The 109,173-nt window shown below is 58.8% G+C and carries 121 protein-coding genes and 3 tRNA genes (2 of these 124 cut by a window edge); 44 read left to right on the top strand and 80 right to left on the bottom strand.

Annotated features, from left to right (window positions below):
- The 3 genes from AC3IUE_RS06750 to dinG all read right to left on the bottom strand — a co-directional run.
- Positions 1-620, bottom strand: the 5' portion of a protein-coding gene (locus tag AC3IUE_RS06750) for a serine hydrolase domain-containing protein (RefSeq protein ID WP_489266338.1). The gene continues 526 nt to the left of window position 1, outside the view; 620 of the gene's 1,146 nt are visible here — the first part of the coding sequence; the start codon lies at positions 618-620; its stop codon lies beyond the left edge, outside the window.
- 139 nt (positions 621-759) lie between these two features.
- Positions 760-3,276: a beta-galactosidase gene (locus AC3IUE_RS06745; RefSeq protein WP_489266336.1), complete on the bottom strand. Its 2,517-nt coding sequence runs from the start codon at positions 3,274-3,276 to the stop codon at positions 760-762.
- 95 nt (positions 3,277-3,371) lie between these two features.
- The gene (gene dinG / locus AC3IUE_RS06740) at positions 3,372-5,516 is read right to left on the bottom strand and encodes an ATP-dependent DNA helicase DinG (protein ID WP_008153901.1); all 2,145 of its coding nucleotides are present in this window, start codon (positions 5,514-5,516) and stop codon (positions 3,372-3,374) included.
- Positions 5,517-5,615: 99 nt separating this feature from the next.
- Here dinG and AC3IUE_RS06735 point away from each other — a divergent pair, with 99 nt between their 5' ends.
- Complete coding sequence (locus AC3IUE_RS06735; RefSeq protein ID WP_056739279.1) at positions 5,616-6,080, top strand: CopD family protein; 465 nt, start codon at positions 5,616-5,618, stop codon at positions 6,078-6,080.
- A 200-nt stretch (positions 6,081-6,280) separates the two neighbouring features.
- Here AC3IUE_RS06735 and AC3IUE_RS06730 read toward each other — a convergent pair whose 3' ends face one another.
- The 4 genes from AC3IUE_RS06730 to AC3IUE_RS06715 all read right to left on the bottom strand — a co-directional run bounded on the left by AC3IUE_RS06730 (position 6,281) and on the right by AC3IUE_RS06715 (position 8,961).
- Positions 6,281-7,039 (bottom strand): collagen-like protein, encoded by a 759-nt coding sequence (locus AC3IUE_RS06730; RefSeq protein WP_489266333.1) that lies wholly within the window; start codon positions 7,037-7,039, stop codon positions 6,281-6,283.
- Entirely contained in the window at positions 7,032-7,310 is a 279-nt protein-coding gene (locus AC3IUE_RS06725) for a DUF1145 domain-containing protein (protein ID WP_056739275.1), read from the bottom strand. The genes AC3IUE_RS06730 and AC3IUE_RS06725 overlap by 8 nt, the downstream gene beginning before the upstream one ends.
- Positions 7,311-7,458: 148 nt before the next feature.
- On the bottom strand, positions 7,459-8,175 hold the full coding sequence (locus tag AC3IUE_RS06720) for a PA1041 family peptidoglycan-binding anchor lipoprotein (protein WP_056739273.1): 717 nt from the start codon (positions 8,173-8,175) through the stop codon (positions 7,459-7,461).
- A gap of 90 nt (positions 8,176-8,265) precedes the next feature.
- A complete protein-coding gene (locus tag AC3IUE_RS06715) occupies positions 8,266-8,961 on the bottom strand; it encodes a PA1041 family peptidoglycan-binding anchor lipoprotein (protein WP_489266330.1) in 696 nt (231 codons plus the stop codon).
- 190 nt (positions 8,962-9,151) lie between these two features.
- Here AC3IUE_RS06715 and AC3IUE_RS06710 point away from each other — a divergent pair, with 190 nt between their 5' ends.
- The 4 genes from AC3IUE_RS06710 to AC3IUE_RS06695 are packed head-to-tail and all read left to right on the top strand — an operon-like array spanning position 9,152 to position 10,890.
- Positions 9,152-9,649 carry a DUF6231 family protein gene (locus AC3IUE_RS06710; RefSeq protein WP_489266328.1) on the top strand — a complete coding sequence of 166 codons (498 nt, stop codon included), beginning with the start codon at positions 9,152-9,154 and terminating at the stop codon, positions 9,647-9,649.
- A 4-nt stretch (positions 9,650-9,653) separates the two neighbouring features.
- The gene (locus AC3IUE_RS06705) at positions 9,654-10,130 is read left to right on the top strand and encodes a YchJ family protein (RefSeq protein ID WP_095128046.1); all 477 of its coding nucleotides are present in this window, start codon (positions 9,654-9,656) and stop codon (positions 10,128-10,130) included.
- A 44-nt stretch (positions 10,131-10,174) separates the two neighbouring features.
- A complete protein-coding gene (locus tag AC3IUE_RS06700) occupies positions 10,175-10,669 on the top strand; it encodes an LEA/WHy family protein (RefSeq protein WP_489266325.1) in 495 nt (164 codons plus the stop codon).
- Positions 10,666-10,890: an SEC-C metal-binding domain-containing protein gene (locus AC3IUE_RS06695; RefSeq protein WP_489266323.1), complete on the top strand. Its 225-nt coding sequence runs from the start codon at positions 10,666-10,668 to the stop codon at positions 10,888-10,890. Before AC3IUE_RS06700 ends, AC3IUE_RS06695 begins: the two co-directional genes overlap by 4 nt.
- Positions 10,891-11,012: 122 nt before the next feature.
- Here AC3IUE_RS06695 and AC3IUE_RS06690 read toward each other — a convergent pair whose 3' ends face one another.
- Positions 11,013-11,564, bottom strand: coding sequence for a cysteine hydrolase family protein (locus AC3IUE_RS06690; RefSeq protein WP_489268759.1), 552 nt, complete (start codon positions 11,562-11,564; stop codon positions 11,013-11,015).
- 146 nt (positions 11,565-11,710) lie between these two features.
- On the opposite strand from AC3IUE_RS06690, the gene AC3IUE_RS06685 reads away from it, so the two are divergent.
- The 9 genes from AC3IUE_RS06685 (at position 11,711) to AC3IUE_RS06645 (ending at position 22,427) form a co-directional block, all read left to right on the top strand.
- Positions 11,711-12,355: a glutathione S-transferase N-terminal domain-containing protein gene (locus AC3IUE_RS06685; RefSeq protein WP_046046250.1), complete on the top strand. Its 645-nt coding sequence runs from the start codon at positions 11,711-11,713 to the stop codon at positions 12,353-12,355.
- 209 nt (positions 12,356-12,564) lie between these two features.
- Entirely contained in the window at positions 12,565-15,015 is a 2,451-nt protein-coding gene (locus AC3IUE_RS06680) for a penicillin acylase family protein (RefSeq protein ID WP_489266321.1), read from the top strand.
- A gap of 186 nt (positions 15,016-15,201) precedes the next feature.
- The gene (locus AC3IUE_RS06675) at positions 15,202-16,236 is read left to right on the top strand and encodes a ligase-associated DNA damage response exonuclease (protein WP_489266319.1); all 1,035 of its coding nucleotides are present in this window, start codon (positions 15,202-15,204) and stop codon (positions 16,234-16,236) included.
- Entirely contained in the window at positions 16,233-17,921 is a 1,689-nt protein-coding gene (locus AC3IUE_RS06670; RefSeq protein ID WP_489266317.1) for an ATP-dependent DNA ligase, read from the top strand. The genes AC3IUE_RS06675 and AC3IUE_RS06670 overlap by 4 nt, the downstream gene beginning before the upstream one ends.
- A gap of 310 nt (positions 17,922-18,231) precedes the next feature.
- Entirely contained in the window at positions 18,232-19,014 is a 783-nt protein-coding gene (locus AC3IUE_RS06665) for a transporter substrate-binding domain-containing protein (RefSeq protein ID WP_140677582.1), read from the top strand.
- Positions 19,015-19,070: 56 nt separating this feature from the next.
- On the top strand, positions 19,071-19,799 hold the full coding sequence (locus tag AC3IUE_RS06660) for an ABC transporter permease (RefSeq protein WP_150654863.1): 729 nt from the start codon (positions 19,071-19,073) through the stop codon (positions 19,797-19,799).
- Complete coding sequence (locus AC3IUE_RS06655; protein ID WP_056739252.1) at positions 19,796-20,506, top strand: ABC transporter permease; 711 nt, start codon at positions 19,796-19,798, stop codon at positions 20,504-20,506. The genes AC3IUE_RS06660 and AC3IUE_RS06655 overlap by 4 nt, the downstream gene beginning before the upstream one ends.
- Before the next feature lie 24 nt (positions 20,507-20,530).
- Positions 20,531-21,649, top strand: coding sequence for a succinylglutamate desuccinylase/aspartoacylase family protein (locus tag AC3IUE_RS06650; RefSeq protein ID WP_489266314.1), 1,119 nt, complete (start codon positions 20,531-20,533; stop codon positions 21,647-21,649).
- 13 nt (positions 21,650-21,662) lie between these two features.
- The gene (locus AC3IUE_RS06645) at positions 21,663-22,427 is read left to right on the top strand and encodes an ABC transporter ATP-binding protein (protein ID WP_056739247.1); all 765 of its coding nucleotides are present in this window, start codon (positions 21,663-21,665) and stop codon (positions 22,425-22,427) included.
- A gap of 93 nt (positions 22,428-22,520) precedes the next feature.
- Here the strand turns inward: AC3IUE_RS06645 and AC3IUE_RS06640 are convergent, their stop codons facing one another.
- Together AC3IUE_RS06640 and dcd are read right to left on the bottom strand one after the other, a co-directional pair.
- Entirely contained in the window at positions 22,521-22,730 is a 210-nt protein-coding gene (locus AC3IUE_RS06640) for a hypothetical protein (RefSeq protein WP_046046259.1), read from the bottom strand.
- Between the two features lie 106 nt (positions 22,731-22,836).
- Entirely contained in the window at positions 22,837-23,403 is a 567-nt protein-coding gene (gene dcd, locus AC3IUE_RS06635; protein WP_007904652.1) for a dCTP deaminase, read from the bottom strand.
- 354 nt (positions 23,404-23,757) lie between these two features.
- Here dcd and AC3IUE_RS06630 point away from each other — a divergent pair, with 354 nt between their 5' ends.
- The gene (locus tag AC3IUE_RS06630) at positions 23,758-23,967 is read left to right on the top strand and encodes a cold-shock protein (protein WP_002554837.1); all 210 of its coding nucleotides are present in this window, start codon (positions 23,758-23,760) and stop codon (positions 23,965-23,967) included.
- Between the two features lie 109 nt (positions 23,968-24,076).
- Here AC3IUE_RS06630 and AC3IUE_RS06625 read toward each other — a convergent pair whose 3' ends face one another.
- On the bottom strand, positions 24,077-25,084 hold the full coding sequence (locus AC3IUE_RS06625) for a DUF481 domain-containing protein (protein WP_489266309.1): 1,008 nt from the start codon (positions 25,082-25,084) through the stop codon (positions 24,077-24,079).
- Between the two features lie 163 nt (positions 25,085-25,247).
- Here AC3IUE_RS06625 and AC3IUE_RS06620 point away from each other — a divergent pair, with 163 nt between their 5' ends.
- From AC3IUE_RS06620 to AC3IUE_RS06605, 4 genes are all read left to right on the top strand, one after another.
- Positions 25,248-25,601 (top strand): MGMT family protein, encoded by a 354-nt coding sequence (locus tag AC3IUE_RS06620; protein WP_008153938.1) that lies wholly within the window; start codon positions 25,248-25,250, stop codon positions 25,599-25,601.
- A 44-nt stretch (positions 25,602-25,645) separates the two neighbouring features.
- Entirely contained in the window at positions 25,646-27,211 is a 1,566-nt protein-coding gene (locus AC3IUE_RS06615; RefSeq protein WP_046046261.1) for an AmpG family muropeptide MFS transporter, read from the top strand.
- A gap of 144 nt (positions 27,212-27,355) precedes the next feature.
- Complete coding sequence (locus AC3IUE_RS06610; RefSeq protein WP_056739243.1) at positions 27,356-29,071, top strand: proline--tRNA ligase; 1,716 nt, start codon at positions 27,356-27,358, stop codon at positions 29,069-29,071.
- Between the two features lie 17 nt (positions 29,072-29,088).
- The gene (locus tag AC3IUE_RS06605; RefSeq protein WP_056739241.1) at positions 29,089-30,042 is read left to right on the top strand and encodes a hypothetical protein; all 954 of its coding nucleotides are present in this window, start codon (positions 29,089-29,091) and stop codon (positions 30,040-30,042) included.
- Between the two features lie 130 nt (positions 30,043-30,172).
- Here AC3IUE_RS06605 and dinB read toward each other — a convergent pair whose 3' ends face one another.
- Positions 30,173-31,234 carry a DNA polymerase IV gene (gene dinB, locus AC3IUE_RS06600; protein ID WP_056739239.1) on the bottom strand — a complete coding sequence of 354 codons (1,062 nt, stop codon included), beginning with the start codon at positions 31,232-31,234 and terminating at the stop codon, positions 30,173-30,175.
- A 301-nt stretch (positions 31,235-31,535) separates the two neighbouring features.
- Here dinB and AC3IUE_RS06595 point away from each other — a divergent pair.
- The 5 genes from AC3IUE_RS06595 to AC3IUE_RS06575 all read left to right on the top strand — a co-directional run bounded on the left by AC3IUE_RS06595 (position 31,536) and on the right by AC3IUE_RS06575 (position 36,444).
- Positions 31,536-31,612 (top strand) — tRNA-Met (locus AC3IUE_RS06595).
- Positions 31,613-31,841: 229 nt separating this feature from the next.
- Positions 31,842-31,918 (top strand) — tRNA-Met (locus tag AC3IUE_RS06590).
- Positions 31,919-32,150: 232 nt separating this feature from the next.
- Positions 32,151-32,227: transfer RNA gene (locus tag AC3IUE_RS06585), tRNA-Met, on the top strand.
- A 279-nt stretch (positions 32,228-32,506) separates the two neighbouring features.
- On the top strand, positions 32,507-35,149 hold the full coding sequence (mprF, locus tag AC3IUE_RS06580; RefSeq protein WP_056739237.1) for a bifunctional lysylphosphatidylglycerol flippase/synthetase MprF: 2,643 nt from the start codon (positions 32,507-32,509) through the stop codon (positions 35,147-35,149).
- Positions 35,149-36,444, top strand: coding sequence for a virulence factor family protein (locus AC3IUE_RS06575; RefSeq protein WP_461997188.1), 1,296 nt, complete (start codon positions 35,149-35,151; stop codon positions 36,442-36,444). The genes mprF and AC3IUE_RS06575 overlap by 1 nt, the downstream gene beginning before the upstream one ends.
- A gap of 58 nt (positions 36,445-36,502) precedes the next feature.
- Here the strand turns inward: AC3IUE_RS06575 and AC3IUE_RS06570 are convergent, their stop codons facing one another.
- Together AC3IUE_RS06570 and AC3IUE_RS06565 are read right to left on the bottom strand one after the other, a co-directional pair.
- Positions 36,503-36,790: a type II toxin-antitoxin system RelE family toxin gene (locus tag AC3IUE_RS06570; protein WP_111450975.1), complete on the bottom strand. Its 288-nt coding sequence runs from the start codon at positions 36,788-36,790 to the stop codon at positions 36,503-36,505.
- 11 nt (positions 36,791-36,801) lie between these two features.
- The gene (locus AC3IUE_RS06565) at positions 36,802-37,092 is read right to left on the bottom strand and encodes a Phd-YefM (protein ID WP_056739231.1); all 291 of its coding nucleotides are present in this window, start codon (positions 37,090-37,092) and stop codon (positions 36,802-36,804) included.
- A gap of 525 nt (positions 37,093-37,617) precedes the next feature.
- Here AC3IUE_RS06565 and AC3IUE_RS06560 point away from each other — a divergent pair.
- Positions 37,618-37,926, top strand: coding sequence for a DUF3077 domain-containing protein (locus AC3IUE_RS06560; RefSeq protein ID WP_489266304.1), 309 nt, complete (start codon positions 37,618-37,620; stop codon positions 37,924-37,926).
- 234 nt (positions 37,927-38,160) lie between these two features.
- On the opposite strand, the gene AC3IUE_RS06555 is transcribed toward AC3IUE_RS06560, so the two are convergent.
- Complete coding sequence (locus AC3IUE_RS06555) at positions 38,161-40,062, bottom strand: potassium transporter Kup (RefSeq protein ID WP_489266302.1); 1,902 nt, start codon at positions 40,060-40,062, stop codon at positions 38,161-38,163.
- A 972-nt stretch (positions 40,063-41,034) separates the two neighbouring features.
- Here AC3IUE_RS06555 and AC3IUE_RS06550 point away from each other — a divergent pair.
- From AC3IUE_RS06550 to AC3IUE_RS06535, 4 genes are all read left to right on the top strand, one after another.
- A complete protein-coding gene (locus tag AC3IUE_RS06550; RefSeq protein WP_489266300.1) occupies positions 41,035-41,343 on the top strand; it encodes a type II toxin-antitoxin system TacA family antitoxin in 309 nt (102 codons plus the stop codon).
- Positions 41,301-41,819 carry an N-acetyltransferase gene (locus tag AC3IUE_RS06545; protein ID WP_489266298.1) on the top strand — a complete coding sequence of 173 codons (519 nt, stop codon included), beginning with the start codon at positions 41,301-41,303 and terminating at the stop codon, positions 41,817-41,819. The genes AC3IUE_RS06550 and AC3IUE_RS06545 overlap by 43 nt, the downstream gene beginning before the upstream one ends.
- 634 nt (positions 41,820-42,453) lie before the next feature.
- Complete coding sequence (locus tag AC3IUE_RS06540) at positions 42,454-42,705, top strand: hypothetical protein (protein ID WP_489266296.1); 252 nt, start codon at positions 42,454-42,456, stop codon at positions 42,703-42,705.
- 11 nt (positions 42,706-42,716) lie between these two features.
- Positions 42,717-43,013, top strand: a complete 297-nt coding sequence (locus AC3IUE_RS06535) for a hypothetical protein (RefSeq protein ID WP_489266294.1) — start codon at positions 42,717-42,719, stop codon at positions 43,011-43,013.
- 844 nt (positions 43,014-43,857) lie between these two features.
- Here AC3IUE_RS06535 and AC3IUE_RS06530 read toward each other — a convergent pair.
- The 24 genes from AC3IUE_RS06530 to AC3IUE_RS06415 all read right to left on the bottom strand — a co-directional run bounded on the left by AC3IUE_RS06530 (position 43,858) and on the right by AC3IUE_RS06415 (position 61,080).
- A complete protein-coding gene (locus tag AC3IUE_RS06530; RefSeq protein WP_489266292.1) occupies positions 43,858-44,835 on the bottom strand; it encodes a hypothetical protein in 978 nt (325 codons plus the stop codon).
- Positions 44,820-45,518 carry a hypothetical protein gene (locus tag AC3IUE_RS06525; protein WP_489266290.1) on the bottom strand — a complete coding sequence of 233 codons (699 nt, stop codon included), beginning with the start codon at positions 45,516-45,518 and terminating at the stop codon, positions 44,820-44,822. The genes AC3IUE_RS06530 and AC3IUE_RS06525 overlap by 16 nt, the downstream gene beginning before the upstream one ends.
- A complete protein-coding gene (locus tag AC3IUE_RS06520; RefSeq protein ID WP_489266288.1) occupies positions 45,515-46,060 on the bottom strand; it encodes a baseplate complex protein in 546 nt (181 codons plus the stop codon). The genes AC3IUE_RS06525 and AC3IUE_RS06520 overlap by 4 nt, the downstream gene beginning before the upstream one ends.
- Positions 46,057-46,983: a hypothetical protein gene (locus tag AC3IUE_RS06515; protein ID WP_489266286.1), complete on the bottom strand. Its 927-nt coding sequence runs from the start codon at positions 46,981-46,983 to the stop codon at positions 46,057-46,059. Before AC3IUE_RS06515 ends, AC3IUE_RS06520 begins: the two co-directional genes overlap by 4 nt.
- A complete protein-coding gene (locus AC3IUE_RS06510; protein WP_489266284.1) occupies positions 46,980-47,690 on the bottom strand; it encodes a phage tail protein in 711 nt (236 codons plus the stop codon). Before AC3IUE_RS06510 ends, AC3IUE_RS06515 begins: the two co-directional genes overlap by 4 nt.
- 9 nt (positions 47,691-47,699) lie before the next feature.
- The gene (locus AC3IUE_RS06505) at positions 47,700-49,160 is read right to left on the bottom strand and encodes a phage tail-collar fiber domain-containing protein (protein WP_489266282.1); all 1,461 of its coding nucleotides are present in this window, start codon (positions 49,158-49,160) and stop codon (positions 47,700-47,702) included.
- A gap of 9 nt (positions 49,161-49,169) precedes the next feature.
- Positions 49,170-49,694 carry a phage tail protein gene (locus tag AC3IUE_RS06500; RefSeq protein WP_489266280.1) on the bottom strand — a complete coding sequence of 175 codons (525 nt, stop codon included), beginning with the start codon at positions 49,692-49,694 and terminating at the stop codon, positions 49,170-49,172.
- Positions 49,687-50,862 carry a baseplate J/gp47 family protein gene (locus tag AC3IUE_RS06495; protein WP_489266278.1) on the bottom strand — a complete coding sequence of 392 codons (1,176 nt, stop codon included), beginning with the start codon at positions 50,860-50,862 and terminating at the stop codon, positions 49,687-49,689. Before AC3IUE_RS06495 ends, AC3IUE_RS06500 begins: the two co-directional genes overlap by 8 nt.
- Positions 50,859-51,176 carry a DUF2590 family protein gene (locus AC3IUE_RS06490; RefSeq protein WP_489266276.1) on the bottom strand — a complete coding sequence of 106 codons (318 nt, stop codon included), beginning with the start codon at positions 51,174-51,176 and terminating at the stop codon, positions 50,859-50,861. The genes AC3IUE_RS06495 and AC3IUE_RS06490 overlap by 4 nt, the downstream gene beginning before the upstream one ends.
- Positions 51,173-53,146, bottom strand: a complete 1,974-nt coding sequence (locus tag AC3IUE_RS06485; RefSeq protein WP_489266274.1) for a phage tail tape measure protein — start codon at positions 53,144-53,146, stop codon at positions 51,173-51,175. The genes AC3IUE_RS06490 and AC3IUE_RS06485 overlap by 4 nt, the downstream gene beginning before the upstream one ends.
- 7 nt (positions 53,147-53,153) lie before the next feature.
- Complete coding sequence (locus AC3IUE_RS06480) at positions 53,154-53,297, bottom strand: DUF6890 family protein (RefSeq protein ID WP_448647675.1); 144 nt, start codon at positions 53,295-53,297, stop codon at positions 53,154-53,156.
- A gap of 20 nt (positions 53,298-53,317) precedes the next feature.
- On the bottom strand, positions 53,318-53,608 hold the full coding sequence (locus AC3IUE_RS06475) for a putative phage tail assembly chaperone (RefSeq protein ID WP_489266272.1): 291 nt from the start codon (positions 53,606-53,608) through the stop codon (positions 53,318-53,320).
- Positions 53,605-54,117 (bottom strand): lysis system i-spanin subunit Rz, encoded by a 513-nt coding sequence (locus AC3IUE_RS06470; RefSeq protein WP_489266270.1) that lies wholly within the window; start codon positions 54,115-54,117, stop codon positions 53,605-53,607. Before AC3IUE_RS06470 ends, AC3IUE_RS06475 begins: the two co-directional genes overlap by 4 nt.
- Complete coding sequence (locus tag AC3IUE_RS06465) at positions 54,114-54,641, bottom strand: lysozyme (RefSeq protein ID WP_489266268.1); 528 nt, start codon at positions 54,639-54,641, stop codon at positions 54,114-54,116. Before AC3IUE_RS06465 ends, AC3IUE_RS06470 begins: the two co-directional genes overlap by 4 nt.
- On the bottom strand, positions 54,638-54,961 hold the full coding sequence (locus AC3IUE_RS06460; RefSeq protein WP_489266266.1) for a hypothetical protein: 324 nt from the start codon (positions 54,959-54,961) through the stop codon (positions 54,638-54,640). Before AC3IUE_RS06460 ends, AC3IUE_RS06465 begins: the two co-directional genes overlap by 4 nt.
- Positions 54,958-55,170, bottom strand: coding sequence for a TraR/DksA C4-type zinc finger protein (locus AC3IUE_RS06455; RefSeq protein ID WP_489266264.1), 213 nt, complete (start codon positions 55,168-55,170; stop codon positions 54,958-54,960). Before AC3IUE_RS06455 ends, AC3IUE_RS06460 begins: the two co-directional genes overlap by 4 nt.
- Complete coding sequence (locus AC3IUE_RS06450; protein ID WP_489266262.1) at positions 55,170-55,622, bottom strand: DUF2597 family protein; 453 nt, start codon at positions 55,620-55,622, stop codon at positions 55,170-55,172. The genes AC3IUE_RS06455 and AC3IUE_RS06450 overlap by 1 nt, the downstream gene beginning before the upstream one ends.
- A gap of 4 nt (positions 55,623-55,626) precedes the next feature.
- Complete coding sequence (locus tag AC3IUE_RS06445) at positions 55,627-56,742, bottom strand: DUF2586 domain-containing protein (protein WP_489266260.1); 1,116 nt, start codon at positions 56,740-56,742, stop codon at positions 55,627-55,629.
- Between the two features lie 11 nt (positions 56,743-56,753).
- A complete protein-coding gene (locus AC3IUE_RS06440; protein WP_489266258.1) occupies positions 56,754-57,434 on the bottom strand; it encodes a phage virion morphogenesis family protein in 681 nt (226 codons plus the stop codon).
- On the bottom strand, positions 57,424-57,867 hold the full coding sequence (locus AC3IUE_RS06435) for a phage tail protein (protein ID WP_489266256.1): 444 nt from the start codon (positions 57,865-57,867) through the stop codon (positions 57,424-57,426). The genes AC3IUE_RS06440 and AC3IUE_RS06435 overlap by 11 nt, the downstream gene beginning before the upstream one ends.
- A complete protein-coding gene (locus AC3IUE_RS06430) occupies positions 57,864-58,325 on the bottom strand; it encodes a head completion/stabilization protein (protein ID WP_489266254.1) in 462 nt (153 codons plus the stop codon). Before AC3IUE_RS06430 ends, AC3IUE_RS06435 begins: the two co-directional genes overlap by 4 nt.
- Before the next feature lie 97 nt (positions 58,326-58,422).
- Positions 58,423-59,145, bottom strand: a complete 723-nt coding sequence (gene gpM, locus AC3IUE_RS06425) for a phage terminase small subunit (protein WP_489266252.1) — start codon at positions 59,143-59,145, stop codon at positions 58,423-58,425.
- On the bottom strand, positions 59,142-60,161 hold the full coding sequence (locus AC3IUE_RS06420; protein WP_489266250.1) for a phage major capsid protein, P2 family: 1,020 nt from the start codon (positions 60,159-60,161) through the stop codon (positions 59,142-59,144). The genes gpM and AC3IUE_RS06420 overlap by 4 nt, the downstream gene beginning before the upstream one ends.
- A gap of 1 nt (position 60,162) precedes the next feature.
- Complete coding sequence (locus AC3IUE_RS06415) at positions 60,163-61,080, bottom strand: GPO family capsid scaffolding protein (RefSeq protein ID WP_489266248.1); 918 nt, start codon at positions 61,078-61,080, stop codon at positions 60,163-60,165.
- Between the two features lie 163 nt (positions 61,081-61,243).
- Here AC3IUE_RS06415 and AC3IUE_RS06410 point away from each other — a divergent pair, with 163 nt between their 5' ends.
- The 3 genes from AC3IUE_RS06410 to AC3IUE_RS06400 all read left to right on the top strand — a co-directional run bounded on the left by AC3IUE_RS06410 (position 61,244) and on the right by AC3IUE_RS06400 (position 64,415).
- A complete protein-coding gene (locus tag AC3IUE_RS06410; protein ID WP_489266246.1) occupies positions 61,244-63,301 on the top strand; it encodes a terminase large subunit domain-containing protein in 2,058 nt (685 codons plus the stop codon).
- Positions 63,240-64,082, top strand: a complete 843-nt coding sequence (locus tag AC3IUE_RS06405) for a phage portal protein (protein ID WP_489268757.1) — start codon at positions 63,240-63,242, stop codon at positions 64,080-64,082. Before AC3IUE_RS06410 ends, AC3IUE_RS06405 begins: the two co-directional genes overlap by 62 nt.
- 72 nt (positions 64,083-64,154) lie before the next feature.
- On the top strand, positions 64,155-64,415 hold the full coding sequence (locus AC3IUE_RS06400) for an ogr/Delta-like zinc finger family protein (protein ID WP_489266244.1): 261 nt from the start codon (positions 64,155-64,157) through the stop codon (positions 64,413-64,415).
- A gap of 703 nt (positions 64,416-65,118) precedes the next feature.
- Here AC3IUE_RS06400 and AC3IUE_RS06395 read toward each other — a convergent pair.
- The 3 genes from AC3IUE_RS06395 to AC3IUE_RS06385 are packed head-to-tail and all read right to left on the bottom strand — an operon-like array spanning position 65,119 to position 66,937.
- Positions 65,119-66,045, bottom strand: a complete 927-nt coding sequence (locus tag AC3IUE_RS06395) for a hypothetical protein (RefSeq protein WP_489266242.1) — start codon at positions 66,043-66,045, stop codon at positions 65,119-65,121.
- Positions 66,046-66,050: 5 nt separating this feature from the next.
- Positions 66,051-66,674: a hypothetical protein gene (locus tag AC3IUE_RS06390; protein ID WP_489266240.1), complete on the bottom strand. Its 624-nt coding sequence runs from the start codon at positions 66,672-66,674 to the stop codon at positions 66,051-66,053.
- Complete coding sequence (locus AC3IUE_RS06385) at positions 66,671-66,937, bottom strand: Cro/CI family transcriptional regulator (protein WP_489266238.1); 267 nt, start codon at positions 66,935-66,937, stop codon at positions 66,671-66,673. Before AC3IUE_RS06385 ends, AC3IUE_RS06390 begins: the two co-directional genes overlap by 4 nt.
- A gap of 106 nt (positions 66,938-67,043) precedes the next feature.
- Between AC3IUE_RS06385 and AC3IUE_RS06380 the strand changes: the two genes are divergently transcribed.
- Positions 67,044-67,763 carry a S24 family peptidase gene (locus tag AC3IUE_RS06380; protein ID WP_489266236.1) on the top strand — a complete coding sequence of 240 codons (720 nt, stop codon included), beginning with the start codon at positions 67,044-67,046 and terminating at the stop codon, positions 67,761-67,763.
- Positions 67,764-67,790: 27 nt separating this feature from the next.
- Here AC3IUE_RS06380 and AC3IUE_RS06375 read toward each other — a convergent pair whose 3' ends face one another.
- The 6 genes from AC3IUE_RS06375 to AC3IUE_RS06350 form a co-directional block, all read right to left on the bottom strand.
- The gene (locus AC3IUE_RS06375; protein ID WP_489266234.1) at positions 67,791-68,072 is read right to left on the bottom strand and encodes a hypothetical protein; all 282 of its coding nucleotides are present in this window, start codon (positions 68,070-68,072) and stop codon (positions 67,791-67,793) included.
- A complete protein-coding gene (locus tag AC3IUE_RS06370; RefSeq protein ID WP_489266232.1) occupies positions 68,069-68,566 on the bottom strand; it encodes a hypothetical protein in 498 nt (165 codons plus the stop codon). Before AC3IUE_RS06370 ends, AC3IUE_RS06375 begins: the two co-directional genes overlap by 4 nt.
- A gap of 131 nt (positions 68,567-68,697) precedes the next feature.
- Positions 68,698-68,949: a DUF1654 domain-containing protein gene (locus AC3IUE_RS06365; protein ID WP_489266230.1), complete on the bottom strand. Its 252-nt coding sequence runs from the start codon at positions 68,947-68,949 to the stop codon at positions 68,698-68,700.
- A 64-nt stretch (positions 68,950-69,013) separates the two neighbouring features.
- Entirely contained in the window at positions 69,014-70,633 is a 1,620-nt protein-coding gene (locus AC3IUE_RS06360) for a recombinase family protein (protein ID WP_489266228.1), read from the bottom strand.
- Positions 70,630-71,646 carry a hypothetical protein gene (locus tag AC3IUE_RS06355; RefSeq protein ID WP_489266226.1) on the bottom strand — a complete coding sequence of 339 codons (1,017 nt, stop codon included), beginning with the start codon at positions 71,644-71,646 and terminating at the stop codon, positions 70,630-70,632. Before AC3IUE_RS06355 ends, AC3IUE_RS06360 begins: the two co-directional genes overlap by 4 nt.
- Before the next feature lie 136 nt (positions 71,647-71,782).
- Positions 71,783-72,847: a hypothetical protein gene (locus AC3IUE_RS06350; RefSeq protein ID WP_489266224.1), complete on the bottom strand. Its 1,065-nt coding sequence runs from the start codon at positions 72,845-72,847 to the stop codon at positions 71,783-71,785.
- Between the two features lie 140 nt (positions 72,848-72,987).
- On the opposite strand from AC3IUE_RS06350, the gene rimO reads away from it, so the two are divergent.
- The 6 genes from rimO to tsaA all read left to right on the top strand — a co-directional run bounded on the left by rimO (position 72,988) and on the right by tsaA (position 78,138).
- On the top strand, positions 72,988-74,310 hold the full coding sequence (gene rimO, locus AC3IUE_RS06345) for a 30S ribosomal protein S12 methylthiotransferase RimO (RefSeq protein ID WP_489266222.1): 1,323 nt from the start codon (positions 72,988-72,990) through the stop codon (positions 74,308-74,310).
- Positions 74,311-74,437: 127 nt separating this feature from the next.
- Positions 74,438-74,911 carry a GNAT family N-acetyltransferase gene (locus AC3IUE_RS06340; protein ID WP_056739225.1) on the top strand — a complete coding sequence of 158 codons (474 nt, stop codon included), beginning with the start codon at positions 74,438-74,440 and terminating at the stop codon, positions 74,909-74,911.
- A 190-nt stretch (positions 74,912-75,101) separates the two neighbouring features.
- Positions 75,102-75,812 carry an rRNA pseudouridine synthase gene (locus AC3IUE_RS06335; RefSeq protein ID WP_008153970.1) on the top strand — a complete coding sequence of 237 codons (711 nt, stop codon included), beginning with the start codon at positions 75,102-75,104 and terminating at the stop codon, positions 75,810-75,812.
- Between the two features lie 75 nt (positions 75,813-75,887).
- Positions 75,888-76,358, top strand: a complete 471-nt coding sequence (locus AC3IUE_RS06330; protein ID WP_056739223.1) for a YehS family protein — start codon at positions 75,888-75,890, stop codon at positions 76,356-76,358.
- A 136-nt stretch (positions 76,359-76,494) separates the two neighbouring features.
- Positions 76,495-77,265, top strand: coding sequence for an SDR family oxidoreductase (locus AC3IUE_RS06325; protein WP_046046270.1), 771 nt, complete (start codon positions 76,495-76,497; stop codon positions 77,263-77,265).
- A 171-nt stretch (positions 77,266-77,436) separates the two neighbouring features.
- Entirely contained in the window at positions 77,437-78,138 is a 702-nt protein-coding gene (tsaA, locus tag AC3IUE_RS06320) for a tRNA (N6-threonylcarbamoyladenosine(37)-N6)-methyltransferase TrmO (protein ID WP_489266219.1), read from the top strand.
- A 72-nt stretch (positions 78,139-78,210) separates the two neighbouring features.
- Here the strand turns inward: tsaA and fpr are convergent, their stop codons facing one another.
- A complete protein-coding gene (gene fpr, locus AC3IUE_RS06315; RefSeq protein ID WP_003443014.1) occupies positions 78,211-78,990 on the bottom strand; it encodes a ferredoxin-NADP reductase in 780 nt (259 codons plus the stop codon).
- A 150-nt stretch (positions 78,991-79,140) separates the two neighbouring features.
- Between fpr and AC3IUE_RS06310 the strand changes: the two genes are divergently transcribed.
- Positions 79,141-80,067: a LysR family transcriptional regulator gene (locus tag AC3IUE_RS06310; protein ID WP_008153977.1), complete on the top strand. Its 927-nt coding sequence runs from the start codon at positions 79,141-79,143 to the stop codon at positions 80,065-80,067.
- Here the strand turns inward: AC3IUE_RS06310 and AC3IUE_RS06305 are convergent.
- The 3 genes from AC3IUE_RS06305 to AC3IUE_RS06295 form a co-directional block, all read right to left on the bottom strand.
- On the bottom strand, positions 80,064-80,426 hold the full coding sequence (locus AC3IUE_RS06305; protein WP_008010143.1) for a diacylglycerol kinase: 363 nt from the start codon (positions 80,424-80,426) through the stop codon (positions 80,064-80,066). The two genes, AC3IUE_RS06310 and AC3IUE_RS06305, sit on opposite strands and share 4 nt — an antisense overlap.
- Positions 80,427-80,506: 80 nt before the next feature.
- On the bottom strand, positions 80,507-81,154 hold the full coding sequence (erdR, locus tag AC3IUE_RS06300) for a response regulator transcription factor ErdR (protein ID WP_046046272.1): 648 nt from the start codon (positions 81,152-81,154) through the stop codon (positions 80,507-80,509).
- 233 nt (positions 81,155-81,387) lie between these two features.
- Positions 81,388-82,122, bottom strand: coding sequence for a tRNA-uridine aminocarboxypropyltransferase (locus tag AC3IUE_RS06295; RefSeq protein ID WP_489266215.1), 735 nt, complete (start codon positions 82,120-82,122; stop codon positions 81,388-81,390).
- 189 nt (positions 82,123-82,311) lie between these two features.
- Here AC3IUE_RS06295 and AC3IUE_RS06290 point away from each other — a divergent pair, with 189 nt between their 5' ends.
- Entirely contained in the window at positions 82,312-82,737 is a 426-nt protein-coding gene (locus tag AC3IUE_RS06290; RefSeq protein ID WP_056739218.1) for a PA3611 family quorum-sensing-regulated virulence factor, read from the top strand.
- Here AC3IUE_RS06290 and AC3IUE_RS06285 read toward each other — a convergent pair whose 3' ends face one another.
- On the bottom strand, positions 82,738-82,932 hold the full coding sequence (locus AC3IUE_RS06285; protein ID WP_056739216.1) for a hypothetical protein: 195 nt from the start codon (positions 82,930-82,932) through the stop codon (positions 82,738-82,740).
- 366 nt (positions 82,933-83,298) lie between these two features.
- Between AC3IUE_RS06285 and AC3IUE_RS06280 the strand changes: the two genes are divergently transcribed.
- Positions 83,299-84,417 (top strand): LOG family protein, encoded by a 1,119-nt coding sequence (locus AC3IUE_RS06280; RefSeq protein ID WP_056739214.1) that lies wholly within the window; start codon positions 83,299-83,301, stop codon positions 84,415-84,417.
- Between the two features lie 42 nt (positions 84,418-84,459).
- On the opposite strand, the gene recX is transcribed toward AC3IUE_RS06280, so the two are convergent.
- From recX to AC3IUE_RS06155, 25 genes are all read right to left on the bottom strand, one after another.
- Positions 84,460-84,927 (bottom strand): recombination regulator RecX, encoded by a 468-nt coding sequence (gene recX / locus AC3IUE_RS06275; RefSeq protein ID WP_046046277.1) that lies wholly within the window; start codon positions 84,925-84,927, stop codon positions 84,460-84,462.
- A gap of 8 nt (positions 84,928-84,935) precedes the next feature.
- Positions 84,936-85,988, bottom strand: a complete 1,053-nt coding sequence (recA, locus tag AC3IUE_RS06270) for a recombinase RecA (protein ID WP_007907270.1) — start codon at positions 85,986-85,988, stop codon at positions 84,936-84,938.
- Between the two features lie 83 nt (positions 85,989-86,071).
- Positions 86,072-86,572, bottom strand: coding sequence for a CinA family protein (locus AC3IUE_RS06265; protein ID WP_489266211.1), 501 nt, complete (start codon positions 86,570-86,572; stop codon positions 86,072-86,074).
- A gap of 80 nt (positions 86,573-86,652) precedes the next feature.
- Entirely contained in the window at positions 86,653-87,189 is a 537-nt protein-coding gene (locus tag AC3IUE_RS06260) for a lysis system spanin subunit (RefSeq protein WP_489266209.1), read from the bottom strand.
- Positions 87,171-87,734, bottom strand: a complete 564-nt coding sequence (locus AC3IUE_RS06255) for a glycoside hydrolase family 19 protein (RefSeq protein WP_489266207.1) — start codon at positions 87,732-87,734, stop codon at positions 87,171-87,173. The genes AC3IUE_RS06260 and AC3IUE_RS06255 overlap by 19 nt, the downstream gene beginning before the upstream one ends.
- A 35-nt stretch (positions 87,735-87,769) precedes the next feature.
- Entirely contained in the window at positions 87,770-88,204 is a 435-nt protein-coding gene (locus AC3IUE_RS06250; protein ID WP_489266205.1) for a phage tail assembly chaperone, read from the bottom strand.
- A gap of 13 nt (positions 88,205-88,217) precedes the next feature.
- Positions 88,218-89,114, bottom strand: coding sequence for a gp53-like domain-containing protein (locus tag AC3IUE_RS06245; protein WP_489266203.1), 897 nt, complete (start codon positions 89,112-89,114; stop codon positions 88,218-88,220).
- A gap of 85 nt (positions 89,115-89,199) precedes the next feature.
- The gene (locus tag AC3IUE_RS06240) at positions 89,200-89,772 is read right to left on the bottom strand and encodes a tail fiber assembly protein (protein WP_489266201.1); all 573 of its coding nucleotides are present in this window, start codon (positions 89,770-89,772) and stop codon (positions 89,200-89,202) included.
- Positions 89,773-89,779: 7 nt separating this feature from the next.
- Complete coding sequence (locus tag AC3IUE_RS06235) at positions 89,780-90,820, bottom strand: phage tail protein (protein ID WP_489266200.1); 1,041 nt, start codon at positions 90,818-90,820, stop codon at positions 89,780-89,782.
- A 135-nt stretch (positions 90,821-90,955) separates the two neighbouring features.
- Positions 90,956-91,471, bottom strand: coding sequence for a phage tail protein (locus tag AC3IUE_RS06230; RefSeq protein ID WP_489266198.1), 516 nt, complete (start codon positions 91,469-91,471; stop codon positions 90,956-90,958).
- On the bottom strand, positions 91,468-92,616 hold the full coding sequence (locus tag AC3IUE_RS06225) for a phage tail protein (protein WP_489266196.1): 1,149 nt from the start codon (positions 92,614-92,616) through the stop codon (positions 91,468-91,470). The genes AC3IUE_RS06230 and AC3IUE_RS06225 overlap by 4 nt, the downstream gene beginning before the upstream one ends.
- An 11-nt stretch (positions 92,617-92,627) precedes the next feature.
- The gene (locus AC3IUE_RS06220; RefSeq protein WP_489266194.1) at positions 92,628-93,227 is read right to left on the bottom strand and encodes a YmfQ family protein; all 600 of its coding nucleotides are present in this window, start codon (positions 93,225-93,227) and stop codon (positions 92,628-92,630) included.
- Entirely contained in the window at positions 93,218-94,258 is a 1,041-nt protein-coding gene (locus AC3IUE_RS06215; protein ID WP_489266192.1) for a baseplate J/gp47 family protein, read from the bottom strand. The genes AC3IUE_RS06220 and AC3IUE_RS06215 overlap by 10 nt, the downstream gene beginning before the upstream one ends.
- Entirely contained in the window at positions 94,248-94,646 is a 399-nt protein-coding gene (locus tag AC3IUE_RS06210; RefSeq protein ID WP_038979177.1) for a phage GP46 family protein, read from the bottom strand. The genes AC3IUE_RS06215 and AC3IUE_RS06210 overlap by 11 nt, the downstream gene beginning before the upstream one ends.
- Complete coding sequence (locus AC3IUE_RS06205; protein WP_489266190.1) at positions 94,646-95,155, bottom strand: phage baseplate assembly protein V; 510 nt, start codon at positions 95,153-95,155, stop codon at positions 94,646-94,648. The genes AC3IUE_RS06210 and AC3IUE_RS06205 overlap by 1 nt, the downstream gene beginning before the upstream one ends.
- Positions 95,156-95,191: 36 nt before the next feature.
- The gene (locus tag AC3IUE_RS06200; protein WP_489266189.1) at positions 95,192-96,232 is read right to left on the bottom strand and encodes a phage baseplate assembly protein; all 1,041 of its coding nucleotides are present in this window, start codon (positions 96,230-96,232) and stop codon (positions 95,192-95,194) included.
- Positions 96,233-96,235: 3 nt separating this feature from the next.
- Complete coding sequence (locus tag AC3IUE_RS06195) at positions 96,236-97,474, bottom strand: DNA circularization protein (RefSeq protein ID WP_489266187.1); 1,239 nt, start codon at positions 97,472-97,474, stop codon at positions 96,236-96,238.
- A complete protein-coding gene (locus tag AC3IUE_RS06190; protein ID WP_489266185.1) occupies positions 97,461-99,023 on the bottom strand; it encodes a phage tail protein in 1,563 nt (520 codons plus the stop codon). Before AC3IUE_RS06190 ends, AC3IUE_RS06195 begins: the two co-directional genes overlap by 14 nt.
- 130 nt (positions 99,024-99,153) lie before the next feature.
- The gene (locus AC3IUE_RS06185; RefSeq protein WP_046054588.1) at positions 99,154-99,450 is read right to left on the bottom strand and encodes a phage tail assembly protein; all 297 of its coding nucleotides are present in this window, start codon (positions 99,448-99,450) and stop codon (positions 99,154-99,156) included.
- The gene (locus tag AC3IUE_RS06180; RefSeq protein ID WP_056739184.1) at positions 99,447-99,794 is read right to left on the bottom strand and encodes a phage tail tube protein; all 348 of its coding nucleotides are present in this window, start codon (positions 99,792-99,794) and stop codon (positions 99,447-99,449) included. The genes AC3IUE_RS06185 and AC3IUE_RS06180 overlap by 4 nt, the downstream gene beginning before the upstream one ends.
- A gap of 67 nt (positions 99,795-99,861) precedes the next feature.
- Positions 99,862-101,358: a phage tail sheath subtilisin-like domain-containing protein gene (locus AC3IUE_RS06175; RefSeq protein WP_489266182.1), complete on the bottom strand. Its 1,497-nt coding sequence runs from the start codon at positions 101,356-101,358 to the stop codon at positions 99,862-99,864.
- The gene (locus tag AC3IUE_RS06170) at positions 101,358-101,540 is read right to left on the bottom strand and encodes a DUF2635 domain-containing protein (protein WP_003198311.1); all 183 of its coding nucleotides are present in this window, start codon (positions 101,538-101,540) and stop codon (positions 101,358-101,360) included. The genes AC3IUE_RS06175 and AC3IUE_RS06170 overlap by 1 nt, the downstream gene beginning before the upstream one ends.
- Positions 101,537-102,121, bottom strand: coding sequence for a phage tail terminator protein (locus AC3IUE_RS06165; protein WP_489266180.1), 585 nt, complete (start codon positions 102,119-102,121; stop codon positions 101,537-101,539). The genes AC3IUE_RS06170 and AC3IUE_RS06165 overlap by 4 nt, the downstream gene beginning before the upstream one ends.
- A 134-nt stretch (positions 102,122-102,255) precedes the next feature.
- Positions 102,256-102,603, bottom strand: coding sequence for a phage holin family protein (locus AC3IUE_RS06160; RefSeq protein WP_056739181.1), 348 nt, complete (start codon positions 102,601-102,603; stop codon positions 102,256-102,258).
- A gap of 509 nt (positions 102,604-103,112) precedes the next feature.
- The gene (locus AC3IUE_RS06155; RefSeq protein ID WP_033053549.1) at positions 103,113-103,847 is read right to left on the bottom strand and encodes a LexA family transcriptional regulator; all 735 of its coding nucleotides are present in this window, start codon (positions 103,845-103,847) and stop codon (positions 103,113-103,115) included.
- 211 nt (positions 103,848-104,058) lie between these two features.
- Between AC3IUE_RS06155 and mutS the strand changes: the two genes are divergently transcribed.
- On the top strand, positions 104,059-106,638 hold the full coding sequence (gene mutS / locus AC3IUE_RS06150; protein ID WP_046046283.1) for a DNA mismatch repair protein MutS: 2,580 nt from the start codon (positions 104,059-104,061) through the stop codon (positions 106,636-106,638).
- A 142-nt stretch (positions 106,639-106,780) separates the two neighbouring features.
- Positions 106,781-107,104 (top strand): ferredoxin FdxA, encoded by a 324-nt coding sequence (gene fdxA / locus AC3IUE_RS06145; protein WP_008154011.1) that lies wholly within the window; start codon positions 106,781-106,783, stop codon positions 107,102-107,104.
- A gap of 484 nt (positions 107,105-107,588) precedes the next feature.
- On the opposite strand, the gene rpoS is transcribed toward fdxA, so the two are convergent.
- Together rpoS and AC3IUE_RS06135 are read right to left on the bottom strand one after the other, a co-directional pair.
- Positions 107,589-108,596, bottom strand: coding sequence for an RNA polymerase sigma factor RpoS (gene rpoS, locus AC3IUE_RS06140; protein WP_056739179.1), 1,008 nt, complete (start codon positions 108,594-108,596; stop codon positions 107,589-107,591).
- Between the two features lie 105 nt (positions 108,597-108,701).
- Positions 108,702-109,173 carry the 3' portion of a peptidoglycan DD-metalloendopeptidase family protein gene (locus AC3IUE_RS06135; RefSeq protein ID WP_056739177.1) on the bottom strand. The gene runs 386 nt beyond the window's last position, so only the last 472 of its 858 coding nucleotides appear in the window; its start codon lies off the right edge, out of view; it ends in the stop codon at positions 108,702-108,704.

Raw genomic sequence — 109,173 nt, 5'->3', positions numbered from 1 at the left:
TGCGCCACGCGATGGAACTCCTGGTCCGCCAGGCCGACGTGGAAATCCAGGCCCAAAGGCTTCGCGACCCGCGCCACGATGGACTCACCCGGCCCACGACCGTCGGCACGACGCAGCAACTCACCGACCAGCCAGCCGTAGGTGATTGCCGCATAACCGTGACCAACGCCCGGCGTCCACCACGGTTCTTCGGCGGCCAGGGCGTCAACCATGGTTTGCCAGTCGTAAAGGGCTTCCGGGGCCAAAAGCTCACGCAGCGCCGGCAGACCGGCCTGATGGCAGAGCAATTGACGCAAGGTCACCGACTCTTTGCCAGCGGCGGCGAACTCGGGCCAGTAGCGGGCAACCGGAGCATCCAGTTGCAGTTTGCCTTCGGCCACCAGTTGCAGGGCGGTCACGGCGGTAAAGGTCTTGGTGCAGGAAAACAGGTTGGCGATGGTGTCGCTGTGCCAGGCTTCGGTGCCGTCCTTGTCAGCGGTGCCGGCCCAAAGGTCGACCACGGTTTCACCGCCGATCTGGATGCACAACGCTGCGCCACGTTCCTGAGGATCGTCGAACAGCGCCGCGAAAGCCTCACGCACCGCTTCGAACTTCAGCTCGTAAAAACCCTGAATCTGCACCCGCAACTCCTCTGGATAAACGTTCTACAAAGTGGCCGCATTGTTCCAGCCATTGAAGGTTTTGGGAACAGGGCCGGGCCGGGCGGTCGCCATCCCGCCCGAATGAAACACTCAGTAAATCTTACGTACTTGTCAGCACTCAGTGGCCATTGCCGGAATGCCCACCCGCATGAACAGCGCCCTGCCCCGGGCCTTTGCCGGCGTCGCCTTTTCGGCCGCCCTCGGCGGCATGGCTGGCTTTTTCAGCTTCGGCGCTGGCCTTCTCGGCCTCTATACCGAGCTGATCGACGGTCTGCAAATTGCTCTTGCGCACGCTGTCGACGAAGCCCTGGAACGGCAGATCGGTAATGCCCACCAGCCCGAAGTGACCGTTCTCGCCATCCAGCAGACGACCGGTAACCGGTTGGTCAAGGTATTGGAACCAGTGCACGCCGACGATCGACGGTTCGCTCATCGCCTGTTTGAGGAAATTGGCGTAAGCGGCCCCACGGTCTTCTTCCTTCGCCAATTGCGTCACGCCGCCCCAGAACGGGCCGCGATCCGCGGAGCCAAAGTTGAACTCGGTGATCAGCACCGGTTTGTCCAGGCTGCGCAATTTGGCGAAGTCATACCCGTCCTGCGGTTGCAGGGTGTACATGTTGAAGCTCAACACGTCGCAATATTGGGCGCAGGACTCAACCGCTTCCGGAGTGCTGATGGCAAACCGGCCACCCAGCAACAGCTGATTCGGCGCGTGCCACTTGAGCGAGTCGGAGAGGGTCTTGAAGTACGTGTCGGCGAAGACCTTCTGGAAGTATTTGAAGTCGGCTTCAATTTCCGGGTGTTCGGCGCTTGGCAGCGGCGGCACGAAGCCCGGGTCTTCCATCAATTCCCAGGCCGGCAAATCAATGCCCCAGGCTTTGGAAAGGCCCGCCTGATTGCGGTACTTATCCCGCAATTGCTTGAGGAATGCGCGCTTGGCCGGCACGTCGGTGGTCATTTTCAAGGTGCCGTAGGCCAAGGCGTAACGGGCTTTCGGGTCGTCGCCGGGACCGGCCCAGGCCAGTTCGTTATCGGCGAAGTAACCAATCAGCCATGGATCATCGCGATGGTCGCGGGCGGCGATGGCCACGGCACGTTCGGTGGCCATGGCGAAACGCGGGTCAAACGGGTCGGGCATACCGCCCCACCAGTCGGTGCCGGTGCTGATGCTGGCGTAATCGCCGACGATCGACAGCGGCAAGGTGTATGGCACGCGGTCAGCGTTGGCCAGCGCCGGGGCGCTCCAGTTGCCGAGGGTGTTGAAGCCCCAGGCTTGCAGGCGATCAAGGGTGTGGCTGGCCCAGCGCTGTTCATCAACCACCGCTTTGCAGGGTTCGGCAGGTGTTTGCTCAGCTGCTTTCGCGGCGGTCGCTTCAACGGCGCCGGTCTTGGCGGCTTCGGCGACACCGGATTCAGCCGTCGAAGGAACGACAGGTTGCTCAGCAGCCTTCTCCACCGTTGCCGTTGCCGCAACCGCGTCAGCCTTGGCGGCTTCGGCGACACCGGCCTTGGTGTCGCTGCCTGGTGCGCAAGGTTCGCCATACAAGCGCTGCAAGTTGGCGCCATAGAAGTCGTACCAGCGACCGGCGTTATATCCACGGCCCTGATCGACTCCGTTGCCACCACGGTTGTCGCCTTCGCCATAGTGGCTGGCCAGCGGTTCGTCGGGTTTTGGCAGGGACTCGAACATCCACTCACGGCCGGCGACGTAGGTCTGGTCGACGTCCGGGGTGACGGTGTTGACTCCGAGCGAATAGAACGGATGGCCTTCCGGCGTCACCAGGTACCAGCGACCGTCGCGTTTTTCGGTGCGGAAAAAGCCGCTGGCCTTGAATGCCGGGCCTTTGTTCCAGCCACCGAACTTGTCCAGGGACGACTTCTCGCGCTCGGCCAGCCAGGTTTTCAGTTGCTGCTGTTCCTTGGCGGCGGCGCTTTTCAGTTGCTCGTCGCTGCTGACTTTCTCTGGCCATTTGGCCCGGGTCGACTGGCCGTACGCGTCTACAAGGCCGCCAAAAGCCGCTTGGGTAACCGCATCGTCGTCCTGCACGCCAAAGCGTTCCAGCAGAATGCTCTGGGCGACTTTCGGCTGATCCATCGACAAGGTCACCGACACCACTTGGCTGCGCTCCAGCTCACCGGCGCTGCTGGCCAGCAATACGCGCTGCCCCTCAAAAGTGATCGGCATCGGCGGGCCGGCTTTCAGGCCAAGGCTCAATGGCGTAAAGGGCTGCAGCGGCACCAATAGCGTTTGCGCAGGGCCGGCCGGCAAGTCGACGCGGCTGACCAACGTCTTGCCGTCGTTGCTCTGGATTTTCACGTACAGGGTCACAGCCCAGTTCATTGCGCTTTGAATCCGCAAACTCATGAAGCCCGACTGCGACCAGTCCCAAGCACCGGTCTGCGGGGTCAGGCGCAAGGTCGGTTGTGCCACCGGGTTGAACGTCACCCGACGCAGCACTTCGCCTTCGGCCGTTTGCTCGGCGTTGGATTGCGGCAGGCTGGCGTCCTGAGTCGCCACCTGGACCACATCGGCGGGGCGCACAAAGTTGAACAGCGTCTGTTGGCCGGCAGGAGCCGCCAGCAAAGGGGCTGCGAACATCAGAGCGAATACAGCGGGCAACGAACGGCGAATCATGAGAACGAAATTCTCCCTAACGACCAACAATGGTCAGTGGAAAAGCGATGGTAGAGAGATAGACAACGCAGTGGGCAAAATTGCCCACCGGTGTATCAGGAAATTTCACGACGGAAGGGTGGCAACGCATTGAGGATCGCTTTGCCATAACGCTGGGTCACCAGACGTCGATCGAGCAAGGTGATGGTGCCGCGGTCTTCTTCGGTGCGCAGCAAGCGACCGCAGGCCTGGACCAGTTTCAGCGAAGCATCCGGCACGGAGATTTCCATGAACGGATTGCCACCCCGCGCCTCGATCCACTCGGCCAGGGCCGCTTCGACCGGATCATCGGGCACCGAGAATGGAATCTTCGCGATCACCACGTGCTCGCAGTACGCACCAGGCAAGTCGACCCCTTCGGCGAAACTCGCCAGGCCGAACAACACACTGGAATCGCCACCATCGACGCGCGCTTTGTGCTTGTTCAAGGTTTCCTGTTTCGACAGGTTGCCTTGAATGAACACTTGCTTGCGCCAGTCGCGGTCGAGGCCGTCGAACACGTCCTGCATCTGTTTGCGCGAGGAGAACAGCACCAGGGTGCCGCGCGAACCTTCCACCAAGGCCGGCAAGTCGCGGATGATCGCCGCGGTGTGGGCCGGCGCATCACGCGGATCGGCCTTCAGGTCCGGCACTCGCAGCACGCCAGCGTCGGCATGATGGAAGGGGCTTGGGACCACCGCGGTCACGGCTTTTTTCGGCAGGCCGGCGCGCATGCGGAAGCGGTCGAAGGTGCCGAGCGCGGTCAGGGTCGCCGAGGTCACCAGAGCGCCGTATGCGACGTTCCACAAATTGCGACGGAGCATTTCCGCCGCGAGGATCGGGCTGGCGTTGACCTCGATGTCGAACAGCGAACCGCTTTCGGCCAGGGTCAGCCAGCGGGCCATGGGCGGGTTGTCTTCCGGGTCTTCGGCGGTGAACGCGACCCACAATTCCCAGTTGCCCGAAGAACGCGACAACAGGCTGCCGAACAGCGGATACCACTCTTCGGCCTGGTTACTGGCGATGCCGATGTTGACCTCGCCGTCCATGCCTTCCTTGAGCAGTTCGGTGAGCCGGGTGAACAGGTCAGTCAGACGGGCAAAGCCCTTCTTCAGCTCGACGCCCATTTCGCGCATGTGCTCGGGAATTACCCCGCCGACAAAGCGATGACGCGGCCGCTCGCGACCTTCAACATCTTCGCCGGGTTTGAAGTCGGCGACCTGTTCGCAGGCGCTGAACATGAATTGCTGCTGGGTTTTGATTTCCCGCGCCAGCTCCGGCACTTGTTCGATCAACTTGCCCAGGTCGCCCGGCAGCGGATGCTGGGCCAGCAATTTGGTGAGGTTCTTGGCGGTGGTTTCCAGCCAGTCGGCGGTGGAACGCAGACGCGTGTAATGGGCGAAATGGCCGATAGCCTTGTCCGGCAGGTGGTGTCCTTCGTCGAACACGTAGATGGTGTCGCGCGGGTCCGGCAGCACGGCACCGCCGCCCAGCGCCAGGTCGGCCAGGACCATGTCGTGGTTGGTGACGATCACGTCGACCTTGCCCATGCCTTCGCGTGCCTTGTAGAAGGCGCACTGGCCGAAGTTTGGGCAATGACGGTTGGTGCATTGGCTGTGATCGGTGGTCAGGCGGGCCCAGTCGGCATCTTCCAGTGCGGTCGACCAACTGTCACGGTCGCCGTCCCACTTATTGCCGGCGAGTTTCTCGATCATGCTGGTGAACAGCTTCTGACTGGCCTCGTCGACCTCGATCTTGAAACCTTCTTCTTCAAACAGCTGCGCCGTGGCGGTTTGCGCGTGACCTTCCTGGAGCAACATGTCGAGCTTGGACAGGCACATGTAGCGCCCGCGCCCCTTGGCCAGGGCGAAGCTGAAATTCAGCCCGCTGTTGCGCATAAGGTCGGGCAAATCCTTGTAGACGATCTGCTCTTGCAGGGCCACCGTGGCCGTGGCAATTACCAGGCGTTTGCCAGCAGCCTTGGCCGTGGGGATGGCGGCCAGGCTGTAGGCCACGGTTTTGCCGGTACCGGTGCCGGCTTCCACCGCGACAATCGCGGGGTCGCCACTGCGCCGGCCTTCGTCGTCGGTGTCGATGTCACCGAGGACCTTGGCAATTTCGGCGATCATCAGGCGTTGGCCGTAGCGCGGCTTGAGGCTCTTGGCTTCGAGAAAACGCGAGTAGGCGCCCTGGATCGTGGTTTTGAGTTCGGTGCTGATCATGGATTGTCGGGCGCAAAAAACGCTGGATAAATTTTCAGTGGTTCGGTTCGGCCGCTATCATACCCCGCTAATTAATCCCGCGCAGAACGGAGTACCCCAATGACACCTTTTGGCATCGTTTACACCCTGCATGTCCTGTCCGCCCTGGTGTGGGTTGGCGGCATGTTTTTCGCGTGGATGGTCTTGCGGCCCGCGGCGATGAAGGCTCTGGAGGGCCCTGCCCGGTTGAAGTTGTGGGTGGAAGTGTTTCAAGGTTTTTTCCGCTGGGTCTGGGTCGCGGTGGTGCTGTTGCCGGTCAGCGGTGTGGGCATGATTCATTTGCAGTACAGCGGTTTTGAAGCGGCGCCGCGGTATGTGCAGGTGATGATGGGGTTGTACGTGGTGATGACGGCGCTGTTTATCCGGATTCAGGCGTTGTTGTTACCGGAGTTGCGCACGGCGGTGGCGGCGCAGGACTGGCCGACCGGGGCTGCGACGCTTGGGAAAATTCGCAAGCTGGTGGGGATTAATCTGATTGTCGGGTTGGTGCTGGTGGCGATTGCTGCGGCTCGGCCGATGTTTTGAGAGCAAGATCAACATCCCCCCTCACCCTAACCCTCTCCCCGAGGGGCGAGGGAACTGACCGAGGGGTTCTTTGGAAATATTGCGACCTGAAAGATCGAGTCGAACTCAGGTTTCGAAATCCAACGCAGGTCGGCTCCCTTTCCCCCTCTCCCCTATGGGGCGGTCCGACGTTTCGGGAGGGTTGGGGTGAGGGGTGGTTCTTACAGACGCTGAACAGTAACCGTCCCCGCCGCACCCGCAGGCCCCGGCTGGCCGTCAGCGCCAGGGCGGCCGCTCTTGCCGCCATCCGCCTTGTAGACGAAGCAGCCCTTGGCCTTGCCACCCGCGCCCGGTTTACCGCCAGGCCCGGCCACACCACCGTCACCGCCGGCCACCTGAACCTTGATCAGTTCCGCCGGGTAATCGCGCGGCACTTCCAGACGAACCAGTGCACCCGGCGCGCCCGGCTGACCGTCGCTACCATCACTGCCATCGGCACCACGGCCGGCCTGGCCCCAGGTACAACCCGGTGCCTGACCGTTGGCCCCATCGAGACCGACGAAACCCGGTGCGCCCGCGCCGCCGCGAGCGTCCACCAACAATTGTGGCGCACTCAGTGCCTTGATCTGCAAGTTCAGGTTACGCCCGGAGCGGGCGGCCTTGAGATACGTCCCCGGCGCGCCGCGAGCCGTGATCTGGCTGCCTTCCGACAACTGCGCACGACTGACCTTCAGCTCAAGTGGCTGTTCGCCGGGTACGATGGCGATCCGTGCTTCACGACCCAGACGCAATTCACCGACGGACACCTCGGTCACATTCGAGGGAATCAACAGCGTGCCGTAGTCGGCCACTTCCAGGCGTTCCAGCTGCAAGGTGCTGGCGGTGTTGGGTAAACGCATCAGCGAGTTGGTTTCGACGCTCACCACCTGGGCGCAGGCCAACGGGCTGATGAGTGCAGCGAGCAGACAGAGTTTACGCATGGGAAGCCTTAGACGCGGTCGGAGCCGGGATGGTTTGCAGGTGATAAACGCCGAAAAAGAGGATCTTCAGGCGATCAAGCCAAGGGTGAGCGCGACCTCTGAGGCTGCGGAAACAGAACACCGCCTCAAGAAGATGAAGGCATGCCAGCAGGCCGCCGGCCAGATCGACCAGCAGATGCAGAGGATTGACGAACGGCGTGAGCTGGTTGACCAGCACCACCAGCCAGAACATCAGGGTCAACAACTTCCCCAGCCCCCAAAACACGTTCATACGCTCCTCCGTTAAGAATTATTCTTTGCGCGCACAGTACCGGCTTCCACGCGGGATAAGCCAGAGGGCAACGGAAAATTCTTCATGAAGGCCGCCGAATGGCCGCCGGACCGACTTCAATTGTGGTCCGACGGCTCTATTCCGGGGCTCAGCGATTGATGTGCAACTCCACCCGACGGTTTTTCGCCCGTCCTTCTTCCGTTTCGTTATCGGCCACCGGCTGACTTTGGCCCTTGCCCTCGCTGGTGAGCTTGTTCGGCGCCACGCCCTGACTCAACAGGTAGGCCGCCACGCTACTGGCGCGACGTTCCGAGAGTGCCTGGTTATAGGTGTCCGAGCCGACGCTGTCGGTATGTCCGATCACCTTGATGCTCACCACATCGGCGCTTTGCAGTTTGGGCAACAGCGAATCCAGCTTGCTCTGCGCGGCTGGGGTCAGGTCGGATTGGTTGAAGGCAAACAGTACGTCGCCCGCGTCGCTCAGGGTGATGACCTCCGATTGCACAGGTTCAGGTTTCACGCTGGCCGGGTACTGCGGCAATGGGCAGCCATGATGTTCGACGGGGGTATTGGCCGGCGTATCTGGGCAGCGATCGCGTCGATCGAAGACACCATCGTCGTCTTCGTCGCCATCCTGGGCGTAACAGATCAAGCCACCGGTCAAGATACCGAGCGCCGCCCCACCGGCCGCCCAACCGCCACTTTCGAGAGCGCCCAGACCGCCACCGACCAGGCCGCCGATAACGCTGCAGATTGGCCAGGTTCGTTGATTGAGGGGGGCGGTGCCATCGCTGTGAGTAGCGCAACCGGTCAACAGGCTGCCCAGCAGCACAACCGGCAAGACGGTCCGTGTGAAAACACTCATGGTGAAAGCTCCTGTGTTACCGGCCAATGCCGGTCACACAGGAGTAAAGACCCGCATCCGCGACTGCACAAGCCGCGGAGTACGAGGGGTTTAGCGGTTGATTTTGATTTCCGTGCGACGGTTCATCGCGCGGCCGTCAGCGGTTTTGTTATCGGCAACCGGCTGGCTTTCACCGGCACCGGTAACAGACACGAATTCGCTGCGGGGTACGCCTTGGGAAATCAGGTATTCAACCACCGAGTGCGCACGACGATCCGACAGTTTCTGGTTATAGGTATCGCTGCCAACACTGTCGGTGTGACCGGTTACAGTCAGTTGGGCGTTAGACGCTTCCCCTTTCAAGCGAGTGGCGATTTTATCGAGTACCAATTTGTCGGCAGGGGTCAGTGTGGCCTTGTCGAACTGGAAGTGAACATCGCGAATGACGATGACTTCTTCTTTAACCACAGCCTTTTCTTCGACCACTGGCGCAGGCACCGGTGGAGGGCAACCATCGGCATCGACACGCACGCCTCTAGGTGTTCCCGGGCACTTGTCGCGGCTATCCGGCACGCCATCGCCGTCTTCGTCGCCATCACCGTGAACCCAGCAATAGGCCGCAGCCGTGCCGCCGACGAGCAGCGCGCCATACCCCGCCCATGCCGAGCTCTCGGTCGCGCCGAGACCTGCACCCACGACACCACCGACCGCCGCACAGGTCGGCCAGTCGGTTTTCTGCAAACCTGCGCAACCAGTCAACACACTGGTTAGCAGAACCAAGGGTAATGCTGTCCGAACTATGCTCATCTAGTTTTCTCCTGAGGGATCGGCTTAGAACCGATTCAGGTAGTAAAGACCCGAGTTTTAATCTCCGCCAGCAATAGGCCATTGCAGTTTTATCCCGTGTTCACGGCACATCGGCGCTTTTGCGACAAACCAGCTCTAGGCCCGGCCCTTTGAGCAGGCTAGTCTTGGCAGCTCTGATTGAGGATCTTCGATGATTGCAGGTATTTCTTCGCGCACGCCCCAGCAGGCGTTGGCCGCTTTGCTTGATCGTTACGCCCCCGCGCGCCTGTTGCTGATTGGCGCCAGCGAATTCCCTGCGCTTGAGGCCTTCAAGCTGGCGCACCCGGACACTTCTGTGGCCCATGCGGCACCTGGACCGTTGCCTGCTGAACTGGCGGCGCGCCGGTTTGACCTGGCGCTGGTGGTCGATTGCCTCGAACATTTGCCTAAACGCGATGGCCTGAACCTGCTTGGCGGGATCCGTAACCTCAACGCCAGTCGCATTGCGGTGCTGGCGGACTTGCCGGCCAGCGGCTGGCAGGAAACCGATTTTTTCTCCCTGGCCCTGCAAGCCAGCGAACGCTTCCAGCGCGACGATCAAGTGCTGACCCTGTTCACCTATGATCTGCTTGACTACAAACAAGTCCCCGACTGGCTCAACTCACGGTTCTGGGCCAATCCGGAAAACTTCGGGAAATATTGGTGGTAACGCAATGAGTACATCCATTTGCCCCTGTGGCAGCGGCACCCTGCTGGATGCCTGCTGCGGCCATTACCATGCCGGTCATCCGGCGCCGTGTGCCGAAGCCTTGATGCGTTCGCGCTACAGCGCCTACGTACTGGGGCTGATCGATTATCTGGTGGCGACCACCCTGCCCGCACAACAGGCAGGCCTGGATCGGCAGTCCATCAGCGACTGGAGCGCCCAAAGCACCTGGCTGGGCCTTGAAGTCGAAAGCTCCGAGGTCTTCGGCGGTCAGCCGGAACATGCCTTCGTGACCTTTACCGCGCGCTGGCACGACGGCAGCGGTGAACACAGCCACCGCGAACGCTCGTCGTTCGTGCAGAACGCCGGTCACTGGTACTTCATCGACCCCACCGTACAACTCAAGGCCGGGCGCAATGATGCGTGCCCTTGCGCCAGCGGGCAGAAGTTCAAGAAGTGTTGTGCGGGTTATTTCAGCAGTTGAGGTAACCCCGAGAGGCTAGACTGGGCATGAAAGGGAGTCAGTCCATGCTCAGTCAGCGGCGCGTCTTTCAAACCCTCACCCTGCTCCTGTTTCTGGGGCTCGGCGGCTGTGCGTCCTGGTTCGGCGACGATGAACCGGAACCGCAAGTGCATCTGGTCAAGGTCGAAGTGGTCCAGGCCAAACTGATGCAGCAGCGATTCCTCCTGCACTTTCGCGTCGACAACCCCAACGACAGCGATCTGACGGTAAGGGGGATCGAGTACCGCATTCACTTGGGCGACATGCTGCTGACCGAAGGTGAGCACGAACACTGGTTCACCGTCGGTCCCAAACACAGTGCCTACTTCAAAGTGCCGATCCGCACCAACCTGTGGCCCAAGGTGCGGGATCTGGTGAAACTGCTGAAAAAACCCGACCAGCCCATTCCCTATCGTCTGGAAGGTGAACTGGAAACCGGTTTATTCATCGCGCACTACGTGCACCTGGCGCGCAATGGCGTGATAATCCCCGCCGATTTAATTCCGGAGCAAAACCGATGACCCAGCAACCCCATGTCCATGTCCATGGCCCTGACTGCAACCACGATCATGACCATCATGACCATCACGACCACCATGATCACGACCATGGCCATGTCCACGGCCCGAACTGCGGCCACGCCCACCAGGAACCGGTGCGCAACGCCTTGAAAGACGTCGGCCGCAACGACCCTTGCCCCTGCGGCAACGGCAAGAAATTCAAGAAGTGCCACGGCGCTTGATGCTTCGGGTGGAGATCTTCTTCGCCTGTTGAATCGCTATCGCGAGCAAGCTCGCTCCCACATTGGACCGGTGAGTCACTGTGGGAGCGAGCCTGCTCGCGAAGACGGACGGTTAGTCACCCTCAATTCAGGATCTGCACGGTGCTCACGACCGTCGCATATTCACCATGCAAATTCCCCAACGACATCGCATGCACTTCCTCAGCTGAATGGGCTTTACCAAAGTAGTCAGCCTTGTCGAACGTAAAGCACGCATCCTCCGCCACCCACGTTTCAAACTCCAGATTCCCGGCCGTTCGCGCCGTGGACTCCACTGAGTTGTTGGTCGCTACGCCGACAATGACCAACTGATCGATCCCCGCCTCTCGCAAACTTTTCTCAAGCCCCGTCGCACAAAACGCATCCGGCACCTGCTTTTGAATAAGCTGCTCACCGGTCTGTGGCTGAAACCGTTCTTGAAATTCCACCCCCGATTGCTGCGGCCAGAACACTGAGTCAGGTGAACGGGACAGGTGCTGTACATGAATGACCGGTCGCCCGGTTCGACGCCAATGCCCTAGCAAATCGAGGATTCGCTGCTCGGCCTGAAGATTATTTCGGCGACCGAGTTTGGGATGCAGGATGCCTTTTTGTTGATCGATGATGATCAGCGCCGCGTTTGTTTTGAGCTCCATGCCGGTTTTTCTCATGCGGGGTCATTGAATTTCCCGCACTTCAGCATCACCTCCTCCTACAGGCAAGCTTTCGAACGCAAACAGGACGACCTGATGCCGGCGTTTGCTGTCCGCAAGTAACGACATCTTTTGATTTGGAGTACTCCATGATCGACCTGTATTACTGGACCACCCCCAACGGCCACAAAATCTCGATATTCCTGGAAGAAGCCGGCCTGCCCTACAACGTTCACCCGATCAACATCAGCCAGAACGACCAGTTCAAACCCGAATTCCTGAAAATTTCCCCGAACAACAAAATTCCGGCCATCGTCGATCCCGAACCGGCCGATGGCGGTGAGCCGTTGGCACTGTTCGAGTCCGGGGCGATTCTGTTGTACCTGGCAGAGAAAACCGGCAAGTTCCTGCCCAAAGACTTGCGTGGTCGCCAGCAAGCGCTGCAATGGTTGTTCTGGCAGATGGGTGGCCTGGGGCCGATGGCCGGGCAGAACCATCACTTCAGCCAGTTCGCCCCTGAGAAAATCCCCTACGCGATTAAACGCTACATCGACGAGACCGCCCGCCTCTACGGGGTCCTCGACAAGCAGCTGGCCGATAAAGACTTCGTCGCCGGCAGCGAATACAGCATTGCCGACATGGCGATCTACCCGTGGATCGTTTCCCACAAATGGCAGAGCCAGAACCTGGAAGACTTCCCCAACGTGCTGCGCTGGTTTAACCACATCCAGAGCCGTCCGGCGACGGTGAAGGCGTATGCCCTGGTGGCCAAGGTCAATCCGCCTAAATCCTGATGGAAGATCAAAAGATCGCAGCCTCGTTTCACTCGACAGCTCCTACACGGTTTTGCATTCCCTGTAGGAGCTGTCGAGTGAAACGAGGCTGCGATCTTTTGCGTTCCACAGACAAATCCTGAAATAACCTGATACCCCGCTTGCGCGGGCACCTCCTGCTCACTAACGTAGCGCCTTTATTGCGCCTCTACCCCCGCAGGAGCTTTGCCATGGCCTCGCCAGCCCTTACACATTTTCTTCCCCGGTTCGGCGTTGCCGCTGCAGTGGCCGGTGTTTTGAGCCTGACCGGTTGTCAGACCTGGAACACCCAGGACACCCTCCCACCGACCACCGGCGTGCAGCCGCTCAAGGGCCTGGCGCAGAACGTTTCGGTACGTCGCAATGCCATGGGCATGCCGTTGATCGAAAGCAACACCTTCCACGACGCGCTGTTCACCCTGGGTTACGTCCACGCCACCGACCGCATCACGCAAATGGTCACCCTGCGCCTGTTGGCTCAGGGCCGTTTGTCGGAGATGTCCGGTTCAGATCTGCTCGACGCTGACCGCTACATGCGCGCCGTCAACCTGAAGAAAAGCGCAGGCGAGCTGTACAAGGCGTCTTCGCCGCGCCTCAAACGCTTCTTCGAAGTCTATGCCCGCGGCGTCAACGCCTACCTGTTCCGCTATCGCGACAAGCTGCCGGCGGACCTCGCGGCCACCGGCTACAAGCCTGAATACTGGAAGCCGGAAGACTCGGCGCTGATTTTCTGCCTGCTGAACTTCAGTCAGTCGGCCAACCTGCCGGAAGAGATTGCCTCGCTGATGCTGGCCCAGACCGTCAGCACCGACAAACTCCCGTGGCTGACGCCGTCCGCCCCCGATGAAAAGCTGCCGCTGGCCGAAGCTGAAAAACTACAGGGCATCAAGCTCAACGGGCAAATCCCGGGGCTGGCCGAGATCAGTAAAGCCACGAGCCAACTGTCTGATCTGAATCTGCTGGGCGCCACCTCGTCGAACAACTGGGCGATCGGCCCGCAACGCAGCCGCAGCGGCAAAAGCCTGCTGGCCAGCGACAGCCATGGCCCCCTGGGCGTGCCGTCGTTGTTCAGTTACGTGCAGATCCGCGCGCCGAAGTACCAGGCCTCTGGCGTAACCATTGCCGGTTTGCCGATGGTGCTCGGCGGTTTCAACGGCAAAGTGGCGTGGAGCATGACCACCGTCATGGGCGATAACCAGGACCTGTTCCTGGAAAAAATCAAACGCCAGGGCAATGGTCTTTCCTACGAGGTGGGTGGCAAATGGCAGCCGGCAATCGTGCGAAACGAAACCTACTTCGTCAAAGGCCAGCGGTCTATTCGCGAAGTGGTGTACGAAACCCGCCATGGCCCGCTGCTCAACAGTGCCCAAGGCACGACGCTGGCCAACGGTTTTGGCCTGGCCTTGCAGACGCCGAACTTCACCGATGACAAGACCCTGGACGCGTTTTTCGACCTGTCCCGCGCCCAGACCGTCGAGAAAGCCTCGGACGCCAGCCGCGAAATCCGCGCCATCGCGCTGAACCTGGTATTTGCCGACGCCAGCAACATTGGTTGGCAAGTCACCGGTCGCTACCCGAACCGTCGCGAAGGCGAAGGCTTGCTGCCGTCGCCGGGCTGGGAAGGTCGTTACGATTGGGACGGTTACGCCGACCCGATGCTCCATCCCTATGACCAGGATCCGGCCCAAGGCTGGCTCGGCACTGCCAACCAGCGCGTCATTCCCCATGGCTACGGCATGCAGTTGTCCAATTCATGGTCGGCGCCGGAGCGTGGCGAACGCCTGGCCGAACTGGCGGGCGTGGGCAAACACGACACACGCAGCCTGATCGCCATGCAATACGACCAGACCACCACTTTCGCTGCCAAGCTGAAGAAGATGTTTGAAGCGCCGGGCATGGCCCAACCGCTCAAGCAGGCCATTGAAGCATTGCCTGTGGCGGATCGTGGCAAGGCTCGCGAGGCGTATACCCGCCTGATGGCCTTCGACGGAAAGCTCAGCCCGACCTCCGCTGATGCAGCGATTTACGAGCTGTTCCTCCAGCAAAGCACTCTACAGATTTTCATCGATGAGCTGGGCCCGGAAAGCAGCCCGGCGTGGAAAGCCTTTATCGCCAACGGTAAGTTGTCCTACGCGGCCCAGGCTGATCACCTGCTGGGTCGTGAGGACAGTCCGTTCTGGGATGACGCTCGCACGCCGCAGAAAGAAGATAAACCGGCGATCCTCGCCCGCAGCCTGGCGGCAGCGATCAGCGCGGGGGACAGTCAATTGGGCGGCGATCACAAAGCCTGGCAGTGGGGCAAACTGCACCGCTACGAATGGAAAAACGCCAGTGGCCAGACGGTGCGCGGTCCGCTTGCAGCCGGCGGCGACCACACCACGCTGAATACTGCCGCATTCGCCTGGGGTCAGGATTTCAACACTACGCTGGCGCCGGCCATGCGCTTTATCGTCGACTTCGGCCAGGCCGAACCGCTGATGGGGCAGAACGGTACGGGGCAATCCGGTAATCCGGCGAGTCCGAACTACCTCGACAGTATTGATCCTTGGCTGAAGGGGCAATACATGAGTCTGCCGATGCAGCCGCAGAACTTTGACAAGGTGTATGGGAAAACGCGGTTGACTCTTACACCTGGCAAGTAAGGCAAGATCAAAAGATCGCAGCCTCGTTTCACTCGACAGCTCCTACAGGGGATACGCATTTCAATGTAGGAGCTGTCGAGTGAAACGAGGCTGCGATCTTTTGCTTCTGATCTCTGAAAAAATAAATAGAACTTCTCGTCTCGCGCAAACCTCATAGCTAACAAGTCCCTCTATTTTGGTAACAACATGGATCTTGTTATCGCGCGCCCTGAAGGTTTGTACTGCCCGGTCGGGGATTTCTACATCGACCCGTGGCGACCGGTCGAACGTTCAATCATCACCCACGCTCACGGCGACCATGCCCGCACCGGCAACCGGCATTATCTGGCGGCAGCTCCCGGTGAAGGGATTTTGCGTGCGCGATTGGGCCAGGACATCAACCTGCAAACCCTGCCCTACGGTCACCCCCTGACCCACCATGGCGTCACCTTGAGTTTTCACCCCGCCGGCCATGTCCTCGGCTCGGCACAGGTGCGTCTGGAATACGGCGGCGAAGTCTGGGTCGCCTCGGGCGACTACAAGATAGAGCCCGACGGTACCTGCGCACCGTTCGAACCCGTGCGCTGCGATACCTTCATCACTGAATCGACCTTCGGCCTGCCGATTTATCGCTGGCAGCCCCAGGCGCACGTCTTTGCCGAGATCAATCAGTGGTGGCAAGCCAACGCCGCCGCCAACAAAACCAGCGTTTTATTCTGCTATGCGTTCGGCAAGGCGCAGCGAATTCTCCACGGTATCAATGCCAGCATCGGCCCCATTCTGGTGCATGGCGCCGTTGAACCGCTCAATCAGGTTTATCGCGAAGGTGGTATTTATTTACCGCCAACGATCTATGCCGGCGAGGTAAAAAAGAGCGACCCCATGATGCGCAAGGCGTTGGTCCTGGCCCCGCCTTCGGCTGGCGGCAGCACCTGGATGCGTCGCTTCGGTGACTACAGCGATGGTTTCGCCAGCGGCTGGATGCGTTTGCGTGGCACGCGGCGACGACGTGGCGTGGATCGTGGTTTCGTACTGTCTGACCACGCCGACTGGCCCGGCCTGCTCTGGGCCATCGAACAGACCGGTGCTGAGCGCGTGATAGTCACCCACGGTTCGGTCGGGGTACTGGTGCGCCATCTGCGTGAACAGGGTCTCGATGCCATGAGTTTCAGCACCGAGTACGGCGACGACGAGGAAGAAAACGCAGCCGTCGAACCCGAGAGCGCCGAGGTGCTGGTATGAAGGCGTTCGCCGAGTTGTACGCCGAACTCGATGCCACGACGTCGAGCAACGCCAAACTGGCGGCGATGCAACACTACTTCGCCGAGGCCGCGCCGGAAGATGCCGCATGGGCGGTTTACTTTTTGTCCGGCGGGCGGCCTCGGCAACTGGTGCCGGTGCGCATCCTGCGAGAGTTGGCGGTGGAGATCTCCGGCCTCGCGCCGTGGCTGTTCGAAGAGAGTTATCAGGCGGTCGGCGATCTGGCGGAAACCATTTCGCTGGTGCTGCCCGAAACGCTTCACAGCTCCAACGATGGATTGGCCGTCTGGATTGAAGACAAACTGCTGCCGCTGCGCGGTGAAACCCCGCAAGTCCTCGCCGAGCGACTGCCTGCCCTGTGGTCGCAACTGGACCGCCAGAGCCTGATGCTGTGCATCAAACTGATCACCGGCAGCTTCCGCGTCGGGGTCTCCAAGTTGCTGGTCACCCGCGCCTTGGCGGCCATGGCCGGGCTCGACAGCAAACGCGTCGCCCAGCGACTGGTGGGTTACACCGACCTGTCCAACCGCCCGAGCGCGCCCGGTTATTTGAAGTTGATCGCCACCGAATCGTCTGACGAACACGCCCAACGGGGCGGTCAGCCCTATCCGTTTTTCCTCGCTCACGCGCTATCACAACCCGTTGAACAATTCGAAGCCCTGCTCGGCCCGGCCAGCGATTGGCAAGTGGAATGGAAGTGGGACGGCATCCGCGCGCAGGTGGTCAAACGCGACGGGCGACTGTGGATCTGGTCGCGAGGTGAAGAGCTGGTCACCGAGCGCTTCCCCGAACTCGACAGTCTGGTTCACTGCTTGCCCGAGGGTACGGTGATCGACGGTGAAATCGTCGCCTGGAAAACCGGACAACCCACCACCGAGGACGTCTTCAACCCTCACTCCCCGGTTTCGCCCGCGGTAAAGCCTTTCGCGCTGCTGCAACAGCGGATCGGCCGTAAAACCCTGGACAAAAAAATCCTCGAAGAAGTGCCGGTGGTGATCCTCGCCTACGACTTGCTGGAATGGCAGGGTGAAGACTGGCGCAACCAGCCTCAGGCCAGGCGTCGCACTCAACTGGAGCACGTCGTCAGCCGCTGTAACAACCCGGTGTTACTCGCCTCACCGGTGCTCACCGGCGAAGACTGGTTCGACCTCGCCCGACAACGGCAAGCCTCCCGCAAGCTCGGTGTCGAAGGCATGATGCTCAAGGCCCGGGATGCGTTGTATGGCGTCGGGCGGACCAAGGACATGGGCGTCTGGTGGAAATGGAAAGTCGACCCGTTCAGCGTCGACGCGGTACTGATTTATGCGCAACGCGGCCATGGTCGCCGCGCCAGTCTCTTCAGCGATTACACCTTCGCCGTGTGGGACGGGCCGCCTGACGCGAGCGATCGCGCACTGGTGCCGTTCGCCAAGGCCTATTCAGGGCTGACAGACGAAGAAATGCGCCAAGTCGACAGCATCGTGCGCAAGACCACCGTAGAGACATTCGGGCCGGTGAGCAGTGTGACGCCGAGTCTGGTGTTTGAACTGGGATTTGAGGGCATCGCCCTGTCCAGGCGACACAAGAGCGGGATTGCGGTGCGGTTTCCGAGGATGTTGCGCTGGCGGCAGGACAAGTCGGTCGAAGAAGCTGACAATCTCACAACTCTGCAGGACTTACTGGGCTAACCAAGTTCCCTGTGGGAGCGAGCCTGCTCGCGATAGCGGTGTATCAGGAAACACTTTACTGCCTGACACTCCGCTATCGCGAGCAGGCTCACTCCCACATGGATCTGCGCCATTCTGGATCAAGTTGGTGCAGCTATTTTCCGACGCCCGTTTTCGTGCACAAATCCCTCCTTGCCATTTCTTGAATCACCTTTTAAAACACTTGTTCGGGACTCTGGTTCGGAAATTGCTACTTTCATAGGGTCTTACGCTTTCCAGTAACAATAATTCTGCGCCACAAGCGCTCATATTGGTTTTTAGGGATTGAATAATGAAAAAAGCATTGCTGACCCTTTCTGCACTGGCGTTGTGCATGGCAGCCGGTTCCGCGCTGGCCAAGGAATACAAGGAATTGCGTTTTGGCGTTGATCCTTCCTACGCTCCGTTTGAGTCAAAAGCGGCTGACGGTAGCCTGGTAGGCTTCGACATCGATCTGGGTAACGCGATCTGCGCCGAACTGAAGGTCAAGTGCAAGTGGGTCGAAAGCGATTTCGACGGCATGATTCCGGGCCTGAAGGCCAATAAATTCGATGGTGTGATCTCTTCGATGACCGTCACCCCGGCCCGCGAAAAAGTCATCGACTTCTCCAGCGAGCTGTTCTCCGGCCCAACCGCATACGTGTCCAAGAAAGGTTCTGGCGTCACCGCAGACGTCGCTTCGCTCAAGGGCAAAACCGTCGGCTACGAACAAGGCACCATCCAGGAAGCCTATGCCAAAGCCGTTCTGGACAAGGCGGGCGTGAAAACCCAGGCCTACGCCAACCAGGATCAGGTGTATTCCGACCTGACTTCCGGTCGTCTCGACGCCGGCATCCAGGACATGCTGCAGGCCGAACTGGGCTTTTTGAAGTCGCCACAAGGTGCCAATTACGAAGTCAGCAAGCCGGTCGACAACGAATTGCTGCCAGCCAAAACGGCTGTCGGTATCTCGAAAGGTAACAAAGACCTCAAGGCACTTTTGGATAAAGGTATCAAAGCGTTACACGACGATGGCACCTACGCCACCATTCAGAAGAAACACTTTGGCGATCTGAATCTGTACAGCGGCAAATAATGCCCGGCGCCCATCTCGCGATGGGCGCTTTTTTTATCCGATCAGGTTGCTGATTTATGTTCGAAAACCTACTACAAAACCTGGGGCTCTCAGCCTTCAGCCTTCAGGGCTTCGGTCCGTTGCTGATGGAAGGCACCTGGATGACCATCAAATTGTCGGTGTTGTCGCTGTTGGTGGCCGTATTGCTCGGGCTGCTGGGCGCCAGTGCCAAGCTGTCAAAAGTCAAACTGGTACGGGTTCCGGCCCAGCTCTACACCACGCTGATTCGCGGTGTGCCCGACCTGGTGCTGATGCTGTTGATCTTCTACAGCCTGCAAACCTGGTTGACGTCGTTTACCGACCTCATGGAATGGGAATACATCGAGATCAACCCGTTCAGCGCCGGGGTCATCACCCTGGGCTTCATATATGGTGCGTATTTCACCGAAACCTTCCGTGGCGCGATTCTCGCGGTCCCACGGGGTCAGGTCGAAGCGGCGACCGCGTATGGCCTCAAGCGCGGCCAGCGTTTCTGGATCGTGGTGTTCCCGCAGATGATGCGTTTTGCCCTGCCGGGTATCGGTAACAACTGGATGGTGATGCTCAAGGCCACCGCACTGGTCTCGATCATCGGCCTCGCCGACTTGGTCAAGGCGGCGCAGGATGCCGGCAAAAGCACTTATCAGCTGTTCTACTTCCTGGTGCTTGCAGCGCTGATTTACCTGCTGATCACCAGCGCCTCCAACTTCGTCCTGCGCTGGCTCGAACGCCGCTACGCCGCCGGCTCCCGGGAGGCCGTACGATGATCGAACTCTTGCAGGAATACTGGAAAGCTTTCCTTTATACCGACGGCTACAACATCACCGGCCTGGCCATGACCATGTGGCTGCTCAGCGCGTCGATCTTCATCGGTTTCCTGGTGTCGATTCCGCTGTCCATCGCTCGGGTCTCGCCGCACTTCTACATCCGCTGGCCGGTGCAGTTCTACACCTATCTGTTTCGCGGGACGCCGTTGTATATCCAGCTGCTGATTTGCTACACCGGCATCTACAGCCTGGCCGCCATCCGCGCACAACCGGTACTGGATGCGTTCTTCCGCGATGCGATGAACTGCACGATCCTGGCCTTCGCCCTGAACACCTGCGCCTACACCACGGAGATTTTCGCCGGGGCGATTCGCAGCATGGCGCATGGTGAAGTCGAAGCGGCCAAGGCTTACGGTCTGACAGGCTGGAAGCTGTATGCCTACGTGATCATGCCTTCGGCCCTGCGTCGTTCGTTGCCTTATTACAGCAACGAAGTGATTTTGATGCTGCACTCGACCACCGTGGCCTTCACCGCGACCATCCCGGACATATTAAAAGTCGCGCGGGACGCCAACTCGGCGACCTTCCTGACCTTCCAGTCGTTCGGCATCGCTGCGCTGATCTACCTGACCGTTACCTTTGCGCTGGTCGGCCTGTTCCGCCTCGCCGAACGCCGATGGCTGGCCTTCCTTGGGCCGACCCACTAGGACCCGCTTTAGGGATAAAGAGACATGCGCCACCAGATTCATGACCTGCTGGCCCCGCTGCCGGGGACCGCTCGACAGATTCACAGCTTTCACTTCGGCCCATCATCGGCCAAAGGCAAGATTTACATCCAGTCGTCCCTTCACGCCGACGAAATGCCGGGCATGCTGGTTGCCTGGCACCTCAAGCAGCGTCTGGCGGAACTCGAAGCCGCTGGCCGTCTGCGCAGCGAAATCGTGCTGGTGCCGGTGGCCAACCCGGTCGGCCTCGAACAAGTGCTGATGGATGTGCCGCTGGGCCGTTACGACCTCGAAAGCGGGCAGAACTTCAACCGTTGGTTCGTTGATTTGAGCGAAGCCGTCGGCAACGAGATCGAAGGCCTGCTTGGCGACGATCCGCAGCACAACCTCGAACTGATTCGCAGCAGCCTGCGCAATGCCCTCGCCCAACAGACGGCCAGCACCCAACTGCAATCCCAGCGCCTGGCGCTGCAACGGCTGGCCTGCGATGCCGACATGGTGCTGGACCTGCATTGTGATTTCGAAGCGGTCGCCCACCTTTACACCACGCCCGAGGCCTGGCCGCAGGTCGAGCCGTTGGCGCGGTACATCGGCGCCGAAGCCAGCCTGCTGGCCACCGATTCCGGCGGTCAGTCGTTCGATGAATGCTTCACCCTGCTCTGGTGGCAGTTGAAGGAGCGCTTCGGCGAACACTTCGACATTCCGCTGGGCAGTTTCTCGGTCACCGTCGAATTGCGCGGTCAGGGTGACGTCAATCATCCATTGGCCAGCCTCGATTGCCAGGCGTTGATCAATTACCTGATTCACTTCGGCGCCATTGCCGGCGAACCCGCGTCGCTGCCCGAGTTGCCCTACCCGGCCACACCGCTGGCCGGCGTTGAGCCGGTGGCGACACCGGTCGGCGGGCTGCTGGTGTTCACCGCGCTGCCAGGGGAATACCTCGAAGCCGGGCAACTGATCGCTGAAATCATCGACCCGATATTTGACCGCGTCACCCCCGTTCATTGCACCGTCGCCGGGTTGATGTACGCCCGTTCGCTACGGCGCATGGCCACTGCCGGCATGGTGATCGCCCACATTGCGGGCACCGAAGCCTATCGCAGCGGCTACCTACTTTCGCCTTGAGGATGCATGCCCCATGTACAAACTGACCATTGAAGGCCTGCATAAAAGCTATGGCGAACATGAAGTACTCAAAGGCGTTTCGCTCAAGGCCAACACCGGCGACGTCATTAGCCTGATCGGCGCCAGCGGCTCGGGCAAAAGTACCTTCCTGCGCTGCATCAACTTTCTCGAACAGCCCAACGACGGCGCCATGAGCCTGGACGGCCAGAACATCCGCATGATCAAGGATCGCCACGGCATGCACGTGGCCGATGCCGATGAACTGCAAAAGATCCGCACGCGCCTGGCCATGGTGTTCCAGCACTTCAACCTGTGGAGCCACATGACGGTGCTGGAAAACATCACCATGGCCCCGCGCCGGGTGTTGGGGTGCAGCAAGGAGGAAGCCGAAGACCGTGCCCGGCGCTATCTCGACAAGGTGGGCCTGGCGGCGCGGGTTGCCGATCAGTACCCGGCATTTCTGTCTGGCGGTCAGCAGCAACGGGTGGCGATTGCCCGCGCGTTGGCGATGGAACCGGAAGTCATGTTGTTCGACGAACCGACCTCGGCGCTCGACCCGGAACTGGTGGGCGAAGTACTGCGCGTGATCCAGGGTCTGGCCGAGGAAGGCCGAACCATGATCATGGTGACCCACGAAATGAGCTTCGCCCGTAAGGTCTCGAGTCAGGTGTTGTTCCTGCACCAGGGGTTGGTGGAGGAAGAAGGTGCGCCGGACGATGTGTTGGGTAATCCGAAGAGTGAGCGGTTGAAGCAGTTCCTGAGTGGCAACCTGAAATAGCCTCACTTCCCACCTCTACAACGAAATATGGCCAGTCAGCTGAAGTCTTTGAAGACATCAGCTGACTGGCCATTCGTTTTTCGCAGGCGGCGATCAAACAACGGGCGCTGGAGGCGGCTCGTCCGGCAAGGTGGGCTCACCAGGCTCGGTAGGTTGTTCGTTGGGGGTATCGGGATCAGGCTGACCGGGGATGCCCCCCGCCGTGCTGATAGGTGGATGTGCCAACAAGGACCAGGCCAAAACGCCAACCTGATTGGGCTCAAGCCTTGCCAGTTCGGCACTTATTCGCGGATCGATCTTCATAGGGCACTCCTAAGCGATGGCCCCGTCCGCGTTGCGCGAACCGGGCAGTACACCCAATAGAGTGTCCACCCGCTCAAGAATTCCCACGACTTGCCTGACGAACGGATCAGGTGCGTGGCAGGGTAACGCCGCGCTGGCCCTGATACTTGCCGCCACGGTCCTTGTAGGACACTTCGCACTCTTCGTCGGATTCAAGGAACAGCATCTGTGCCACGCCTTCGTTCGCGTAGATTTTCGCCGGCAGATTGGTGGTGTTGGAGAACTCCAGGGTCACATGACCCTCCCACTCAGGCTCAAGCGGCGTGACGTTGACGATGATACCGCAGCGCGCATAGGTGCTTTTACCCAGGCAAATGGTCAATACATTACGCGGAATGCGGAAATATTCGACGGTGCTGGCCAGGGCGAAGGAGTTCGGCGGAATGATGCACACGTCGCTGTGGATGTCGACGAAGCTGCCGGCATCGAAGTTTTTCGGGTCGACGATAGCCGAATTGATGTTGGTGAACACCTTGAAATGATTTGTGCAACGCACATCGTAGCCGTAGCTTGACACCCCGTAGGAGATCACACGGCTATCGTCGCTGCCGCGCACCTGGCGCTCTACGAAGGGCTCGATCATGCCGTGCTCTTGCGCCATGCGGCGAATCCACTTGTCCGATTTGATGCTCATGGCGGGTGTCCTGAATAGCGAGGTGGAAAAAATCTGTCCGGCATCTTACCGGGCGCGCGCTTCGGGTTCAAAGTCCGGGTCACAAATCTTGCCGATCCCCCGTAATTTCCGGGCCTTGCGGGAAAACCGGCGGACCGTCAGTCATGAAAACAGGAAAACCTTCGCAGGAAGCATTGGCACGTTCCGGAAAAAGGGTTAAGGTGGCGCCACTGTGCTGCTTGTGTCACTGAGAATCTCTACACGATATGTTGAATTTCGATCCAACCATCTACAAGAATTTTTCCTGCTCTTTGCACTCAGTCTCGGCCAGGGTTCTTCCTGCGTCGCAGTTATCTTTGTTCAAGGAGTTACACCATGTCTAATCGCCAAACTGGTACCGTTAAGTGGTTCAACGATGAAAAAGGCTTCGGCTTCATCACTCCACAATCCGGTGACGACCTGTTCGTTCACTTCAAAGCTATCCAATCCGACGGCTTCAAAAGCCTGAAAGAAGGCCAACAGGTTTCTTTCATCGCTACCCGCGGTCAGAAAGGCATGCAAGCTGAAGAAGTTCAAGTTATCTAACTTGTACTTGCTTTAGTAAAAAGCCCCGCCCTCAAAAGCGGGGCTTTTTTGTGCCTGTCTGTTTTGCAGGCAAAAAAAATCGCAGCCCATGGCTGCGATTTTTTGCGTCTTACCAGGCCACGCCAAACCCAGCGGTGTACCGGGTCTTGTCCAAATCAGCATCGTCGGTGCCGCTAATGATGTCGCGCTCAGCCTTCAGGTTAAGCGACGCCCACTCGGTCACCTTGTAGCGCAAGCCCATCTCGGCATCGAGCGCGTAATCCGCAACGCCCGACAACGGCTTGCCCACTTCGCCATTGGTGAAGAACTCCACCTTCTTGCCGATCAGGTAGCGGTTGTAGTCCCACTTCATCGCCACGGAATAGAAGTTTTCTTTGCTGCCGTCAGCGAACTCATAGTCCGTGCGGTTGACCAGCGAGCCCAGGGAAAATGCGCCCAGCTCGTTATCCCAGAACTGGTAACCCGGACCGGTACCGACGGTGCGCTGACGAGAGAGCTCTTCGACCTTGTCGCGCTTATAGACTGCGCGCCCTTGCCAGAACCATTTTTCGGTCAGGAAGCGGTCGAGCGAGTATTCGCCCCGCAAGTTGTCGGTAGTGACCACGCCATCCTGAAATTCGCGGTTGTACTCGCCTTCTGCGGTGTGCCGCCATCTGCCATGACGCGCAGTGGTCTTGAAGTCGATATCGTAATCGTCGGTGTCTTTCTCGGCCCGCTGATAATCCAGCGCCGCGTCGATATTACCCTTCCACACCAAATCCTCGACGACAGGCTTGGGCTTGAGAATCTGCTGAATGCTTGCCAGCTCCACAGTCTTGGGCGTCTCGCCATTGGCCAGGGTGACCTTGCCATCTTCTGCCGCATGCAGCGCCTTGGCCTTTTCACCGGTGTAGGCATCCTGCTTGACCAGCAACTCCTGATCGCTTTCCAGGGTTTTGACCTGCTTCCAGTCGATCGGGACGGCACCGGCGTATTCGGTCTGGATCAACAGCTTGCCGCCATCGAAAACGGTGATCTTGCCGCTCAGCTTGTCACCGTTCTTCAACCAGACGGTATCGGCGAGCAAGGGCGTGGAGGCGCTGACGACAGCGAGGCACAGCAGGGTTCTGGACAACATAAGCAAATACAGGCTCAAGTTTGCGAAAAAAAGTCGGCATTATCCATACGAATAAGGCCCTAACAAGGACTGACCCGACTATTTCTATTGAGTTCATTTCTCAATAGGCGATCCAGGATTTACTCTACAGACGGTAAGGCGAACTTTTTCAGGAACTGCCGACGTGACCGACTCAACCACTGAAACCGATAGTCCGGCGCAAATCCGACGCACGGCGCTGTACCTGACACTGGCGCAAGTCCCGGAGGGCAAAGTCGTGAGTTACGGTCAACTCGCCGAGCTGGCGGGACTCGGTCGCGCCGCCCGCTTCGTCGGACGGACACTGAGCCAACTGCCGGGTGACAGCAAATTACCCTGGCACCGGGTGCTCGGCGCCGGCGGGCGTATCAGCCTGCCTGCAGGCAGCCCTTCGGGGGATGAACAACGCGCGCGTTTGCGCATGGAAGGCATCAGTATCCTGAACAATCGTGTTGATATTCAGCGCCATGGCTGGCGCCCGGTAGAGCACAGCGGTTAGAGTGCGCGCTTTGTTTCCGTATTTCTTGAGGCAGACTCCAGCCCATGCCCCGTAAAACCTGGCGCGCCGCGCTCGCCGCCTATGCCAGCCCCTCGACGCTTGTACTGTTGCTGCTTGGTTTCGCCGCCGGCCTGCCCTACATGCTGGTGTTTTCGACACTTTCGGTCTGGCTGCGCGAAGCCGGCGTGGCTCGCGAAACCATCGGCTATGCAAGCCTGATCGGCCTGGCCTACGCCTTTAAATGGGTCTGGTCACCGCTGCTCGACCAATGGCGCCTGCCTTTTCTCGGCAAGCTCGGTCGCCGACGTTCCTGGCTGGTGCTTTCCCAGGCACTGGTCATTCTCGGCCTGATCGGGATGGGTTTCTGCGACCCGCAAAAGCATTTGTCCTGGCTGATCGCCATTGCGGTGGTCGTTGCTTTCGCCTCGGCGACGCAAGACATCGCGGTCGACGCCTATCGCCTGGAAATCGCTGAAGACAGCCGTCAGGCCGCGCTCGCCGCCAGTTACATGTCCGGTTATCGGATCGCCGCGCTGCTGGCCACCGCCGGCGCCCTGTTCTTTGCTGAAGGCTTCGGTTCAACCGGTTTCAACTACAAGCATTCGGCATGGGCCGGCACCTACATCCTGTTCGGCGCCTTGATGGTTCCGGCACTGCTGACCTCCTTTTTCATGCGCGAACCGCCGGTGCCGCTGCGCACGCAGCTTCAGGCCGGGCGCTACAGCTTTGTGCATCAACTGGCCTCAGTGTTTGTGCTGATCGTGCTGCTGGTTTCCGTGCCGGCCATGTTCACCCAGCTGTACAACACCGATTTCGCCAGCGTGCTTTTCCAAGGCGTGAGCGTGCTCGACCTGCTGCTCGAAGACCGCGCGTTCCTGCGGGCGATCCTCTACACCACGCTCACCGCTCTGTGCTTGTCGGCCATTGGCCGCCGCGGCCTGGCGCCGGTGCTGACGCCGATCAACGACTTCATTCTGCGTTACCGCTGGCAAGCGTTCCTGCTGCTTGGGCTGATCGCCACCTATCGGATGTCCGATACGGTCATGGGCGTGATGGCCAACGTGTTCTACATCGACCAAGGCTTCACCAAGGATCAGATTGCCAGCGTCAGCAAGATCTTTGGCCTGATCATGACCCTGGTCGGCGCCGGCATGGGCGGCCTGCTGATCGTGCGCTTCGGCATCTTGCCGATTCTACTCATCGGCGGCATTGCATCAGCCGGCACCAACCTGCTGTTCCTGATGCTCGCCGACATGGGCGCCAACCTGAACATGCTGATCCTCACCATTTCCCTGGATAACTTCAGTTCGGGCCTGGCGACCTCGGCGTTTGTCGCCTACCTGTCGAGCCTGACCAACTTGAAGTTCTCCGCGACCCAGTACGCCCTGCTCAGCTCGATCATGCTCTTGCTGCCACGCCTGATCGGTGGCTACTCGGGGGTCATGGTGGAGAAATTCGGTTACCACAACTTCTTCCTCATCACCGCCCTGCTCGGCGTACCGACCCTGCTGTTGATCGCGCTGCACTGGTTCCAGGAGAGCCGCCGCGAAGGTCCGACGCCAACGCCGACACCAGAACCGGTTCCGACCCAGGTCGCGGAAGAATCGTAGGCTCTTTAGCAGGGCGCAGCGCAGAGGGCGCGGGGATTCCCGCCCTCCCGCCACACCCCGCCGACCGCACGCCTGTACGCCAGCAGATCTCGCCCGTACAATGCTCCGTCATTTCTCGTCATCAGCAACCGACAACGGCCAACCATGCGCACCAGTCAATTTTTGCTCGCCACACAGAAAGAAACGCCTTCCGACGCGGTCGTGATCAGCCATCAGCTGATGCTGCGCGCCGGCATGATCCGCAAACTCGCCTCGGGCCTGTACACCTGGCTGCCGATGGGCTTGCGAGTGATGCGCAAGGTCGAAGCCGTCGTTCGTGAAGAAATGAACGCCGCAGGCTCTCTTGAAGTGTTGATGCCGAGCACCCAACCGGCTGAGCTGTGGCAGGAATCCGGTCGTTGGGAAGAATACGGTCCTGAATTGCTGCGCTTCAAGGATCGCCACGGTCGCGATTTCTGCGCCGGCCCGACCCACGAAGAAGTCATCACTGACCTGATGCGCAACGAGTTGAGCAGCTACAAACAGCTGCCGATCAACCTGTATCAGATCCAGACCAAATTCCGTGACGAAATCCGTCCACGCTTCGGCTTGATGCGCGGTCGCGAATTCATCATGAAGGACGCCTACTCCTTCCACGCTGACCAGGCATCGCTGCAGGTCACCTATGACCGCATGCACCAGGCTTATTGCAACGTGTTCACCCGTCTGGGCCTGAAATTCCGCCCGGTTGAAGCCGACAACGGCTCGATCGGTGGTGCCGGCTCCCACGAGTTCCACGTGCTGGCCGAATCCGGCGAAGACGATATCGCCTTCAGCAACGGTTCCGACTACGCGGCGAACATCGAGAAAGCCGAAGCCGTGCCACGCGAGACCTCCCGCGCCGCACCTGCCGAAGAGCTGCGTCTGGTCGACACGCCGAACGCCAAGACCATTGCGCAACTGGTCGAAGGCTTCAACCTGCCGATTGAAAAGACCATCAAGACCCTCGTGGTTCACGCTGAAGAGAAAGGCAAGCTGATTGCCCTGATCATCCGTGGCGACCACGAACTGAACGAAATCAAGGCCGGCAACCAGCCTGGCGTTGCCAGCCCGCTGGTCATGGCCTCCGAAGCCGAACTGCGCGACGCCATTGGCGCCGGCGCCGGTTCCCTGGGCCCGTTGAACCTGCCGCTGCCAATCATCATCGACCGTTCCGTCGAGCTGATGAGCGACTTCGGCATCGGTGCCAACATCGATGACAAACACTATTTCGGCGTGAACTGGGAGCGTGATCTGCCGGTTCCGACCGTTGCCGACCTGCGTAACGTGGTCGCCGGCGACCCGAGCCCGGATGGCAAGGGCACCCTGGAAATCAAGCGCGGCATCGAAGTCGGGCACATCTTCCAGCTGGGCAACAAGTACAGCAAAGCGATGAAGTGCGAAGTGCTGGGCGAGAATGGCAAGCCAGTCACTCTGGAAATGGGTTGCTACGGCATCGGCGTTTCCCGCGTGGTGGCTGCGGCCATCGAGCAGAACAATGACGCCAACGGGATCATCTGGAGTGACACGCTGGCCCCGTTCCAGATCGCTCTGGTACCGCTGCGCTACGAAACCGAACAGGTTCGCGAAGCCACCGACAAGCTGTATGCAGAATTGACTGCCGCCGGCTTCGAAGTACTGCTGGACGACCGCGACAAGAAAACCAGCCCGGGCATCAAGTTCGCGGACATGGAGCTGATCGGCATTCCTCACCGGATCGTGGTCAGTGACCGCGGCCTCGCCGATGGCAATCTTGAATACAAGAGCCGCACCGAGCCCGAAGCGCAAGCGCTGCCGGTCGCAGACGTGCTGTCCTTCCTTCAGTCCCGTATCCGCCGCTGACACCAGATAGAGAAGTCATGTTCAAGCGAAACACCTTAGGCCTCGGTGGTGCCGCCCTGTGCGGCACCCTGCTGGTCAGCGGCTGTGCCAATCACATGTCACAACGCAGCGAGCACGAGGAACGTGTCGAGCGTAAATTGCTCGATCACAGCCTGCAGATTGATGTCGGCGAGCCAAAGGTGCTTGAGCTGCCGCAACGTCGGGTGAAGATCCACGAGCAGAAGACGTTCGAAGTCACCGAATTCGAAGTCACACGCCACTACGACCGCTACACGCCTTACCAACCCTGGCGGGAGGTTTACGAGATTCCGCTGGGTGCGGTGGCCGTAGTGGCCGGCGTCGGTGCGAACGTGGTCAACGTGTTCGCTCTTGGTAATCTGCCGGACAGCGTGACCAAGGATTGGCTGAGCTATGGTTTCGCCGGGCTCAACCCGTTCATGAACACGCAATCTCATGGTCGCGCGCAGCAGAACCTGGCGGGAATCGACGAGGTTCAGCTCGACAAGCGTACCGAGTACTCGAGCCTGCCATGGAGCGAGCGCCCGGTTGAGGTCAAGGCCGGCAAGGAAACGTTCGAGCTAAGCACCGACAAAAACGGTGTATTGCGCGTGAACCTGCTGGACAGCCCGTTCGCCGAACATGACATCAATCATTTGAGCCGGCTGCTGATCAGTGTCCAGGACGCTCAGGACAATGTGCACACCGATTCGTCCCTGGCGGTCAGTAGCTCCTTGCGTGGCAAGCTGCTCGAAGCTCACGGACTGATTTACGACGACCTCGAAGACGACGAAGTGAGCCAGTGGGTACACCGGGTCAAACGTTTGTCGGAACTGGGTCTGGAAGAAGAAGCCACTGAGCTGGAACAAAGCCTGATCGAACTGACGCGCAACGATCCCGAGTTGCAGACCGAATTCCTCAAGTCGTTGACCAAGAATGCCGGGCGACTGGTCGCGGATCCGGGACCGAATTAAAAGCTAAAAGCATCGTCGGAACGCCGCCCGGAGCCGGCTCGCTCCCACATTAGACCGCGTTCGTCTGAACAACTCGGTCAACTGTGGGAGCGAGCCTGCTCGCGATGAGGCCCTGACATTCACCGCAAACCTACCGTTCAAACAACTCCATCTGCTCAAACCCGCCCCGCAAATCCTCCAGCCTCACTCCAATCCCCAACAACCGCACCGGTTTCCCGCCGCGATTGAACGCCTGGGTCAGCAACAACTGATAGCTCCCCAAATCCCGCCCTGCCCCGGCCTGCTCCAGAGTGGTCTGGGTGAAGTCATGGAATTTCACTTTGACGAACGGCTTGCCCGGTCGATAGCTGCTGTCGATACGCGCCATCCGGCCGGCCAGGGTTTCCAGTAACTCGGGTAATTTATCGAGGCAGCTCACCAGGTCCGGCAGATCCACGTCGTAGGTGTTTTCGACACTGATCGACTGCCGACGACTGTCGTTGTGCACCAACCGGTCATCGATCCCACGGGCCAGGCTCCAGAGTCGCTCGCCGAAGCTGCCGAATTCGCGCACAAGCGCCAACTTGTCCCATTCGCGCAGATGCGAACAATCGACGATGCCAAGCCTGCCTAATTTGTCCGCGGTCACTTTGCCAACGCCGTGCAACTTGCTCACCGGCAAACCGCTGACAAAATCCTCGACCTGATCCGGCGTAATGACGAACAAGCCGTTGGGCTTCTTCCAGTCGCTGGCGATCTTGGCCAGAAACTTGTTTGGTGCAACGCCCGCCGAAACGGTGATGTGCAGTTGATTAGAGACGCGACGGCGAATGTCTTGGGCGATCCGCGTGGCGCTGCCGCCGAAATGCGCACTGTCGGACACGTCGAGGTAGGCCTCATCCAGGGAAAGCGGCTCGATCAAGTCGGTGTAATCGCGAAAGATCGTGTGAATTTCCTTGGAGGCTTCTCTATAGGCCTCCATGCGCGGCTTGACGATGGTCAGGTCCGGGCACAGCTTCAAGGCATGTCCGGAAGACATGGCCGAGCGCACCCCATAAGCCCGCGCTTCATAATTGCAGGTAGCGATCACGCCACGTCGATCCGCCGAACCACCCACCGCCAGGGGTTTACCGGCCAGGCGCGGGTCGTCACGCATCTCGATGGCGGCGTAGAAGCAGTCACAATCGACGTGGATGATTTTTCGCTGCGTCATATAAAGGCAGTGTTCATGGTGAAGAAATGGCGTATTGGCGAGTCAGATCGGCAGTATCTCACTGACACCTGTATATAGCACCAGTACTCCGAATGTTCTTTTCCACCCGTAGGAAAAGTGCCAGATGAATTTATTTTTTCAATCGAAAAGCCTCACTCGATAGAGCTGAAAGCCTTGCCACACCGACCTTACAGCCAATCACCCAGCCCTCTTTTCAAGCTAAGCGATTGAACGGGAAGAGGTTTTCTCTGGATTGAAGGTTGACAGCCCGCCGATCCTCTGTAGAATGCCGACACACAGACGCGGGATGGAGCAGTCTGGTAGCTCGTCGGGCTCATAACCCGAAGGTCGTCGGTTCAAATCCGGCTCCCGCAACCAAACATCGAAAAAGGCTACTCGAAAGAGTGGCCTTTTTTGTGCGCGTCTCTTTTGTAAACACGAGATAGAAAGAGCGGGTAACGACTGACACGCAGGATTGAAAAATCGTTCTGATTCAGAAACTTAAGTCTCCCCCACTACCGCTCGCCGCTCATTTACGCTTATTTGACCCTATTCAGGATTAACGGTAGACACTCCGGCGTTCACCTGTAGAATGCCCCCACACAGACGCGGGATGGAGCAGTCTGGTAGCTCGTCGGGCTCATAACCCGAAGGTCGTCGGTTCAAATCCGGCTCCCGCAACCAAACATCAAGAAAGGCTACTCGAAAGAGTGGCCTTTTTTGTGCGCGTCTCTTTTGTAAATATGAGCATGGAAACGAGCGGGTAACGGCTGACGGCGCAGAAACGAGAAATCGTTCCGATTCCGAAACTTAAGTCTCCCTCACGACCGTTCGCCGCTCATTCAGGCTTATATGACCCTATTCAGGATTAACGGTTGACACTCCGGCGTTCGCCTGTAGAATGCCGCCACACAGACGCGGGATGGAGCAGTCTGGTAGCTCGTCGGGCTCATAACCCGAAGGTCGTCGGTTCAAATCCGGCTCCCGCAACCAAACATCAAAAAAGGCTACTCGAAAGAGTGGCCTTTTTTGTATCTGTTGAAAAAGTCCTTTCGCAACAATGATCTGCCACCGTGTAGCGAGCCGTTCGGGTTCACCCATGCTCTGAACCCAGACTATGCTGAACCACAGACAGAACCCTCTACGACTGATGACGCACCCATCGCCGATACCCGGTGAGAGGCGTTAATATTTGTGATTATTTTTTTCTACAGGGATTGGTAACTTGGCTCGATACCCCCATCCTGTCGCGCACAATCCAAGAGGTGATTGATGCGCGCCAACTCGTCTGATCCACAAGACACCGTCACAGCGACACAACCGATCAAGTCCGGGCGTCTGCGCTTGCTTGATCGAATCAGCAAATACCGTCAGCCCATCGGCCTGGCAGTCACTTTGCTGTTGTTCGCTATCGCGCTGATTGCCTGTCGCCACCTGCTGAGCGAACTCGATCTGTACGCTCTGCACGACTCGATTCTCGACGTTCCGAAACCGGCATTGCTGGGCGCGTTGGGCGCGACCGTGGTCGGCTTCATTATCCTGCTGGGCTACGAATGGTCGGCCAGCCGCTACGCAGGCGTGACACTGGCGCCGCGAACCCTGGCACTGGGTGGGTTCACCGCATTCGCCATCGGCAATGCCATTGGCCTTTCGATGCTCTCGGGGGGCTCGGTTCGTTACCGTTTATATGCACGTCATGGTCTGGGCGCTTCTGAAGTCGCGCACATGACGCTGTTCGCCAGCCTCTCGCTCGGCTGCGCCCTGCCCCCTCTGGCCGCCCTCGCGACCCTCAGCAACCTGCCTGGCGCCTCTGCCGCCCTGGGTTTGTCCGAGGTATTGCTAGGGGCAATCGCCGCGGCCGTTTTGCTGCTCTTCAGCGTACTGGCCATCGGGATTTACCGCCGCCGTCTGCCAGAACAGCCTTATCCTGACAACCTGCTGGTCAAGGTCGGGCGCCGCACCTTGCGCCTGCCGGGCCGTCGCCTGACGTTCCTGCAACTGATCATCACGGCCCTGGACGTCGCCGCAGCAGCAACCGTGCTCTATCTGTTACTGCCTGAAGCACCGCCCTTCGGCGCGTTCCTGCTGGTGTACCTGCTGGCCCTGGCCGCCGGTGTGCTCAGCCATGTTCCCGGCGGGGTCGGGGTGTTCGAAGCGATTCTGCTGGCTGCCTTCTCCGACACACTCGGCGCCGCGCCACTCGCTGCCGCCCTGCTGCTCTATCGCCTGATCTACGTGGTGCTGCCGTTGCTGGTGGCCTGCGTATTCCTGCTGATCAACGAAGGTCAGCGCCTGTTTCAATCGCGTCAGTCCTTAAGGGTGGCGTCCGGCCTGGCCGCGCCGATTCTGGCGGTGCTGGTGTTTCTGTCCGGCGTGGTGCTGCTGTTCTCCGGTGCCACCCCGGAAATCGACACACGCCTGGAACACATCGGCTTTCTGATCCCGCATCGACTGGTCGACGCCTCGCACTTCGGTGCCAGCCTGATCGGTGTGCTTTGCTTGCTGCTGGCTCAAGGGCTGCGCCGCCGACTGTCGGCCGCCTGGATGCTGACCACCATCTTGTTGCTGGTCGCGGCCCTGCTCTCTCTGCTCAAGGGCTTCGACTGGGAAGAAGCCTGCTTGCTGACGCTGACCGCGAGCTTGCTGGGGGTTTTCCGCAGCTCGTTCTATCGCCCGAGCCGTCTGACCGAGGTGCCGTTCTCACCGCTGTATCTGGTGGCCAGCCTGTGCGTACTCGGTGCGTCGATCTGGCTGTTGCTGTTCGCCTATCAGGACGTCCCGTACAGCCATCAGCTCTGGTGGCAGTTCACCCTCGACGCCGATGCCCCGCGTGGCTTGCGCTCGCTGCTTGGCGCCGCCGTCCTGCTGGTGGTGGTGTCCCTGACCTGGCTGCTGCGCACCGCGCGCCCGGTGATCCATCTGCCAACGCCCGATGAACTGGACCGCGCGGTAAAGATCCTGATGGCCTCCGCCCAACCGGATGGCGGCCTCGCCCTGACCGGTGACAAGGCGCTGCTGTTTCACCCTAACGACCAGGCGTTCCTGATGTACGCACGCCGTGGTCGCAGCCTGGTGGCCTTGTATGACCCGATCGGCCCGACCCAGCAACGGGCGGAAATGATCTGGCAGTTCCGCGACCTTTGCGACATCCACCATGCCCGTCCTGTGTTCTATCAAGTGCGCGCCGAGAACCTGCCGTACTACATGGACATCGGCCTGACCGCGATCAAGCTCGGCGAAGAAGCCCGGGTCGATTTGCTTCGCTTTGATCTCGAGGCCAAAGGCAAAGAGATGAAAGACCTGCGCTACACCTGGAACCGTGGCACTCGCGATGGCCTGTCGCTGGAGATCTTTGATCCAGGACAAGCACCAATGGAAGAACTCAAGGTAATTTCCGATGCTTGGCTAACCGGCAAAAATGTGCGCGAGAAAGGTTTCTCCCTCGGCCGCTTCAGCGATGACTACCTCAAGCATTTCCGCGTCGCGGTGATTCGTTTCGAAGGGCGCCCGGTGGCATTCGCCAACCTGCTCGAGACTTATGGCCATGAACTGGCCAGCCTCGACCTGATGCGCGCGCACCCGGATGCCCCCAAGCTGACCATGGAGTTCATGATGGTCGGCCTGATTCAACATTATAAAAATCATGGATACGCGCGCTTCAGCCTGGGCATGGTGCCGTTGTCGGGGTTGCAACCCCGTCGTGGCGCACCACTGACCCAGCGTCTGGGCTCGATGGTTTTCCGCCGTGGTGAGCAGCTCTACAACTTCCAAGGCTTGCGCCGCTTCAAAGACAAATTCCAGCCTGACTGGGAACCCCGTTATATGGCCGTGCCCGCCGGACTCGATCCGCTGGTTGCCCTGGCCGACACTGCCGCCCTGATTGCGGGCGGCTTGACCGGATTGGTGAAACGCTGATGATTCAACGCTCCTTGCGGTACGTACTGGCCACACTGGTAGTGCTGGCCCTGATTCTCGGTGGCGGCTACTGGTACCTGAAACGCCCGGCACCGGAACCGACCCTCGAACAGCTGACGCCGGCCGATGGCGCCGCGATGACCCGCGTCATCCCCGGCAACACGCCACGCGCCCAGGTGCTGGTGGCGGTCAATGAAGAGCAGAAGCTCAGCAACAAACAGCTGATGACCCTGAGCCGCAGCGGCTCGGCGCAGATTGTTCAGGTGATCTTGCCCAAAGACTGCCTGCTGCAAAGTCGCGCCCTGCAATCAGCCCTGAGAGAACTCAAAGGCCCGGCGACCCTCGTCAGCGGCATCGGTCCTGGCGCCGTGCTGGCGTGGCGCTGGTTGTCCGAGCAGAAGAGCGACAAGGCTCAAGCTGTCTCGGTGGACCTGGCCCTGGAAAAACCCGGCTGTACTCACCTGCTACCGAAAAGCGCCGCTCACGGCCACTGGCTGGTGGCCTGGAACGACAACCCGGACGACACCAGCGCCGGTTTCGTACGCGACCAACCCAACGCCGAAACCAGCATCAGCGACTACGACATCAACCTGCCGCAAGTGCTGAACAACGAGCTGCGCAAGATCCTCGTTGGCGGCGATAAAGCCGCTGGCGGCCTGCAGATCCCGGTAGTCGAAGTGCCCGCCGGCCAAGCCAAGGACACCGTGACCCTGTTCCTGTCCGGTGACGGCGGTTGGCGCGACCTTGACCGTGACGTCGCGGGCGAGATGGCCAAGATCGGCTACCCGGTCGTCGGCATCGACACCCTGCGCTACTACTGGCAACACAAGAGCCCGGAGCAAAGCGCCCTGGACCTCGCCGAACTGATGCAGCACTACCGGCAGAAATGGGGCACCAAGCGCTTCATCCTGACCGGTTACTCGTTCGGCGCCGACGTCCTGCCCGCCATCTACAACCGCCTGGAGCCATCGGAACAGCAACGGGTCGACGCGATCATCCTGCTGGCCTTCGCCCGCACCGGCAGCTTCGAAATCGAAGTCGAAGGCTGGCTCGGCAACGCCGGCAAAGAAGCCGCCACCGGCCCGGAAATGGCCAAGCTGCCACCGGAGAAAGTGGTGTGCATCTACGGTGAAGAAGAAGTCGACGAGAGTGGCTGCACCGACAAGACTGCGGTGGGCGAAGCGATGAAATTGCCGGGTGGCCACCATTTCGACGAGAACTATCCGAAACTGGCGCAGCGGTTGGTGGATATCATCGAGAAGCGTCAAGCGAAGGAGACGGCGGCTCAAGAGTGATCTGAGTCCAGCCCACGAAAAAGCCCCCGCAGCCGTAAGGTTGCGGGGGCTTTTTTGGTTAGAGACGACGCTCTGCCGCGCCGTAGACCTCTTCGTCACGTCGAGCACCAACGGCAACGATCAATACCTGAATCGCCTTGCCATCGACTCGATAAACAATCCGCGTGTCGCCTGTCCGGATCCGTCTACAGCCTGCAAGACTGGCTCTTAGGGGCTTGCCGCTCTTGTCCGGTTCACCATTGATAATCCGCTCTTCGATGACATCAAGAATGCGGTTCGCCGCTACAGCTCCCAGCAGATCCAGATCCTTCTGAACCTCCGGATGATAGATAACGCCCCAAACCATCCACAGCTCCTTTAGTCTTTCCTGGCGTACCGCGCCCGCATATCGTCGTGGCTGACTGCCTTGTTCTGATCAAAACCGATCAGTCGCTCCCGAGCAGCTGCTTCAACCCTCAGATCCTCAAGTTCATCGAGCATTTCCTGATACGCATCGACATTGATAATGACCGCTGCTGGCTGATTGTCCTTGAAAATGACCAGCCGCTCGGTGGCTCGGCTGGAAATCTCTTTGAGCCTTGCGCTGAACCCCCTGACCATTGCAGTCACCGATATCGCTTGGTCAGCACGCTCCAGTAATGCCGTCATACTCACCTCTCTACACAATCATGCAAATTTGAACACACAGTTCTACGCAGAGTATTACGTCGAATTCGACATACAGCAAGCGGCAAAAAACGCGAATTGATCAACGTGCTTGTTTCACGCCTACAAAAATGAACCGGACAATTTGTAAATCCTCTCACCATGTTTAACTTCGTTTACTTAAGGTGTCGCAATATCGGATGACGCCCGCAGACCTTGTAGGCAAACTCCGAATCGTTCTTTTTGGGCACTTTGATGCCTTGTTGCGCTTTTCTTCGACGGGATACTCTCCGGACGTCGCTGACCATTCAGCGATCGGGTGTGGTAACCCGGCGAAACCAGCGCAACAGCGCCTTCATTCCGAACACAGGCATTTTTTATGTCTGCGATCTCATGTTATGGCGGCTGTGCGTGGGACGCCCTCGGGCGTGCCGGTTTCCTTGGTTCCCGGTTTACCACCCTGCGTACAGCTGCCTCCCTTTCGTGTGGTAACGGAAATGGCAGCTCCTCGAACCCAGGAATAAAACCATGACCAAAACAAATCCATCAGAACCTGACGAACTGAAAACCATCGGCCTCACCCCCTTAATCTACTGCTCAAACCGACCCCTGTTCCGTGTCAGTCGAGACGTCCCCCTCGGTGATGCGTTAGCCATGGCTTCTGATTTTCTGTTCCTTGCCAAAGAACTGACTAAAGATGCTGCCTACGCCCGCGACACCGACCGACACGCCTGGGCCGCGCATTACCTGACGGCAATGAGTAAGGCAGTGATTGATGATGCGGTGAAGGTACTGACGCCGCCACCTGCTCGGACAAAAGCCGAATCTAAAAAATAGCTGCCTAAGCGCAACTAATGGCGCCGAGACGGAATACGTGCAAACACCGCACATCCCCTGTGGGAGCGAGCTTGCTCGCGATAGCGGACATATAGCCACCATCAATGTCGACTGACAGATCGCCATCGCGAGCAAGCTCGCTCCCACAAGGGATCTTCATTGCCTTCAGGGAAATGCGCCGCCCACAAAAAAGCCCCCGCTACCGCAATGGCAGCGGGGGTTTTTTGATGTTGCTTACATCTCTACCTGCGTCCCCAACTCAATCACCCGATTCAACGGCAGATTGAAGAAGCGCAAATTGCCGTTGGCGTTCTGCAACATGAAGGCGAACAGCGCCTCACGCCAGCGGGCCATGCCTTCGAGTTTGGAAGCGATGACCGTCTCGCGGCTGAGGAAGTAGGTGGTGCGCATCGGGCTGAAATCCAGGTCATCGAGATGACACAGCTTCAGTGCTTGCGGCACGTCCGGCTCGTCGACGAAGCCAAAGTGCAGGATCACCCGGAAGAAACCTTCGCCGTAGGAATCGACCTCGAAACGCCGTGATGCCGGTACCCGCGGGATGTCTTCGTACACCACTGTCAGCAGCACCACTTGCTCGTGCAGCACCTGGTTATGCAGCAGGTTGTGCAACAGCGCGTGGGGCACGGCGTCCGGGCGCGCGGTCAGAAACACGGCAGTGCCCTGAACACGATGCGGCGGTTGCACGGCGATGCTGCTGATGAAGATCGGCAGCGGCAAGCCGCCCTCGTCGAGACGATCAACCAGCAATTGCTTGCCGCGTTTCCAGGTAGTCATCAGCACAAACAGCACGATACCGGCGATCACCGGGAACGCCCCGCCCTGAATGATTTTCGGCACGTTGGCAGCGAAGTACAGACCGTCTACCAACAGGAAACCGACCAACAACGGAACCGCGAGGACCGGAGGCCATTTCCATAGCAGCAAAATCACCGCCGCCACCAGAATGGTGGTCATCAGCATGGTGCCAGTCACCGCCACACCATAGGCCGAGGCCAGCGCGCCGGAGGACTCAAAGCCCAGCACCAACAGGATGACGCCGACCATCAGCGCCCAGTTCACCGCGCCAATGTAGATCTGGCCTTGTTCGGCGCTGGAAGTGTGCCGAATGTGCATGCGCGGAATGTAGCCGAGCTGGATCGCTTGGCGGGTGAGTGAGAACGCACCGGAAATCACCGCCTGGGAGGCAATCACCGTGGCCAGGGTCGACAACCCCACCAACGGAATCAGCGCCCAGCTCGGTGCCAGCAAGTAGAACGGGTTGCGAGCGGCTTCCGGATCACCGAGCAGCAGCGCACCCTGGCCGAAGTAGTTCAGCACCAGCGCCGGCAGCACAAGGATGAACCATGCGCGAGCGATCGGCTTGCGGCCGAAGTGACCCATGTCGGCGTACAGCGCTTCTGCACCGGTCAGTGCCAGCACCACCGCGCCGAGGATCGCCACGCCCATGCCCGGATGCTGGGTGAAGAAGCGCACGCCCCACACCGGGTTCAACGCTTTCAACACTTCCGGGTGCTGCATGATGCCGTAGACACCCAGAGCCCCCAACACCAGAAACCAAGTGACCATGATCGGCCCGAACAGAATGCCGATGCGCGCGGTACCGTGACTCTGAATCAGGAACAGCGCCACCAGCACGATCAACGACAGCGGCACCACCCAATGGTCGATGCCCTCGAATGCCAGCCCTAGGCCTTCAATTGCCGAGAGTACGGAAATCGCCGGCGTGATCATGCTGTCGCCGTAAAACAGCGCCGCACCAATCAGCCCGCAAACCACCAGCAAGGACCTCAACTTGGGATACCCCGCCGCCGCTCGCCGGGCCAATGCGGTCAAAGCCATGATCCCGCCTTCGCCCTGGTTGTCGGCGCGCAGTACGAACATCATGTACTTGATCGACACGACCCAGATCAGCGACCAGAAGATCAGCGCCAGAATCCCCAGCACGCCGTCATGATTGACGGGCACGCCATAGCCACCGGAAAACACTTCTTTGAGGGTGTACAGCGGGCTCGTGCCGATATCGCCATAAACCACCCCGACCGCCGCGACCAGCATGCCGATCGGCTTTGCCGCCGAATGCTCGGCACCCGCCGCCTGACTACTTGCCTGACCCATCCACCACTCCTACTACCCAGACCGGACTTCTTGGAAGAAGCACTATGCTTTGCCGTGCAGCATGCACCGTTTCACTTACTGTTACAGACGTTTTGTTGACTGTAAAAAATCGGTAAAGCGTAAAGGCGCGAAGCATAGCGCAGCACTCGTCGTATTTCCCTGCATAAAGCTGGTCAAGTGCGCCTCTCATCGCTAGAATTGCGCACTTTTTGATCAGAGGCGCAGAAAACGTCCTGTCTCGCGAATCACTGCTGCTTTTTGACGGCGCCTGTTGTCGCCATGCTGCGTTGCCGCTTCTCGCCATAGCAAGCTATGACTCGGCGCGGCGCCTTGCCTGGCAACAACAGTCACTCGTCAAAAAACAGCGTATTCACGAGATAGGACGTAAGCGCCCGTTTGTCGCCTTGCCGACTTCGGCTGGAGGCGTCACAAATACCGAGGTTAGACATGTCCACCACTCCTGCGCCGGCCAATCCAAAGGTTGGCTTCGTATCCCTGGGTTGCCCTAGCGACTCTTAATCTATACTTCTTCAAGGCTAGTGGATTGGGAGCCGCTCTCCGAAATCTGGGGGTCCTGAGACGCATATGCGCATATCAAGCTCAGAGCTCATTGTCTCTGTCCTCCACCTAAAAAATCGACTCTCGCCCGTTTTTTGTTATGCATTCACCATTTCTTCAGAAATGCCAAATTTGGCACGTACCTCCTCCTCAGCCTCGACCTCTCTTCAACCGATCATCGCCAAACGTATAGCTACCTGCGTTACGTGTAGACAATAGATACACGCCGTGGGATGATCTGTTTCGGGGAAGATCCCCATACTCAAAAACTCAAAACTCAAAACTCAAAACTCAAAACACTCAAAAACAGCCAGAGGTAATCAGCATGAGTCTTCCAACCAGCCGAGCGACAATCCAATGAACCTAAGGAGGTAAGCCACCAAATCACCAAGAACGACCACTGGAGAAAGACCAATGACCAGCTCTCTATTGCCTGCGATGTCCGCTGCAACGGAAAAAACCAAATCTGTCCCACTCAACATGCGGGTCGATTTTAAGAAACGAGACTTGATCGATGTGGCCGCAGCCATTTCGGGGAGTGATCGAACCAGCTTCATCCTGGATGCTGCTTGTAAAAAAGCAGAGGAAGTCATTCTGGATCAACGCTTGTTCGTCCTTGCTGACGATGACTTTGACGCTTTCGAGCAAGCCTTACAGAATAATCCCGTAAGGAGTAATACATGCGTCCAGAAGCTGCTGAACAGACCCTCTCGCTGGAGCTGAGTGCCCCGGTAAAGCTGAATGAAACCCACAACCTGGACCCCTTCGATTGTGGTGAGGAGTCGATCAACGAGTACTTGAAGAAAAAGGCAATCAAAGCTCAAGCTTCTAAGACCGCCACTGTGCTTGTCACTTGCATCAAAGGCACGAATACCGTCGTTGGCTATTACACATTGTCGAACGGGACGATAATGCGGGCAGACGTCGTACCCAAGAAAGCGCAGCGCAACTCGCCCCAACAGCACCCGATCACGGTCCTGGGTCGCATGGGGGTGTGTAAGACGCTCCAGGGTACTGGACTGTCGCTAGATCTGATCCAGGATGCCGTTCTTCGTGCGCTTGCCGCTTCTGAAGAAGTTGCATCAACTGCACTCGTAGTCCATCCGCTTAACGATCGGTTGGTGGGGCTTTACGAGAAGGCCGGATTTCTTCGCTGTCCGCAAATTTCCCCGATCACGATGATGCTTCCTTTCACCTGATTGGTACCGCACAACGACTGGCCGCACTCAACTGCGGCCGGTGAAATGCTCTTCCACATCCTCATTTTCATCTCCTGTGGCATTGATACAACGGGCGAGCCCGTAGTGCAGAGTGTTTGGCTAGGTTGTGAAAACGACTGATATCACGGAGAAGTCCGGCTGACATGGCTTGCAGTTGCTTGAAGCGCTTTACCGTTGAGCCGAACATCTCAACAGTTGTGACCATTCAAAATCTGAAAACCGCCAAAAACCCCCGCTTTCGCGTTTTTCACTCAATGAAATCAGGGGGCCAGCGTCGCCCCTTCCGTGACCGCCCCGCTTGCCGCGGTGCAATCTCGCTGCATTTCCTTTCAAAATTTTACATTCCTGGAAATAGCCGATCGCCCGCAGAGCCCCACGGCCCGCCTGGGCTGCAGGTTCGTTTGCACTACATCTGGAATTGCACAAAAAACGGACGCAAAGCCCGTCGGCGGGAGGGGGATAAGTGCTTTTTCACGAGTTTTTTTCTTCACTCATCTGTTTTCGCCACGCCGCGACCTGATCGGCACTGACCAGAACCTCATCGGCCCGCTATAGCTTGACGGCGCCCCGCAGATATACTGTTTATACATACAGCAATCAGCAGGAGCCAACGATGATCGACGAACATTCTGAAAGGTCGGTAGGCCAAGCCACCGCGATCGCGCTGTGGCACGCATTGCTGCGTGATGAGGCCGCTTTGCTAGAGCACCCGGGATCTCATCACAAAGCCCTGCTGACACAGGCCTACGCCTTGCACCGGGATCAGGTGATCGACCGTGACGATCTCAGCGATCTCCTGGAGCAAGCCGATGGCGCTCTGGCCTATGCGGTCGAAGCCCTTTTTGATCGTCAGCTCGGCGAATAGGCGGCTAGCGTATGCATATGCTAATTACCCCAATGAGATACCGAGGCGTTGCACTGACGCCCCAGGAACGGCGACGCTATCCAGCGATAAAGGGCAATGTGATGGTGAACTCAGAGAACAATGCCGAGCTGGGCCGGAGTGCCAATGTGGCCAGGATAGACGTAGGTATGCCTCTTGATCCGGATCCACTACCAAGGCTGCTGGACGCAACGCTGGCGGGGATGGCTGTGACTGGCTTTGTCTTGAGCGGGATCGAATACATCGACGGTTGCGCCTATGCGCAATCCTGGTGGTGCCGCCTGGCTTGAGCTTAAAACGGAAACAGGGGCCAATGGCCCCTGCTAGTACTGATTACAGCTGCTGAAGGATCCGGATCAATCGCATTGACCAATAAGCAGTCTGCAACAGTCGAATCAGCTCTTCAGGAAGGTATCGGCTAATGAACGTTTTCATCGGCTAATTCTCCAAAAGGGTTAGCGGGATCTGCTACATCTGAAACAACGCCGCAGATGTTTCCCACTCAACGCAGTAACTAAACCCTCAACGACGCCGCAACTTATCGTCTAACTTTGCGGCGTAATTAACGTGCTAATTAGCGAATTCGCTAATAGGACACTGTTGACGGCTTCGTCACTTGGCCATACCCTTTGAATTGCGAGTTACAAAGTAGCAAGGCTGTAAGTGGTTGAAGCGAGATTACCACAGGACTTCCCTTAGGAAACAACCTGAAAATATCTGCCCCGAGGCCCGCCACTGCGCGGGCCTCGTCGTTTCTACACCCCTGCGCCACTACAGATAATGGCACATACCTCGACAAATGGCGGGTTTGCGTTGGGTGGTTACTCAAATTTGATTAGCAGGCGTTAAGAATTGCGCAGTGGCAATGTATCAATGTGCCATCAAAAATTTCCGACGAACGGTATGAGCACTTAGGCACATGTGCCTACGGCAACTTAGGCACATGTGCCTACTACACGGGAAAGTTAGTTTTTACCATAAAAACGCTATTGAAAAGCCAGCTCTAAAAACATCCGTTAAAAAGCAGGATAACTATTTTGCTAATTAGGAAAACTATTACTGCCAAATAAACGACCGGCAAATTTCACTGAGGTTTCCCCCCTACCATCGCCGTGCAAAATCTGATAGCTCGACTCAGAGCGTGATCGATTTCGTTGCCACTGATAACGCCAAAGCTTGGGCAGCTTTCGCCGTGAATGCTGCCGCATCACTAGGGCTCGGGGTTGGACCAGGCGAATGGGTATGAGCAGTAAGCTGGATATTCATCTGCTGCAGTAGATCGAGCGTGTCGCAAACTATCTTGAACAGGTTCACGCCTTCGGACCCTACCCAGTTCTTCGGAGCCTGCAGCCGCTGACTGATCCCGGCAACGCTCTTGCGTAGCCCCTTGATCTGCTCCTGCATGTCGCCACCCACGGCGGCGTTGTGCTTTTTGCCCACAACCAGGTTGAAGTCCCGCCCGGTTGCTTGGTGCAGATCGTCCAAAGCCGCAACCGTCGCGGTGCCGGCGGAATTGAGCTTGAGCGCGCCCAACGCCTCGATCTTCTTGACGCCACCGACCGTCTCCGTCGAATGGTGCTCAACTTGCTGGACGTGGCTCTGGTACCGTTCCTGGTTGTCGTGTGCCTCAACCTCGCGCTCGATCGCCTGATCCCGAATCTTCCCGTCAGTCTGCCGGGTCCAGTTGCCATCGGCGTCTACGCGCTGTTGCACGGCGTCACTGTGCTGCCAGACCTGGTCACCCTTGGGCACCTTCGGCAGGCTCAGGCCGTGCGGCAAGATTGTCTGGATATACGGGCTGCTCGGCAGGCCATAGGCGAAGCACACGACTACGCGGGTGCCCTCCTCGGGGAATCCATAGACGCCCATTTCTTCGCCGCCAGTGGGGACCGGAAGCGGAACACCGGACAGCACCGGCATATCCGGATCCGCTTCGCCACTGGGCAACAGCACTTCAATGTCGACCGCATAACGCGGGCGGAAGTCGTCACAGATCCCGGCGCCGGCAGGCGCATCGGCGATGCCCACCACCCGCGCAAACCGTGGCAGGTGATAGCCACCAGTGAGTTCTGGAAACTGCCGCTCGACACTGCGCTTTATTGCGTCGTCCATTTGATCCCCATCTGAGTGCCGGCAAGCATCACGCTCGTGATTCGTTCGCCTTGGTTGATAGTTGCACCTGGTCGTAGCCCCGGCAGCGCTGAAATCGTCGCGCTTTGGTTGCCCTGGTAACCGTCGAACAGCTCGACCGGTAGCTGCAGCGGCGCCCGGGCGCCAAAGAAGCTGTCGGCCCAACTGCCCACAAACACCTCGCCGTCACCCTGCTGCTGCCAGATAAAGTCCGGGACACCGAACACCCGCGCCATGCTGTCCATGGCCTGGTACCCGGCGGCCAGACTGTAGAAAAACGGGGCCTTGACCTTGGTATAGGCCTGATCCGGAACGCGAAAGCGCAGACCGGTCTTGTCGCTGATCTCGCCCAGGACGGCGCGCAGATCCACATGGCGCAGATTCAACGGCAGCGGGTTGGCCAGCACAGCGGCCAGCTCGCGACAGAGCACGACCTGCTGCACGCTGTTGGCCCCGGTGCTGCGTTCCACAAACCCAATGAAATGGCGTTGCAAGGCACTTTCGTTGTACCCGATGTCGAGCGTCACCAGCCCTTTGACCGGCGCGCTGGACTGGATCGTGAACATCGCTCGCCCTGGGCTTTTCACGTCCAGGCGAACTTCGTCCTTCACCAGCTGGTGCACCACGCCGCCGATGGTCAGCACCTTGTGCAACTTCAGACTCATGGGGTGCCGCCTATGTAGTTGTCGACTTTCTTCAGCACGGCTTCGAAGCCAGTCAGTTCTGGACCGTTTCCAGACCCGCTCGCGCCAGCACTGGCGCCGGCCACACCATCGCCCGGGGCAGACTGCGCATTGACGCCGCTGGCGGCGCGTCGGCTCTCGACCTTCTCAGGGTTCGACAGCTTCTCCGACAAGGTGAACTGGATGATCCATTGCGACAGCGTGTCGTCTTCCCGGGCGCTGACGCCGTCGGAAAACTGCACCTGGCGAATGCCGAAGGCCTCGGCGGTGTCGTTGACGATTCGGTAGGTTCGTAGCTGGCCACCGCCACCGGTGCCCTCGGCCAGACGCATCAGCGTGCGCAATTGAGCGCTGTCCTTGTAGCGGATCATCATCGCCACGGTCAGCGTCTTCGGCTTGAAGCCTTTGTGCGACTTGTCGGTGTTGCTGGTCTGCCCCGACATGTCGTCGCTGTCGATTTTCAGGTTGGCGGTGACCTTGAGGCGATGGCCGATGATCTGCTCACCATCGAGCAACAGCGTCATAGGCCCACCAGTTCGCGCACGAAACTCAGCCCTTGGAGCGAGCCGACCAGCATCACCCCGGCCGACTGCACCCATTCATGACCTGGTGCGTCGTCGCCCTCGAGCAACTGCTTGCGCAACTCATTGGTGTCGCCTGGGCCAATCAACCGCGCCTGCATGGTCGGCTCGTCGGTACCGCCGGAAAGCAGCGCCTTGAGTGCCGACAACTTGTCGTCCTGGTCGACTGACTGCTGGGCTTTACGTTGGGCAAGATCGGCCAAGTCGCTCAGCGGCGAACTGTCAGCCGCGTAACTTTCCATCATGGCCAACTGGCCATTGAACGATTGAGTGGCCGTTTTGACCACGGTACAACTCTGCAGCGGCAGATCGGACCAGGTCGGCTGCATGCCGCTGGTTGGGATTTGCCACTTTTCCGCCTCAAGCTGCACCAGGTTGCGTGCTCGGCGCTCGGCGCGCTGCAGGTCCGCGATCGGCAGCAAGGCGTTGAACTTCGACAACACGCTGGCTAACAGGCTGAAATTGGTACCCAGGAACAGCAGCACCAGGGCGTATTGCTCGCCAGCCGGCCGAGCCGCGTCGGTACTGTCGTCGAGCTTTTCGGCCAGGCGCTGCAGCACGCTGGGGGCCGATAGGAAACGCTGGTAACCGGTGCCCTGACCAACGCCACTTTGAAACGGGGTGACGACGATGCATTTCGGGGATTCGCTGAACTGCGCATTGAGCGCGGCGCGCCCATTCGCAACAACGTCCTTGACGATGCCGCCGATAGCGCTCGGATCCGTGGTGGCCAAGCCATCGAGGCTGCTCAACCGTTGGGCGGTACTCAGCAAGTTTTCCCCGGCCAATGCCTTGGCATCGGTCATCTGATCCATCCACGCCGTTGCCTGCTCGGGCCAGCGCATCGTCACCGGTGCCCAATTCATGGGTGCGGATCCTCCCAGGTGATCGCTGACAAGGCGCTCAGGTCTTTGTCCGCCAGTGCTTGGTCAAGTCGCTGTTTCAGCGCATCCGACTTCTGCAGCAACTTCATTTTGAAGGACATGAAATCGTTGCTCACCTGACGCAACTGGGCAGCGGTGTGCATCCGAAACGCCTTAATTCCGCTCGGATCGCGGCAGGAGTAAGCCATTTCCAGTCCCTGAATCACCGACCCCATCAGATTGACCTGATCGTCCATCTGGCTGCTGTAGCCATAGACGGCGCCGAGTGCATCGGAAGTGAAGCCGCCAAGAATGGTCGCCTCACAGGAGGTGTTCACATCCACGTATTTCCGGCCGTGCATCTGCACCAGGACGGCCGGGATATCGTCGACCCATTGGCCGTTTTTCCAGACCTGATACGGTTCCGGCACCTGCAGCGTATAGCCGGCAGGCAACGGGCCGACCCGTTCTACCTTCTTCGGCTCGCCGGTCGCGGTGTTGTAGATCGTCAGGCCCAGCAGGGAGTCGATCAGTTGCCATTTAGTCCCGGTCCAGTAGGCGGTTTTATTGGCCGGCGCTGCAGGTGGTGGTTCAGTCACACAGCCCGACGGGATCAACCAGTTCTGATCGTCCAGCGGATCCTGGTCGGCTTCGACCTCGCACAGGTAGATGCCCAGTGGATCGGTTTGGTAGACAATTTTTGCAGTCACGGAATGGCCTCAATACTTGATACAGAAGAGCTGGGCGACGTTGCGCGGACGGGTTTCGTTGGCGCTATTACCCGAGTCCATACCGGTTACGGTCCCGGCAGTCGCTGCAACGTTAGCGTTCGGCGCGTAGGCGTTGTTACCCGCTGAACCATTGAGCGAGGTCCGGAAGGCGTGGGTGTGGTTTTCCAGGGCATGCGCCTGATTGCCGCCGAAGGAACGGCCAGAGTCCACGCCCCGGGTGTCATCCCAGCCCCGGACAAACTCGCCGCGCAGATCCGGCAATCTGAAGGTGCTGACACCATCACCCGCGCCGTACACCCCGCCGATCGCCGAGAACAGCGCGGCATAGGTGGTGCGCGACACCAGCGCGCCGTTGGCTTTTAGCCACCCCGCTGGGGCGGTCGACTGCGCGAATGAGGCCGTCATGCCGGTGAACACAGCCAGGACTTCGCCCTTGGCCACCTGAACGCACTTGGTGGTCGCCAGGATTGTGCTGCTGTTGGTCGACGGATCGTCGCTCTTCGCGTTCGGCAGGTTGCCCAGGCCGACATCGTCTTTGGTGGTTGCCCGGGCGCGCAGCTGCGCATAGTCGCCAATCCGATTGGCGAACTGGGTGACCAACGCACCGGTGATGGGCTCGACCGGACGGCGGTCGGTAATGGTGGCGGCGTCGACCAGGTCGGCGATCTTCACGCAGTAATGCTGTACGCCGGCGCTGTCGGTGTAGTCTGGAACGTCGGCACCAAACACAACCTTCCAGCTGGTCACCACGTCGTTCAATTCACGCTGCAGGCACACGTCCAGCCAGGCCGACGTCGGCAGCGCCGGCGGAACGACTGGCAACGCGGCGGACCGCACCAGGCGAATGCCTTCCACGTAGGCCGTCCCGGGTTTGAGCTGGTAGGCCGAACCGACCTTCTCCAGCTGCAGCGCGCTGCTGAAGAAACACGCCCGCCCGAACACGTCGCGGGTAAACACGCGCTCGCGCTCATCGATGCCGGCCAGGCGCACAGTGAAGTCGTGTTGCCAGGTGCTGGCATCAATGGTGATGCCGGTCAGCGCCTGGGCACCGTCGAAGGCCAACAAGAAGTTGCGGGTGAGGTTGTTGCCGATCTGCAACGGCGGAATGTTGCGGCGTTTGATCTGCAACGGCACGTAGGCCACGGCGAGCAACACACCTTCGGCCGTCTCCAGGCCGATCCAGTTGAAATCCCAGTCACCGACGTCAGAGCCAATCTGGGAGCTGTACACGACCTGGTTGGGGTTCACGTAGCCGGCATTGTCGTCCGGGATGTCATAGACGTGAACGATCTGTCCCGCTGCAGGTTTCGGTGCGGCACGATCCACCGGCCCGCTAGGGTCAAGCCCGGGCACGTTGGCAAAAATGAAGCGCGCCACATCAAGGCCCTGCTGGGCGACGTGCTTTTGGGCGATCAGGGTTTCACCCGCAAGGGTAATGCTGGCTCCCATCGGGGGCTCCTACAGGCTGGCAACCAGCGTTTGCTGGTCGTCGTTGAAGTCGACCACGGCGACACGCAAGGCCACCGGGGTAAGGGTTACGAAGTCATACCGGCGGCAGGTGCGGCCGTACTGCTGAATCAGCACACGCAGCAGCTCGGGGTTCTGCGACAGCTGGGAGTCGGAGAAACGCAGCAGCACCACGTCCCAATCCCGATCGGGCATGCGTTCCTCGATCTCGACGTAACCTACGCCGAGGCGCTGCAGGATGCGTTTCATGCCGGCCGTGCTGCCGGCGTCCACCGCGTTGATGAAGGCGTATTTCACGCGCAGGCGGTAAAGCGCCTCGGGTTCGCCCTTGAAACGGGTGATGTCGCGCTGCCAGGCCAGCAGATCGAGCACAATCAAGTGGCAGGTCTCGGCGTCCATCTGCAGCAGCGGCCAGCGCATCCAACCTTCCACCGTTTCCCACCAGGACTGCGCCGCCGCCTTGAGCTTCGTCGGCTCCGCGCCGTCGAGCCAGAAGGGCAATTCGAGCTTAATCATGGAGTGTCACCTGCAGCGTCTGGATCCGGGGAATGCTCAGCTCGGAGAGGATGTCGGTGTTGGTAAAGTGCAGCGATTCAAGGCCGGCGAACTGCTGGTGCAGCTCTTCGCCCAGACGGCTGAACGAAAAGCGCGACTGCGGGAAGGTCAGCGTCGGCTGATAGTCCTTGGCGCTGCTTTCACGGAATGCCGCCCGTATGAACAGTTCGATGTCCGCCTTGAGCGCAGTGCGCTGCACCTCGGTCAGCGTCGATCGCGGCCAGATGTCCACGGCAATGTTGGCCAGGGTTTCGGGCATGACCATCACCAACAGGTCATCACCGTGGCCATGGTTACCTTCGTCGCGGATCTTAGAGTTGATCTGCACCAGGTACTCGGCGGCGGGCACGCCGGCTTCGAACAGGACAAAGGCGTTTGCACTGCCCGGGCCACGCGGCGCGTCGTGCTCGAAGTACACCCCGTCAGGCTGCACGCCGGGAAACGCGGCGATCAAGGCACGATAGACTGCGTCGGTGTGCCATTGGTTGACCGCCGAAAACTGGTTGCGCACGCGCAGGCGCAGGTCGTCATCCAGCTCTTGGTCCGCACCTGGTGACGACAGCCAGTCGTCGGTATTGGTGACGGAAGCAATGCCCGGGACCGGGACCGGCAAAACACCGTAGTAACCCGGGGCCAGGTTAAAACCACTGCCCTCCTCGACCGCCTCCACGGGGATCTGCAGCTGCAGCAGACCATCGGTGAAGTTGCCGACCGCTGTAGTCACCAGCTGATAGACGTGGCCGTTGATCGAGCTGGATTGCACCAAGGTGCCGATCGGCACCTGCAGCGCGCCACCCGACGCCGCACGGGTAAACAAGATGGTGCCCTTGGACTTCACCGCACTTTTGCGAGTGACGTTGACCGCCCATGCGAGCATTTCCAGCCAGGTGCCGGTCGCCGTCTTCACGAAGAAGTTCGGCAGCACGGTGTCGCTGACGAAGGTCAGCAACCACAGCACCGGTTTGGTCACCAGCGCGGTGACCACCCGCCAGAACGGCGAATAGCTGCTGGTGTTGGCCAGCTTGCTGCCCTGGGCGGTTACTTCGGCCTCCCACGCCTGGCGCAACGCTGCCTCGGTGGTGGGAATGCCGGCGTCGGCCAGCGCCTGTTTGAAATCAACGTCGCTCAAAGGGTTACCTCGATATCGCCGAATTTGAGAGTTTTGGCCGTGACCAGGTACTGGCCAGGCTCCAGCTGGGTGATCCGGGCGGTACCGGGTACCAGACGCACGTCGTCTTCCACCAGCAGCTCCAGTTGCTGGATGCAATCGCGTTGCTTCAGGCGGTTGCGCTCGGCCACCAGGGTCACCAGCAGCCCGCTTTCACGAATCATGTGAGCGATGTCCTGGGCAATGCAGGCCCGGTCCTCGACCGGTACCGGCTGACGACTCGCGTCCAGGGCAAAGTCATTGCCGATGATCAACAGATCCACGTAATCACTCATCCCGGTACCGCCATACCGATCATGTTTTCCAGCTCCAGCTGGTTCATCGGTTTGCTGTTGGTCAGGTTCAGGTTTTCAACGTGAACACCTTGGTTTTGCGTCTGGCTGTTGTTGTTCTGGATGGTGCGCAGGAAGCCGCCTTGCGGCACGGCCGTAGGCCCAGAGGGGGAAATGCTGCCGGTGCTGGAGCGCAGCTGTTCCTGCGTTTGCGGGTCCACCGGTACCGACACGCCAGGCACTTGCGGCACCTTGGGCAGGCTGCCGAACGACGCCTCGATGTTCACGCCGGGAATCTTGTTCAGCAGCTCGATCAAGCTGCTGATGGCGTCGGTGAAGATCGACACGATGCCGTCCCACGCAGCGCTGGCCATACCCGACCAGCCGCCCATGGAACCGAACCAATCCGACAGTGCCTGCAGTTGCTCGGACACCCACTTGAACGCGGCGGTGTTCATCAGCGCCGAGGTCCATTGGTCCCAGTAAACGACTGCAGCGACGACCGCCGCGACCAGGGCGACGATGCCGATGATGATCAGCAACACCGGGTTAGCGGCCAGCGCCGCGTTGACCAGCCAAATTGCCCCCTGCCAGAGCAGCATTGCGCCCCGGACAATGCCCATCCAGGTGTACATGCCGACCAGGCCGACCACAAAGGCGCTGATCAATACGGTGTGCACCAGGAACATCGCGATGCTGCGAAAACCCGTCCAGGTCAGCACCTTCCAAATCGTGACCAAAGCCAACCACACCAGCTTGCTCAACCCGACAACAGCGGTCAGCGTGGCCATCGCGCCGGCAAGGCCGAGAATGACCAGAACCACGATGCCGATGGCCCGGGTGATGTTGGGGAACAGTTGCGTCCAGCGCGTCAGCGTCGACGCAATACCCACCAGGCGATCCATCAGCGGCGTCAGCAGCGGGATCAACGATTGGCCGAAAGCGATGCGCAACGCCTGCACGGCGGCACCGAACTGCTGCCACGGGTCCACCATGGCCTTGGCCATCTGCTCGGCGCTTTCCAGCCCGCGCACCTTGCCCAATTGATCCAGTCCGTTTTTCAGTCGGTCGGTGTCCTTGGCCAGCGCGCCAATGACCTGGGCGCCTTCACCACCGAACGCATCCAGCAACTTCGCACTGGCCGAGGCGCTGTTCAGGTCGCCCAGCTTGCCCTGGAGCGCGTCCAGAACTTGCAGGATCGGCAACATCTTGCCCTGCCCGTCCGTCAGCTTGACGCCCAGTTTTTCGGCACCGGCGCCGGCGTTCTCGAAAAACGCCTTGTACCGGCCACCGGCGTCACCGCCTTCCATGGTGCTGCTGAGGCTACCGATCACCGCGAACTGCTCGGACAAGTCGACGCCAAAGCTGGTGGCGATCGCCCCGACTTCCTTGAAGGCATCCTTCAACTGGGCACCGTCGGTGCGGAACAGCTTCACCGCAAGCGCTGTCTGGCCACCAAGCTTTTCGGCCCACTCAGTTCGGCCCATGGCGTCCGCCTGGCCCTTGAACAGGTTGTACATGGTGCCAACATAGGCACTCATGGTTTCCGCGTCACTCTTGGTGGCCTTGGCCAAGATGTTGCTGGTGTTGGTGATCGAGGTAAGCTGACTGGCGCTCAGCCCTTTGATCGCGCCTTCGACGGTCGCCGCCGACGCGACAAAATCCTGAGCACTGGCGGCATAGTCGACGGAAAACTCCAACGCCTTCTGATTGAGCGAGGACAGCGCGTCCTCGGCAATGCCCAGCGATCGGACCTCACCCAGCGCCCGGTTCATCTCGAGTGCCGGCTCCAGCGATTCAGTGATGGCCACGCCAGCACCCACCATTCCGGCAAGGCCTGCGCCTACCTTGATGATGTTCTGCTGGCCCTGATTGGCCAGGTCCGAGAAGCTGGTTTTCACCTTGCCCAACGGGGCGCTGACCTTGTCGGTCAGACTGAGAATGAAAGCCAGGCGGGCAGCGCGATCAGCCATGGGTGTCCTATCCGTTCAGCGCGTAGGCGATGCCGTTGGCAACAGCGATCTCCATCCGGCGCCAGTGTTCGTCTTCCAGCCACTTGGCGGTGCCCATGTTTTCGATTGAGGGCTCCGCACCAGGTAACCAGCGATTGGCCAGGGCAAGCAGCTGCCCTAAGCCGTCTTCCTTCAGGCTTTCAGCGTGCCCGAGGACTTTTTTACGATGATGTCAACGTTCGGGGCGTACTCCTCGAGGAGCGCGCCGGCGATGGTCATGGTCTGCACCGGGTTGGCCAGCAGCAGCTTGAGAGCGGCTTTTTGTTCCTGCTGGACGGTGCCCATCAACAGGTTGCTGGCCGGCGCGACCTTGTTGTTCTGCGTGGTCGAGTTGAAGTACTTCGTCACGTCCGCAGGAGTCAGGTGGAACAGGAATTCCGAGTCGCCGATTTCCAGGGTGATGTCGCGGTTTACGTCAGTCATTGGGGTGCATCCGTTTGAGGGTTGGAAGTTGCTGCCGGCGTTCGTTGAATCACCAGGCGTATGTGGTCTTGCAAGCCGAGAATCATTTGCTTGCTCAGGGCGAGCTGATCTCGGAGGGTGAAATAATCCGGTCGAGCGTCTGCTGCGAGTTCGGCGGTGCTTGCATCAGCCACGCCGCCGGCGCCGGTGGTGGCGGGCACGACGGGTACGGCACAGGTGGCGCGGACTGGCAGCCGCTGACGGCCATCGTCAACAGCGAGGCGCAGAGCAAGGTTTTTGTCCTGTTCATCGTTCAATTCCCGGGTGCGTTGTTGGTCAATCAGGTCGCGGGCCGCGAGCATTTCGCCGCTGATGCGGGCTGCCTCGCGCAGACCGTCCCGCTCGCTCACGGCACTGTCGCGCTCACGAATCGCGTCGTCTCGCTGGTCCATGACCCAATCGAACGCGGTCCAGAGCACCAGGCCGACGAACAAGGTTCGAAGTAACAGCTGCAGTGGGCTGATGTTCATTTGGCGCACAGCCCCGCTTCGGCGCGGCGCCGGTTATGCAGTCCAGGCACGAACACCTTTTTGCCCTGGACGTTGGTCACGTACGACCAGACCGGGGTTCTGCCGTCAGGCGCCCAGGCCAAGGCCTTGCAGCCCTCAGTGGTGCGACCGGCGTTGATCAGGCCGACGGCACGACTGGCGCAGGTGTTGGCGGTGCCGACGTTGTGCGCGTGGCTGCTCAGCGCGTCGAACGTGTTCTGGCCGATCGCCTCATTACTCAAGCAGTCAGCCAGCTGCAGCTGGCCCTTGCGAACCACCAGGCTTTCCACCTCGGCGCAGCGCGCGTCGGACCAGTAGTCGCCCACAATCACTGCCGCAGGGCTGGTGTGACGGGTGATGCCCTTGCACACAGTCGGCAGGCCGCCAGCGAGCTTGTCGGCATAGACGACGTTCTGACCGGTGCCTTCCCAGGTGCCCAGGAAGGCCATCAGCGTGCCACTGGCCAGCGCGATCGCACCGGCGGCGATCTTGTTACGCAGGCTCATGGGAACAACATCTTGAACAAGGATGGCGCGACCATCTGCGCGATGGTACCCAGCACGGTCAGGATCGTCAGGGCCTTGGCCACTTTGCTGCCGATGTCGGCGACGGTGGCCGTCAGTTTGCGCTGGCCATCATTGAGGTCAGCCAACTGGCCGGCCATGTGCTCGAACTGGCCTTCGAGTTTGGTCACCCGCGTCGGCACGCCTTCATTGCGGTCTTCGATGTCGCTGACTCGGTGCTCGAGCACGGCCATTTTTCGGTCGAGCTTTCGCACCAGGGCAGCGTCGACTACCGGATCTAAAGGGTTTGGAACTGAATTCATCGGCGGTCGCTCCGCTCGAAAGTCGTTTGGCAAGGCACGCAACGGGTGATTCCGCCCAGCGCCTGGCGCGCAGCTGGAATCTCGTTGTCGCAGTCCTCGCAATGGGTGCGGCTTGGCCCGGTCGGCCGCTTGCACGCCAGCTGGGCCTTGATGGCCTGCTCGCGCTGCCGGAGCTCAAGCGCTTGGGCACGGTCGAACGGGCAAACCATCAGGTCAGACCCTCGATCTCAGCCGCGTCCAGGTACGGCACGCCGTTGATCTTCACGAAGTCCGGACTGGTGACGTCGTACGGGATCTTGTGCTTGTTCTTCTCCGCGCCTTTCGGGTCGATGCTCAACAGGCTGGACAGGCGCAACTTGCAGCCGAACGCCTCGATGCGCAGTTCCTCTTCGCCGGCCTTGGCGAAGAACACGATGTCGAACGGCTCCAGTGCCCGAAAGCTGCCGGCTGTCTTGGCGGCTTCGATCAGCAGGTTGAAGTTGGTGGTGTCCAGCTCGATTTCGCCGGCGGCGGCCACATCCCCATCGACATGCCCGTTTGGCACACCCTTGGTCTGTGCCACGGCAGTGTTGTCAGTGATGTCCAGGGTGCAGCTTTCGACGTGTACCTGCAGATCGCCCAGGTTCACGTCAAAGTTCTTACCGCCAATCTTTGCCGCCATGGGGTTACTCCGTATCGTCGGTGGAAAGATCCAGCGCGATGTTCGCGGTCAGGTCTTTCGGGCAGTTGAGGGGGCGCAGCTTGATGTACGCCTCGACGCTGGTTTTGCTGGTCCAGGACAGAACGATGTCGCCGTCCTTGGGCTGCTCGATCTCGCCCGGGAACACCTGGCCAGCGAAGGTGGTCGACTTCGCCATGGCGCGCAGCGGTGCCATCAGGGCGTTGACGTTCACGGCCATGCTGTTGGGGGAGTTGTTCAGGCGGCGATCGGCGACGCGACGGATCAGCAACGGACGGATCTGGCGAGCGGCTTTGTCGGTGACACGCAGGTATTCGATCACCAGAAAATCGCTTCCTGGTGCATCGAGCATGTTGCCGTCGCCCCAGTACACGCCCGGGTAATCCGGATAGGTCTGGCTGACGGAGAAACGCGCCTTGTCGAGCTCGGCACGCAGCGCGGACTGCAGGGGCACGCCTTCTTTGTCAGTGGGCACGGGGCCCAAGCCCAGCAAAGAACCAGAGGCCACGCGCATCGGGCTGTCGGCGATGCTGGTAGCGGCATTGGCCAGGCGACCGGCCAGCACGCCCAAATCGTTGCCGTGCAACTGCGGCACGACCAGGACACGCGGCGCGGACAGGTTCAGCGTGATCGCCTTTTGCGCGGTCAGGTATTCCGCCCAGGTCTTCGTCGGATCGATGCCGGCAGTGGAAGCCATCACAAACACGCGGCGACCGAAGGTATTGCTCAGCTCAACGGCCGCGTCGTGCATTTCCGACAGCGCCTGGCCATCTTCAACCGGCGCCGTGATCACAACACCTTCAACCGAATAGCCCTGCTGCTGGGCCTTCTCCAGTGCGTCTTGCCACCCGCCATCAACGGCGACGGGAGCAGCCAAACAGGCCCAGCGGTCGCCACCATTTAAGCGTGCGGCAGTGATCTGAGTTTTCAGATCACTGACAGGGATGCCGAGCTGCACATCCAGATCGCTGTCAGTGTTCAAGGGAATCAGCGAGCCGACGTTTTTGGCGCCGACACCGATGAAAAGGAAATAGCGTTCAACCGCTGTCACAGCGCCCTGGCTGAGATTGAGGTTGTTAACGCTGACTTTGCCGAGTGCCATGCAGTGCCTCGCTAGCGGGGAGAATTAAGGATTTGTTGCAGCACCTGGTTAACCAGCAGGCTGGTATCCCGATCGGTGCTCACGCCGAGGAACTGGCGTTTTGGCAGGGTGATGTCCCAGCTTTGCGCACCAGTGGATTCGGTTTTTTGGTCGTCCAGGATGCGGATCAGCAGACCCGCCTTGGCGTAGTTCACATGCTCTTGAATCCACGCCACGGACGGGCGCGTGAGGCTCTTCTTACCTTCCTGGCGGACCTTGAAACCGAGACGGCGCAGGCGCTTGGCCTGCTTTTCCGTCGCGGCCAGGCCGGGAGGTGTTTTGTTCCATTGGCGCATCTGCGCGGCGGTACGACGTTCCGAAACGCCGTTGTGCTGCTGCGATGCCACCCAGCGGGTCAGCGCACTGCGCCAACCCAGCTCGGCTTCATCGGCATTCACGCGGGTGACCATCAGCAATTTGCCGAGGCCCGCCTCCATCTTCTTTTTGCCCTTGCCGTCGCCCTTGCGCGGGGCGAACGGAGTGCCGTCGACGTTCTGCTGGCTGCGGATCCGCTGGCGGCTCATGCTGCGCACGCGCTTGGTGACGTTGTTCAACAGACGCCGACGCAACTGCGGGGGCAGGCTCAACAGCGCCAGTTGTTCCTGGACGCCCAGGTAACCGCGCACATCGAGTTCGAAGGTGCTACGCGCCATCGCCGATCACCTCGCCGCGCTCTGCCACCCACAAATCGAACGGGACAAAAGACCAGGTCGTTCCGTAAGCGATGATCTCGCCGTCCGGATCCTCGGCCAGGTACTGGGGCTCGGTGAATTCCAGCTTGATGTCGACGTCGGCCAGATCGTCATCGAGCATGGTGATGTCGAATTGCGCCGGCTGCAGGTCGTCGCGGTCGTCGTCATTGGTTTCCAGCCAACTGCCGACAAGCGCCATCAGACGGCCCGGGTGATCGGCGAAGCGCTCCAGCGCGATGGTTGCCGTGTACTTCATGTCACCCATGTGCATGCCCTGCTCGCCCGGCTTCCAGATCAGTTCCAGGTTGACCTGGTCGGTCCAGCTGTCGAGCTGCTCGGGCGCCACCAGTTGGCGTTCGATCAGGTACGCGGTCAGCGCTTTGAGCTTGGTCATAGCAGTGCCGCCGTGATGCGCCCACGACCCTGCAGCGACCGGACGGCCTGCTGGCTGAACTGCAAGAAGGATTCGCCACGCTCGGGCAGCTCCTTACCGGTGTTTTCCGCACTCTCACGGCGGGTTACCGTGGCGAATTGAGTCAGCAAACTGGCCTTGGCACGGCAGTACACCGCACGTTTGTACGTCGCGGCTTGAAAGGTGCGCTCCGGCAGGACGGTGGTGTCTGCAGACTCAACGCTTGACACTCCAACGCCCTGCCAGCGCGCTTTTAACTCGGCCAGATCGCGGTTGACCTCGGTCATGGCCGTGGCCAAATCAGTGACCAGCATGTCTACCAGGTACTCCGCCGGCAGGCGGTAACCCTTCTGAAACTCAGCCACGGAGAGGTTCGGCCAAAAGCCGTCGTTCTCGATCGCCTGTTCCACAAAGGTGGTGGGTTTCCCGGAAAAGCTCATTGCAGGCCACTCAAATAGGGCGGGGAGCCTGTTTTCAGTGGGACGGTCCATAAATGGGCGGCTCACTTCCACAGGTCCCCGCTGGGGGGGTAGTCGGTTATTCGGAGGCCGACGTGGCCTGTTGTTTTGCCAGTGCCTTGCGGCACTTTTCGATACGGGTGTTATTACCAGCCGCCGAGTGCAACTCGGTTGAACGCTCCAGATGCTTGATCGCGGTTTCCCACTGCTGAGCATCCTGGGCACGCATGCCGATCAACTTGTGGTACTTGCTCGGGATCTGTTCTGTCAGGTCCCATTCGCCGTCCACGCGAGGCAGCAGGTCGGACAGGTACGGTTCCGGACTGCGAGTAGCGTTGTATTCGGCGTAAGCCCATTCGATGACGGCATCCGCGACAAAGGTCTGGATGTCGCGGCGCTTGAAGCGCTCCGGCATCTGCTGACCCTGCTCGATCAGGAAGTCCGCCAGTTCCAAGGCGTCATCGAACTGGGCGGTGTCGAACAGCCAGACCATCACCTGCACCACGACGCGGTTTGGAAAGTTCAGCCCCGATTCGCAGTAGCGCTGGACGTAGTCCTGGTACTTGGGCAGCAGCTCCTCCCGCTTGAGCGCCTGTTTGCTGGCCAGGTTCTTGAGCTCGCTCAGGCGCGCCAAATCCATATCCAGCGCCGCTTCCTGCAGCAACAGGTGCTTGCGGGCATTGGCTGGGCTGCTCAAGGCATCGGCTGGGGTGTACGCCATGGCAGCACTCGAGATGCCTGCAGCTACAGCGACTACACCCAAGGCCAGCGTGCGGCGCTTGTGCGCCAGTGCCAGGCTCACGCCACGAGCTCCACGTTTTCGGTCAGTGCGATCTTTTCCAACTGCTCGATCACATAGCCTTCATTGCGGCTGTTGTAGTCCTCGACGCGGGAGCGTTTCGGGTTGTCGACCGTCTGCTTACGCCAGCTGGTGTCCTGGAAGTAGATCGACAGGTTGTCCCAGCTGGTGACCAGCACGGCGTTGACCGGGAAGTTCGGCACACTGAACGCAGGCAGACCACCGTAGGTCGCGATGACCTGGGCGTTTTCGATGCGTTCTTTTTCGGTCGGAACATCGCCCTGTTTGGTGTACAGCTTGGCCTTGTCAGCGGCGAGCAAGTCGGTGCCGATGATGGCGACCAGGTCACCGTCTTCGCGCAGGATCTCGTCGACCATTTGCTTGGTGTCGTGCACCAGGGCATCAAGGTTGGCGTAGTCGCCACCGGCACCCAACTTGACCTTGCCAGCAGTGGCGCCCTCTTTGAGCACCTGCTGCGGGGCCTGCTCACGCAGCTGTTGCAACCAGCCCTTGTTTACGTCCTGCAGCTTCGGGTTCGCCGCCAGGTCGGTCTGAGTGGCTGCGCTGGTGCCGTTGAAGCCAATGACAATCCGGTCCTGGGCAATGCGCTTCTGCACAGCGGCGGAGTAACGGTCCTGGAAGTCGGGGAATTTCGCCCAGGCATCGATCTTGGCGTACGGCAAGCCCACATCGGACTGGGTATCAACCAGCTCGTAGGTGGTGTGCTCCAGTGCCGACGCGTCCTTGGCATCGCGGTCAGTGGTCTTAGTGTTGACGCGGCCAGTGACCGGACCATTGACACCGATGAACACCTTCTCGCCTTTGATCTCGCTCACCGGAATAACGTTGATACGCTCCAGGAAGTCAGCTTTGGCGGTGATCGCGTCGTTCAGCTCCTGAGCGATAGAAGGCTCCACGCTGAACATGCGGCTGGCACGCTCAACGCCATAGGACTCAGCCATTGCCAGCTGCAGTGCGGAAAATTGCTTGGCGCCATTGGCGCTCAGTGGCTGGGCCATGTCAGAGCACCTTTTTCTTGGTGGTAGTTACAGGGCCAGGGTTGCGCGGCAACTGGCGACCTGTGGTGGTGTTCTGCAGCGCGGTGAATTGCTTCTGTAGAGCGGCCATGCTGGCTAGCAGGGTTTTGTTCGTGGCACTGCCATTGCGGCTGAACTCGCGCTCTTCTTCGGCGGTGGTCACAATGCCGTCGACAGCTGCTTGCACGTCATCGATCGGCGCGGCGTCGGGCTCGGGGGCCTCTTCCGCGACGGGCTCAATCACAGCCTGAATGCCGGCAGCGACAATCAGCAATTGAGCCAGCAGGGCTTTCAAGGCCGTTGCTGTAGCTTCATCCATTGGGGGTTTGCTCTCGGTTGGGGTGGTGGGTACGGCGGGCTCGGTGTCCGCGGCGAAGCGCTTGAATAGGCCGGTGAGCAAGCCAATCAGCTTGCCCACTTCGCCCTGGGGTTCCTCTTCAAAGGAGCCCAGCTCAACTGACGCGGCGTAAAAGGCGTCTTTGTGGGTTTTCTTCGAAAAGTAGAGTTCCTGGGTGCCCAGGCTGGCGGGTTCATCGGTCACTCCCAGGCCGGTCAGATAGGCTTTGCCACTGCCGGCGAAGTTCGGGGTGATCTCGATGCTGGAGAACAGCTTCTGGCCCTGGTCATTCAGGTACAGCAGCCGATCGTTGGGCTTGAGCTGGGCCTCCAGAGCAATTTGCCCCTCTTCCAGATCGTCGCCTTCCTCCACCAGCCGCACGGCATAGACGGTGCCGTGGGACCCCGACCAGCGTTCGTGGTCACACCAAATCACCGCCGTGTACTTGGACGGCTTGTAGGTTTCAGCGATGTCGCGCAGTTCCTGGGGAAGGATCTCGCGACCATCGGCGGTGGTGCCGCTGGTCGCGACACGTTTCCAGAACGAAACAAGGGAACGGGGCATGGGCGATAACTGCGCTCAATCGGTGATTTGAGCCGCCAAGATATGGAGCCGAACGCCCTCTAACAAACGGTTCAATTGCGCGTTTCTCCTAGATTTGCGATCTAGGTGAAACGCGGAATTTAACCCCGCGTTTTCGCTGTTTTCGCCGCATAGACTGCGGCCTATGTACTACTCGACCGAAGTTAAAGAAGCCGCCAAACGTCTGTTTCTGCGCCGCTGTAAGGCCAAGGAAATTCAGGCGCAACTCAACCTGCCCAACATCCGGATCGTCTATTACTGGATCCGCCAAGGCGGCTGGGAAGACATGCTGTCGGACGAAGAACCGCTGACCGCTGTCGGCCGGCGTATCACCCTGCTCCTGGACAAAGTCGGCAGCCTGTCGAAGGACGATCTGAACGAGCTGGACCGGCTGACCGCCGTGCGCGAACGGCTACTGAAGCAAGCGGCCAAACCGGCACCGGCCGCAGCAACTTTTGGCGACGACCAGGGCGAGCCCTTGGAGCCGCGTCAACGCTCACGTGGCGATCGCCAAAGCCGGGGCGACGGTGGCGGCAAGAAACGGGAGAAGAAGGCCAAGAACGACATCAGCGGCCTGACCGAAGTCGACTTCCTGGATAAGTTCATCAGCAAGATGTACCGCTACCAGCAGGAGCTGTTCGCGGCCAAGCAGAACCCGCTGACATGCCGGATCCGGAATATCCTCAAAAGCCGCCAGGTGGGTCTGACTTACTACTTCGCCGGCGAAGCATTCATGGACGCCGTATTGAGCGGCGACAACCAGGTGTTCCTTTCCGCCAGCCGATCGCAGTCGGAGATCTTCCGCAGCTACATCATCCAGTTCGCCCAGCAGTGGTTCGGCATTGAGCTGACCGGCAACCCCATCACCCTGAGCAACGGCGCGGAACTGCGCTTCCTCAGCACCAACAGCAGCACCGCCCAGGGCTACCACGGGCACGTCTACGTCGACGAATATTTCTGGATCCGCGACTTCGACAAACTCAGCACCGTGGCCAGCGCCATGGGTACCCACAAGAAGTGGCGCAAAACCTACTTTTCGACGCCCAGCGCCGTGTCGCACCAGGCTTATCCGTTCTGGTCTGGCGAGGAGTTTCGCAACAGCAAGCGCGGAAAAAAGGCCGGCGGCACCTGGCCGATCGAAGCGGCATATACACAGGGCGCTCTATGTCCGGATGGCCAATGGCGCAAGACCATCACTATCCAAGATGCGATCGACGGCGGCTGCGATCTGTTCGACCTCGAGCAGCTGCAACTGGAGTACGACGAGGACAAGTTCCAGCAGCTGTTCTATTGCAAGTTCATCGACAGCACGCAGAGCGCGTTCGGCCTGAAAGACCTGGAGCGCTGCTATTCCGACCTGTCGTTGTGGGAAGACTACAAGCCCGATGACGATCGACCATTCGGCAACAGCCCGGTCTGGCTGGGCTACGACCCGAGCCGCACCCGCGACGATGCCACCTGTGTGGTCATTGCCCCGCCGCTGGAGCCCGGGGCGAAGTTCCGGATCCTCGAGAAGCACAGCTGGCGCGGACATTCGTTCACCTACCAGGCCGCCCAGGTCAAGAAGCTCACCGAGCGTTTCAACGTCCAGCACATCGGCATCGATGTCACCGGCGTGGGTTACGGCGTGTTCGACCTGGTGCGCGACTTCTACGCGAAAGCCACGCCGATCCACTACAGCCTGGAAGCCAAAAACGCCCTGGTGCTCAAAGCGCAGGACACGATCCAAGGTAGCCGCATCGAGTGGGATGCCGGCTGGACCGATATTGCCCAGGCGTTCCTGACCATCAAGCGCGGTACCACCAACAGTGGCCAGGTCACCTACAGCGCTTCGCGCACCGATGCCACCGGCCACGCGGATATCGCCTGGGCGGTCATGCACGCCCTGGCCAACGAACCTTTGAACACCAACAAGCGGCGACGCAGCCGCTACGTCACGAGTGGAAACAATGCCCAATCCTCGACACAAAAAACGCCAGGTCAACCAACAGGTGCGACAGCCACAGCCCATGCGGGCATTCACCTTCGGGGAACCCGAACAGGTGTTGTCGGGAAACATCGGCGAGTACATGGGGGTGTTTCCCAGCGACGACGGCGAGATTTACAAGCCACCGGTGTCACGCATCGGCCTGGCCAAGCTGCTGCGCGCCAACGCACACCACGGCGCCATTCCGAAGTTCAAGCGCAACCTGTTGCTGCGTGAGTTCATCCCTTCAGCCGGCTGCAGTGCTCGGACAATGGGCTGCGCGGGCCTGGATTACATGGTGTTCGGCGATGCGTTCTTCTACCGCGACACTAACGCCTTCGGCCAGGTGCTGGAACTGCAGCACCTGCCGGCCATCAACATGCGGGTGAAAGTGGACGGCGGATTCCGGATGCTGCTGCCGGACAACAAATTCATGGACTTCGACCAGGACGAGATCGAGCACGTCATGGACTACGACGTCGAGCAGACCATTTACGGCATCCCGGATTACCTCGGCGGTCTGCAGGCGCTGTTGCTCAATGAAGCCGCAACCCTGTTCCGCCGGCGCTACTACAGCAACGGCGCTCACGCGGGTTACATCTTCTACACCAACGACCCGGACCTGACCGAAGAGGACGAAGAAAACCTGCGCGCCCAGATCAGTGCCAGTAAGGGTGTGGGCAACTTCCGCTCGATGTTCGTCAACATTCCCAACGGCAAGGAGAACGCCATTCAGATCATCCCTGTGGGGGATTTTCAGGCCAAGGACGAGCTGGAGAAGGTCAAGAACATCACCCGCAACGACGTGATTGCAGCTTGGCGAATGAACCCGGCGCTGGCCGGCATCATTCCGGAAAACAACGCCGGCTTTGGCGATATCGAAAAGATCGATCGGGTCTACACCAGCAACGAGATTCGGCCGATATGCCAGCTATTCAACCAGGTCAACGACACGCTACGACCTGACAGGAAAATTAGCTGGACAACCCCCGACGAAGAAGAAAAAACCACTGCATAAATAGACAGTATTTAGTGATTATCACCAACGGTGACGGCATAATGATGGCTCTGCAACCCTGGGGAGGGAACCATGCGAATTTACTGCACTGCCTGCGACCACAAAGGGCGAATCAGTTCACGGGAGGAGATTACCCGGGGCTACGTGAAGCTTTACTGCCAGTGCTTGGACGCGCAGTGCGGACACACATGGGTATCCGAACTGACTTTCAAGCACTCATTGCGGCCTCCGGGACAACGCCTCGACACGCTCCTACTGGAGAGAATCAGAAGCTTGCCGGCGGAGCAGCAGCAAGAACTGTTCCTGCAGGTTGGCTCCTCGCAACGAGGCTGACCACAGGACCAGGTTCGCAACCTTCCCGACGCATCCAAGCCTCTCCGTTCACGTGCCCCCAGCGCGCATCTATCAACATCGATCTTGAATCATGCATCGGAATGCCTGCACCGCAGGCATATAAGCCGCCAACAAAATCTCAGCTGGTACTCACAATCTCGGCGCGGCGGAACCCGCGCAGCGGCCGGTTGTCCGACAAATTCGCACCCAAAAATCTGAGCAGCGCCGTCCGATCGTGCCCGCGACCGCTGCCAGTGAAATTTGCAGCTCACCTCGGCGCGCCCAATTGCCGCTTTGTGCCCGCTGGGTCCCCGGCACGGAGTGCAGGGTATCCAGCATGGGTGCAGGGCACTGCCCTGCCGCAGGGCGGGCGCGTAGCCCGCGATCCTCATAAAAAGATGAGCGCAGCGAACTGAGCCCTTGGGCGAAGGCATCATCTTGTACCCAACACACTGACCTTGTGGACACCTCGAAAGTCTCTTTTTTATACCCTTTGGGGATGCTGAGTGGGGTTTAAAATTCCATTTAATTCAAAGGGATCCTGGATGCCCTTCCCAAACGCCGGCGACACCGGGAAATGACGCTGGAAAATGGGCGCGCACGCGACCGTTTGCCTGCATGACGATGCATGGCGGCAGAGTTAGTGCGGAGGTGGGGAGTTTTTTCGACCACCAGGCGTAGCCTGGCCTCGCAGGGGATGCGATTACTTCGAGGGGGTGTCTTTCTTGACCTGCACATTGCGCAGTAGGCGCGCCATGGATTCGTCCAGCCCGCCAGGGCTCTTGTCGGGCTCCAGGGAAGGCTTTGCGCCCCCAGGTGAACCACGAGCTGGGGTAAGTGTTTCTGACTGGCTGTGAGCCTGAGCCGCCTTGCGCGCCTCGCTCTTTTCCCAATTGCTACGGGACTGCTGTCGACGGAACTCCTCCAAAGAAGCCTTTTCTTGGCGCGCAGCACGAAGTCCGCTTACCTCGCGAAGTTCTTTTTCTCTGCGCTTGATTGCGGCCTTCTTAGCCCGAAACCAGAGGTAGCGTAGACCAAGGTCTGCAAAGAACTTTTCAGTGAAGCGCACCAAGACGCGGGTCCGCACGAGGTTAAGTCCTGCCTCATCCTTCTCATCCAACCGCACTTTTTCAATGCGTCGGTAAACGTACCCTGCCAAATCCAAGCTGTGCATAAGGCGATTGAGAGACGCGGGGGACATATCGCTATCTTCGGCGACACTGCATTGGGTGTTGAGGAAGTACTGCCCTCGCTCGATGTCCAGCCATCCCAGCACGCCAGTGGCCAAATCCAGGCGCAGCAGCATTTGCTCGGATGCCTTGGCCAGTGCGTCGAATTTCTCGGAACGGGTGCGGCGACCACCATGGATGGAGTCCAGATCGCGCAGGTACTTCCCGCGCAGGTCGCCGATCTGGCTCAGTCGAGAGAACGCCATGCGCAGCAGCGGGTTTTTCAGCTGCTGGCCAGTCAGGCGCCGCGGAGCCGAATACCGAGGTGCTCGAACTGGGGCACGCAAGGCGGCGTGGGGATCTTTTTTGTCGCGATGCACAGCAGTAGGTCGGCCCTTGGTTGGGCTGCCCTTGCGGCTGCTTGCCGATCGCGAGTGGATGTCCTTGTCCAGGGAAGTCACAGAGGCTAGTTCACCCGGGACAAGTGAGGCTTTTCGGGTTGCTCGAGCAGAACAGTCTCGGCGCGCGAGCGCAGTTCACTGCAGCGGGCTTCGACCGAACGTAGCCGATCGACAAACTCGGGCAACTTGTCCAGGTCCTCGAGGTCGATGCGACCGTCAGCCAGAATCTCGCTACCCAGGGCGACCGTATTGCCCAGCCGCGCCACCAGTTGGCCGAACGCCCCCAGCGGGTTGCCATCGCCATCCAGCTCGCGTGCACCAGTCAACCCGTGACGGTGAGCCAGCTCATTGATGCAGCGATCCTTAAAGTCGCCTTCCAGCGCTTCAACCCACGACTCCTCGACCCAGCTCGGCAGGTCTACTTCGCCACTGAGCCAGCGACCTACGCGGCGCAGCCAAGCGCCGGATGCTTTCAAGAACGACGCGGTGTCGTTGCTCAAGGCAAGCGCTTCGAAGTCGGGCACGTCTTTACTGAAAGCCTTCGTGGGAATCTGACGATGCAGACTGAAGCTCAATGCTTGGGCGAAGTCGTCCTGGCTGAAGCCCGTACGGGCAATCATCTCGACGGCATGAGCCACCAGCACCTGGTCGCGGGAAATGGACGGCTGTCCTGGATTGGACGTGGTCATGTTGACGGATGCTCATTAGCCTTTGTCAACGCCACGCCCGACTCTTGGTCAGGCTGCTCTTCGCAACCAGATTGGGTGGTTTTTTGAGATGGGAATGGCCGTGTTTCTTCACCTGTGCAAGAACCATCGTCAGCAACCGTAACGATGATGGATCTGCCGGTACGAATGGCCTTTGCGATGGATGAAGGTTTTGCGCCAAGAGCGCGAGCAACGCGGGCTTGCCCCATCCTTAACACCAAGTCACCTAGGGAAATTTCTTCCATGCCATACACCTCAAACTGATGAATGGAAGAATATTAACCGCAGGCATATTTTTAATCAATGCCGCTGGCTAACCATTATCATTAGCCTGCGGCTTATACTTTGAAAATGACTAAGAAAAAACCCATAGACCCTGCTCTTTTTGCGGAATGCCAACGGGCAAACGAGCTCTATCTTTCGAAGAAGAACGCTCTCAAACTCAATCAAAGAAAGATTGCTGACGCGGCGGGCATAACGCCGGTATCGGTGAACCATTACCTGAAGGGCATAAATGCACTAAATGCCCGATTCGCCTCGGTGTTGGCCAGATTGCTAAACGAGCCAATCGAGAGTTTTAGCCCTAGGCTCGCTGCTGAGATTGCAGGGATGGCAGCCACTAGCACCCACTCCAACATAGCCCCCATGCTGCAGCCGCATCGAGAAGCAAGGGAATATCCGCTCATTACATGGGTCGCCGCCGGTGAGCGCATCGAGTCTTCGAGTTGCTACCCTTCTGGAATCGCGGACGAATGGCTGTCTTCTACTGAAAACGCGGGGCCGCGCGGATACTGGTTGAAAGTGAAGGGGAAATCGATGACGTCAGAGACGCCGCCAAGCTTTCCCGAGGGCACTCCGATCCTAATTCGCCCCGAAGGTTTTGACTTAATCAGTGGCAAGTTCTACATAGCTCGCCACACCATCAGTGGCGAAACCACCTTCAAGCAGTACACCTTGGACGCAGGGGTCGGCTACTTGGTGCCACTCAACCCAGAGTACAAGGCGGTTATCCTAGACGGGACGTGGGAGATCATTGGTCGAGCAATCGACGCCAAGATCACCGGGATGTAGCCAACCGGGCTAAACATCCTTCGCTCTTTACTTTCTTACCTTCCGCGAAACCGTCTGAGCGGTTATTCCAGGAGGGGCACTGTGCACCACGATATGCCCCTGACCGATCTTGAAGTTCTTTATCACCGCAATGCATACGTTCCACGCCTCGCGCGCTACGGTATCGCCGGACTCGATCACATTGCCCTGGTCGTCAATGATAGCGAGCCGTGCGGGGCGACCATCAGTTGTGCTGAACTCATAACCGTTAGAAACATTTGCACTAATGCGGCCGTGCTCGAGCGTACCTGTCTTGGGAATGCCAATCATGGACGTGCCCCTTCTTCTGTGGTGGCTGAATACATGTTCGCGATTAATGCGATGGTGCTGGCGTGCAGATCGCGGCGGCTTTGAGCCTGGTTAATTGCACCCCAATTTTCATCAGCGATTGCCCTATCAATGTCAGCATTCGCACACCTATATCCGGCGATACTCTTTTTGAACAGAAGTTTGGCATCTGACTTCAAGATGGTGATGGTCAAGTGCTCGTCTGGCGGGATGCGATCAGCATTTGCCAGTTCTTCCAAGAAACGGGCTACCCGCTCACCTGTGTCGTGGTGCTTGGCCAATGTAATGCTGTTTACACTGTCGCCCAGTTCAACTCGCACCAATACATTGTGATTGCACTGCTCAACGACGACGGTAGCTATGGCCCACACAGACCCAGCTATGGCATCACGCAGCTCGTGTTTAAAGATCCCGTTCTGAGTTACCTGGTTGGCTAACTGCGGTCGGGAGCTAGGGGAAAGGCAAAGGGTACGCATGCTGTTAATCTCCAAAGCGATCACGTCCGTGCGTAGCACCGACGTGAACCAGTGAAGATAAATTAGCCTCAGGCTAATATAATGTCAAATGTGCGCGGCATATTTTTTCAATTTTATTACCCGCCGATTAATCAGAAGGCATGATGATTGGTCCACGTCAGTTGAGCGGCGCCATCCTCAAGGCGCCTCAGGCGCACGTTCTCCTCCGAGTCCAGCTGTTCAAGGAGACAGTCCCAATCGACCTCTAACTCTCCAGGGTGCCGCATGATGACAGTCCGTCTCCGACACTGCGCTGCTGGACTGTTCACTTGTCGATAAACTCTGTTAGCTAGCTGCTCATAAGGCGTATGGGAATCCTGCAGAACACAGGCGCTTTGCAACATAAATGCTCCTTGCTTTTACTGTATATCCAACCAGTATATGGTGGCAGCTTGCCTGACCACAAGATCATCCCCAGTCTTCGCTTGCCACCCACTCGCCAGTACGGCGATCGATTTGAATCAACCGGTGCTGCCCAGTGCGGGAGAGAAGTTGCACATCGATTGCACGGCCCTTGCGGTCTTCGACATTCATGCCCCTCATGTAAATTACGATCCGTTCAAACGTGTCCATGATCAATTGCCGGACCTTCTCGCGCGCGCTGTAGTCGCCGGCAAATACTTGTGTTGCCAGCTCCTCCCATCGATCGGCTTGCGCCGGCCGGACGCCGCTAGACATCGAAGCCACTTCAAACTCCAGCTGCTGGACCTTTTGCTGGGCCGCACCCAGTTGTTCCTCTAATTCCCTGGCCTTGCGGATGAAGGCGATTGGCGAGGCACCACTCTCGGCCGCCAGCAGTGCATCCGTTATTTTCCCGAGCTGTGTAGTGATTTTTTCCACAGCTGCACGAGCAACAACCAATTGCTGACGGACACCTTTGCCATCGTCACCCACCTGCAGGAGGCGCTGCAGGTTAAGTTGGTCAGAACAGAAATTCAGCAAGGCACGTTCGATAGGTACGACGCTGCAGCTGCCGCTCGCTTGGCAACCACCGTTATTGCTGTATGACGTGCAGTGCAAACGTCGATGCCCATCAGCGAGGCTTCCATCCGCCCGCCGGCGGCTCATGAGATTCTGTGCCACCAGAGCAGTGCCGCAGTAACCACAATACGTGACACCGATACCGGTAATGATCCCAGGGATCTCACCAGCCCCACGGCGCCGATGTCGCTGGCCAGCCAAGTGTTGCAGCTCTCCCCACTCCGCGTCGGAGAGTATCCGTGGGTAATACTCCTCGAGCATGTAATCTTCGCCGTCCACCGACAGCCGCTTGGCCCCCCGCAGCGCGGGCAATTTGATCAGTCGGTAAACTTGCTGGCCAGAAATCCCCCAACTGGAAAGCTCGTGTCCCTCCTGGTGCATAACGATAGCGGCCCGTCCGGCACCGAGGCCTTGCTGATATAGCTCTAAGGCTCGACGCACAGCGCTTACGCGTTCAGGGATCAGTTCCCAGCCCTGTTCGTTCCAGCGCAACCATTGAGGGTCTTTTCCATTACGGATCAGTCCACGAAATGAGCCGGCTATCCACCCTTCGCACTGCCGGCGGATTGCGGCTTTAACGCGCTTGCTCTTTGTGTCGGACTCTTCATGCGCCCGTATCATCACCAGGAGCGAATAGACCAAGTCCATAGGTTGGGCCTTCAAACCCGCTCGGTTGTACTCGCGGCCATCGCTGGCAGTGACGACTGTAATACCGGCGTTGATGATTTGGGCCAACTGGGCTTGGGCCTGTATGGGCTCCGCTCGGCTTAGGCGGTCCAAGCCTTCAACGATCAGCACTGATCCGCTAGCGATTCGGCCGTCTTCAATCGCTCGAAGGAAAACCCCCAATGCCCCCTGAGTGACATGACGCTGGTGGAATGCAGATAGCCCCTCATCCTTCAGTGTGAGCGTTGCATCCAATTCCATCCCTTTCTTCGCCGCCCAAGATGCAGCGTAGGCAAGCTGGCGGTCCGCACTACTGCCAGCAGCCTGACGAGGGTCTGAAAAACGAAGATAACTAAATACTTTCCCGATAACAGAGTTCATGCTTTGTCAGGTTTCGGCTTCGTTTTTTGCTTCGGCTGGAAAATCCCTTTCATTTTCTCCATAGATGTATGAGCAGCACCCATAGACTCCATCATATAGTTAAAATCGTTGGCAACACTTCCTTTATAAGTTGGCCAATTTACATCTTCCTTTAAGACCGTCGCCATTTGTTTACGAGCCCCCTCATCTTTTCCTTCAAACTCTCTCAACGCATAATACCCCAAGAGATATCGATCATACACCGATCTGACTCTAAGGCAGGATAATGAGACCTCCACGTAATATCGATATTGTTTAAAAAACCAAGCCGCAAGAAACTCAACAACAATAAATGTCATCGAACAAGCTGCCATTCCGACATACATTACATGAGGATCTGGCTTTGTGAGATTAGCAAATACCTGCCAGATTACGATGGCAAGGACATAGAAAACGAGTCCGCCCGCCATAAATGCGACCCCCTTATCTAGAAGCTTTCTAGCCGTAATCTCAGAACTGGTGGCATAGGCGGACAAAGACTTGAGTATATTAGAGATATAAGCCTCGAACGGCGTATCGCCGGACACTGCACCATAACTGAACTCTTCCCGATTTTCGTCTTTATCTTTTTTTCCGCCACCATCTTCAACGGCAGTAAACTCCACCCCCCATGTTGCTCGCATAATAAACTGAAGTAATTTAGACAACGAAGAGGACAACTTAACCCTTCCCTCTGGAGTGTTTACCTTTTCAAAAGTTGCACTCCCCAAGATTGTTACCTTAGCTGTAAAAACGATAGTGGCGACTCCGACGCCGAACAGCAATGCAGATAAGGCCAACTTGTTATCGAATGCAGCCTCGACCAGTTCCGGACGATTAAATGCCAATAACCCATAAATAAAGGCCAGAACGGCACAATAGGCTATAGTCGCTCCAACTACAGCGGTAAATTCCCTGGACTTGTTAAGATCTCTTCGCACGACATACAAATTTTCTGACTCTGCATTTCGACCTATCTCAGTATCATTTGACATTCCTTCCTCCCCACTATAATGAGTGCTTCAATTAATCGGGACAATTTTTGCACATTTTTTGTTCAACGATTTAGAATCGCGCACCTCGAAATTTGATCAGGGCGAACCACGCAGGCAATAAAGATATGAGCGACCATTAAGCTTCAGCCTTCTCTTTTTTTGCGGCAACGTCTTTCACTTTTTCAAGCATACCGGTGAGCGAATCGAACAGCTGAACCATATGGTTAAAATCACTAGCTTTTGAATTTAATGGGTCGGGCCATTTGATCTCTTCCGCCATAACTTTTAAAACTTGGGCTTTAGATTCCGCAAAGGTAGCGGGATCTTGGCTCGAAAACTCCTTAACTGTCAAATATGACAATAAGTATCGATCAAATACGGATTTCACTCGCATAAACTGAATGGAAGAATCAATAAAACTTCTATACTGTTTTAGGAACCAAGCCGCCAAAAACTCCACCACAAGAAAAGTAAAAGAACAAGAAACAACCCCAAATATAAGTTGTTTATCTACACCCCATACATGAGCCACAACCTGCCAAACAAATATCGACGCAACGTAAAAATATATTCCTCGCCGCAAATACATCGTACCAGTATCCAAAAGTTTTGAGGCTTTCTTATCTGACAACTCAATATGACTTTCAAGCGACTTTATTAGACCATGTATATAGGACTCGATAGCGCTCAATTCCTTCGCTTCCCTAACGGGAGCCTCAGGATGCTCGCCACTTTCAGGACTAGGAACCTCCTCTTTCTTCCCGACCTGAAGCTCTTGAATTCTATTTCTCAACTCGATAATCTGCATATCGAGCCGCTTGGTATTTGCACCTTCATAGTCGATATCTATAAAACTTTTAGACCCTCGAGTCTTATTAACAATTGTTTCATAAATAATTGAGAAAGCCAAAATGCCGGCTAGTCCAAAGCCTGCGAGTACAATAGCAGTATCGTAATCAACAAACTTTATACCGCTATTAATCCAAATATCTCTTTTCAATACATAAGTTGCAAAAACACCCATCATCAAAAAAATCAGGCTGGCGATCGCATATTTCTGCCTACGCCTTATTTTTCTCACAGCATGATCGTCTGTCTCCCAAGAATAGACTATGTTGCCTGGCCCCTTGGTAAATCCTCCTTGAGGAGTCACATCCTCCTGAAAACCCTTGTAACGATGCTGATCACTGCCGTAATACATTGAAAGGCACTCCCTACCTAGATAACCAAAAGTCGCGATTGATTATTAATTGCAACTATTTTTTTGCACATTTTTTGTACAGCGTCTAGAATCGCGCGCCACGAAATTTGACCAGGGCTAACCCTGCAGGCTGTGAGTATATGAGCAATAATCCACGTGTAGGGTTTATATCGTTAGGGTGCCCCAAAGCACTGGTCGACTCCGAGCGCATCCTTACCCAGCTGCGCATGGAAGGCTATGACGTTGTGTCCACTTACGAGGACGCCGACGTCGTGGTGGTCAACACCTGCGGTTTCATCGACTCGGCCAAGGCTGAATCGCTGGAAGTGATTGGCGAAGCCATCAAGGAAAACGGCAAGGTCATCGTGACCGGCTGCATGGGCGTCGAAGAAGGCAACATTCGTAAAGTGCACCCAAGCGTGCTGGCCGTGACCGGTCCGCAACAATACGAGCAAGTGGTTAACGCCGTGCACGACGCTGTGCCGCCGCGTCAGGATCACAACCCGCTGATCGACCTGGTGCCGCCGCAAGGCATCAAGCTGACCCCGCGCCACTACGCCTACCTGAAGATTTCCGAAGGCTGCAACCACAGCTGCAGCTTCTGCATCATCCCGTCGATGCGCGGCAAACTGGTCAGCCGCCCGGTCGGTGACGTGCTCGACGAAGCTCAGCGCCTGGTCAAGGCCGGCGTCAAAGAGCTGTTGGTGATCTCGCAAGACACCAGCGCCTACGGCGTCGACGTGAAATACCGCACCGGTTTCTGGAATGGCGCGCCGGTGAAAACCCGCATGACCGAACTCTGCGAAGCCCTGAGCACCCTCGGCGTCTGGGTTCGCCTGCACTACGTTTACCCGTACCCGCACGTCGACGAGCTGATTCCGCTGATGGCCGCCGGGAAAATCCTGCCGTACCTGGACATCCCGTTCCAGCACGCCAGCCCGAAAATCCTGAAAGCGATGAAACGCCCGGCCTTCGAAGACAAGACCCTGGCCCGCATCAAGAACTGGCGCGAAATCTGCCCGGACCTGATCATCCGTTCGACCTTCATCGTCGGCTTCCCCGGCGAAACCGAAGAAGACTTCCAGTACCTGCTGAACTGGCTGACCGAAGCGCAACTCGACCGCGTCGGCTGCTTCCAGTATTCGCCGGTCGAAGGCGCACCGGCCAACCTGCTGGACGCGGCCATCGTGCCGGACGACGTCAAGCAAGACCGCTGGGACCGTTTCATGGCGCACCAGCAAGCGATCAGCTCGGCACGCCTGCAAATGCGCGTCGGCCGTGAAATCGAAGTGCTGGTCGATGAAGTCGACGAGCAAGGCGCGGTTGGCCGCTGCTTCTTCGATGCCCCGGAAATCGACGGCAACGTGTTCATCGACAACGGCAGCAACCTGAAACCAGGCGATAAAGTCTGGTGCAAAGTGACCGACGCCGACGAATACGACCTGTGGGCTGAACAGATCTAAACGCAAAAAATACGAAAAGCCCTGCTCTCTTGACGAGATGCGGGGCTTTTTTACGTCTATCGTTTTGTGGGAGAAAGGATTCGCACCATTGACAGCAACGGCTATTAAAAAGAAGGAGCAGCCGGCCATGCGCCAACATTCGGTCATCCACACGCCGAAACAGAGCGACTACGAAGAACTCACTCAAGTCTGGGAAGCCTCCGTGCGCGCCACTCATGACTTTCTGCCGGAGAGCTACATCGAACTGCTGAAGAACCTGGTGCTGACGCGCTACCTCGATGCAGTGATGCTGATCTGCACCAAAGACCCGCGCCAGCGCATCACCGGGTTCGCCGGGGTCGCGGCGGGCAAGATCGAAATGCTCTTCATCGACCCCGCTCACCGCGGCCAGGGCCTGGGCAAGCAGTTGCTGCGCTATGCGATGGAACACCTGAATGCCGATGAACTGGACGTCAACGAACAGAACCCGCAAGCCCTGGGCTTCTACTTCAAACAGGGCTTCGAGGTGATCGGTCGTTCGGAAGTCGATGGCATGGGCCAGCCTTATCCGCTGCTGCACATGCGTTTGCGCCAAAACCAGCAACACTCACAACACGGCTGACACCACACAGAACAACTGTAGGAGTGAGCCTGCTCGCGATAGCGGTGTGCCATTCAACAGATAAATTAACTGAACTACCGCTATCGCGAGCAGGCTCACTCCCACAAAAAGCTGTACGGCGCAAATGGAGCCGGGATTAACCGACGCCAGGCAGGTACAATGCCCACCCCTTTTTTGTTACGGCCCTGTCATGACTGACCCGATTCGTCTCTCCAAACGCCTCATCGAACTCGTCGGCTGTTCCCGTCGGGAGGCTGAGCTGTTCATCGAGGGCGGCTGGGTCACCGTGGACGGTGAAGTCATCGACGAGCCGCAGTTCAAGGTCGAGAACCAGAAAGTCGAGCTTGATCCAGAAGCCAAGGCCACTGCGCCGGAACCGGTGACCATCCTGCTGAACGTGCCCGTGGGCATGGATGCGGAAACGGCCATGGCAACGATCAGCGCCGAGACCTTGAGCGAAGAACACCGTTTCAGCAAACGTCCGCTCAAGGGCCACTTCCTGCGCCTGACCGCCAGCACTGACCTGCAGGCCAACGCCAGCGGTCTTCTGGTGTTCACCCAGGACTGGAAGATCCTGCGCAAACTCACTGCCGACTCCGCCAAGATCGAGCAAGAGTATGTGGTCGAAGTTGAAGGTGACATGGTGGCTCACGGCCTCAACCGCCTGAACCACGGCCTGACCTACAAGGGCAAGGAACTGCCGCCGGTCAAAGCCAGCTGGCAGAACGAAAACCGCCTGCGTTTTGCGATGAAGAACCCACAACCGGGCGTCATCGCCCTGTTCTGCCAGGCCGTAGGCCTGAAGGTCGTCGCCATCCGCCGCATCCGCATTGGCGGCGTGTCCATCGGCAAAGTGCCGCTAGGCCAATGGCGTTACCTGTCCGGCAAAGAGAAGTTCTAAGACTTCTCACGCCGCCACACATTTTGGCGCCGCTGTTTATGCGACGCCCACTGCTGAATATCAGGATTGCACACCATGATTCATAACGACGTACTGCGCAGCGTGCGCTACATGCTCGACATCAGCGACAAGAAAGTCATCGAGATCATCAAGCTCGGCGGCATGGACGTGACCCTGGAAGACCTGGTGACGTACCTCGACAAGAAAGAGGAAGACGAGGAAGGCTTCGTACGCTGCCCGGATGAAGTCATGGCGCATTTCCTCGACGGCCTGGTGACCTTCAAGCGCGGCAAGGATGAAAGCCGTCCGCCGCAACCGATCGAAGTGCCGGTGACCAACAACATCATCCTGAAGAAACTGCGCGTAGCTTTCGAACTGAAAGAAGACGACATGCACGCCATCCTCAAGGCCTCCGAGTTCCCGGTGTCCAAGCCTGAGCTGAGCGCGCTGTTCCGCAAGTTCGGCCACACCAACTACCGTCCGTGCGGCGACCAGTTGCTGCGCAACTTCCTCAAGGGCCTGACCCTGCGCGTTCGCCCGCAGTAAGTGCCCGCCGGCCTTGAGCTGCAAACCTGCGGCTCAAGGCCAGGCTGTATAGACCCTCATTCCTCGCAAAAATAGTGGCTCCGCTTCCGGCGGCTGACGACTAGGGTGTATTGACCCTCAGCTCTCAGGATTCGCCATGCACCCGTATTTCTCCCTGCAAGGCCGCACCGCTCTGGTGACCGGCGGCACCCGTGGTATCGGCAAAATGATCGCCAAGGCTTTTGTCGAGGCCGGCGCCACCGTGTACGTCTGCGCCCGGGATGCCGAAGCCTGTCAGCAAACGGCTGATGAATTGAGCGCCTTCGGTCGTTGCCACGGAGTGGCGGCCAACCTGGCCACCGAAGAAGGCGTACTTCAACTGGCTACGCGACTGGGCGAGCAGATCACTCATCTGGATATTCTGGTGAACAACGCCGGCACCACGTGGGGCGCGCCGCTGGAGAGCTACCCGGTCAAGGGTTGGGAAAAGGTCATGCAACTGAACGTGACCTCGGTGTTCAACTGCATTCAGCAGTTTTTGCCATTGCTGCGTAAGGCCGGTTCGGCAGCGAATCCGGCGCGAATTATCAATATCGGTTCAGTGGCGGGCATTTCGTCCTTCGGCGAACAGGCGTATGCCTACGGGCCGAGTAAGGCTGCCCTGCATCAACTGTCGCGGATTCTGGCGCGGGAGCTGGTGAGCCAGCACATCAACGTCAACGTCATCGCGCCGGGGCGTTTTCCGAGCAAGATGACGCAGCACATCGGCAATGATGAGCAGGCGCTGGCCGATGACACGGCGTTGATTCCGATGAAACGCTGGGGTCGGGAGGAAGAAATGGCGGCGCTGGCGATCAGTCTGGCGAGTACGGCCGGGGCTTACATGACGGGGAATATCATCCCTCTGGATGGCGGGTTCAGCCTCTAAGATCGGCGGCGCGGCCATCGCGAGCAGGCTCACTCCCACAGTAGATCTATGGTGCTCAGGAGATCTACTGTGGGAGTGAGCCTGCTCGCGATGGCGGACTGACAGGCACCACCGATTCAACAGTTGATCGGGTTATCATGCCCGCCCAAATTCCCGCCTCGACCCCAGACCATGACCTACAGCGTTTCCCCCATCGGCTTTGTGCGCTCCTGTTTCAAGGAGAAGTTCGCCATCCCGCGCCAGCCACAACTGGCCCCGGCCGCTCGCGGCGTACTGGAATTGGTGGCGCCGTTCGATCAGGGCGATGCGGTGCAAGGTCTGGAACAGGTCAGCCACGTGTGGCTGCTGTTCCTGTTTCACCAGGCCCTGGAAGAAAAGCCACGGTTGAAAGTCCGCCCTCCTCGTCTCGGCGGTAACAAATCCATGGGTGTGTTCGCCACGCGCGCGACGCATCGGCCCAATGGCATCGGCCAATCCGTGGTGAAGCTGGACAAGGTTGAAGCCAATCGCCTGTGGATATCCGGCATCGATCTGCTGGATGGCACGCCGATTCTCGACATCAAACCCTACGTGCCTTACGCCGACATCATTGATACGGCCTCCAACAGCATCGCCAGCGCTGCACCGCAGCTGATTCCCGTGCAGTGGACGGACTCAGCACTGCAACAGGCTCACGGCCATGCTCAGCGCCTTGAAGAACCGCTGGTGGAGTTGATCGAGCAATGCCTGGCACAAGACCCACGTCCGGCGTACCAGATTCCTACACCAGAACGGGAATACGGCGCGCAGTTCTGGGACCTGGACGTACGCTGGCATTATCCCGAAGCCGGGGTTATCCGCGTTCTCGAGGTTATCCCGGTTCCCAACGTGTAGGGATTGCATTGGACATAAAAAAGCCCCCATTGCCTGCATAGGCAATGGGGGCTTTTCAGTGATGCGATGTTCTTACTTCTCGACGAACGCTCGCTCGATCAGATAATCACCCGGCTCGCGCATCCGCGGCGACACTTTCAGGCCGAAGCTGTTCAACACTTCGCTGGTCTCGTCGAGCATGCTCGGGCTGCCGCACAGCATGGCGCGGTCGTCCTGCGGGTTGATCGGTGGCAGACCGATGTCGCTGAACAGCTTGCCGCTGCGCATCAGGTCGGTCAGGCGACCTTCGTTCTCGAACGGCTCACGGGTCACGGTCGGGTAGTAGATCAACTTGTCGCGCAGGGCCTCGCCGAAGAACTCGTTCTGCGGCAAGTGCTCGGTGATGAACTCGCGGTAAGCGACTTCGTTGACGTAACGTACACCGTGGCACAGGATCACTTTTTCGAAACGCTCGTAGGTTTCCGGGTCCTGGATGACGCTCATGAACGGCGCCAGACCGGTACCGGTGCTGAGCAGGTACAAATGTTTGCCAGGCTTCAAGTCATCCAGCACCAGCGTGCCGGTAGGCTTTTTGCTGATGATGATCTCGTCGCCTTCCTTCAGATGCTGCAGCTGGGAAGTCAGCGGGCCATCAGGCACCTTGATGCTGAAGAACTCGAGATGCTCTTCCCAGTTCGGGCTGGCAATCGAGTAAGCGCGCATGAGCGGCCGGCCGTTGGGCTGTTGCAGGCCGATCATCACGAACTGACCGTTCTCGAAGCGCAGGCCCGGGTCGCGGGTGCACTTGAAGCTGAACAGAGTGTCGTTCCAGTGGTGAACACTGAGGACACGCTCGTGGTTCATGTTGCTCATGTACGTGGGACTCCTGGAGATTTGGTCTGCGCGTGCTCTGCGCCTGCTCTGCGAAAAATGAGCTGCTGTGCGCAATTGCATCGCATTCTAATGGCAGCGACAATATCTGTTAACTGGATTATTAAGATAAGGGTTATCGGTTATATCGATATGCGATTTACTCTCCGTCAACTTCAAGTATTCGTCGCCGTCGCCCAGCAGGAAAGCGTATCCCGTGCTGCGGGTCTGCTCAACCTCTCGCAATCGGCGGCGAGCACCTCGATCACCGAGCTAGAGCGTCAGTCCAGCTGTCAGCTGTTCGACCGCGCCGGCAAACGGCTGAGCCTCAACGCCCTCGGCAAACAGCTGCTGCCGCAAGCGGTGGCGCTGCTCGACCAGTCCAAGGAAATCGAAGACTTGCTCAATGGCAAGTCGGGATTCGGCTCTCTGGCAGTCGGCGCGACCCTGACCATCGGCAATTACCTGGCCACCTTGCTGATCGGCAGCTTCATGCAGCGCCATCCGGAAAGCCAGGTGAAGCTGCACGTGCAGAACACTGCCAACATTGTGCAGCAGGTCGCCCACTATGAAATTGATCTGGGTCTAATCGAAGGTGACTGCAGCCATCCAGACATCGAAGTGCAGAGCTGGGTCGAGGATGAACTGGTGGTGTTCTGCGCGCCCCAGCATCCACTGGCCAAGCGCGGCACGGCGACCATGGAAGAGCTGACCCACGAGGCCTGGATTCTGCGGGAACAGGGCTCTGGCACGCGACTGACCTTTGACCAGGCCATGCGTCACCATCGCAGCTCGCTGAATATCCGACTGGAACTGGAACACACCGAAGCGATCAAGCGTGCGGTGGAGTCCGGGTTGGGGATTGGCTGCATTTCGCGTCTGGCGCTACGCGACGCGTTCCGCCGTGGCAGCCTGGTGCCGGTGGAAACGCCAGATCTGGACCTGGCGCGGCAGTTCTATTTCATCTGGCACAAACAGAAATATCAGACGTCGGCGATGCGTGAATTCCTCGACCTGTGCCGCGCTTTTACCGCTGGGGTTCAGCGCAGCGACGAGATCGTTCTGCCCACCATCGCTTAAAGCAGGATGACTGCCCAGACCAGCGCAATCATGCTCAAGGCTACGAACTGAGCGGCGCTGCCCATGTCCTTGGCGTTCTTGGACAGCGGGTGCAACTCAAGGGAAATGCGGTCGATGGCTGCTTCCACTGCCGAATTGAGCAATTCGACAATCAACGCCAACAGGCAAACAGCAATCAGCAACGCCTGCTCGACACGACTGACGTTCAGGAAGAACGACAGCGGAATCAATATGACGTTGAGCAACACCAGTTGCCGAAAGGCCGCTTCGCCGGTGAAGGCTGCGCGCAGACCGTCCAGCGAGTAACCGGAGGCGTTGAGGATGCGTTTTAGGCCGGTTTGGCCTTTGAAAGGTGACATAAAGTGGGCAACTGACCAAAAAATGAAGTGGGAAGGCTAGATTAAGCACAGTCAAAAAAGCGTGAACGCGCCGCGCCTGATTAGCTCGAAATTGACTCAAGTTGTTGCAGAAGCAAGGCTGCCTGGGTCCGGGTCCGCACATTCAGCTTGCGAAAAATCGCGGTCACATGGGCCTTGATCGTCGCTTCGGAAACGCTCAGTTCGTAGGCAATCTGCTTGTTCAACAAGCCTTCACAGACCATGGTCAGGACACGAAACTGCTGCGGCGTCAGACTCGCAAGGCCTTCGCTGGCGGCCTTGGCTTCGGCGGAAACGCTGACGGCCTCGAACGCCTGGGGCGGCCAGAACACATCACCATCGAGCACCGCGCGTACGGCTTTCTGGATGACGCTCAGATCACTGGACTTGGGGATGAAGCCGCTGGCGCCGAATTCACGAGACTTGACCATGATCGAGGCTTCTTCCTGGGCCGACACCATGACCACCGGAATCTGCGGATACTGACCGCGCAACAGCACCAGCCCTGAAAAACCGTAGGCCCCCGGCATGTTCAGGTCCAGCAGCACCAGATCCCAGTCGGACTTCTCGTCCAGACGGGTTTCCAGCTCGGCAATGCTTGCCACTTCCACCAGACGGACTTCCGGGCCCAGGCCCAGGGTCAACGCTTGATGCAGGGCGCTACGAAAAAGAGGATGGTCATCGGCAATCAGGATTTCGTATGTGGCCATTTTTCAAATGATCCTGTTTTTCAAACAACTCGAGGTACAGCCACGGAGCTGTACCAACAGGGCACGTTCAACGCCAATCACGTGGCTATCCACGTAAAGAATACGGCGTATCAAACTTGGCCGCGCCCTAATCGGCGCCAAGCATGCCCAGCGAAGCCGGGGTGGTCAAGGTGCTTGGCCAGTACAGTTCTTTGCAGTATGGGCGACAATCAGCGCGTGACAGGGGCGCCGATTTACACAAAAGGCATCAGCTCGGCGTGTGCCGGTGTTGAAACATCCATTTCAAGCTGATGTTTGGCATCAAGGTAATGTTGGCTGAACACGTCGAAATAAGCGTCCAGTGCCGACGCAGCCTCAGTATCACCCGCCAGATCGAGACACAACGCCGCCACTTCGGCGGTGCATAAATGCTCGCTGCGGGTCGACCGGCGCAACCGGTACCGCGACAACTTCTCGGGCAACAGGCTCAGGATCGGAAGCCGATCGAAGTAGGGGCTTTTGCGGAAAATCTTCCGGGCTTCTGTCCAGGTGGCATCCAGCAGAATGAACAGCGGACGCTTCGAACTATCGGCATCGACGCTGTTTGTGACACGCTCGGGTTCGACGTACTCCCCCGGAAACACCAGATAAGGCTGCCATTGCGGGTCGGCCAGCAGCGCCAGCAGTTGCTCATCAACTTCCGTACGCGACCAGATGAACGCATGGTTGTCGCGCACCACATCGGCGATCAGCCAACCGGTGTTGCTCGGTTTGAACACTTCCTTGTTGGTCATGATCAGGCACACGCCAGAACGGGCCTCGACTTGCGGGCGCCAGGCGCACAGGCAGTGACTCTCGATCACGCGGCAGGCTCGGCAACGCGGTGCCCTCCAGCCTCGGGCCTGAATCGGCTTGATGCCCTCCTCCTCTCGCTCATCGCGCAAGCGGGCTACTGCGTTTGCAGCAAAGTGTGGGGTTGCAGGGTTCATCGCAGGCAACGCCGGCAGGGGAAGAAAATCGACACGAAAAACACTCGGCAGGGCAGAAAGTGGCGGCAGTTTATCAGAGCAGCCGGCGCAAGCCTGTACCGTCCAGGCCTCGTCCCCTATAATTCGCCGCCACTGAACGCACAGTCATGTGACGGGTCGAACCACCAGTCACTGAACCAGGAGAGTTTCATGCTGCGCCTTATCGTTCCCACCGCTGCCATTTTGCTGGCGTCGTCCTTCAGCGCTCAGGCTGCTTCCTTGAGTGAGCAGAATCTCAACAGAGAGCTGCGAAACGTCGCCACACAAAGCAGTGTTGGTACTCCACGGGCGATCAACGAAGACATTCTTGATCAGGGCTACACCGTCGAAGGCAACACGCTGATCAACCATCTGAGCGTACAAAGCAGCCACGCCAACAAGATGCGTGCCGACCCGAAAGCCGTGTATTTCCAGCTTGGCGCCTCTGTATGCAACAACCCATCGTTCCGCAAACTGATGGCCAAGGGTGCGGTCATGCGTTACGACTTCACTGAGGTGAAGACCAACCGCGCAGTCGGCTCCGCCAGCTATCAGGAATCGGACTGCCCGAAAGCGGCTCCGACCAAGAAGAAGTAATCATTGGGAATTGGCGCGCCGCTGTTCATCCTCGGCGCGCAGTTCTGCCAACAACGCCTGCAAATAACGGGAACGTCGGTCGCCCCCCTCCAGACGCCGGCAGCACTCTTCTTCGAGACTCAAATGATTGGTCTCGGCCGATGACTTCAGTAATCGATACAATTGCGTATCGATCTCCAGAATGACTCTGGCCATCGCTTCCCGCCTCCCTGCACCTCGCCCTTGCTTGAGCGATAAAATCCTTGAACCGCTTGTAACGTGCGTCCTGCCTTTGACGCAAAGTTGTCGTGTCGTGCCTGTAATTTAGTAAATCAGACTGTTGGACACTCGCCTTGCGTTCAGACGAGCGGTGAAAGCACCTTGCAAATCGCCAATAAGCGGTTGCCAGGAAAGACTTTGCAGCGCAATGATCAAGTCAGCGAAAAACGCTATGAGGGTCTAGATTCATAGTGTTCACGTTTACTTTTCAGGGCAGGAAAGGGGCTGCCCATTGCGCGTCTTGTTGTGCGAATGTTTCCTTCATCCAAGGGAAAAACAGAGCCTGTATGGAAGGAGAAGTTGATGCCTTACCAACCGAACGACCTCCTGAGCCGTCATTTTGAAGAAAGCGGCCACGACCTCATCAGCAAGGTCGAAGAGCAACTCAACCTGGTTTCACCCAACAGCCCGAACATCCCGATCTACCGCGACATGATCCTGACCGTGCTGCGCATGGCCCAGGAAGATCACAACCGCTGGAATGCCAAGATCACCCTGCAAGCCCTACGCGAACTGGAACACGCTTTCCGTGTTCTGGAGCAATTCAGGGGTCGACGCAAAGTCACCGTTTTCGGCTCGGCCCGAACACCGATAGAACATCCGCTGTACGGTCTGGCCCGAGAGCTCGGTGCAGCGCTGGCGCGCTCAGATCTGATGGTCATCACCGGTGCCGGTGGCGGCATCATGGCGGCGGCCCACGAAGGTGCTGGCCTGGCACACAGCCTGGGATTCAACATCACCCTGCCCTTCGAACAGCATGCCAATCCCACCGTGAATGGCACTACCAACCTGCTGCCCTTCCACTTCTTCTTTACCCGCAAGCTGTTCTTCGTCAAGGAAGCCGATGCGCTGGTCCTGTGCCCTGGCGGTTTCGGTACCCTGGATGAAGCGCTGGAAGTGCTGACACTGATCCAGACTGGCAAAAGCCCGCTAGTGCCCGTGATATTGCTGGACGCTCCCGGCGGCAAGTTCTGGCAAGGCGCATTGGACTTCATTCACCATCAACTGGAGGAAAATCGCTACATTCTGCCGACCGATATGAAACTCGTCAGTCTGGTCTACAGCGCGGAAGAGGCTGTGGAGCAGATCAACCAGTTCTACAGCAACTTCCACTCCAGCCGCTGGCTCAAGCATCAATTCGTGATCCGCATGAATCACAAGCTCAGCGACCAGGCGCTCGAACACATGCAAGAGGCATTTGCCGACCTGTGCCTGAGCGATCATTTCCATCAACATGCTTACAGCGGAGAGGAGCACGACGAACCGCAGTTCAGCCACCTGGCGCGACTCGCTTTCACCTTCAACGCCCGTGATCATGGACGCCTGCGGGAACTGGTGGACTACATCAACCTGCCGGAAAACTGGGCGCAATCCCAACCCCAGGCGCAACAGCGCTCGCGGGAACCGTCCAAGGTTACGTAAACAAAAAAAACGGCCCGCTATCGAAATAGCGAGCCGTTTCAGTTAATCGTCCATCCCTCGGCCGCTGAACAAGCGGCTGATCATTTCCATGGAATATCCCCGATAACTCAGGAACCTGCCTTGTTTGGCACGTTCCCGGGCGTCTATCGGTAAATGCCCGGAAAACTTTCGCCGCCAGGTGTCTTCCAGTTGTTCCTGCCAGTTGATACCGCTCTCGCGTAAAGCAAGTTCGATGTCAGTACGTTGCAGGCCGCGCTGGCTCAACTCTTCGCGAATACGCAAAGGGCCATAACCGGAACGGGAACGGTAGGAAACAAAGCTTTCGAGGTAGCGCGATTCAGACAGCAGGCCTTCTTCCGTCAAGCGGTCGAGTGCCGTGTCGATCATTTCAGGGAGGGCGCCGCGTTGACGCAGTTTACGTGTCAACTCGACTCGACCGTGCTCGCGTCGCGCGAGCAGGTCCATTGCGGTTCGCCGCACCGCGACGAGTGTATCGAGTACGGCGGTCATCGGATCAATCAGATATCAGCGTCAGCCAGGTCATCAGCAGTCTCTTTGACTGGCGATGCTTTAACGTCTGGCGCCGGGGTCAGCAACTTGTCACGCAGTTGCTTCTCGAGCTTGGCGGCGATTTCCGGATTGTCTGCCAGGAACTTGGCCGAGTTAGCCTTGCCCTGACCGATTTTGGTGCCTTCATAGGCATACCAGGCACCGGACTTCTCAACGAAACCGTGCAGAACACCCAGGTCGATCATCTCACCGTTGAGGTAGATGCCCTTGCCGTAAAGAATCTGGAACTCGGCCTGACGGAACGGCGAAGCTACCTTGTTCTTCACAACCTTGACGCGGGTTTCGCTACCGACAACCTCGTCACCCTCTTTCACCGCACCGGTACGGCGGATGTCCAGACGAACCGAAGCGTAGAACTTCAGCGCGTTACCACCGGTGGTGGTTTCCGGGCTGCCGAACATCACACCGATTTTCATACGGATCTGGTTGATGAAGATAACCAGGCAGTTGGCGTTCTTGATGTTACCGGTGATTTTACGCAGCGCCTGGGACATCAGACGGGCTTGCAGGCCCACGTGCATGTCACCCATTTCGCCTTCGATTTCAGCCTTTGGAACCAGAGCCGCCACGGAGTCGACAATGATCACGTCAACCGCGTTGGAACGCACCAGCATGTCGGTGATTTCCAGGGCTTGCTCGCCGGTGTCCGGCTGCGAAACCAGCAGGTCGTCGACGTTGACGCCCAGTTTGCCGGCGTATTCAGGGTCGAGGGCGTGTTCAGCATCGACGAATGCGCAGGTCGCGCCGGCTTTTTGAGCCTGGGCGATGACCGACAGTGTCAGCGTGGTTTTACCGGAGGATTCAGGACCGTAGATTTCAACGATACGACCTTTTGGCAGACCGCCAATGCCGAGCGCGATGTCCAGACCCAGAGAGCCAGTGGAGATAGCCGGGATCGCCTGACGGTCCTGATCGCCCATACGCATTACGGCACCCTTGCCGAATTGACGTTCGATCTGACCCAGGGCCGCAGCCAAGGCTTTCTTCTTGTTGTCGTCCATTAAAGTCCTCACGTAATCAATAAGGCCTGACGGCCAACACCTGTATAAGTAGCCAGTATTATTCCACAGCGTTTCAGGATCGCCTACCCCTGATTTGAGATTTCTCCAGTGGCATGGCGCAGCAGCCCCTCTAGCGCGGCCTTCACCGTTTGTCGGCGGACCTCGTCACGGTTGCCGGGAAAGTACTGCACCTCGCTGAACACCTGTTCACCAACGCCCCAGGCCAGCCACACAGTGCCCACCGGCTTGCTCGGCGAACCGCCATCCGGTCCTGCTACACCACTGACCGCCACGGCAAATTGCGCCCGGCTTTTCTCCTGCGCGCCTCGGACCATGGCCTCGACCACCTCGCGACTGACCGCCCCCACCGTTGCAAACAACTCGACCGGGACATTCAATTGCTCGGTTTTCTGGCGATTGGAATAGGTGACATAACCCGCCTCGAACCATGCAGAACTCCCCGGAATCCGGGTGATCGCCTCGCTGATCCCGCCGCCGGTGCAGGATTCGGCAGCGGTGACGTGGGCATTGAGAACCTGCATGCGCCTGCCAAGTTCAGCGGCCAGTTGGGTGATTTCTTTCACGGTCATCTCCTGAGCAAGCGGAATGAGAACTACCGTACACGAGCCAATAACGCTTGCAAGGCGCAGGTTCGATCAAAATGTTAGCGAGCGAGGGCTCTGATATAAGCCTGACAGGCCTGCAAGGCAATCAGTCCGCGGTCCCCGGCGTCGGTGATGGCGATAATTCGCTGAGCATGCGCCGGCTCAAGTCGGGCGCGCGCGACTCCATGATCCACGCTGCCGGCTCCGGAGGCGATTGGCACTGCACAGACAGAGGCTGCGTCATGGGCATCGAGGAGGACTGACAAGCGCACATCAGCAGTGGTAAGACGATCGCGCAGGCGACCTTGATCACGTTGGGCATCGCTAAGCGCTCGATAATGGGTTTGTTCACTGGCCGACAGTCGCTGTTCCAGCGCCAGGCGCTTGTCCTGCTCGGCCTGTTGCTGCGCTGCGGCTGCCAGGCTCAGCTGATTCAACGCCTCGGCGTGCACTCTCGCCTGTTCCGCCAGTTGCCCACCATAACGCCAATCCTGAAAGCGCCAGGCCAGCGCCGCCGAGCCACCGGCCAACACAGCCAGAAACACAACAACGCCAATGACGCGGTAAGACATCGGCATCAAACCAAAGGCTGGCATAACACCGCCCTCGCCCGCGCCCAGAGTTGCAAGCGATCCTGCAAACCGTTCAGTCCGCCGTTGATGCGGCGAGTGATGCTGTTGAACTGGTCGCGGTCGGCCAGTTCGTTCAGGCCGTTCTGGTCCCAAAACCACGCAGCAGATTCGGCGGCCCATTGCGGTTGTTCCAGCAGCTCCGGCAGCGCCAGCAGACGTTCATCGCCAAACAGGCCGAGGCTGCATTCCCGGTAATTATTCCGACCTGTGATCTGGATCAGCCCGCGACCGCGGTACTTCTGGCCGTCACCATCAACCTCCGGGGTATTGCCCAAACGCGAGGCCAAGGTGCCGGTGTCGTATTTGCTCAGGTATTGGTTGTTACCCAGTTCGCGCACGTACTGCAACTGCCCCGATTCATGGCCGACTTGCGCGAGGAAAGCGGCGATGCGTTTGGCGGTGTTGATGTTGCGGTGGGTCATGGCGCAATTAAGGGCGGAAATGAAAACGCCCGCTTGGGAGCGGGCGTTGGGCATAACGATCTGTAGTTGTTGCTGCGTAACGGTCATATAGCCCCCAGGCCCTGACGAGTGTCTGGTTCGTGTCAAAGATATCCATTCAGCCAAAGTGGCGTGGTGGGTCGATGTTCAGTGAAAGGAAAAAACGACCCTTGCGGCCAATCCCGAAGTGCACGGCGATAGGCCTGCAACTCGGCGTATTGCTCGGTGGTCAGCGTCGTGCCACCGCCATCCTCCAGCTCGTCCCTGTCGCGGGCAACCATGCTGTCAGTGGCCGATAACTGAGTATCACGCCAAAGGCGCTCGGCCTTCGCTGCTTCCTCCGGCACAAGAGGCGGTGTATCCACAAGAACGGGATAGCCATTATCGGCCCGTACAGAAATCATTTTCGGGGTTACAGCCAACTGTTGGAGTAACGAAATCCAATAAGCCTGGGGGATTTCTATGACATCGGAAGGGATATCCGACGCATTGATTCCAGGAATCATAAACACCACAGGTACTTGCGCTAAACAAAACATTGAACGCGTTCATTCAATAGCCCTTTGCAAAATAATTCACGCTCCATCCCGCCTGCACCTGACCGGAAAAACTCCGAACCTTCAGGCGGCAGCCCTGTTTGGTCCCTGTGCCCCCGACCAAGATGACCATCGCCCCGTCGCCGCCCACATGGGTGGCCACGAGCGAAGAAAAAGCCGTCGGGAACGAAATCGGGAAAGTGATATAGACATCGCCATTGGCATCCGTGGTGCCGACGCCCCATTGTTCAATGTTGCCACTGGGATGCTTCTGGTAACCGACGTTGCCGTAGACGCCGGAGAAGGACGATGCGTACTTGTCGCTGACCGAGCCCCCATACAAGCGCCACTCGTTACTCAGCTTGATGAAGTGCGCGGAGTCACCGACGCCGAGCTTGACCGGCCCGAACGTGCTGTTACAGGTCTCGATGATTTCGGCGCCAGCGGGGTTGATGGTCAGCACGCCGTTTCCGGCGTTGATGACATGGATTGTGCTGGCATGGGCAAGTCCATTGATGGACGGCAACGTCGCCGTGATCGGCGTGGCGCTGGCAAAACTCGCCACCCCGCCCACGTTGGCTGCGGTCAGCGCAGCGCTCGCGGGAAAGACGTTGAAACCTGAAAACTGTAGACCGCTGCGGGTCACAAATTCAGTGGTGGCGACCGACTGATCGCTGTCGAACTGTGGCGCGGTCACAAACAGCTTGTTACTGCGCAACGCCGTCAACAGTTGATCGTTACTCACCTCTGACGGTTTGATACCGGCAGCCTCGATGACTTTCAACAACTCCAGAGTGACACCGTTGCCCCAGCTGGCAGGGATCAAAGAACCCGGAGTCCCTGTGATCGGGTTTTCATCGACAAACTTGCCGTCCACCAGACCAGTGCTGGGGACGCTATTGGGATAATCCACGGTATATCCTTCCGTTGGTATTTTGCAGGCAGCAGCGTGCAGGCAACATAAGACTGCACTTCCAGTTATTAATAAGTTTCAGGGTTTATACGGCTACGTCGCTGATAGGTGAAGCCGGCCAGTCAATGATCAGTGGGAAGTCCGGTTGCTGTTCAATGTTCATCAACTTGAGCGTATAGCGTTTCCACTCTTTCAGAGTGGCCAGTTGAACATTGGTGGCCTCACCCAGTTCATAGGCGTATTGCAGCGGTGCGACGCGAATAACCATCTCACGCAGACGATTGTCTCGCTCGGCCTCGGCTTGAGCGGTTTTGTCTGTTCGTTCGGCAGCCAAGTCCAGCGCCCAGTTATCATTCAGCCAAACATAATATTCGCCGGGGCGAGGCTTGACGGTCAGATAGTCAGGCAACGGGCCCAACTCGTACCAGAATTGAAGGCCATCTGTGTCTTTGCGATACACCGGGCGGTTGCGCAAATCGATCAGTTGCGAAGCGGCACCGTTACGCCAAACCCATACATAACCGGTTTTGGCGGGTGGCAGAATTTCTGGCAACTCGATCGCATTGCCCGGTAATACAACGCCCATACCAGGAATGACCGGCAACTCGACGGGACCCGTCAACTCTTGAGAACTTTCATTTAAATAGTAATAAGCCATATGCCCCTCAAATCAGTTTCAATCGACCTGGATAAGCAATGTTCCTGGGGCGAGTCATCCCCCAGTAAGCACTGCCCAGATTCTCGGTCATGGTGGCTGATACGTAGTAACAGAGACCGGTAAAGGTTGTTGGATCAGCCCCTACTGTCGCGATGTTGGCAATACCCTGAACCGCTGGAGCGGCACCGTTATCACCCGTGATGTTGGTACCCATCTGCCAGGTGCCGGCTGCGCGCGCAGTATCGACACCGCGTTGTTCATCGAGAACGCGGATAAACTCACCTCGAACTTCCGGGGCCCGGAACGTCTTGATCCCATCGCCACTGCTCCAACCTCCGGCGCGGTCAACTTCTGCGCGCAACATTCCGGACTGAACGGCGTGATCCCAAAGCCAGGGCCATTCGGAGCGAAAAAACTCTCTGCCGTTCAACGCGCCATAACCCCCTGGACTGAATGCGGTTGTCGTCTCAAGAACAATCCTTCCCAATGGCGTTGCATCGAAGCGCCCGACGGGCCACCAATTGCTCGCTCCATCGCTTCGCAAGTGCCACCAATCACCCGCCCCCATCAAAACCAGAAACGGGTATCCGTTTGGCGACAAGTGTGTATGGAACTTGATTCGATCATTACCTGAGGCCTGTACTACCAAGCGATTGACACTGTTGTCAGTCCGTCGAACAACGACATCCCGAACACCTGACAACGAACTTGCTGCCGGCAGGGTAATAGTCGTCTCCGTCGCACTGGCGTTAATCAGTACCAGCCCCAACTCTTCTGGCATCAACGCCCTTGATGTCGATACTTCAGTCACCCGCGAAGACATGGGACTGGCCAAATTCAGGAGCGTCTTCAAGGCCATCAACAATTGATCGTTAACACCCTCGGCTGGCGTCATTCCGGCCGCTGTAATAACGGCCAGAAGCTCTTCGGTCACACTGTTTCCCCATACTGCCGGGATCAACGATCCCGGCGTCCCGGCGACGGGGTTTTCATCGACGAACCGGCCATTGACCAGTCCGACGCTGGGGACGCTTTTTGGATAATCCATACGTCTTTCGTTCCTCTGAAATAACAAATGGTCCGTGTCGATGCGGTTATCGGTGCAATCGCGCCCACGGTTTTTTCAAGAAAAAAAAAGCCCACGAATACGTGGGCCTGAACAGGGGAGTTGAAGGGTTCTCGCCTAGTCAGCCAGACCGCTGACGAATTCACGAATAGCCACCAACGCTTCATCGCCAGCGCTGCGGGCCAGATCGATCTTGCCCTTGGCCGCGTGAGCACGGATTTGCATTTTGGCCGTGAGGCGCAAGGTGCGCAGGGTCAGCAGATTGTCGCTCAGCTGTGCGGCTTTGCTCAGGATCTGCTCGGCGGCTTGTTTAGCTGTTCGGCCTTTAACGACCCATGCGGAGACGGCCATCGGCACGTCCTTTTTTGGGTAGCCCGCGTCCTTGTAATCTTGGGCGGCAACGGCGGCCTGGGCATATTCCATTGCCTTGAGTGGATCACCGGCCAGAGCAGTGCGTGCTTTGTCTGCAGCAGCATCGACTTTGGCGCACAGGCGTTCGGTTTCCTGTTGTCCCAGCTCTGCGACTTTCAAAGAATCCAACACCCACGTTTCACCATCCCAATCATGGGCTGGAGAAGGTTGGGCAGGACGAAGTCCGTCCTCAAATTGATGAAGCTCTTGAATAACGTTCATCGAATCAACTCCCAGGAAAAACTGATATTGACCGCCGCACTGAAGTTGACTGCGATGCCCGACGCATACTCAGCCACGGGATGATTCTTGATGCCCATGCTGAACAGCAATTCATCGCTCACGGCACTGGTCGAACCGAGCATGTGTTCGGCCTGATACGACTGCCATAACGAGCGTAACTGCGAATGATCAAAACTGGCGGTCAAGGTCGTTACCGTTACATCGTTGACATAGTTATTGGTAAAGATCGTGCACGGTGTCGGAGACGTCCAACCAGCGTCGTGGTTGGAACTGGTGGTGAGCGCCGGCGAGAGAAAACAGTAGTTCCCCCCAACCCAGCCTGCTGATGCGAACGAGACTCCGGAAATGTCCGTCGGCGATGGCGAGGGGTTCCCGACGATCAGCCGCGCCGAACGCGCATGGGGATCAAGTGGCAAGTAAACGACGCCTGTCCCGTTGACCGTCTGGGACCATGAGAGCCGTGATCTGTTGTAGATCCCAAACACCGACGGCACGGTTCCCGGGGCGCCGGTAATGATCCAGGCGACGCACATATCCAATGGGGTCGACTGAAAGCCACCACCCGCTAAAGCATCCGGTGTGCCTTTCAAGGAAGCAGGCGCGACGTCATTAAGACTCCCGCGCTGGGCATAGAACTTCAAAACACCGGCCACCACCTGTGCCCTCAGGAAATACCAGGTGCTGGGCGATAGATCCGTACTCCAGGCCTGGGTCGTGAACGTACGAGTCCTGCCCAGTTGCCCCGCCACCACTTCCTGGCCGATGCTGATCAACACCCCCGCCGGAACCGACACCTTCCCTCCCATGGTCGCCAGAGCACTCGGAGTCACCAGCAAACGCCCATCAGCCGTGGCCACCGTCGGCGGCGGCAACGACCCAATCGGCAAAGCAGAATCCAGATTCCAGCCTTTCGCCGAAACACTCTGAATGGCTTGCAGCAATTGATCGAACTTCGTCTCATCCGGGGTCAAATCCCCAGCCTTGATGACGTTCACGATTTCCTGCGTCACGCTGTTCCCCCAAGCCGCAGGAATCAACGACCCCGGCGTCCCGGTCAACGGGTTCTCATCCACAAACTTCCCATTCACCAACCCGGCGCTGGGCACACTCTTCGGATAATCCATCCCTCTACTCCCTAGTCATAATTGATGTGCACCGTGGTATGCGCCGGTGTGCTGCGGTGGATCAGGCATTCCAGCGCGGAGCCCGGATTCACGCCGAAGCGCTCTCCCCAGTAACTCGCACCAAAACGCCGGCCCAGCAGCAGGCGGCCACCGGTGTTGAGCGTCCACATGAAATGCGCCTGCCATGTTCCGAAGTGCGCCTGGCCAAACCGGGCCCGTCCCATTCGCGGGACTTCAAGTTCGGTGATGGTGGCGTTCGGGTAACCCTGACTCTTGGCGATCTCGACGTAGTAGCTGATGGCTTGGCTGCCAACAGCGAGCAGTCGCCGGCGTACGGCGAGGCGGCGGTCGTCGAACAGAGGGGTGGCGCCCAGGCACGGATCCGGCAGGTTCATCACCCGTTCCCAATCCGGCACCAGCTCGCTGACGCCAGCCGGGTCCATTTCGTTGAGCAGGTCAGCGGCACGGGCGTCGAGGCGGGACAATTCCTGGGCGATGCCTTCAAGGACTTCTTCGAGTTCCGGGACCTGCTCGGGGTCCCACGCGGGACCGCTGGGTAGCAGGCTGCGCAGTTGGGCCTGGTATTGCGCGGCGGTTCTGATCACTGCCATACGCAACCTCCGAAGGTCAGCAACTGGTTGCTCGCAGCATCGACGTCGGCGGTAGGTGATTTGAGATCGTGATCACTTTCGCCGGTCGCGCTGCTGATGGCTTCACGGATGTGGCTCACCAGCAGGGTGTCGCCCAGGCCTCCTTCGCGGTTATGCAGATCGCGCAGTTGCGCCTCAACGGCGGCGCGTACGGCCGTGGTGTCGGGCTTCAGGCTCAGTCGGTAAGTCACCGGCACTTGTACCGGTGGCAGCACACGCAATTCGGCGGTGACTGGCCGCAGAGGCTCGATGTAGGCCTGGACTTCAGCCAATTGCTCGGGATTGGGGACGGGTTGCGCATCGTCGTCACGCATGATGTACAGACTGACAATGCCGGGGCCGGGATAGCTGCCACGACACCAGGCACGGGTCACTCCCGGGCATTCGAGTGCCCAGGTTTCGTAGTCTTGGGCCGAACCGCCGTGAGGAATGATCCGGTAAGAGCGAATCACCCGGGACCGCAGGGACTCCAGACTTTCCCGAGCGATACCGCCGGTCAACCCCGGCGCCAGCACCGTGAAGCTGTTGCCGATAATGCCCAGAATCGGCTGCACCGGAATCAGCATCATGCCGGCGTCGGCATTCCCGAGGCTGCCGGCGTCGAGGGCGGCGATGGTGGTGGTGTTCGAGCCATTGCTGGTGGTGCGGGCGGAGGTGACTTTATAAATGCGACCGTCGCTCGATTGCAGCAGCGTATCGACGTCCAGCACAGCGCCAGCGCTGGCGGTGAAGCTGACGCTGCCACTGGCCGATTGTGCGGCTTTGCGCGGCTGGTTCAGACGCAGTGCGGCGATCCGTTCCAGGGTCGACTCATCGGCTTTGTCCGGGAGAATCTGCTCGGCGATCCAGTTCAGATAGCCATACAGGCCATAGGCGGCGCCACCGAGGGTGCGGGCCAGCACTTGCGCATCGGACTGGCGCAGCGAATCGCTGGCCAGGTCGCTTTGGGTGCGCGTGATCAGCACCGGCAGCGAAGGGGTTTCAAACGGCATAGATCACCTGCCAACTGTTATCAGGGTTGATGTCCAGGCGCTCGCCGTCGGCCAGGGTCAGGACCGTGCGCAGGTTCAGGCGCTGGGCGTCGAGGCGTTCGCTGATGATGTCGATGGCGCTGCAATGGCCGTCGTCGATCAGCCATTGCAAGGCTTCGCGGGCATAGAACTCGGCGTCCATCTGGGTCTGCCGGGTCAGCTTGACCCGGCGCAACAGCCACAGGCGTGAGCCGATACGGTCGTCCGCGACCGTAGGAAAAGTGTCGCCCCACCAGCCGAAACGTTCTTCGTCATCGAGGGCATCGTCATCGGCGGCGCGGCGCCAGGTGAACAGGCTGATCAGCACCGAACGGGTCAGTGCGGCGTGGAGGTTCTGGCTGATAAACATCACTGGCCTCCCGCCGGCACGCCGGTCTGGCCGTTGCCCGCCTGCACGCCGACGTGCACGTGTTTGATCTGGCTGATGCCAGCGGCAATCTGATCGCCTTGCGAGACGATCTTGCCGGTCTGGGTCAGGGTCGGTGTGTCGATGTTTACGGCGGTGCTGGCGCGGATGTTCAGGGTCGCGGTCTGGATGTCGATAATCCGCCCGCGCTTGAAGTGAATCCTGTCGCCTTCGTCGGTGTAGATCGCCACTTCGCCCTGGGCCAGTGCCTTGAGGCGATAGCGGCGGTCGGCGACCACCAGGACGATGGCGTGGGAGCGGTCACCGCCCAGGAATGTGGCGATCCCTTCGGCTCCGGCCAATGGATTGCTGGTGAAACCGTAGGGTTCGAAGTGCTCCATGTCGTCATTCACTTCGCCAGCGGTGAGGCGCATTTGCAGCGATTGCAGCTTGGTAGCCGAGTTGGCGAGCACGACAGTGCCGCGCGCCAGGAGGCGTGTCAGTAGGCTCATGTGGATTACCTTGTAGGAGCGAGGCTTGGCGGGGTGTCAGGTTTTGGGGGGCACCGGATTCGCATCGAAGGTGTAAGGCGGCGCCACTTGCAGCGTGGTGACCGAGCCCTGTTCGGACAGCGAGTAAGTCACCTTGGAGATCAGCATGTCGTGGTCGAAACCCAACACCTTGTCGATCACGCGCACCAAGGTGTTGTGCTTCCACAAATCACCATTGGACTGTCGCCAGCCTTGTACCCGATAGGTCGTGGTGCCTGCCTTGCCGACGCGAATAGCGCTTTCCCAATCGGCACGTTGCTGCGCCAGTTCCGGGGTCAATTGCGCGCTTTCGCTGATCACAGTGATCCGCTTGCGTCCGATAATCGGGTCGGTAGAAACCCCGGACACTTCGCTCACGGCCGCACCGCTCTTTTCGTCGCCGCCCTTGTGCTGACCGATCACCCGGTACTCGGAAAACACCTGACTGAAGTCCATCGGCGCATTGGCCGACAGAATGTTCTTGCCCAGCTCAAGCACATCACTGGCTCGCCCACCGCTGCCCGGCCGGGCCAGTACCACCCGGCCTTCGGCGTCATCGGTGGAAAACACCCGAAACAGCGTGAGCAAACGGTCGATCGACTGAAAGACCGTTTCCCCCGGCACGATGGTGTGGCTGCCGAGTCGCGCGGTGTCGGGGATTTCACTGACCACTTTCCCGGCATAGGGCGCGGCCAGCGCCTGAACGATGCTGAGCAACGACTGCTGATGCCATTGGTTGGGCGTGTTGATCGCCGCACAGTCCACCAGGTCCTGAGTCTTCGAACTGCCTTCGATGCTCAGGCTGATCTGCCGCCCGTCATAGCTGATCGGCGCTTTGAACACATACCCGCTGAGCACCAGATCGCAGCCGATTCGCACTTGGCACGGCGCACCCGGGCGGATCGGCCGGTCGACCGTCTGCCCCGGCCATTGCCAGGTAATGTCGAGCTTGAAGGTGCGGAACTGACGCTCGAGGTCCGCCGTGATTTCAACGCTTTTCCAGCCGCCATACTCCAGACCGTCAACGGTCAGCAACACGCTGTTGTCGAGTTCATTCATGGTCTATTCCCCCAGGACTTTTACGTCGTCCAGCGGGAGAAATCCCGGATGAATAATGCCGTTGCGCTGCAGTACTTCAGCGATTCGCGTAGCGTCTCCACTTTGCTGATAGATCACTACCAGCCCCGGAAGGCTTTGCTTGAAAGACTTGCTCACCAGTCGAACACCCGACGACGCGACCGCTTTCAAATGCGCCCGGAGCGCCTGGCGCAGATTGCTCATCGCCAGATAGTGCGCGGGATCAGCCTTGGCCTCGGGCAGCTTGAACACTTCCTCAAGTGCCGCACGCAACGCCTCCAAATCGTCGACCACCGGAACGTCCTGGTGCGTGGTCGGTCGCACAGCCTGATGCCCGACCGGCAGGTTGGTGATCCGCTTGACGGCCTGCGAAGCCACCGGCATCGACGCGACCCACTGGGCTACTTGCACAATCAAGGTGTCCTGCACCAGATTGGTCAACGCCTGGGCCGCAGCGGTGGTGTCCTTGCCGGTGGTCAGCTTCGGCGCGTCGGCCTTCTTGATGGCTTCGACCTGTTGGGAGACGTTGGCAATCACGCCACGATAACCTTCACGGGCGAAGTCCTTCAGTTCGTTGATGTCGCCGATCAATCCCTTGAATTCCGCCGCCACATCCTTGGGCAGTTCCTTGACGGCTTTGACCAGATCGCTGATCTGCTGGTACTCATCGATCAACGGCTGGAGGTGCTGCTGAATCACCTCGTAAGCCTCCTTGATGCTGTTGCGCAGGTTGGCAATGCCGATCCGCGCAGCCTTGATCAAGGTCATCGCGTCTTCGAAGCGTTTCACCGCGGAACCCAGCAGGCTGTCCGCCGACACCAGCAATAGCTTCTGCGTGCTGACCGCCGCCGTCGGAAACGGCACCGGTTGATCGGGGTAAAACTTCAGGGTGAAGGTCACCAGCCCACCGTCCTGGCGGGTGTGGGTCATGTCGCATTCGCCGACCTTGACCTGCAGACGCCCCAGCCACGGGTGAACCAGCTCACCACTGCCCTGCTCCAGCGCCTTGAGCAGTTTGTCGCGCTGCTCCAGGCAATCGGGGCCGACGATAAATGCGGTCAAATCGTGAATCTTCGCCTGCAGGCCAAGGCCCTCGAAATACGGCAGGTCCCGCTGCGGATACTCGTGCAACTGGCCCTTTTGGCCGACCGGGTTTTTCGCCTGATCGACCCAGAACTGGACGCCGCGAAACGACGCCGGCATCAAACGATCACGCCAGCTCATTGGAACCTCCAAGGGACAGTGTGCGGTAGCCGATGCGCGAATTGATCGCCAGCGCCGGTTGATTGGTTTGCGGCTGATCGGTGCGCATGCCGGCCGGCGCATTTTCGAAGCGCACGGTCAGGCCGCCTTCGAGTTGTGTGCGGCTGTTGGCGGCGGTTTGCTGAATCAGGGCGCTGGAGTTTTGTGTCAGGGAGCCAGGCTGCATCGAGGGTTTGTGCGGCAGATTGCCGGGCAGCACTGACAGGCTTTGTGGTTGCTCGGTATCGGCGCCAAAAAACGCCGGCGCAAACATACCTTTGCCTTCGGCATTGGTTTTTTCTTGAGCCTCGGTCAGGCCTTCGACCTTGCCGGTCACGCTGGTGACAAGGCTGCCGAAACCACCAGCAAAGAATTCCTTGATCGGCGCTACGACGCCTTGCAGCTTGTCCCACCATTGGCTGAACCATTCGGTAATCGGCTCCCAACGCTTTTTGATCTCCTCCAGCGGAAACCAGTCAAACAGGCTACGCAGCGTGTCGTACATCACCAGCGCCGGGACCTTGATGCTGTCCCAGATCCCGGAAAACAATTCGGTGACCGCGCCCCAGCCGGCGATGATCATCTCCCGCGGCGACCAGTCGAACAGGCCGTGCAGAAAGTCCATGACCGGCACCGACAGTGCTCTGAGCAAGTCCCAGATCGCCGAAAACAGCCCCGTCAACGGTGTCCAGTTGCTGATGATCAAACCCAGTGGCGACCAGGAGAACAGCGTCTGGAAAAAACCGATTACCGGCGTGGCCGCCGCTTTGATGACGTCCCAGATCGCCGCGAACACGGTGGTGATCGACCCCCAATGGCTGATGATTTGCCCAAGCGGCGTGAACGCAAACATCGTCTTGAAGAACTCGACCATGGGCATCACGACCGGAGAAATCTTTTGCCAGAGCCCGGCGAAAAACGTCGATATGGGCTTCCAGTTGGCCACAATCAAACCGGCTGCCAGGGCGATGCCCGTGGCAATCAGCACAATGGGGTTGGTCTTGAGCACCATGTTCATCAGATCGAACACTTGGGTCGCGCCGGTCACAGCCGTTTGCATCGCCGAAAACGCAATGGCACCGGCCGCCAGTCCTTCGACCAACTTGGGGTTGTCATTGAGCAGATTGCCAAAGCCAATGAGCAGCGGCTGAATTCCTGCCGTGACGGTCGCGACGGCAGGTTGTAACGCGGTGTTTGCGGCAACCGACACCTGCTCCATCGACCGACTGAACACATTCATGGTTTGCGCGACGCTGGTCGGCACGCTCGGTACATCGACACCTTTGGCGGCCTCACTGACCTCGGTCAATTGGCCCTTGAACGCAGCGGACGCCTTGATCCCGTCCACGAAGGGCGTGATCACGCTGCCACCCTTGAACAGACCGCTGATGTCCAGCTTGCCCAGCCCCGTCTGTTCAAGATGTGTTTTGAAGCCTTCGACCTTCGCTCGAAGGCCGGCGAGCTTGAGGGTCAGTTTATCGATCCCCGTCAACCGGACCGGTTTTTCATTTTCCTTTTCCATGTCTGCCATCACTGCACCTGCTGCATCGCATTGATCCGTTGCGCGTGCTCCAGCGATTCGCGGAGCACATCCAGTGGCCTGGCCATCATCTGTTCGGGGTCAACCTTCCAGAACCAGGCCAGGTCATAGGCGACTGAAATCAGGTCGGTGATGGCTCCGACGCCGCACTCATGAAAAAACTCGCGACAGCCCAGCTCAGCGCGTTGAGGTCAGCCAGATCCAACTGATTGACCGACGACGGCGGGATGCCGGCGCACACCGCGATGTATTTGGCCGCGACGTCCATGTCGAGGCTGACTTCTTCGCTCTTGTCGATCTTGTACGGCAGCGCCTTGATCGCTCGAACTTCCTGCACCGTCGGGCGGCGCAGGTTGAGTTCGGTCAAGGGCTCGCCGTGCGCTTCGATCGCAACTTGAAGCTTCACGGCGCCAGTCATTGCCAGGTCCCCTTGATGCCTTCGAACTTCAGTTCGATGGTGGCGTCATCGCCCTTGGAGACAGGTTCTTCAACCAGGTAGGCGCCGGCCAGTACGTAGACTTTGCCGTTGCTGAATTCGCAGGTGACGGTCATGTCGGTGCCTGCGATCAGTTGCTTGAGCGGGAAGTCCGCGGTGTGCAGCGCCGTCACTTTGAACGACGGGGCGATGTCAGTTTCCTTGTAGAAACCCGGTACGACGGTTTCCCGTTTCACAGCCAACAAGGGCGCTTCGCAGCCGCCGTTGATGGTCAGTTGAGCGCCGTCCACTTTGACGTAGCAGGTGCCCGCAATCAGTTGACCCATGGTGTTTCTCCCTTCAAATAAAAAGCCCACGCGAGGTGGGCTGAAATCACACGTTCAAACGCGGTTTTTAAGCGGCGTCGTCGTACTGCAGACGGAATTGGTTGAGCAGCGCGAACACGCGCAGGCCGTTGATGTAATCCGGCGGGAACAGCACGTTGACCCGGCTCGGGTCCTGTACGTCGCGCTCGACGATCAAGTGCTCGGCAAACAGCTCGGCGTTTTCGACGTGACCTTCCAGTTCGAGCTTGGCGTACTGGGCGATCAGCTCACCGCGAATAGTGCTAGGGGTCACGATCGGCTGGCCGGCGCCGAAACGGGTGCCGTCAGAGGCCAGTTTGTGGCGACCGTATTTGCTGGTGATCACGCTTTGCAGACGACGCACGATAAAGGCCGACTGGTGCATGGTTTCGCTGTCCAGGTAGGAATTGTCTGCCTGGCCGTAGGCGTTCTTCTGATAGGTGGTGATCGAACGCTGAATGCGCACGTAGCCGCCTTCGTAGTACGCGGTGGCGATCCCGTAATTGAGCAGCGACTGACGCTCGGTCAGGGTGAAACGCTCACTGGCGGGTGCAGGGTCGAGACCTGGCAGGCTGCCGCTTTGGGTCGGACGGCTGGCGTCGGCGGAGATGAACACCGAGGTGCGCGCAGCCAGTGCAGCGGCTTGCACCCAGAACGGTTGTGGTACGCCCGGTTCCAGCGCCTGGAGGGTCATGTGCTGGTCGTTACGCGCCTGACCGGCAGCGACCAAAGTACCAATGGTGCCGCGCTTGGCGCTGTAGACATGACCGAACAATTGCTTGGCCCAGGACCAACGACCGGTGCTGTCATCCATGACGGCTTGCCAGGTGTTGAGGGTCGACAGGTCCGAGAATGGCATGCAGATGAACTCGAACGGTTCATCGCCCAGCGCCGCCACGGCAGCGACTTGATCCGGCACACCGGCACCGCCGGTCATGGCGGTGATGGCTGCGGTCAGGCCGGCTGGGGTTTCTTCGCCGTTGCTCTTGCCCAGGCGATTGAATTGCAGGCTGATGTCGTTACCGCTGTCGCCAGTCCATTTGGCGCTCAGGGTCACGATGCCTTCTACGGCTGCAGCGCTGACCGGCAGATCTGCCGAGGCGTTGACTTTCAGCGCCAGCGCGGTAGCCGCCTGAGCGGCCGTGGCGCCGTTGACGACGGCCGCTTGAACACGAACGCCACCGACATACAGGTTGAGCACACCGCTCTGGGTCGCTGCACCAGTCAAGGTCAACACGCCTTTGGCGATGCTGCCTTCGGTGTTGTGCAGCGGCAGGCACCAGATCTCGCTGATCGGGTCGGTCTTGCGCCAGGTTTCGTACATCGAAGCCAGCATCGAGCCTTGGCCGCCAATGCTTTTGGCCAGCGCCACGCTGGACACCAGCACCAGTTTGCCAACCTCGGCCGGCGCAATGTTGTCGTTGACCTGAGCGACGATCAAACGACGCATGGCCGACGACGCGCTATTGGCGGCCGAGTTGTCCATTTCTGCGTAGAACAGCGGAACACGAATGTCCGCGGGGATGTTGCTGAATCCGATCGCCATTATTTGGCTCCCTGTGGTTTTGCCGCTTTCACGGCTTTGGTAGTGATATCGCCATCGGCCAGACGTCGACGCCACCAGGCGTTGTCCGGCACTTCACGGCCCTCAAGGGGCAACAGATCGCCCGCTTCCGGATCGGGCACGGCGCGGCCTGGGGCCGGCAGCACGGTGATGCGTTTGCTCATGGGGTTACGTCTCCAGAGAAAGTCAGTTCCAGGCGTCCGTCGGGGCCTGGGCGTTTCAGATTGGGGTCCGCCGGATCGATCGCATCGACCCGCACGGTGACCCCGGTAAAGGACGACAAACCGTCCAGTTCACGTTCGTGCCAGCTCTCCGCAGGCTGACCAGGCAGATTGCGGCCGAGCTGGAACTCGGCAAAAAAGCGCAGGCGATACAGCACGCGGTTGCTGTTGATGGAAACCCGTTCGCCGCCGTCGTAGGCGATGGCGTCGTAATCACCGCCGGGCTTGAAACCCACCAGCGCCCGCCACAGTTCGGCCCGCAGGTCGTGCAACAGATCCAGCGCTTTTGTAGCGTCGGTGGTGTCAAGCACCAGGGTCACTTCGAAGCGGTCGCGAATGATCTGCCACGTAGCGTTTTGCGCCGCGTTTGCGCCCGCCAGATCGGCAATCGGCACTACGTAGGCGCAAGGTGTTGAAAGCGGGGTACTGGCTTGCAGCGTTTCGAGGTCGATGCCGGCAGCCACGCGACCGGCGAGGGCTGGGCAGTGATCACGCAGTTGGGTGATCAGTGGGGTGATCTTCATGGTGTTTTCACCGGGCAATAAAAAACCCGCTGGTTGGCGGGTTTGAGTGAAAGGTACTGGCCTTGGGAAACCCGCGTCCTTGCGGGTCGGATGCTGGTCGGCACCGCTGCTCGCCATTCCATTGGGCTTGGTGTTCAGTGATCCTGGCGGGTATCTCGCGGCGGCACTTCGCAAACGCCAATCCGCTTGGCCGCCCAACGTTCATAAAGGCCAATGGCAACGTCTGCCCCGGCCATCGCCGTAAGGCAACCGAACGCGCAAGCCGTCCAGATCGACACGCCGGCGGCATACAGCAGCATGATGGCCGAGACCCCGCAGACCATGCAGGCCCCGGATCGCAAGGCCAGGCGCCGCAGCAATGACCAGCCGCGGGCGCCCTCCTTGTCGGCGCGCCACATTTCGCCGGACACCCCGCCCACCAGGGCGAGGACGATGACGAGCCAGATCGGCATGTCCAGCAACGCTTGTTGCTCGTTTGTCATGTCACGCCTCCTGGGGGGTGATTGATGAGTGATGTGTGTGTCTTTCAAACGGTGTCTCTTGAGGTGCCTGACGGTAGGTAGGCATTCCAAAAAGCCCGGCATTGGCCGGGCTTTTCAGTAATGCGGTCCTTCGCGTTGACTTTTCGGCGCTACTGGCGCGGTACGAGTCCATTCAGATTGTTTTTCCGACCGCGGTCCCTGCCCGCCGGATAACTGCTTGTGGTGCTTTACGCTGCACACCCGGGTCAGTTGCCAACCCTCTGAACCGTTGAGGCCGGTTCATCGCTGCCTTTGTGGTGGAACTAAAGAGCTTCGTTTCGAGCTGCTTTGTTGAGCGGCTTGAGACAAAGAATATGCATTGATGCATATGCAGTCAATGCATAAATGCATTTATTTATGCGCCGTAAATGCACTGACGCATGAAAGTCCCGCAAGCAAAGGCGCTGACGGCTTTTCGACAGGCGAAAAAAAACCCGCTCAATGGCGGGTTTTATCTGACAGCGTTGAGGTTAACGGGCGTACATGCCCCACCAGAAGACGTGACCGAGGATGACGATCTGCTCTTCCTGGATTTCCTGGAAGGTGTAGTCCTCGTCCGGATGTTCATCGCGATTGAAGCTGCGCAGGCGTATTCCGGTAGGCAAGCGATAAAGCTGTTTCACCCGCAGCTGGCCGTTATGGTTGATGGCATAAAGGTCGCCATCCACGATATCGCCGATCCCGCACTTGCCGGCATTAACGCCGACGGTGGCGCCGTCGCGCAGTACCGGCAACATACTGTTGCCGCGCACCGTCACGCATTTGGCCTGGTCGAACTGAACGCCGTTGTGGCGCAGACTCCGCTTGCCGAAGCGCAGGCTAGAGCGCTCGCTCTCTTCAATGACGAACCTTCCTGATCCTGCAGCCAATTCAACCTCGCGAAGAAAGGGGACCGACACCTCGTCATCATCGACGGGCGTATCGTCGTCCCACAGACTTATGTCCTTGAGTTCCGAATGCAATTGATCGCGCCCGGTGCTGGCTGCCGGCGCGACATCCGCGCGGCCCCGCAACTGGTCGGTGCTCACGGCGAAGTACTCGGCGATCTTCGAGATGTGTTTATCCGAGGGATCGACGATCTTCCCGCTGAGGATCCGCGAGAGAGTGGATTGAGGCACGCCGGTGCGACGGTGAAGCTCCGTGGGGGAGATCCCGTGCTGATCGAGCAGCGCTCTTAAGACGGTAGAAACATTGCGTTTTTGCATAAAGCGCATAGTGCTTGTTCTTTTCACGGAAGACAAATGCCAAATTGCATAAATGGCGCATATGCCGTGCATAGACAGAAGAAACGTATCGCAGGGCTTTCATGCCTGCGTCGGGTGGACCGCCCATGTTAACCTTGCGCCCATCGCGGAAAAGCCGGGCCGATGCCCCTCCTTTGCCCTACACCTTTCAACGAATTTGCCTGATTATCCGATGAATAAAGCCCTCTCCGATCTGTCCTCCCACACGCCAATGATGCAGCAGTACTGGCGCCTGAAAAACCAGCACCCAGACCAGCTGATGTTCTACCGCATGGGCGACTTCTACGAGATCTTCTACGAAGACGCGAAGAAGGCCGCCAAATTGCTGGACATCACCCTGACCGCCCGTGGGCAGTCGGCGGGTCAGGCGATTCCGATGTGTGGGATTCCTTACCACGCCGCGGAAGGTTACCTGGCGAAACTGGTCAAGCTCGGCGAGTCGGTGGTGATCTGTGAGCAGGTCGGCGACCCGGCGACCAGCAAGGGGCCGGTGGATCGTCAGGTAGTGCGAATCATCACGCCCGGCACGGTCAGCGATGAAGCGCTGCTGGATGAGCGTCGGGACAACCTGATCGCGGCGGTGCTGGGTGACGAGCGTCTGTTCGGCCTGGCGGTGCTGGATATCACCAGCGGCAACTTCACCGTACTGGAGATCAAAGGCTGGGAAAACCTGCTGGCGGAACTGGAGCGGGTCAATCCGGTGGAGCTGATGATCCCGGACGACTGGCCGAAAGATCTGCCGGCGGAGAAACGTCGTGGGGTTCGTCGCCGTGCGCCGTGGGATTTCGAACGTGATTCGGCCCTGAAAAGTCTTTGCCAACAATTCTCGACCCAAGACCTGAAAGGTTTCGGCTGCGAGAACCTGACCCTGGCCATCGGCGCCGCCGGTTGCCTGCTCAGCTACGCCAAAGAAACCCAGCGCACCGCCCTGCCCCATTTGCGCAGCCTGCGCCATGAACGCCTGGACGACACTGTGGTGCTGGACGGCGCGAGCCGTCGCAACCTGGAACTGGACACCAACCTGGCTGGCGGTCGCGACAACACGTTGCAATCGGTGGTCGACCGCTGCCAGACCGCCATGGGCAGCCGTCTGCTGACCCGCTGGCTGAACCGTCCGCTGCGGGATCTGACCGTACTGCTGGCGCGCCAGACCTCGATCACCTGCCTGCTCGACGGTTACCGCTTCGAGAAACTGCAACCGCAGCTCAAGGAAATCGGCGACATCGAGCGGATCCTGGCGCGGATCGGCCTGCGTAATGCCCGCCCTCGTGACCTGGCTCGCCTGCGTGATGCGCTCGGTGCATTGCCTGAGTTGCAAGTGGCGATGACTGAGCTGGAAGCTCCGCACATCATTCAACTGGCGAAGACCACCAGCACCTACCCGGAACTGGCGGCACTGCTGGAAAAAGCCATCATCGACAACCCTCCGGCCGTCATCCGTGACGGCGGCGTGTTGAAAACCGGTTACGACGCCGAACTGGACGATCTGCAATCGCTCAGCGAAAACGCCGGGCAGTTCCTGATCGACCTCGAAGCACGCGAGAAGGCCCGTACCGGTCTGTCGCACCTGAAAGTCGGTTACAACCGCATTCATGGCTACTTCATCGAGTTGCCGAGCAAGCAGGCCGAATCGGCGCCGGCAGACTATATCCGTCGCCAGACGTTGAAAGGCGCCGAGCGCTTCATTACGCCTGAACTGAAGGCGTTCGAGGACAAGGCCCTGTCGGCGAAGAGCCGCGCCCTGGCGCGCGAGAAGATGCTCTATGAAGCACTGCTCGAAGATTTGATCTCTCAGTTGCCACCACTGCAAGACACCGCCGCGGCACTGGCCGAGCTGGACGTGCTGAGCAACCTTGCCGAACGTGCGCTGAACCTCGATCTGAACTGTCCGCGCTTCGTCGACGAGCCATGCATGCGCATCACTCAGGGTCGTCACCCGGTGGTCGAGCAAGTACTGACCACGCCGTTCGTGGCCAACGACCTGAGCCTCGACGACAACACCCGCATGCTGGTGATCACCGGTCCGAACATGGGCGGTAAATCCACCTACATGCGCCAGACCGCTCTGATCGTGCTGCTGGCACACATCGGTAGCTTCGTTCCGGCGGCCAGTTGCGAGTTGTCTCTGGTGGACCGGATCTTTACCCGGATCGGTTCCAGCGATGACCTGGCCGGCGGGCGCTCGACCTTCATGGTCGAAATGAGCGAAACCGCGAACATTCTGCACAACGCCACCGAGCGCAGCCTGGTGCTGATGGACGAAGTCGGTCGCGGCACCAGCACCTTTGACGGTCTGTCCCTGGCGTGGGCTGCGGCCGAACGCCTGGCGCATCTGCGGGCTTATACGCTGTTCGCCACCCACTACTTCGAGCTGACCGTATTGCCGGAAGCCCAGCCGTTGGTGGCCAACGTGCACCTCAATGCCACTGAGCACAACGAACGCATCGTGTTCCTGCACCACGTGCTACCTGGGCCTGCCAGCCAGAGCTACGGCCTTGCGGTTGCACAATTGGCCGGCGTGCCGAGCGAAGTGATCGTGCGCGCTCGCGAACACCTGGGTCGGCTGGAAGCGACCGCCCTGCCTCATGAAGTTCCCAAGACTGCCAAAGGCAAACCGGCCGCGCCGCAGCAGAGCGACATGTTCGCCAGCCTGCCGCATCCGGTGCTGGATGATCTGGCCAAACTTGATCTTGACGACATGACACCGCGTCGCGCGCTCGAAATGCTCTATACACTAAAGACACGGATCTAACGCACTTGCCTGCAAGCTGTTAGAATCTCGCGCGGTTTGGGATGCTGCTGGCTTATAGCCTGACCAGCAGACTATCGCTCCCAAACCTGGCGACCCCAACGTGAAGGGGCTCCGCTGCCGCCGCCTGAGGAGAAAATTAGAAATGACCTTCGTCGTCACCGACAACTGCATCAAGTGCAAGTACACCGACTGCGTAGAAGTCTGTCCGGTGGACTGCTTTTACGAAGGCCCGAATTTCCTGGTGATTCACCCGGATGAGTGCATCGACTGCGCACTGTGCGAACCAGAATGCCCTGCCGTGGCCATCTTCTCCGAAGATGAAGTCCCGGAAGACATGCAGCAATTTATTCAGCTGAACGTTGAGCTGGCGGAAATCTGGCCCAACATCACCGAGAAGAAAGAATCGTTGCCCGATGCCGAAGAGTGGGATGGCGTCAAAGGCAAGATCAAAGATCTCGAACGCTGATTACCCCCGCGTTCTCGAAAAGGCCCCTTGTGGGCCTTTTTGCTTTTCTGCAGGCAAAAAAAGGGGCGGTTTGACCCGCCCACATTTTTTCCCTATTCCCTGTGTTCCTTTTCATCGTCCTGATGAATCGCTTCCTGCGATGTCCTTCCCCCTCATCCTTGAAGGGTGTGTCTGTCCGTCGACACAGTTCAGATACTAGAGAATTCCCTACCAAGAGCAATCGCCCCCGTTAGCTGAAACTGGCTGTCACAAGCTATTAATCTTAAAAAATAAGTATATAAATCAATTAGTTAATCTTATCTCACGTAGGAATATGTACGACTGCTACCCATTGAATTAGCGAACACTTACGAAAGAGTAAGCAAACACTTACAGCGAGAGACTACAAACCAGATGTGATGACAGAGGGAACTCCCAACCTGTCTCCCAGGCAATAAAAAACCCCGAACCAGTCGGGGCTTTTCAATGCCAACCAGCAAATTGCTTATTGAAACAGCGACTCGCTCGACAGGCCATTCTTCTCGAGAATCTCCCGAAGACGCTTCAGGCCTTCAACCTGAATCTGTCTGACCCGCTCCCGGGTCAGGCCAATCTCCAGGCCTACATCTTCAAGTGTGCTGCTCTCGTGACCGCGCAGGCCGAAGCGGCGTATCACCACTTCGCGTTGCTTGTCGGTCAGCTCCGAGAGCCATTGATCAATGCTCTGGGACAGGTCGTCATCCTGCAACAGTTCACATGGATCGGTTGGACGGTCATCGGTAAGGGTGTCCAGCAGGGTTTTATCCGAATCCGGACCCAGCGAGACGTCGACCGAAGAAACCCGCTCGTTCAGGCCGAGCATGCGCTTGACCTCTCCCACTGGCTTTTCCAGCAGGTTGGCAATTTCTTCGGGCGAGGGTTCGTGATCGAGTTTTTGCGTCAGCTCCCGTGCAGCCCGCAGGTACACGTTGAGCTCTTTGACCACATGAATCGGCAACCGGATGGTCCGGGTCTGATTCATGATCGCGCGCTCGATGGTCTGACGAATCCACCAGGTCGCGTAGGTCGAAAAGCGGAAGCCACGCTCAGGGTCGAACTTCTCTACCGCCCGGATAAGACCGAGGTTGCCCTCTTCGATCAGGTCAAGCAGCGACAGACCACGATTGACGTAACGCCGGGCGATTTTCACCACCAGCCGCAGGTTACTTTCAATCATGCGTTTGCGCCCGGCCGGATCTCCACTTTGCGACAAGCGCGCAAAATGAACTTCTTCTTCGGGGGACAGCAGAGGGGAAAAGCCAATCTCATTGAGGTACAGCTGCGTGGCATCGAGTGCACGCGTGTAGTCAATGTACTTGTGTTGCTTTAACGAAGCGGAGTGTTTGGATTTGGCACGAACGGAAGGTGGAGCTGCCCCTTCATCATTCGACATCGAATCCGTCCCGATGCCGCTCTCCATCAGGAGAACCTCATCGTCGATGTCAAACTCCGGCACTTCTTTACTGAGAGCCATTGTTATAGTCCTTTGGTGAGTTCGACCTCAGGCTCAAGCGGCGCCTTTATCCTTGGCAACGCTGGAGCCTGTTCCCTCTACGTGACGGAACAGGCTGGAAAGCGATCAACGACGCGGCAGGAATTGCAGCGGATCTACAGGTTTACCTTGTCGGCGAATCTCAAAATGCAGCTTCACCCGGTCTGTACCCGTTGACCCCATTTCGGCAATTGTCTGTCCGACCTTGACCTGCTGCCCCTCCCGAACCAACAGCCTGCGGTTATGTCCGTAGGCACTGACGTAGGTATCGCTGTGTTTGATGATGACTAATTCGCCGTAGCCCCTTAAGCCACTCCCGGCGTATACCACCGTCCCATCAGACGCAGCTAAAACAGGCTGTCCCAAATCCCCGGCGATATCAATTCCTTTATTCAAACTGCCGTTTGAAGAGAATTTTCCAATGAGAATGCCATTAGATGGCCACCCCCAGCCGGTCGGGGCCGGACCGGCAGGAGGCATCGGAGCAGGGGTCGGCTTGCTGGCGACGGACGGTGCAACCACTGCTGTGCTGGTGGTTGCGCCATTCGCCTGGCGCCGG

Source organism: Pseudomonas sp. GL_093, from assembly GCF_057837605.1.
The sequence above is the reverse complement of the archived record's forward strand: the minus strand, read 5'-3'. Positions and strand labels throughout refer to the sequence as shown.

Bases quoted from the DNA above. Each gene is read 5' to 3' on its own strand.
- AC3IUE_RS06530 (WP_489266292.1), bottom strand. From the start codon at position 44,835: ATGGACGACGCAATAAAGCGCAGTGTCGAGCGGCAGTTTCCAGAACTC.
- AC3IUE_RS06695 (WP_489266323.1), top strand. From the start codon at position 10,666: ATGACCCAGCAACCCCATGTCCATGTCCATGGCCCTGACTGCAACCAC.
- AC3IUE_RS06670 (WP_489266317.1), top strand. From the start codon at position 16,233: ATGAAGGCGTTCGCCGAGTTGTACGCCGAACTCGATGCCACGACGTCG.
- AC3IUE_RS06485 (WP_489266274.1), bottom strand. From the start codon at position 53,146: ATGGCTGATCGCGCTGCCCGCCTGGCTTTCATTCTCAGTCTGACCGAC.
- AC3IUE_RS06195 (WP_489266187.1), bottom strand. From the start codon at position 97,474: ATGAGCTGGCGTGATCGTTTGATGCCGGCGTCGTTTCGCGGCGTCCAG.
- rimO (WP_489266222.1), top strand. From the start codon at position 72,988: ATGAGCAATAATCCACGTGTAGGGTTTATATCGTTAGGGTGCCCCAAA.
- AC3IUE_RS06475 (WP_489266272.1), bottom strand. From the start codon at position 53,608: ATGACTGACGTAAACCGCGACATCACCCTGGAAATCGGCGACTCGGAA.
- AC3IUE_RS06410 (WP_489266246.1), top strand. From the start codon at position 61,244: ATGTACTACTCGACCGAAGTTAAAGAAGCCGCCAAACGTCTGTTTCTG.
- AC3IUE_RS06365 (WP_489266230.1), bottom strand. From the start codon at position 68,949: ATGTTGCAAAGCGCCTGTGTTCTGCAGGATTCCCATACGCCTTATGAG.
- AC3IUE_RS06240 (WP_489266201.1), bottom strand. From the start codon at position 89,772: ATGGCTTATTACTATTTAAATGAAAGTTCTCAAGAGTTGACGGGTCCC.
- AC3IUE_RS06290 (WP_056739218.1), top strand. From the start codon at position 82,312: ATGCTGCGCCTTATCGTTCCCACCGCTGCCATTTTGCTGGCGTCGTCC.
- AC3IUE_RS06225 (WP_489266196.1), bottom strand. From the start codon at position 92,616: ATGGATTATCCGAAGAGTGTGCCCAGCGCCGGGTTGGTGAATGGGAAG.
- AC3IUE_RS06430 (WP_489266254.1), bottom strand. From the start codon at position 58,325: ATGAGCTTTTCCGGGAAACCCACCACCTTTGTGGAACAGGCGATCGAG.
- AC3IUE_RS06455 (WP_489266264.1), bottom strand. From the start codon at position 55,170: ATGGTTTGCCCGTTCGACCGTGCCCAAGCGCTTGAGCTCCGGCAGCGC.
- AC3IUE_RS06330 (WP_056739223.1), top strand. From the start codon at position 75,888: ATGATTCATAACGACGTACTGCGCAGCGTGCGCTACATGCTCGACATC.
- AC3IUE_RS06715 (WP_489266330.1), bottom strand. From the start codon at position 8,961: ATGAGCATAGTTCGGACAGCATTACCCTTGGTTCTGCTAACCAGTGTG.
- AC3IUE_RS06460 (WP_489266266.1), bottom strand. From the start codon at position 54,961: ATGAATTCAGTTCCAAACCCTTTAGATCCGGTAGTCGACGCTGCCCTG.
- recA (WP_007907270.1), bottom strand. From the start codon at position 85,988: ATGGACGACAACAAGAAGAAAGCCTTGGCTGCGGCCCTGGGTCAGATC.
- AC3IUE_RS06360 (WP_489266228.1), bottom strand. From the start codon at position 70,633: ATGAACTCTGTTATCGGGAAAGTATTTAGTTATCTTCGTTTTTCAGAC.
- AC3IUE_RS06525 (WP_489266290.1), bottom strand. From the start codon at position 45,518: ATGAGTCTGAAGTTGCACAAGGTGCTGACCATCGGCGGCGTGGTGCAC.
- AC3IUE_RS06280 (WP_056739214.1), top strand. From the start codon at position 83,299: ATGCCTTACCAACCGAACGACCTCCTGAGCCGTCATTTTGAAGAAAGC.
- AC3IUE_RS06190 (WP_489266185.1), bottom strand. From the start codon at position 99,023: ATGGCAGACATGGAAAAGGAAAATGAAAAACCGGTCCGGTTGACGGGG.
- AC3IUE_RS06720 (WP_056739273.1), bottom strand. From the start codon at position 8,175: ATGAGTGTTTTCACACGGACCGTCTTGCCGGTTGTGCTGCTGGGCAGC.
- AC3IUE_RS06260 (WP_489266209.1), bottom strand. From the start codon at position 87,189: ATGCCAGCCTTTGGTTTGATGCCGATGTCTTACCGCGTCATTGGCGTT.
- AC3IUE_RS06375 (WP_489266234.1), bottom strand. From the start codon at position 68,072: ATGATTGGCATTCCCAAGACAGGTACGCTCGAGCACGGCCGCATTAGT.
- AC3IUE_RS06505 (WP_489266282.1), bottom strand. From the start codon at position 49,160: ATGGGAGCCAGCATTACCCTTGCGGGTGAAACCCTGATCGCCCAAAAG.
- AC3IUE_RS06340 (WP_056739225.1), top strand. From the start codon at position 74,438: ATGCGCCAACATTCGGTCATCCACACGCCGAAACAGAGCGACTACGAA.
- AC3IUE_RS06625 (WP_489266309.1), bottom strand. From the start codon at position 25,084: ATGTTGTCCAGAACCCTGCTGTGCCTCGCTGTCGTCAGCGCCTCCACG.
- AC3IUE_RS06185 (WP_046054588.1), bottom strand. From the start codon at position 99,450: ATGACTGGCGCCGTGAAGCTTCAAGTTGCGATCGAAGCGCACGGCGAG.
- AC3IUE_RS06325 (WP_046046270.1), top strand. From the start codon at position 76,495: ATGCACCCGTATTTCTCCCTGCAAGGCCGCACCGCTCTGGTGACCGGC.
- recX (WP_046046277.1), bottom strand. From the start codon at position 84,927: ATGACCGCCGTACTCGATACACTCGTCGCGGTGCGGCGAACCGCAATG.
- AC3IUE_RS06445 (WP_489266260.1), bottom strand. From the start codon at position 56,742: ATGGCACTCGGCAAAGTCAGCGTTAACAACCTCAATCTCAGCCAGGGC.
- AC3IUE_RS06180 (WP_056739184.1), bottom strand. From the start codon at position 99,794: ATGGGTCAACTGATTGCGGGCACCTGCTACGTCAAAGTGGACGGCGCT.
- AC3IUE_RS06545 (WP_489266298.1), top strand. From the start codon at position 41,301: ATGCGTCCAGAAGCTGCTGAACAGACCCTCTCGCTGGAGCTGAGTGCC.
- AC3IUE_RS06170 (WP_003198311.1), bottom strand. From the start codon at position 101,540: ATGAGCAAACGCATCACCGTGCTGCCGGCCCCAGGCCGCGCCGTGCCC.
- mprF (WP_056739237.1), top strand. From the start codon at position 32,507: ATGCGCGCCAACTCGTCTGATCCACAAGACACCGTCACAGCGACACAA.
- mutS (WP_046046283.1), top strand. From the start codon at position 104,059: ATGAATAAAGCCCTCTCCGATCTGTCCTCCCACACGCCAATGATGCAG.
- AC3IUE_RS06285 (WP_056739216.1), bottom strand. From the start codon at position 82,932: ATGGCCAGAGTCATTCTGGAGATCGATACGCAATTGTATCGATTACTG.
- AC3IUE_RS06690 (WP_489268759.1), bottom strand. From the start codon at position 11,564: ATGGAGCTCAAAACAAACGCGGCGCTGATCATCATCGATCAACAAAAA.
- AC3IUE_RS06730 (WP_489266333.1), bottom strand. From the start codon at position 7,039: ATGCGTAAACTCTGTCTGCTCGCTGCACTCATCAGCCCGTTGGCCTGC.
- AC3IUE_RS06175 (WP_489266182.1), bottom strand. From the start codon at position 101,358: ATGGCGATCGGATTCAGCAACATCCCCGCGGACATTCGTGTTCCGCTG.
- AC3IUE_RS06255 (WP_489266207.1), bottom strand. From the start codon at position 87,734: ATGACCGTTACGCAGCAACAACTACAGATCGTTATGCCCAACGCCCGC.
- fdxA (WP_008154011.1), top strand. From the start codon at position 106,781: ATGACCTTCGTCGTCACCGACAACTGCATCAAGTGCAAGTACACCGAC.
- dinB (WP_056739239.1), bottom strand. From the start codon at position 31,234: ATGACGCAGCGAAAAATCATCCACGTCGATTGTGACTGCTTCTACGCC.
- AC3IUE_RS06560 (WP_489266304.1), top strand. From the start codon at position 37,618: ATGACCAAAACAAATCCATCAGAACCTGACGAACTGAAAACCATCGGC.
- AC3IUE_RS06700 (WP_489266325.1), top strand. From the start codon at position 10,175: ATGCTCAGTCAGCGGCGCGTCTTTCAAACCCTCACCCTGCTCCTGTTT.
- AC3IUE_RS06205 (WP_489266190.1), bottom strand. From the start codon at position 95,155: ATGAGCCTACTGACACGCCTCCTGGCGCGCGGCACTGTCGTGCTCGCC.
- AC3IUE_RS06200 (WP_489266189.1), bottom strand. From the start codon at position 96,232: ATGAATGAACTCGACAACAGCGTGTTGCTGACCGTTGACGGTCTGGAG.
- AC3IUE_RS06420 (WP_489266250.1), bottom strand. From the start codon at position 60,161: ATGGCCCAGCCACTGAGCGCCAATGGCGCCAAGCAATTTTCCGCACTG.
- AC3IUE_RS06210 (WP_038979177.1), bottom strand. From the start codon at position 94,646: ATGTTTATCAGCCAGAACCTCCACGCCGCACTGACCCGTTCGGTGCTG.
- AC3IUE_RS06470 (WP_489266270.1), bottom strand. From the start codon at position 54,117: ATGAACATCAGCCCACTGCAGCTGTTACTTCGAACCTTGTTCGTCGGC.
- AC3IUE_RS06235 (WP_489266200.1), bottom strand. From the start codon at position 90,820: ATGGATTATCCAAAAAGCGTCCCCAGCGTCGGACTGGTCAATGGCCGG.
- tsaA (WP_489266219.1), top strand. From the start codon at position 77,437: ATGACCTACAGCGTTTCCCCCATCGGCTTTGTGCGCTCCTGTTTCAAG.
- AC3IUE_RS06555 (WP_489266302.1), bottom strand. From the start codon at position 40,062: ATGGGTCAGGCAAGTAGTCAGGCGGCGGGTGCCGAGCATTCGGCGGCA.
- AC3IUE_RS06660 (WP_150654863.1), top strand. From the start codon at position 19,071: ATGTTCGAAAACCTACTACAAAACCTGGGGCTCTCAGCCTTCAGCCTT.
- AC3IUE_RS06520 (WP_489266288.1), bottom strand. From the start codon at position 46,060: ATGACGCTGTTGCTCGATGGTGAGCAGATCATCGGCCATCGCCTCAAG.
- AC3IUE_RS06710 (WP_489266328.1), top strand. From the start codon at position 9,152: ATGATTGCAGGTATTTCTTCGCGCACGCCCCAGCAGGCGTTGGCCGCT.
- AC3IUE_RS06655 (WP_056739252.1), top strand. From the start codon at position 19,796: ATGATCGAACTCTTGCAGGAATACTGGAAAGCTTTCCTTTATACCGAC.
- AC3IUE_RS06380 (WP_489266236.1), top strand. From the start codon at position 67,044: ATGACTAAGAAAAAACCCATAGACCCTGCTCTTTTTGCGGAATGCCAA.
- AC3IUE_RS06165 (WP_489266180.1), bottom strand. From the start codon at position 102,121: ATGAAGATCACCCCACTGATCACCCAACTGCGTGATCACTGCCCAGCC.
- AC3IUE_RS06630 (WP_002554837.1), top strand. From the start codon at position 23,758: ATGTCTAATCGCCAAACTGGTACCGTTAAGTGGTTCAACGATGAAAAA.
- AC3IUE_RS06605 (WP_056739241.1), top strand. From the start codon at position 29,089: ATGTTCAAGCGAAACACCTTAGGCCTCGGTGGTGCCGCCCTGTGCGGC.
- AC3IUE_RS06220 (WP_489266194.1), bottom strand. From the start codon at position 93,227: ATGGCAGTGATCAGAACCGCCGCGCAATACCAGGCCCAACTGCGCAGC.
- AC3IUE_RS06685 (WP_046046250.1), top strand. From the start codon at position 11,711: ATGATCGACCTGTATTACTGGACCACCCCCAACGGCCACAAAATCTCG.
- AC3IUE_RS06295 (WP_489266215.1), bottom strand. From the start codon at position 82,122: ATGAACCCTGCAACCCCACACTTTGCTGCAAACGCAGTAGCCCGCTTG.
- AC3IUE_RS06535 (WP_489266294.1), top strand. From the start codon at position 42,717: ATGCATATGCTAATTACCCCAATGAGATACCGAGGCGTTGCACTGACG.
- AC3IUE_RS06435 (WP_489266256.1), bottom strand. From the start codon at position 57,867: ATGACCAAGCTCAAAGCGCTGACCGCGTACCTGATCGAACGCCAACTG.
- AC3IUE_RS06415 (WP_489266248.1), bottom strand. From the start codon at position 61,080: ATGCCCCGTTCCCTTGTTTCGTTCTGGAAACGTGTCGCGACCAGCGGC.
- dcd (WP_007904652.1), bottom strand. From the start codon at position 23,403: ATGAGCATCAAATCGGACAAGTGGATTCGCCGCATGGCGCAAGAGCAC.
- erdR (WP_046046272.1), bottom strand. From the start codon at position 81,154: ATGGCCACATACGAAATCCTGATTGCCGATGACCATCCTCTTTTTCGT.
- AC3IUE_RS06615 (WP_046046261.1), top strand. From the start codon at position 25,646: ATGCCCCGTAAAACCTGGCGCGCCGCGCTCGCCGCCTATGCCAGCCCC.
- AC3IUE_RS06680 (WP_489266321.1), top strand. From the start codon at position 12,565: ATGGCCTCGCCAGCCCTTACACATTTTCTTCCCCGGTTCGGCGTTGCC.
- AC3IUE_RS06160 (WP_056739181.1), bottom strand. From the start codon at position 102,603: ATGACAAACGAGCAACAAGCGTTGCTGGACATGCCGATCTGGCTCGTC.
- AC3IUE_RS06705 (WP_095128046.1), top strand. From the start codon at position 9,654: ATGAGTACATCCATTTGCCCCTGTGGCAGCGGCACCCTGCTGGATGCC.
- AC3IUE_RS06550 (WP_489266300.1), top strand. From the start codon at position 41,035: ATGACCAGCTCTCTATTGCCTGCGATGTCCGCTGCAACGGAAAAAACC.
- AC3IUE_RS06230 (WP_489266198.1), bottom strand. From the start codon at position 91,471: ATGAACGTTATTCAAGAGCTTCATCAATTTGAGGACGGACTTCGTCCT.
- AC3IUE_RS06745 (WP_489266336.1), bottom strand. From the start codon at position 3,276: ATGATTCGCCGTTCGTTGCCCGCTGTATTCGCTCTGATGTTCGCAGCC.
- AC3IUE_RS06665 (WP_140677582.1), top strand. From the start codon at position 18,232: ATGAAAAAAGCATTGCTGACCCTTTCTGCACTGGCGTTGTGCATGGCA.
- AC3IUE_RS06610 (WP_056739243.1), top strand. From the start codon at position 27,356: ATGCGCACCAGTCAATTTTTGCTCGCCACACAGAAAGAAACGCCTTCC.
- AC3IUE_RS06305 (WP_008010143.1), bottom strand. From the start codon at position 80,426: ATGTCACCTTTCAAAGGCCAAACCGGCCTAAAACGCATCCTCAACGCC.
- fpr (WP_003443014.1), bottom strand. From the start codon at position 78,990: ATGAGCAACATGAACCACGAGCGTGTCCTCAGTGTTCACCACTGGAAC.
- AC3IUE_RS06650 (WP_489266314.1), top strand. From the start codon at position 20,531: ATGCGCCACCAGATTCATGACCTGCTGGCCCCGCTGCCGGGGACCGCT.
- AC3IUE_RS06215 (WP_489266192.1), bottom strand. From the start codon at position 94,258: ATGCCGTTTGAAACCCCTTCGCTGCCGGTGCTGATCACGCGCACCCAA.
- AC3IUE_RS06725 (WP_056739275.1), bottom strand. From the start codon at position 7,310: ATGAACGTGTTTTGGGGGCTGGGGAAGTTGTTGACCCTGATGTTCTGG.
- AC3IUE_RS06490 (WP_489266276.1), bottom strand. From the start codon at position 51,176: ATGAGTGATTACGTGGATCTGTTGATCATCGGCAATGACTTTGCCCTG.
- AC3IUE_RS06565 (WP_056739231.1), bottom strand. From the start codon at position 37,092: ATGACGGCATTACTGGAGCGTGCTGACCAAGCGATATCGGTGACTGCA.
- AC3IUE_RS06370 (WP_489266232.1), bottom strand. From the start codon at position 68,566: ATGCGTACCCTTTGCCTTTCCCCTAGCTCCCGACCGCAGTTAGCCAAC.
- AC3IUE_RS06440 (WP_489266258.1), bottom strand. From the start codon at position 57,434: ATGGCGCGTAGCACCTTCGAACTCGATGTGCGCGGTTACCTGGGCGTC.
- AC3IUE_RS06575 (WP_461997188.1), top strand. From the start codon at position 35,149: ATGATTCAACGCTCCTTGCGGTACGTACTGGCCACACTGGTAGTGCTG.
- AC3IUE_RS06570 (WP_111450975.1), bottom strand. From the start codon at position 36,790: ATGGTTTGGGGCGTTATCTATCATCCGGAGGTTCAGAAGGATCTGGAT.
- AC3IUE_RS06350 (WP_489266224.1), bottom strand. From the start codon at position 72,847: ATGTATTACGGCAGTGATCAGCATCGTTACAAGGGTTTTCAGGAGGAT.
- AC3IUE_RS06675 (WP_489266319.1), top strand. From the start codon at position 15,202: ATGGATCTTGTTATCGCGCGCCCTGAAGGTTTGTACTGCCCGGTCGGG.
- AC3IUE_RS06640 (WP_046046259.1), bottom strand. From the start codon at position 22,730: ATGAAGATCGATCCGCGAATAAGTGCCGAACTGGCAAGGCTTGAGCCC.
- AC3IUE_RS06515 (WP_489266286.1), bottom strand. From the start codon at position 46,983: ATGAATTGGGCACCGGTGACGATGCGCTGGCCCGAGCAGGCAACGGCG.
- AC3IUE_RS06335 (WP_008153970.1), top strand. From the start codon at position 75,102: ATGACTGACCCGATTCGTCTCTCCAAACGCCTCATCGAACTCGTCGGC.
- AC3IUE_RS06540 (WP_489266296.1), top strand. From the start codon at position 42,454: ATGATCGACGAACATTCTGAAAGGTCGGTAGGCCAAGCCACCGCGATC.
- AC3IUE_RS06645 (WP_056739247.1), top strand. From the start codon at position 21,663: ATGTACAAACTGACCATTGAAGGCCTGCATAAAAGCTATGGCGAACAT.
- AC3IUE_RS06250 (WP_489266205.1), bottom strand. From the start codon at position 88,204: ATGTTTTGTTTAGCGCAAGTACCTGTGGTGTTTATGATTCCTGGAATC.
- AC3IUE_RS06735 (WP_056739279.1), top strand. From the start codon at position 5,616: ATGACACCTTTTGGCATCGTTTACACCCTGCATGTCCTGTCCGCCCTG.
- AC3IUE_RS06155 (WP_033053549.1), bottom strand. From the start codon at position 103,847: ATGCAAAAACGCAATGTTTCTACCGTCTTAAGAGCGCTGCTCGATCAG.
- AC3IUE_RS06390 (WP_489266240.1), bottom strand. From the start codon at position 66,674: ATGACCACGTCCAATCCAGGACAGCCGTCCATTTCCCGCGACCAGGTG.
- AC3IUE_RS06355 (WP_489266226.1), bottom strand. From the start codon at position 71,646: ATGTCAAATGATACTGAGATAGGTCGAAATGCAGAGTCAGAAAATTTG.
- AC3IUE_RS06385 (WP_489266238.1), bottom strand. From the start codon at position 66,937: ATGGAAGAAATTTCCCTAGGTGACTTGGTGTTAAGGATGGGGCAAGCC.
- AC3IUE_RS06450 (WP_489266262.1), bottom strand. From the start codon at position 55,622: ATGGCGGCAAAGATTGGCGGTAAGAACTTTGACGTGAACCTGGGCGAT.
- AC3IUE_RS06310 (WP_008153977.1), top strand. From the start codon at position 79,141: ATGCGATTTACTCTCCGTCAACTTCAAGTATTCGTCGCCGTCGCCCAG.
- rpoS (WP_056739179.1), bottom strand. From the start codon at position 108,596: ATGGCTCTCAGTAAAGAAGTGCCGGAGTTTGACATCGACGATGAGGTT.
- dinG (WP_008153901.1), bottom strand. From the start codon at position 5,516: ATGATCAGCACCGAACTCAAAACCACGATCCAGGGCGCCTACTCGCGT.
- AC3IUE_RS06465 (WP_489266268.1), bottom strand. From the start codon at position 54,641: ATGAGCCTGCGTAACAAGATCGCCGCCGGTGCGATCGCGCTGGCCAGT.
- AC3IUE_RS06500 (WP_489266280.1), bottom strand. From the start codon at position 49,694: ATGATTAAGCTCGAATTGCCCTTCTGGCTCGACGGCGCGGAGCCGACG.
- AC3IUE_RS06400 (WP_489266244.1), top strand. From the start codon at position 64,155: ATGCGAATTTACTGCACTGCCTGCGACCACAAAGGGCGAATCAGTTCA.